The sequence below is a fragment of the Kitasatospora sp. NPDC093679 genome, assembly GCF_040683455.1.
GTDB classification, from domain to species: domain Bacteria; phylum Actinomycetota; class Actinomycetes; order Streptomycetales; family Streptomycetaceae; genus Kitasatospora; species Kitasatospora arboriphila.
In genome coordinates this window covers 1-87,402 of sequence record NZ_JBFBDW010000032.1, presented here as the reverse complement: position 1 = coordinate 87,402, position 87,402 = coordinate 1, and the positions used below count along the sequence as shown (strand labels likewise).

Sequence of the window (87,402 nt, the reverse complement as noted above, 5' to 3'; positions counted from 1 at the left end):
TGCAGATGTCGCAATCCACACCTGGCCAGAAGGCCCTCACTCATTTCAAGATCACACCGCCGTGAACCCCGTCACCAACCTCCGTGGTCAGAACACCTAGCGCCGGTGGTCCGCCAGTTCCTCGGACGACGCGTCCCACTGGTGCGGGACCTGCGGGAGGGGCGACGGTGCGCCCGCGTTGTCCTGTTGGAGCGAGACCGTGCGGGTGGGGGCGGGGATCGAGATGCCCTCCGTGCGGTACCGCTGGTGCAGGCGCTTGATGAACTCGTGCTTGATCCGGTACTGGTCGCTGAACTCGCCGACGCCCAGGATCACCGTGAAGTTGATCCTGGAGTCCGCGAAGGTGTGGAAGCGGACGGCGCCCTCGTGGTCGGGCACGCCGCCGCTGATGTCGGCCATCACGCTGTCGACGACGTCGAGGGTGACCTTCTCCACGTGCTCCAGGTCGCTGTCGTAGCCGACCCCGACCTGGACCAGGATCGACAGCTTCTGCTCGGGCTGGGAGTAGTTCGTCATGTTCGTCCGTGCCAGGCGGCCGTTGGGGATGATCACCAGGTTGTTCGACAGGTTGCGCACCACGCTGTTGCGCCAGTTGATGTCGACGACGTACCCCTCCTCCCCGCTGGTCAGCCGGATGTAGTCACCGGGCTGGACGGTCTTCGAGGCGAGGATGTGCACGCCCGCGAAGAGGTTGGCGAGGGTGTCCTGCAACGCCAGCGCGACCGCGAGGCCGCCCACTCCGAGGGCGGTGACCAGCGGGGCGATGGACACCCCGAGGGTCTCCAGGGCGACGAGGACGCCCATCGACAGCACCACGATGCGGGTGATGTTGACGAAGATGGTCGCGGACGCCGCGACGCCCGTCCGGGAGGCGGCCACCGACTGCACCAGCCCGGCCACCACCCGGGCCGCGCTGAGCGTCGCGATGACGATGAGCACGGCCGTCAGCGACTTGTCGACCAGCCCCCCGATCCGGGCGGTGAGCGGCAGCGCCGAAGCGGCCACCGCGGCCCCGGCGACCACGGCCGCCCAGGGGACGACGGTGCGCAGGGCGTCGACGATGATGTCGTCGCCGCTCCACTTGGTCCGGCCCGCGTGCTTGCCCAGCCACTTCATCAGGGCCCGCAGCACCAGACCGGCCACGCAGCCGGAGGCCAGGGCGATGCCGGCCACCACCCAGTCGTGCAGGACCAGGTCCCGGGTCACCGTCACCGTCCCGCCTCCGCAGCGTGGAGGGCGAGGGAACGGGCCGCGGCCGGCCGCCGTATGTACTGTGTCGTCACCGTGTCGCCTGTCAGGTCGTGTGGTGCGCAGCCGCATTGGAGCGGATGTACGCATTCCGAACGGACTGCCATCCTGCCCCATGGCCCGGCCGCCGCCACAGCCGGACCCCGGCCTTCCGGTCGTCCGCGTCAGGCGTTCCGTGCGGTGATGCCCTGGGCGTAGTGGAAGAGGCCCGCCGGGTCGTAGCGGCGTTTGACCCGGGTGAGGCGGGTGTGGTTGGCGCCGTAGTAGGCGTGCTGCCAGTCGGGGAGGTCGGGGTCGGGGAAGTTGACGTAGGCGCTGTCGGTGTCGAGGCGGCGGCGCAGGGTGTGGTGGGCGGCACGGGTCTGGGCCAGCAGACGGTCCACCTGGTCGGACGGGGTACCGGGCTTCCAGTGGGTGCCGATGTCGATGACGTACGTCGCGTCGCGGTGCGGGTAGGCGGTTTCGTCGGCGCGGGGCCGGTCGCTGGTGCCGCCCATGGCGAAGAGGGTGACGTAGCCGGTCGCGCCGGAAGGACCGGGCCGCCAGGAGCGGGTCCACTCGACGACGTCCGCCACGGTGGCGGGGCTCAGCCACCGGTCGGGGACGAGCGACTTGGAGGCGTAGCAGTCCGGTGCTCCGGGGGTCTCCATGAGGTGGTCCTGGGCCGTCCAGAAGTCGCGTTCCTCGATGAACGCCTTGTCGGGGCGCAGTTCGAGGAGCGGGGCGAGGAGGCGGCGCAGGGTGTCCTCGGGGCCGAGGAGCTGGCCGAGGGTCCAGAGCGAGGTCCGGCCGTCGCCGGTGTTCCTGAAGCCGATGCGGGTGTCGAGGTCGCCGGTCGGGTCGGCCTCGAGGAGGCGCTGGAGGTGGTCGACGGCGGGTTGGGCGGCGGTGAGGGGGAAGGTCAGGTCGAAGACGGTGGCACGCTGCCGGTCGACCGGGACGGCGTCGAAGACGAAGGCGGTGTTGATGCCGAAGTTGCCGCCGGCGCCGCCGCGGCAGGCCCAGAACAGGTCGGGGTTCTCGTCGGCGGTGGCGCGGACCGGGGTGCCGTCGGCGAGGACGAGGCGGGTCTCGACGAGACTGTCGCAGGTCAGGCCCCACTTGCGGTCGTTGAAGCCGAGTCCGCCGCCGAGGGTCAGGCCGGCCACGCCGACGCCGGGGCAGCGCCCGCCGGGGAAGTACAGGCCGGCGGCGCGGGCGGCGTAGACGTCGGAGTTGGTGGCGCCGCCGCCGAGGTGCAGCCGCCTCCCGACCGGCGTGACCCGGTTCATCGCACGGAGGCTGACGACCAGGCCGGTGGTGGTCGAGTACCCGGCGTAGTTGTGGCCGCCGGAGCGCGGTGCCAGGGGCACGTCGTGGGCGGCGCACCAGCGGACGGCGACGCGCACGTCGTTCTCGGTGGCGCAGGCGAGCACCCCGGCCGGTCGGATCGCGGCGTAGCGCCGGTTGTCGGCGACGGCCTCCAGCGGGTAGTCGGGGTCGCCGGGCCGGTAGAGGCGGGCGGCCGGGCTGAGGCGGCGGCGCAGCTCCCGCCAGGCGGCGGGCCCGGGGTCCTGGCCGGGGGCGTGCGGGGCGGCGGCCGCGGGGGTGGGGGAACCCGGGGAGAACGCGAGACCGGCGGCGGCGACGGCGCCGGTGCGCAGGACGGATCGTCGATCGAGCGGCATGGGGCTCCCCGTTCTGCGCGGCGTCCGGCGGGCCCTTCCCGTGGCGCACAGTCAGAGGGTGGGGTCGCGCCGTGACATGAGCGGCAGTGACACTCCGTGGGCGAACGGGGTTCACGCGAACGCCCGCCGCAGGGTGGTCCGCGGCGACCGGTGGCGGGGCGCCCCGAACGGGAGTCCGTCTCAGAGGCGTCGGGGGCCGGCGCCGTCCTCGGCGAGCGCGTCGCCGGGGTTCAGCAGGGCACAGGCCTTCATCGAGAGGCAGCCGCAGCCGATGCAGCCCGTGAGTTCGGCCTCCAGCCGTTCGATGGTCTGCCGGCGCTCCTCCAGGCGGCGCTTCCAGCCGCGGGAGGCGCGCTGCCACTCGTCGTGGCTCGGCGGTCGGTCGAGCGGGACGTCGGCGAACGCCTCCCGGAGGTCCTGCAGCGGGATGCCGATCCGCTTCGCCACCGAGATCAGGGCGACCCGGCGCAGCATGTGCCGGGGGTAGCGGCGCTGGTTGCGCTCGTCGCGTTCGGACGCGATCAGGCCGAGCTCCTCGTAGAACCGCAGGGCGGACACCGCCGCGCCGGTCCGTGCGCCGACCTCGCCGATGGCCAGCCAGTCGTCCGGGGTGGCCCTGGTCCCACCGGGCTGTCGGGTCGTCATGCACCGCCTCCTGTTGACCTCAAGTTTACTTGAGGCCCTACGGTCGGCCGTGCCAGAACGGCGAGCAGCACCGACCCGGAGAGGACGGCAGCCCGATGACGTTTGTGATCGCCCTGCCCTGTGTGGACGTCAAGGACAAGGCGTGCCTGGACGAGTGCCCCATGGACTGCATCTACGAGGGGGAGCGGATGCTGTACGTCCACCCCGACGAGTGCACCGACTGCGGCGCCTGCGAGCCGGTCTGCCCGGTCGAGGCGATCTACTTCGAGGACGACACCCCGGAGCCGTGGCGGCAGTTCAACACGGCGAACGCCGAGTTCTTCACCGACCTCGGCTCCCCGGGCGGCAGCGCCGGGCTCGGCCCGATCGGGAAGGACCATCCGATGGTGGCGGCGCTGCCGGTCCAGGACACCGCCTGACCCGCAGGGGCGCTCGGGTGGTTGATTCAGCGCCCCTGGAGTCACCACCCGAGCGCCATGTGAAGACGGCCCCCAGGCCTCGCCGATGTCGACCAGCCAGGTGATGCCGAAGCGGTCGGTGCACATGCCGAAGACGTCGCCCCACATCTGCTTCTCCAGCGGGACGGCCACCGTGCGACCCTCGGGCAGCGCCGCCCAGTAGCCGCGCGGGGTCACCAGCATGCCGTGCATGATCCGGACGGCCGTCTCGCCGGTCTGGTCGGGGTTGAACCGGCCGAAGGTGTTCAGGTCCAGGTCGCCGCCGAAGACGCCCTGGTAGAACTCCATCGCCTGGCGGGCGTCGCCGTCGAAGCTGATGTAGGGGTGAGCCGGGATGCCATGAGGGGCACCTCTCCTGACGACGCGTCGGTCTGCCGCAGCGTAGGCGACCGTCCCGCCGTCGACGGGGAGGGCGCACCGGCCGTCGCCGCATCGGCCCGGACGGGGCCCGGCGGGCCGCGCGGCTACGGGGTGACCGTCCGTCCGTCCGTCCGCTCGAACGACGTCGCGACCAGCTCGGCGAGCACCGCACGGTCCACGTCGGCGAGCCGTTCGAGGGAGAGGCAGCCCTTGCCGGTGGTGTGCGGGCCGAGCCGGGCCGGCAGGCCGGCGTACGGCTCGAAGCCCCCGGCGACGTACGGCACCAGCGCCTGCCTGCGCGGGGCGGACGCGATCGGCGGCCACTCGCCGAGCGGCCGCTCGCGCAGCGGTAGCGGCAGCTGCCGAAGCCGACCATCGACCCGCCCCACATCTCGGCGGGTGCGCCCGTCGCCCCGGCGAGCAGGTCGCACGGCTGCTGCGCGTCGGCGCGCCGCCGTTCGTCGTCCACGCCCGCGAGGAACGCGGCGGGGTCGGCACCCGTCCGCACGGTCTCCGGCTCAGCCATCGCGGTCACCCGTCCCCCGGCATGCCCGCGGAGGGCGGGGGGCCCGTCGGGCGGCGACGCGCGGCGGCGTAGGCTGGCCCGCATGGCCGTGGTCGAGGTGGTGCAGCTCCTGGTGTCGCCGGCGCACCGGTACACCGGACGCCCGTCGGAGGGGCCGTCCCCGGCGCACCCGGACGAACTCGTCGGCAGCGCCGAGGTGCGGCAGGGCCTCGGCCTCGTCGGCGACCGCTACTACGCCCGCCCGGCCCACCGGGACGCCGCCGTCACGCTGATGGCCGCCGAGAACCTCCCGCTCGACATCCGGCCCGGCACGGACCTGCGGCACACCCGCCGCAACGTGCTGCTCCGCGGGGTCGACGTCGACGCGCTCCTGGGCCGGACGGTCTCGCTGGACTGCGGCACCGGGCCCGTCCTGCTGGCCGTCCGCCGCGCCGCCCGGCCCTGTGCGTGGATGGACGCCGTGATCGGCCCCGGCGCGCAGCGGGCCCTGCGCAACAGGGGCGGCGTCCGCTGCACCCCGCTGAGCGACGGCGTCCTCACGCTCGGACCGGCGGAGTTCCTCGTCCTGCCCGACTGAGGCCCGGCCGGAGGCCGGCAGCCGCCGTCACAGGTCCACCACCGTGCCGAGGCCGCGGGTGCGCGCGGCGCGGTGGACCACCGAGGCGGCCGCGACGTCCAGGGCGGCGTGGCCGGTGGACTTGAAGACGGTCAGCTCGTCGGGGGAGCGGCGCCCGGGTGCGGTGCCGTCGAGGACGGCACCCAGCAGGGTGAGGCGTTCGGCGGGGACGTCGCGGAGCTCGTGCGCGCCGGCCGGCGGGGGAGAGGCGGCGCCCGGCCACTCGACGAAGAGCGCGCCCTCCCGCACGGTGGCGGCGTCCAGCTCCGGCCCGCGCGAGCCGCCGACCGAGCTGACGTGGGCCCCGGGCGCCAGCTCCGCCCGCCGCAGGACGGGCTCGGACGCGTCCGTGCAGCAGAAGACCACGTCGGCACCGGCCAGCGCCTCCGCGACCGTGCAGGCCACCGCCCCCGGGAGCAGCTCCGCGGCCCGGCGGGCCCGGTCCGTGTCGCGGCCGCCGACCACCACCTCCGTCCGCGGGCCGAGCCCGGTCAGCAGGGCGAGTTGGGCGCGGGCCTGGGTGCCGGTGCCGAGCACCGCCACCCGCCGGGGCGTCGGCGCGGCGAGCGCCCGCATGCTCAGCGTCGCGCAGGCGGCCGTCCGGACGGCGGTCAGCGGCTCGGCGTCCATCAGGGCGAGCGGCCGGCCGTCCTGCTCGTCGAAGAGCGCCACCACCCCGCGGTGGCTGCCGCGGCCCGGTGCCGCCGGATCCGCGAAGACCGAGACCAGTTTGGCCGCCAGCCCCAGCCCCGGGACGTGGCCGGGCATGGCGCCGAGCAGCCCGGTGGGTGTCCGGGCGGCGATCCGCGGCGGCGCCGAAACCTCGTCCCGGGCGACGGCGACCAGCGCCCGGGCGACCGCCCCGATCACCTCGGCCGGGTCGAGCGCGGCGCGGGTCTGCGCCCGGTCGAGGACGAGCACCCCGCTCACCGGGCGCCTCCTTCGGTGTCCGGCGCCGCGGTGCCGGACCGGCCCGCGAGGACGTCCTCCAGGGAGCCGGCGGCGGCGAGCAGACGTTCCGTCAGGCCGTCCAGCGCGGGCCCGTCGAAGTCGGTGTCCAGGCCGACCGCGGTCAGCGCGCAGACCGGTGAGCCGTCCCGGGAGCGGACCACCCGGCTGATCGAGGCGACCGGCTTCTCGTTGCGCCCGCGCTCCAGCGCGACGCCGGTGCGCTCGACCCGGGCGAGGTCCGCGAGCAGGCCGTCCGCGCCGTCCAGCGGGTACCCGGCCTCCTCGGCGGGCCGCAGGTACGGGGCCCGCGCGTCGGCGGGCAGGGCGGCGACCAGCGCCAGCGGGCCGGCGAACCGGTGCACCGGCAGCGCCTCGCCGCGCAGGTGGGAGATCATCGCCAGCCGCTCCGGCCGCACCACGTCCACCACCCGCGCCCGGTCGCCCTCCAGCACCTGGAGGTTCACCATCAGGCCGGTGGTCCCGGACAGCCCCTCCAGGACGGGCCGGGCCAGCGCCGTCAGCGAGTGGTGCAGCGCCGCGGCCGAGACCTGCAGCGCGGCGGCGCCCGGCAGGTAGGTGTCGCCGACCCGCAGCACCCAGCCGCGCCGGACCAGGTCGAGCAGGATCCGGTAGGCCGTCGCCCGGTGCAGGTCGACCGACCGTGCGAGGTCGGCGAGCCGGGCGGGGCGGTCGGCACGGGCGACCGCCTCGACGAGATCGAGGGCCTTGTCGACCGCGGACCGGGGAGCCTGTGACATCCGACCTCTCCACCTTCGGGGGCCACTGGGATACAGTGACGCGAATGTTTCAGCAGACAATACACATGTTGCGCTTGATGCAACAGATGAGTGAGAGGTGACGGATGCCGGACGAGTCCCACGGCGCACCCACCCCCTACGCACCGCCCGCGCCCGGTGCCGTCACCGTGTACCGCGGAGCCACCGTCTTCGACGGGACGGACCGCCCGCCCCGCCGGGCCGCGATCGTGGTCGACGGCGAACGCATCCGGCACGTCGTCGACGAGACCGAGCTGCCGGCCGTGCTCCCGGACGGCGCCGAGACCGTCGACCTCGACGGCCGCCACGTCACCCCCGGCCTGATCGACGCCCACCAGCACCTCGCCACCCCGCCCGACCGGCCCCGCGCCGAGGCCGTGCTGCGCCGCCTGGTGCACAGCGGCGTCACCGCGATCCGCGACATGGCCGACGACGTCCGCCAGATCGGCGACCTCGCCCGCGCCACCCTGGTCGGCGAGATCCCCGGCCCCGACATCCACTACGCCGCCCTGATGGCCGGGCCCTCCTTCTTCGACGACGTCCGCACCCACCAGGTCACCCGCGGTGCCGTCGCCGGCCGGGTCCCCTGGATGCAGGCCGTCACCCCCGACACCGACCTGAGGATCGCCGTCGCCCTCGCCCGTGGCACCCACGCCTGCGCGATCAAGGTCTACGCCGACCTCGACGCCGCCACGGTCGCCGCGATCACCGCCGAGGCCAACCGCCAGTCCATCCCCGTCTGGGCACACGCCGCCGTCTTCCCGGCCGGCCCGCGCGAGGTCGTCGAGGCCGGCGTCGACACCGTCTCCCACGTCACCCTGCTCGCCCACGCCTGCGCCACCCGGCCCCTGACGACCTACCGCGACAAGCCGCCGATCGACTACGCCGGCCTCACCGCCGGCGACGACCCGGTGCTCGCCGAGCTGTTCGCCCTGATGCGCCGCACCGGCACCGTCCTCGACGCCACCGCCGCGCTCTGGGCCAGCGCGGAGATGACCGGCGGCGGACCCGAGGCCGCCGAACGCGCCCGGCAGAACAGCGACCTCGCCGCCGCACTCACCGCCCAGGCACACCGCGCGGGCGTCCCGATCGCCACCGGCACCGACTACGAGACCCCGCCGGACGACCCCTTCCCCGCCCTCCACGAGGAACTCGCCTTCCTCGTCGACCGCTGCGGCCTCACCCCCGAGGACGCGCTGCGCTCCGCCACCGCCGTCGGCGCCCGCAGCGCCGGTGCGCAGCAGCTGCGCGGCACCGTCGAGGCCGGCCGGCTCGCCGACTTCGCGGTCTTCGACGAGGACCCGCTGCAGGACGTCAAGCACCTGCGCACCGTGCACCTGACCGTCAAGCGGGGCCGCCGCCACGCCCGCGCCGACTTCGAGGCGGGCCGATGACCGACTCCCCGTTCCCGCCGGTCGTCAACGCGCTCGGCCAGCTGGACAACCCCAACGCGCCCCGGTCCGCCGAGGCCGCCGCCGAACTCAACCCGTCCAGCTCCCAGCTCACCGTGGACGCCCGCGCCCTGGCCGACGCCCACGCCTCCGGCCTGACCGCCGTCAACATCACCCTCGGCTACACCATGGGCGACCTCCCGCCCTACGAGCACACCCTGGAGGAGATCGACGTCTGGGACGCGATCGTCCGCGCCAACCCCGCCGACCTGCTCAAGGTCCGCACCGCCGCCGACCTCCACCGGGCCGCCCGGGAGCGGAGGATCGGCATCGTCTACGGCTTCCAGAACGCGGTCGCCGTCGGCGACGACCCCGACCGCGTCCGGGTGTTCGCCGACCGCGGCGTCCGCGTCGTCCAGCTGACGTACAACCAGGCCAACCGGCTCGGCGACGGCTCGATGGCGCCGGAGAACCGCGGACTCAGCCCGCTCGGCCACCGGGTCGTCGAGGCGCTCAACGACAGCCGGCTGATGGTCGACCTCTCGCACAGCGGCGAACGCACCTGCCTGGACGCCGCCCGGGCCTCCCGGCAGCCCGTCTCGATCAACCACACCGGCTGCCGCGCCCTGGTCGACCTGCCGCGCAACAAGACCGACGAGGAACTGCGGCTGGTCGCCGACCGCGGCGGCTTCGTCGGCATCTACTTCATGCCCTTCCTCAGCCCGACCGGTCACGCCACCGCCGCGGACGTCGTCGAGCACATCGCCCACGCCGTCGACGTCTGCGGCGAGGACGCCGTCGGCATCGGCACCGACGGCACGATCACCCCGATCGACGACCTCGACGCCTACCGGGCCGCCCTCGCCGAGCACGTCGAACTGCGACGCGCGAGCGGCGTCGGCGCGGCCGGCGAACGCGCCGACACCCTGCCGTTCGTCGAGGACCTCCGCGGCGTCGACCAGTTCCGCGACCTCGCCCGACTGCTCGAACGGCGCGGCTACCGCTCGGAGCGGATCGAGAAGATCCTCGGCCGCAACTTCGTCGACTACGCCGAACGCGTCTGGGCTCCGGCCTAGGACCGGGCAGCACCCCACGCGCCTCTGGGGCGTTGCTCGCCACGAGGCGCATGGTGGGCCCGGGACCGGGCACACAGTGGGTCATGTCGGACATACTGCCTGCTGTGGACCCCCGACCCGACCATCCCGTGGAGGCCGGCGCACCGCAGGCCGGCGACACCACCGAGAGCACCGTCACGGTGGTCGTCGCCGGCCTGTGCAACCTCGGCATCGCCGTGGCCAAGGCGCTCGCCGGCCTGGTCAGCGGCTCCGGCGCCATGCTCGCGGAGGCCGCGCACTCGCTCGCCGACACCGTCACCGAGGTGCTGCTCTTCCTCAGTCTCAAACGCAGCACCCGCCCCGCCGACGACACCCACCCCTTCGGGTACGGCCGGGAGCGGTACGTGTGGGCGCTGCTCGCCTCGTTCGCGACCTTCATCGGCGGCGCCGTCTTCTCGATCACCGACGGGGTCCGCACCCTGCTGCACGGCGAGGAAATCGGCAGCCCGACCGCCTCCTACGTCGTGCTGGCCGTCGCCTTCGTCCTCGAGTCGGTGTCGCTCTCCCGGACGGTCCGCCAGGTCCGCGGCGAGGCCGGCAGGCTCGGGGTGACCGGCCGCCGCTACCTGCGCGGCACCCCCGACACCGCCGTCAAGGCGGTCTTCCTGGAGGACGTGGCCGCGCTGATCGGCCTCCTGCTGGCCTTCGGCGGGGTCCTCGGCACCGAACGGACCGGCGACTCGGCGTGGGACGGCGTCGCCTCGCTGCTGATCGGGGCACTGCTGGCCTGGGTGGCGGTGGTGCTGGCCCGCGCCAACGGCTCGCTGCTGATCGGCCGGGCGCTGCCGCAGAGTGCGGAGGACAGGATCGCCGAGACGTTGCGCGGACAGCCGCAGGTGCGACAGGTGGTCGACCTGGTCACCCTGGTCAGCGGACCGCAGGACGTCCTGGTCGCGGCGAAGGTCGCCTTCGAGGAGCCCGCCACCGCACGGGACGTGGAACGCGCCTGCGAGGAGGCCGAGAAGGCGATCCGCGCCGCCCATCCGGCGGTCGCCCGGGTCTACCTCGACCCGACCCCGGGCCGTACCAAGGAGCTGTAGCGAGGGGGACGCAAGGGGCGCGGGGAACTGCGCGATCCGGGAATGGGCGTCACGACGGTACGGGCCGAGCCCGACCGTACGATGCCGCGCCCCGGACTGCGCAGTTCCCCGCGCCCCTGGGGGCTTGCCGGCTCTAGGCGGCAGCCTTGGTGCGGCGGTCGTCGGGGGAGGGGTCGAGGGTGTTGAGGGCCTGGAGGATGGCCTCCACGCTCTGCTTGGCGTCGCCGAAGAGCATGCTGCTGTTCTCGCGGAAGAACAGCGGGTTCTGCACGCCCGCGTAGCCGGACGCCATCGACCGCTTGAAGACGACCACGTGGCCCGCCTCCCACACCCGCAGCACCGGCATGCCCGCGATCGGGCTGGTCGGGTCCTCCGTCGCCGCCGGGTTGACGGTGTCGTTGGCGCCGATGACCAGGACGACCGACGTGTCGGTGAAGTCCTCGTTGATCTCGTCCATCTCCAGCACGATGTCGTACGGCACGCGGGCCTCGGCCAGCAGCACGTTCATGTGCCCTGGCAGGCGGCCCGCCACCGGGTGGACGCCGAAACGGACCTCGACGCCGCGCTCGCGCAGCACCCGGGTCAGCTCGGCGACCGGGTGCTGGGCCTGGGCGACGGCCATGCCGTAGCCCGGCGTGATGATCACCGAGTCGGCCTCGGCGAGCATCTGCGCGGTGTCCTGCGCGCTGCTCTCGCGGTGCTCGCCCTGCTCCGCGTCCTGCGCGGCGGGCGCCTCGATGCCGAAGCCGCCGGCGATGACGGAGATGAAGGACCGGTTCATCGCCTTGCACATGATGTACGACAGGTAGGCACCGGAGGAGCCGACCAGCGCGCCGGTGACGATCAGCAGGTTGTTGTTCAGCAGGAAGCCCGCCGCCGCCGCCGCCCAGCCCGAGTAGCTGTTCAGCATGGAGACCACCACGGGCATGTCGCCGCCGCCGATCGAGGCGACCAGGTGCCAGCCCAGCAGCAGCGCCAGCACCGTCACCGCGATCATCAGACCGAGGCTCGGGCTGATCGTGAACCACACCGTCAGCGCCGCGAACGCCACCAGCGCCGCCACGTTGAGCGCGTTCTTGCCCGGCAGCATCAGCGGGCTCGACTTGATCCGCGCCGACAGCTTCAGGTAGGCGACGATCGAGCCGGTGAAGGTGACCGCGCCGATGAAGATGCCGATGAACACCTCGGCGTGGTGGATGCGCAGCAGGTCCGAGCCGACCAGGGTCTGCGCGGCGCCGTGCCGCTCGACCTCCAGGTAGCTGTTCCAGCCGACCAGCACCGCGGCCAGGCCGACGAAGCTGTGCAGCACGGCGATGAGCTCGGGCATCTGGGTCATCTCGACCCGGCGGGCCCGCCACAGGCCGATCGCGCCGCCCGCGGCCATGGTGACCACGATCAGCGAGACCGCGCCCGCGGAGATGTCGTGCGCCGCGACCACCACGGTGGCCATGAGCGCGAGCGCCATGCCGGCGATGCCGTAGGCGACACCGGCCCGCGAGGTCCGGTGCTGGGAGAGCCCGGCGAGGCTGAGGATGAACAGCAGTGCGGCGACCAGGTCCGCGGCGTGGGCGGCCGTCGTGTACGTCATCGGTCATCGGCCCTTCGAGAACATGCCGAGCATCCGGCGGGTGACGGCGAATCCGCCGAAGATGTTGACGCTGGTCAGCAGGATCGCCACCGCGGACAGCACGGTGACCACCGCGTTCTCGCGCCCGATCTGCAGCAGCGCGCCGATCACGACGATGCCGGAGATCGCGTTGGTCACCGACATCAGCGGCGTGTGCAGGGCGTGGTGCACCTTGCCGATCACGTAGTAGCCGATCACCACGGCGAGCGTGAACACCGTGAAGTTCTCGGCCAGTTGGGCCGGGGCGAAGGCGACCAGCAGGAACATCGCGAGCATGCCCAGCCCGACCAGGCCGAGGCGCGCCCGCACCGAGAGGCCGGACGGCTTGGCGGCGACCGGCGCCGCGGGGGCGGCCGGTGCGGCGGCGGCCGGCGCCGCGGAGACCTGAACGGGCGGCGCCGGCCAGGTCAGTTCGCCCTCGCGGACGACCGTCACCGAGCGCTGGACGACGTCCTCGAAGTCCAGCGTCAGCCGGCCGTCCTTGCCGGGCGTGAGCAGCTTCAGCAGGTTGACCAGGTTGGTGCCGAACAGCTGCGAGGCCTGGGCCGGCAGCCGCGAGGCGAGGTCGGTGTAGCCGATCAGGGTGACCCCGTTGTCGGTGACCACCACCCGGCCGGCCACCGTGCCCTCGACGTTGCCGCCCTGCGCGGCCGCCATGTCGACGACCACGCTGCCCGGGCGCATCGCCGCGACGTCCTCGGCGGTGATCAGCCGCGGCGCCGGACGGCCCGGGATGAGCGCCGTGGTGATGATGATGTCCACGTCCGCGGCCTGCTCGTGGTAGAGCGCCGCGGCCGCCCGGTCGTAGTCCTCCGAGGTGGCCTTGGCGTAGCCGTCGGTGCTGCGCTCCTGCTCCACGTCGACCGCGAGGAACTCGCCGCCGAGCGAGCGGACCTGGTCGGCGACCTCGGGCCGCGGGTCGGTGGCCCGGACGACCGCGCCGAGGCTGCTGGCCGCGCCGATGGCGGCGAGGCCGGCCACACCGGCGCCGGCGACCAGCACCTTCGCCGGCGGCACCTTGCCGGCCGCGGTGACCTGGCCGGTGAAGAACCGGCCGAAGACGTGCGCGGCCTCGATGACCGCCCGGTAGCCGGCGATGTTCGCCATCGAGCTGAGCACGTCCATCGACTGCGCGCGCGAGATGCGCGGCACCGCGTCCAGGGCCAGTGCGGTCACCGGACGCTGCGCCAGCAGGTCGACGAGTTCCTTGTTCTGGTTGGGGCCGAGCAGGCCGACCAGGGTCGCGCCGTCGCTCAGCCGGGCGACCTCCTCGGCGGAGGGCGCGTTGACCTTCAGCACGACGTCCGCGTGCCAGGCCTCGCCGACCTGCGCACCCGCGTCGCGGTAGGCGTCGTCGGTGAACCCGGAGGCCGAACCGGCCCCGGACTCGACGACGACCTCGTAGCCCAGGGCCAGCAGCTGACGCACCGTGGCCGGTGTTGCCGCGACCCGGGTTTCCCCGGAGGCCGACTCCGCCACGACGCCCAGGCGCTGCGGTGGAGGGTTGGCCGGTTCGTGAGCAGACATGACACCTGTCTCCCTTGTCGGAGGCGCGGCCGGCGGCGGGTCTTCCGCGGTCGGCCGTTGCCAGGATTCTGCGATCTGGGGGAGCCCGCACCCCTGGTCGCAGGAACGTACACCCCTGCCACAGGCCGTGACGACGGCCCCTCCGGTGACCTTCCTCACGTGGACATCAGGCTCCGGAACAGCAAACACCGGCCCCGGCGGAGCGCCGGGACCGGTGTTCTGAGGTCGGGTCGGACACCGACCGTCGGTGCCGGCTACGCGAGATCGAACCGGTCCAGGTTCATCACCTTCACCCAGGCGGCGACGAAGTCGTCGACGAACTTCTGCTTCGCGTCGTCGCTCGCGTAGACCTCGGCGAGCGCCCGCAGTTCGGAGTTGGAACCGAAGACGAGGTCGGCGCGGGTGCCCGTCCAGCGGACGGCGCCGGTCGCGGCGTCCCGGCCCTCGAAGGTGTGCGCGTCCTCGGAGGTGGCCTGCCAGGTCGTGCCGAGGTCGAGCAGGTTGACGAAGAAGTCGTTGGTGAGCGAGCCCGGCGTCTTCGTCAGGACGCCGTGCGGCGAGTCCTGGTGGTTGGCGCCCAGCACCCGCAGACCGCCGACCAGCGCCGTCGTCTCGGGGGCGGTCAGGGTGAGCAGGTTCGCCCGGTCGAGCAGCAGGAACTCGGCAGGCAGCCGGTTGCCCTTCCCGTAGTAGTTGCGGAAGCCGTCGGCGGTCGGTTCGAGCGCGGCGAACGACTCGGTGTCGGTCTGCTCCTGCGAGGCGTCGGTGCGCCCCGGAGCGAACGGCACCTCGACGGCGAAGCCGGCCTTCTTCGCGGCCTGCTCGACGCCGACGCCGCCGGCGAGGACGATCAGGTCGGCGAGGGAGATCTGCGCGCCGCCCGGGCGGGCCTCGTTGAAGGACGTCCGGATGCCCTCCAGGGTGCGCAGCACCGGCGCCAGCCGGTCGGGGTCGTTCGCCTCCCAGCTGCGCTGCGGCTCCAGGCGGATCCGGGCGCCGTTGGCGCCGCCGCGCTTGTCGCTGCCGCGGAAGGAGGAGGCGGCCGCCCAGGCGGTGGAGACCAGCTGGCCGACCGTCAGGCCGGAGCCGGCGATGTCGTCCTTGAGCGCGGCGATCTCCGCGGCGCCGACCAGCGGGTGGGACACGGCGGGCACCGGGTCCTGCCAGAGCAGCACCTCGGAGGGCACCTCGGGGCCGAGGTAGCGCACCACCGGGCCCATGTCGCGGTGGGTGAGCTTGTACCAGGCGCGGGCGAAGGCGTCGGCGAAGGCCGCCGGATCCTCCAGGAAGCGGCGCGAGATGGGCTCGTAGACCGGGTCGAGGCGCAGCGAGAGGTCGGTGGTGAGCATCGTGGGGGCGTGCGTCTTCGACGGGTCGTGTGCGTCGGGGACGGTGCCCGCGCCGCCGCCGTCCTTCGGCTTCCACTGGTGGGCGCCGGCGGGGCTCTTGGTGAGCTCCCACTCGTAGCCGAAGAGGGTCTCGAAGAAGCTGTTGTCCCAGGTGACGGGGGTGGCCGTCCAGGCGCCCTCGAGGCCGCTGGTGATCGCGTCGCCGCCCTTGCCGGTGCCGTGGGTGCTGCGCCAGCCGAGGCCCTGCTGCTCCAGCGGGGCGTCCTCGGGGTCGGCGCCGACGCTGTCCGCCGGGCCGGCGCCGTGGGTCTTGCCGAAGGTGTGGCCGCCGGCGATCAGGGCGACGGTCTCCTCGTCGTTCATCGCCATCCGGCGGAACGTCTCGCGGATGTCGCGGGCCGCGGCGATCGGGTCCGGGGTGCCGTTAGGGCCCTCCGGGTTGACGTAGATGAGGCCCATCTGGACGGCGCCGAGCGGGTTCTCCAGGTTGCGGTCGCCGGTGTAGCGCTCGTCGCCGAGCCAGGTCTGCTCGGGACCCCAGTAGACGTCCTCCTCCGGCTCCCAGACGTCCTCGCGGCCGCCGCCGAAGCCGAAGGTCGTGAAGCCCATGTCCTCCAGGGCGACGTTGCCGGCCAGGATCATCAGGTCGGCCCAGGAGATCTTCTGGCCGTACTTCTTCTTGACCGGCCACAGCAGGCGGCGGGCCTTGTCGAGGTTGGCGTTGTCCGGCCAGCTGTTGAGCGGGGCGAAGCGCTGCTGGCCGGCGCCCGCGCCGCCGCGGCCGTCGCTGATCCGGTAGGTGCCGGCGCTGTGCCAGGCCATCCGGATCATGAACGGGCCGTAGTTGCCGTAGTCGGCCGGCCACCAGTCCTGCGAGGTGGTCAGCACCTCGGAGATGTCCCGCTTCACGGCGGCGAGGTCGAGCGAGGTGAAGGCCGCGGCGTAGTCGAAGGACCCACCGAGGGGGTTGGCCTCGGCGGGGTTCTTGGCAAGGATCCGCAGGTTCAGCCGGTTCGGCCACCACTGGCGGTTGCCGCCGCCCTGGGTCGGATGAGGGGCTCGCCCGTGCACCACCGGGCAGCCGCCGGTCCCCTCCGTCTTCGCGTCGGTGACGATTGCGTCAGGGTTCTCGGACATGTGAATCCTTCCAAGCTGGACGATCAGTTCCGAAGATGGGTCGGCCGGAAGAAGCGCGCGCACCCGGACCGGCGGGCCCGGGCACCGGGATCCCCTCCCGGGCGGGCGTCGGACCGGCCGCGCCCGCGGTCACCGGAGCCCTGCGGCCGGCGCGGGACGCATCCGTCCCCGTCGTCCGGCGGGCAGCCACGAGCAGCAACGTCAGGTCGTCCTCTTCCGTTCAGCAGTGCCGATTTCGACCCTACATTAGACCTTGTCTAAGTCAACGCCGACACAAAACTTCAGCCGATTCCAGCCACCTGGTACCCTCCCCCCATGAGTGACCTGTTGGAACGGCTCCGGAACCGCGGCTGGCGGCTGACCGCGCAGCGGCGGGTCGTCGCCCAGGTCCTGGACGGCGACCACATCCACTACACGGCCGACGAGATCCATGCCCGCGCGGTGGAAATGCTGCCCGAGATCAGCCGCGCCACGGTCTACAACACGCTGGGCGAGCTGGTCTCGCTCGGCGAGGTCATCGAGGTCAGCACCGACGGGCGGGCGAAGCGGTACGACCCCAACGCCCACCACGCCCACCAGCACCTCGTCTGCCAGTCCTGCGGCACCATCCGCGACGTCCACCCGACCGGGGACCCGCTGGCCTCGCTGCCCGACGGCGAGCGCTACGGCTTCACCCTCTCGGGGGTGGAAGTCACCTTCCGCGGTCTCTGCCCCAGCTGCGCCCAGGTGCAGTAGTCCCGGCGATTCCCGGCAGTAATTCACCCGATCGGGCGAGTCGGTGTCGGTCAGTGCCGGTCGGAGCCGGTTCACCCCAGCGGTTCACCCAGTGCCCAGCCCCCGGCGAGCAGGGCGTCCACGGCCGTCAGCGCCCGCTGCAGCCGCTCGACGCGGTCGCCCCGAAGCTCGATCCACGGCACCGCTCCGGCCGCCAGCACCTCGCGGAACCGGCCGGTCATCCACGGGCGCAGGTGCTCGCCGTCGCGCAGCCCGTCGTCGTCGAAGGCCACGCCGTCGTCCGAGGTCAGCAGGTACAGCGCGCGCGGCGGCATCCCCTCGGCGAGCCGGTGGACGGCCTCGGTGGCGCGGCCGCGGTAGCGCTCCTGCCAGACCGTGGTGGCCAGGGTGTCGGTGTCGCAGACCAGCACCGGCCCGCCGCAGCGGGCCGCGCGCTGCTCGGCCTCGTTCTGGCGGCGGCCGACCAGCTCGAAGTCGGCGTCCGTCCACTCCAGGTCGAACACGGTCGGCACCGGACTGCCGGGCCGGGCGCGGCCGCGCGCCACCGCGAGCTTCGCGGCCGTGAGCTCCCGCCCGTACTCGGGCACCCAGCGGGTCGCCGCGTGCGGACCGCCGCGGCCGCGGAGGGCGGCCGCCAGATCGCGGGAGAGCGTGGTGGTGCCGGTGGACTCCGCGCCGAGCACCACCACCCGGCGGGCGAACCAGGCCCGGACGGGCGGCTCCAGGTCGTCCCAGTGGCCGACCGGATCGGCCCGGACCTTGGTGCCGGACACGGCGAAGGTGTCCCGCGGCACGTCCAGCAGCACCGGTGCGGCGTCGAACCGCCGGGCGAGTTCGGTGCCGTACGGCTCCGAGCTGAACACCGCGTCCACCGGCGGCGCGGGCGGTGCCGCGGCCACCGCCTCGCGCATCAGCGCGACGTGCCCGGCCCAGACCTCGTCGCTCCCGTAGTCGACCGGCAGGTCGTCGGCGATCCCGGCGACGGCGACGTGCGGCTCGCCCGCCCAGTGCTCGCGCATCCAGGCGACCCGGTCGGCCAGCGGCACCGACTCGCACGCCGCCGCCATCACCACCACGGTGACCCGCTCGCAGGCGTCCGCCGCCGAACGGATCAGGAAGTGGTGGCCGGCGTGCGGCGGGTAGAACTTGCCGATCACCAGGCCGTGGGCGAACCGGCCGCCGTCGGTCGTGCCGCCGTCGGCCCCGGCGCCGCTCATGCCGGCACCCCCGTCGGGGCGGCCGGCCGGGCGACGGCGGTGAGCTCGCGGTGCCAGCTGCGCAGGCCCACCCCGCACAGGGCGAGGAAGAGCACGTACACCGCGGCGGTCAGCACCAGGTCCTTGGCCGCGTACAGCGGGATGTAGACCAGGTCGGCGGCGATCCAGAGGTACCAGTTCTCCACCTGCTTGGCGTTCAGCAGCCACTGGGCGGCGAGCGACAGGGCGGTGGTGAGGGCGTCCCAGAACGGCGCGCTGTCGCCGGCCCGGGTGAGCAGGGCGGTCAGCCCCCAGGTCGCCGGGACGAGCAGGGCCGCCAGCACCAGGAGCGTGGTCGGCGAGGCGTGGCCCATCGGCCGCCCGGTGTGCCGCTCGCCGCCGCGCAGCCAGCGGTACCAGCCGTGCGCGGCCAGCAGCAGGAAGACGATCTGCAGCGCGGCGTCGGCGTAGAGCCGGGCGCTCCAGAACAGCGCGAAGAAGAACAGGTTGTTGGCGATGCCCACCGGGAAGTTCCAGGAACTGGCCCTGACGCACAGCCAGACGCAGACCGCGCCGGTGGCGAAGCCCAGCAGTTCGGCCGTGGTGACGGCGTCGCGGCCGAGCAGGAAGAGTTGGTGGTTCAGCGGTGCGAGCAGGTCGGCCAGGGTGTCGGCGACGGACACGGGTTCCCCCTTCAGGAATAGCGTCAGGGTGACGATAAGGGGTGACCGGTCGATCCCGCAACGCCCTTCCGGCAGGTCGGGGGCGGGCCGGGGCCCCGACGCCGCTGCGCGCGGACCGTTCGCCCACCGCCCGGAGGATCCACCGACCCGCCGGAGGCGAGGCCGCCGACCGGACGCCGGGCCGGCCGACGCCGCGGTGGTGTGTCGCTGCCGGGCCCGGTGCGCCGCGGCACCGATACTCCGAAGCGATGCGGAGGAGAGGGCGCCGATGGAGTTCCTGGTCGACATGGTGACCACCGTCCCCGACGGCACGTCCGAGGAGGCCGTCGCCGACATGCGGGCACGGGAGGCCGTCCGGGCACGGGAACTCGCCGCCCTCGGACACCTGGTGCGGCTGTGGCGACCGCCGCTGGCACCGGGGGAGTGGCGCAGCTGGGGCCTGTTCGACGCACCCGACGCGGAGCAGCTGGAGCAGCTGCTCGCCTCCATGCCGCTGCGGGCCTGGCGCCGGGACACCGTCACCCCGCTCACCCCGCACCCCAACGACCCCGGCCCCGGGGCCGCCCGATGAACGGCGGACCCGGCGGCGAGCAGGACCTGCGCGGCGTCCTCGACCGGTGGAAGGCCGCCGTCGACGCCCACGCACCCGAGCGGGTCGCCGCCTGCTTCACCGAGGACGCGATCTTCCAGGGCCTGCACCCCTACACCGTCGGCCGCACCGGCATCGCCGACTACTACCGCGCGCAACCGCTCGGCATGACCGCCCACTACCGGATCCTGGAGACCCGCCGCCCCGCCGACGGCCTCCTCCTCGGCTGGCTCGCCGTCGACTTCGCCTTCGCCGACCGCCCCACCCTGAGCGTGCAGCTCGGCGTACTGCTCCGCCGGACGACCGACGGCTGGTCCATCGGCCACTACCAGGTGTCGCTGCTGCCCTGACGTCCCGCAGCCGCGACGGATGGGTGGCGGGCGGGGCCGGGCCGGGACAGATCTACCCATGGCCACGGGGCCGTTCTGCCCCTTGGGGGCCCGGGCGGCCGACGGAAGAATGGTGCGGCGGGGACGAGACATCCGAACCGAGGAACCCGCCATGAAGCACCTCTGCACCTTCGTTCCACCCCACGTCATCGAGCACATCGCCCGCGTCCAGGGCCGCGAGAGCCTGGCCCCCACACCCGCCCAGCGCACCGCCGTGGTGTCCGCCCAGTTCCGCAAGGCCCGCCGGCTGGGCACCCCGGACGTTCCCGCGGCCACCGTGCCCCCGGCGGCTCCGAAGATCACCGCCGTGGCCGGCGTGACCGTTCCCGCTCCCGGAACCGCAGGCCGGGAGATCTACGACGACCAGCACGAAGCCTCCTACAGCACCACCGTCATCCGCGGCGAGGGCGACCCCGCGGTGGCCGGCCTCAACGCCGACCTGGCCTACGACAACCTCGGCTCCGTCCGCGAGTTCTACAAGAAGCTGCTCGGCCGGAACTCCATCGACAACGCCGGACTGGACCTCGCCGCGCACGTCAACTTCGACAACGACTTCGCCAACGCCTTCTGGGACGGCGAGGCCCAGGTGATGGTCTTCGGCAACGGCGACAACGTCATCTTCAAGGACCTCACCGGCGACCTCGACGTCTCCGCGCACGAGCTCACCCACGGCGTCACCCAGTTCACCGCCGGCCTCAACTACACCGACGACCAGAGCGGCGCGCTCAACGAGTCGTTCAGCGACATGATCGGTTCCGCCGTCGACGCCTGGGCCAACAACCGGGACGCCGACAGCCACAACTGGCTCATCGGCGACGAGATCATGGCGGACAGCCTCGCCGGCGAGGCCCTGCGCAGCATGGCCGAACCCGGCTCCGCCTACGACAACCCGGTCATGGGTCGCGACCCGCAGCCCCGCGACATGAGCGGCTACTTTGAACCCGCCGACCCGCACCTGATGTCGGGCATCACCAACCGGTGGTTCTACCTGATCTGCAAGGAGATCGGGCTCGACGCGGGTACGCTGATCATGTACCAGACCCTGCAGAACCTCTGGCCGACCGCCGGATTCAACGACGCCGCCGTGGTGGCCGCCGCCCAGGCACGGATCCTGGCCGAGACCAAGAAGGTGCCGCCCGAGGCCGCGCAGGTGGTCCGCGCGGCCGCCCGCCAGCAGGGCTTCTGGTAGACCGCCGACCCGGGCGAAGGAGAACGACGTGGTGCGCGTGTCACTGGAGCGCAGCGGTGGCTTCACCGGCCTGCGCACCACCTCCTCGCTGGACACCGACGAACTGGCCGGGCCCGAGGCCGACGCCGCCCTCCAGGCCCTGGAGGCGGCCGGGCAGGCCCGGAAGGCGGCCGGCCCCACTGCGCCGGCCGCCCTCCCGCGCTACCGGTTCACCGTGCACGCGCCCGGCGGCGACCGGACGGTCGAGCTGACGGAACCCCAGGTCCCGCCCGCCCTGCGCCCGCTGATCGCCGAGTTCAAGCGACGGCAGCGCCCGGCCGGCCCGCCCGGCTGAGCCCGGTGGCCACCCCGGGGATCACCAGAAGCGCGGCTGGTGCGGCACGGACTCCAGGTCGGTGAGCACCAGCTCGCGGTCGTCGTCCTCGGCGATGTCCTCGGCGGCGGCCAGCGCCTGCTCCGTCCAGACCCGGGCCTGCGCGGCGTCCCCGGCCACCGCGTGGGCGCGGGCCAGGGCCTCGTAGGCGAAGGCGAGGTCCCAGTCGCCGATGCCGTGCTCGCGGCAGATCGCCAGGCTGCGGGCGGCGTGGTGGATCGCCGGCTCGCCACGGCCCAGCACGCTGTAGACCCGCGAGCACTGCCACTCGCCGCGGCTGAGGTTCACCGGCTGCCCGACCTCGCCCCAGTGGTGGCGGGAGGCGTGCGCCATGTGCAGCATCCGGTCGTCCTCCTCCACCGTGCGGTCCTCCTTCTCCAGCAGGCGCCACACGCCGTTGAACAGGTCGACGGCGAGTCGGCGCCCGCCGTCGTCGGGAGGGGTGGCGGCGGGCTGCGCTGCACTGTCGGTCATGGCTCGGGCGACTCCGTCCTGGAGGAGATGGTCGATGCGGTGGAGGTCGCCCCGGACACGGTCCAGGCGGGCCCGCAGCCGGAGCCGGTGCCCGGCCAGCACCCGGGCCGTCACGGACCCGTCGTCCGGATCGGCCAGGCACAGCCGCACCTGCTCCAGCGGAACGTCCACGGAGCGGAGCAGCCGGACGAGACGTGCCTGCGCGACCTGCCCGGCGCCGTAGTAGCGGTACCCCGTGCCGGGATCGACCACCTCAGGCCGCAGCAGGCCCACCCGGTCGTAGTGACGCAGGGCCTTCGCGGTCAGCCCGGCCCGACGGGCCAGCTGACCGACCGTGAGCAACTCCGGGCCGTCCACCATGCCCCGACCCTAGGACCTTCCCCCGGGGGAACCTCAAGCCGGCCGGAACCAGGATCCGGCGCACGCCGAGTCGGGCAGACCGGCCGCCGTGACGGGTGTGCAGGGCGGGCGGCCGCCGATCGTGACCAGGTTCGGCGCGGTGCCCACGGTGCCGGGGCCGCGGACGCGGGACGACGCCGGGCGCAGCGTGTTCGCCGAGGCCCGGCGGTGCGGGGTCAGCAGGGTCGGCGGGTCGCCGAAGCGGTCGTACACCTCGAGGTGGTCGAGGAAGGCGACGGCGGCCGCGTCGTCGCCGGAGATGCTGCGGTCGAGGAGGGCGACGGTCGCCGGTGCGGCCTCCACCGCGCGGAGGTGCCGCAGCAGGCCCCAGAGCGCCCAGTCCAGGTCGAGCAGGTCGCCGGCCGGCGGGTCCCACCGCGGATCGCCGTCGGGGGAGCCGGCCGCGTTCCGGCGGCACCGGTCGAGGTACGCGGGGCTCACCCTCGCCAGCTGCTGCGGCAGTGCCACGGGCCGGATTCTGTCGATCCACGGCCGCGGAGGCCACCCGGTTTTCCGCCCGCGGGGCGGCCGGAACGGGCCGGATTTGCACGCACCGGACGGCGCGCGCAGAGTCGGTGGCATGAGTTCGCCGGTGTACCGGGGCCCCGCGCTGCTGCTCGCCGACGACCGGGAGATCCCGGTCGAGGCCGAGCTGACCGGGAGCGTCCCGAGCATCGGCCTGCCGAGCTGGACGGGCACCCTCCAGGCGGGCGACACGCGGCTGGCGAGCGGCGCGATCCGGCGGGGCCGGCTGCGCCTCCCCGGGGGGTGGGAGGGCGGATTCGCGGTGATGCGGAGGGTGCTCGGCGTCTCGATCGTGTGGGTGCGGGGGAACGACCAGGAGGCCTCGCCCGCCGACTGGCCCGGGTGACCAGCGCGGTGGTGCCCGAAGAGCTCCGGGCGGGGCCCGAAGAGCCCCGAAGAGCTCCGTGCGGTGTCCGGACAGCCCGAAGGGGGCCCGGCGCGGTGCGCCGGGCCCCCTTGCGGGTGCCCCGGGGGTCCCTGTCCGGCCGCCGGGGCGGTGCGGGAATGGTCGTGCGGTGCCGGACGGGGCTGGTGCGGTGCCGAGGGGTCGGCTCAGTACCAGTGGTGGGTCTGCCAGAAGGACCAGGCGGCGTTCGGGCTGCCGTAGCGCGAGTTCATGTAGTCGTAGGCCCACTTGATCTGGGTCTTCGGGTTGGTCTTCCAGTCGGCGCCGGCGGAGGCCATCTTGGAGCCCGGCAGGGCCTGGCCCAGGCCGTAGGCGCCGGAGCTCGGGTTGGTCGCGTGGACGTTCCAGCTCGACTCGTGGCTGATGATCTGGTTGAACGAGGCCAGCTGGTTCGCGGGCACGATCTGCGCGGCGATGGCCTGCGGCGACTGGGTCGCGGCGGAGGCGGTGGCCGGCATCAGACCGGCGCCCAGGGCGGTGACACCGGCGGCGCCGGCAAGAAGAACAGCAGAAGTGCGCATACGAAGCTTAAAAGCGGGCATGAAGAACAGGACCTCAATCGGGTTGGGCCGGTGTCCCGCCCGCTGACGTCCCCGGGCCGGACAGGGGCCACGGGGTCGGAGGGCGGGACTCGGCGGAGAGCCGCACCCGGCGGGACAGGTGCCGGTGCGGCCTGACGACTCGCCCCAAGCTGCCAGACCGCCGGGGCCACCGCCAAGACCCCCCTGATACGACCTGCCGTCGTAGCGACGCCCCTCGGCGCGGACCGGGAATACACCCCCGGGCGGTACCCCGTGCCGTCCGCCGGGAACGGCCCGCCGGCCGGTAAACCGCCGGGCGGCCGGGCGGGCGGGCACCCCCGACGGGCGACGGCCGGAGCCGGGGCGCCGGTCCGCGGCCGACTACGACGCACCGTCGTGGTGGCCCGGGGCGTGTGAGGACCCTCACCGGTCCGCGGGCCGCGGTTCGGCGGTCCGTCGAAGGCCCGCCACGCTCCGTTCCGTGAGCGCCGTCTCAACCCGGCCGCCACCACGGGCCCGGAGCACCGTGCACCGCTCCGGAGGGAACGCGCCATGGCCGACCGCGACGACGATCAGAGGGACGACCGGCGGGGGGACGACGGACAGGGGGACGGCGGGCAGGGGCAGAGGGAGCAGGAGCGGTACGCCGCCGCGCTCGACGCGGCCGAGGAACTGCTCGGGATGCGGCTGGAGCGGTTCCTGGTGCGCGGCGCCGGCGAGCCCGACAACGGCGCCGACTTCAAGCGGCTCGCGACGGTCCACACCTTCGGTGACTCCTGGCCGCGGACGGACGTCCTCGACATCCGTGCGCGGGCCCTCGTCTCCGTGACGATCGCCGCCGCGCTGGGCACGCTCGAACCGCTGCGCGGCCAGCTCCGCATCGCGCTCAACAACGGCGTCACCGCCGAGGAGATCGTCGAGGTCTTCATCCACCTGGAGGCCTACGCCGGCGCGGCTCGGGCGTTCGACGGCTACCGGATCGCCCTGCAGGTCTTCGCCGAGCGGCCCCGGACGGACGGCGGGTAGCGGCGACCCGGGGTCAGCCCGGCGGACGGCTTCGGACGTGGGCCTTCAGCTGTCGGCCCTCAGCCGTCGGCCTTCGGCTGCGGCGCCGCGGGCCGCGGGGTGCGCAGCTCGGCGTACACCGACCAGGCCACCGAGACCGCCGGGACGGCGACCACGGCGCCGATCACCCCGGCCGCGATGCTGCCCGCCAGCACCGAGACGGCGACCACCACCGGGTGCAGGCTGACCGCCCAGCTCATCACCAGCGGGTGCAGCAGATGGCCCTCGATCTGGCCGATCACCACGATCAGCAGCAGCACCACGATCGCGATCACCGGGCCGCGGGCCGCCAGCGCCACCAGGGAGGCGACCAGCATGGCGATCGGCGAGCCGACCAGCGGGACGAAGGAGGCGAAGAACTCCAGCACCGTCAGCGGCAGGGCCAGCGGCACCCGCAGCAGGTAGAGGGCGATGCCGACCATCGCGGCGTTGCTGGCCGCGACGATGAAGATGCCGCGGGTGTAACCCGCGAAGGTGCTCCAGGCGGCGCGTCCGCCCCGGTCGAGGTGGTCGCCGGCCGCGGCGGGCAGCAGGCCCGCCGTCCACCGCCACATCCGCTCGCCGGAGTGCAGGAAGAACACCGACATGAAGAGTGCGAGCGCCGCGCCGGTCGCCACCTCGAACACTCGACCGGCGCCGCTGACGGCGGTGCTGATCAGGGTCGAGCGGTGCTCGGAGAGGAAATCGGTGACCTTCTTCTGGAGGTCGTCGAAGGTCTGGTGGGCGATGTGGAAGGGGGAGCCCTCCAGGGCCCTCTCCAGCCGGTCCAGGCCGCCCTGGAACTCCTTGGTCAGACTGGACAGGTCGTTCGCGACGGTCTCGCCGATCAGCGCCAGCAGCCCGGCCGGGACGAGCAGTGCCACCGTCAGCCCGGCCAGCACCGCGAGCGGGCGGGGGAGGACCCGGGCGGCCAGGTCGACCACGGGCCGCACGACCGAGGTGATCACCAGCGCGAGGAACCCGGCCAGCGTGATCAGGTGGAACTTCCCCAGCACCGCCAGCACCAGGTACCCGGCCGCGGCGACGACCAGCAGCCGCCACGCGTAGTCGGAGAGGTGTCGCAGCCCGGGCGGCGCCCCGGTGCCTTCCGCCGTGCGGCGGTCGGGCCGTCCACCCCCGGGTCTCCTCACCGGCATGCCGCACCGCCGGTCGCCGCCCCCGCCGTCCCCGTGCGCCGGGTCGCCGCCTTCCGCGCCGCTGCCCGCCGGTTCGCCGCCCGTGGGGCCGGGGCCGGTCGGGCGGGGGAGCGGCGGAGGGGCCCGGGAGGGCCGGGGTGCGAAAGCGACATGAACCCTGGATAGCGGGTGGAGCGCCGTCCGGGCTGTTCCCGCGCCGACGGGCGCCCGCCCTCCGGCCGATCCTTCACCCGCGGGGCGCCGCCCACCGGTCCGGGGGTGAAGGATCGACCCGCGGACCTGCTCTCGGACCTGCTCTCGGACCGGCTCGGGGACCGGTGCGGCTCAGGCCTTGGTGCGGACGCCGTCCAGGGCGATGCCGAGCACCCGGTCGCGCTGCTCCTCGTCGGGGAACGCCACCGAGGTGATGCCGGAGACCAGGCGCAGCAGGTCGTCGATGCTCATGTCCGTGCGCACCTCGCCGGCCTCCTGGGCCCGCAGCAGCAGGGGCGTGCCGGCGTCGTACATGGACTGGCGGCAGGCCAGGAAGACGTCGGTCTCCTCGCCCTCGAGTGCTTCGCGGATCGCGCGCTTGGTCATGGCGTAGTCGACGAAGCGGCGCAGCCAGGCGGCCAGGGCCTGCCACGGCGGTTCGCCGGAGACCTCGGCGGCGACCCGTCCGAGGTCGTCGACCTCGTTGGCGTACACCGCCTCGAAGAGGTGCCGACGGGTGGGGAAGTTGCGGTAGAGGGTGCCGATGCCGACCCCGGCGCGGCGGGCGATGTCCTCCAGGGAGGCGTCGGCGCCGTGTTCGGCGAAGGCCTCGCGGGCGGCGACGAGCAGCGCGTCGAAGTTCCGCGCGGCGTCGGCCCGGCGCGGGCGCTGGGCGGCGAGGAACTCGCTCACCACGATCTGGTCCGGCACGGTGACCTCGTTTCGACGCCCGGATTGAACCGGAGGGGTACCTCCGCTAATGTGGAGGCATGCCTCGACTTTAGCACCGGGGCCTCTGCTTCGGCCTGCCGTCGACGGCCGGCCGTCCCCCGTCCCGTGTCCCGTCGGCCGCCCGCGCGCCGCCGTACGGCACGTCCGTACACGGCACGTCCGTACCCACAGCCGTTCCCGTGGTCGTCGCACCGCGGTACCCCGCGCCACGACGTCCGAGTCCCCGAGTCCCGAGAAGGTTCGATGAACCGCCAGTCCCATCGCCTCACCTTCGGCGTCCTCGCCACCGGTGCCGGTGTGTTCGCGCTGCTCCAGTCGCTGATCACGCCCGCGCTGCCGATCGTCCAGTCCGCGATGCACACCTCGCAGTCCACCGTCACCTGGGTGATGACCGCCTACCTGCTCTCCGCCTCCGTCTTCACGCCGATCCTCGGCCGGGTCGGCGACATGGTCGGCAAGAAGCGCACGCTGGTCGCGGCCCTCGTCGCCCTGCTGATCGGCTGCCTGGTCGCCGCCCTCGCCCCGAACATCACCGTGCTGATCGTCGCCCGCGTGCTGCAGGGCATCGCCGGTGCGCTCTTCCCGCTCTCCTTCGGCATCATCCGCGACGAGTTCCCGGCCGGCCGGGTGCCCGCCGGCATCAGCAACCTGTCCGCCGTGATCGCGGTCGGCAGCGGCCTCGGCATGGTCCTGGCCGGCCCGATCGTCGGCGCCCTGGACTACCGCTGGCTGTTCTGGTTCCCCGTCATCGTCGTCGCCGCCACGGCCCTGCTGGCCCACCGCTACGTCCCCGAGTCGCCGCACCGCAGCGAAGGCAGCGTCAACTGGCTGTCCTCGGTGCTGCTCTCCGGCTGGCTGGTCGCCCTGCTGCTCCCCGTCAGCCAGGCGGCGAAGTGGGGCTGGGGCTCCACCCCGGTGATCGGCCTGCTCGTCGTCGCCGCCGTCCTCTTCGCGCTCTGGGTCGTCGGCGAGACCCGCTCCCGGAACCCGCTGATCGACATGCGCGTGATGCGGCTGCCCGCCGTCCGGACCACCAACGCCGCGGCGCTGCTCTTCGGCGGCGGCATGTACGCGGTGTGGGCGTTCCTCCCCGGCTTCGTCCAGACCCCGGCCTCCGCCGGCTACGGATTCGGCTCCAGCGTCACCGGCGCGGGGCTGCTGATGCTGCCGATGCTGGTCGCGATGTTCGTCTCCGGACTCCTCAGCGGCCGGCTGGCCGGACGCTTCCCGGCCAAGGCGCAGCTCGTCACCGGGGCCCTGCTCGGCGCCGCCGCCTGCGCGCTGCTCGCCGTCCGGCACCAGGCGCCCTCGGACGTCGCCCTCGCCGCGGGAGTCTTCGGACTCGGCATCGGCCTGGCCTTCGCCTCGATGAGCAACCTGGTCGTGCAGAGCGTGCCGCCCGAGCAGACCGGCGCGGCGACCGGCATGAACGCCAACATCCGCACCATCGGCGGTTCGATGGGCGCGGCCCTGATGACCGGACTGGTGACCGGCCGCCTGCAGGCGAGCGGCCGCCCCTACGAGGCCGGCTACACCCACGGGTTCACCCTGCTGGCGGTGTTCTGCCTGGCGGCCGCGGCCGCCGCGCTCGCGGTGCCGACCCGGCGCAGCGCGCCGTACCCGGCGCCGGTCGCCGCCTCCGTGCCGGAGCGGGAGTCGGTCGGCGGCTGACCGGCCGGACGTCCACGGCGACAGGTGCGCGGCGGGTCCGGGCGCACCGCCCCGGGACCCGCCGCGCACCTGTCGGCACGGCCGCATCCCGGCTGCGCCGTGCCGCGGGGCGGCCATGACATCTGTCACGTCCCCTTGCTGACGCATCGTCGCTACCCGCGGGCGGGACGCCCTGGGAGAGTGGTGATCATCGCGGGGGCGAGCGGCCCCGGCGGGGACGACACCACGGGGGACACCATGCAGAGCACCGCCACCGACACCACCGCGACGACCGGCACCGCCACGATGACCGGCACCGCCGCCGCCGACGCGGCCGCCGAGGTGCTGCCCACGGTCGGCGAGGTGCGGTTGCCCGCCTGGTTCTTCGGGTTCGAGGGCGTCCTCGCCGGTGCCTTCGACCTGCTGCGGGCCTTCCCGTCCGCCTGGCCCGCCCTGGTCGCCCTCGCGGCGGTCAACATCACCGTCTCGCTCACCCTGCTGCGCCGGCGGCTGAAGCTCGCCAAGCTGCTCTGGCGCGGCAAGGGCACCCGCAAGGTGGCGTTCGCGCTGGTGGGCCTGCGGATCGGCACCCACGTCCTGCTGGGCGTCCTCGGCCTCGCCCTGACCTCCGCGTTCGGCCACGTCCTGATGGCCCTGGTGATGGCGGGCATCACCGTCGGTCTGCTGGCGTACGTCCAGCGGACCGCGCTGACCGCCCTGGTCGCCGCCGGCAGGGTCACCGCCTGAGCCCGGGCCGCAGCCCCGTCGACCATGCCGCCCCGCCGGCCCCGGCACCCGAATCGAGCAACCAATGGTTGCGCATTCGCCGGGGTCGTCGTAGGGTTATCTGCAACCAAAGGTTGCGAATGGAAGGAGCGGCGGCATGGAGGAGTACGGCAGCATCGAGCGGGAGATCCGGGTGGACGCCCCGCCCGAGGTGGTCTACGAGGTCATCAGCACCCCGGAGCACCTGCGGGAGTGGTGGCCCGACGAGGCCGAACTGAAGCCGGTGCCCGGCGGGACGGGCGTCATCACCTTCGGGGACGGCTCCTCGCCGGACGCCAAGGTCGAGCGGCTCACCGTGGTGGAGGCCGACCCGCCCCGCCGGTTCTCCTTCCGCTGGGTGCACGACGGCCCCGAGGCTCCCGCGCCCGGCAACTCCCTGCTGGTCACCTTCGACCTGGTGCCCGCCGGCGCGGGCACGCTGCTGCGCTTCAGCGAGTCCGGGTTCCGGGAGCGGGGCTGGGAGGCCGCCGTGCTGGAGGAGACCTACCGCGACCACGACAGCGGCTGGAACCACTTCCTGCCCCGTCTGGTCGGCTACCTCGACCGGCTGGTGGCCGCGCCGTGAACGCCGTCGTCGACGACGAGCTCTGGTCGGCGGTCGGCGACCCGATGCGCCGGCGCATGCTCGACCTGCTGCTCACCGAGGGCGGCGGAACGGCGACCACGCTGAGCGGTCGGCTGCCCGTCACCCGGCAGGCCGTCGCCAAGCACCTCGGCGTGCTCGACCGGGTCGGCCTGGTCCACGTCACCCCGTCCGGCCGGGAGCGCCGCTACGAGGTGGACGAGGCCCAACTCGCCCGCGCCGTTGCCCAGCTGTCCTCCGTCGGGGCCGCCTGGGACGCCCGGCTCGGCCGGATCAAGCGGATCGCCGAAGCCGTCCACCGCAGCCAGGAGGGCTGAGCCCCTCATCCACGAGGCGCCGCCCGTCCGCGGCGGCGCGGCCGGATCGCGCCCGGACACCGGGCGCCCACACCGAAATGAGGTGTCGACATGCTCGACATCCTGCACAGGATCGGCGTCACGTCGTCCCCCGAGGCCGTCTACGACGCCCTCACCACGATCGACGGGCTGGCGGGCTGGTGGACGGAGGACACCACCGGCGACAGCGAGGTCGGCGGCGTGGTCCGGTTCCGCTTCCCGCCCGGCGGATTCGACATGAAGGTGCTGGAGACGAAGCCCGCCGAGCGGGTGCTCTGGGAGGTCGTGGACGGCCCCGAGGAGTGGATCGGCACCCGGGTCCGCTTCGAGCTCAAGCAGGAGGACGACTACACCGTCGTCCTGTTCCGGCACCTGGGCTGGCGGGAGCCGGTCGAGTTCATGTACCACTGCAGCACCAAGTGGGCGAGCTACCTGCTGAGCCTCAAGAAGTACGTCGAGACCGGCACGGGCGACCCCGCCCCGCGCGACGTCCGGATCAGCAACTGGCACTGAGCGGCACCGCTGCCGCCGCCCGCCGGACCTGCTGACCGGGGTCGGCGGGCGGCCGTCGCGGGTGTCAGGACGTCCACGTCCTGAGCCGTGCGGCCACCTCGCGCACGGGCAGCCCCTCCCGGGCCGCCCGTGCGAGCGGGAGCACCGTGTCGAGCCCGGGCTTCACCGGCAGGTTGCACGCGGAGAGGTAGGCCGCGGTGACGGCGGCCGCGTACAGCAGGTTGCGCACCTCCAGGCAGGGGTTGCGCGCGAGCTCGCACAGCAGCGCGGCCGCCTTGTGGTGCGGCTCCGGGTAGACCTCGCGGCCGAGGACCTCGGCGCGGTGCCGCGCCTCCGCGGCGATCGGCACGCCGTAGTCCACGATCTGCGGGTCACCGGGGATCTCCTGCGCCAGCGCGAGGATCCAGGCGAGGTCGACCCTGAGGTTCACGCGGCGTACCCCGGCGCGTCGTGCGGTCCGTGGGCCTCGTGCGTGCCGTGCGCCTCGTGCGGGTCGTGTGCGGCACCGCGGGCGGGCTCGCCGGGGTAGCGGTCCTCGCCGAACTCCTCCTCGAAGGCGTCGGCGTACGCGGCCAGGAACGCCTGGGCGCCGGCCAGGAACGCCGCCCGGGACTCGTTGACGTCCTGCTCGATCAGGTCGGCGACGTAGCCCTGCAGGCTCAGGCCCCGGCGCTTGGCCCGCTCCTCGGCCGCCGCCCGGATCTCGTCGTCCAGTCGGATGTTGGTCTGCTTCACCATGCCCGACAGCATAGCTAGCGCCTGCTATCGGCGGCTAGCATCCGGGGGCGAGCGGCCGCCGGTTCACCCGGACGCGCCGCGCCGGGATGCCGCGCGGACCGCCGCCGGGCCGGTTCCCTGGAAGGCACGGCCAGGAGGAGGACACGGGTGCTGCTGGAGAACAGGAACGCCGTGATCTACGGCGGCGGCGGTGCGATCGGCGGCGCCGTGGCGCGGGCGTTCGCCGGGGAGGGCGCCCGGGTCCACCTGGCCGGCCGGACGCAGGCCCGGCTGGACCGGGTGGCCGAGGAGATCCGCGCGGCCGGCGGCGCGGCCGAGACGGCGGTCGTGGACGCGCTCGACGAGACCGCCGTCGACCGGCACGCCGACGCGGTCGCCGAACGGTTCGGCGGGATCGACATCTCCTTCGACCTGATCTCCTACGGCGACGTGCACGGCACCCCGCTGGCCGCCATGTCGCCGGAGGACTTCGAACGGCCGGTGGTGAACGCCGTCCGGTCGATGTTCCTCACCGCACGGGCCGCCGCCCGGCACATGATCCCGCAGCGGTCCGGGGTGATCCTCAACTTCGGCGGCGACGGCGGCCGCGACCCGATCCGCGACTACTTCATCGGCGGCTTCCAAGTGGCCCTGGAGGCGACCGGCACCCTGCGCCGCCAGCTCGCCGCCGAACTCGGCCCGCACGGCATCCGCGTGGTGACCCTGCACACCGGCGGCATCCCCGAGACCGTCCCGGCCTCCGAGCCGGCCCGCGACGCGATCACCGAGATGATCGTCGGCAAGACCATGCTCGGCCGCGCCGCGAACCTCGCGGACGTCGGCCGGGTCGCCGCCTTCCTCGCCTCGGACGGAGCCGCCAGCATCACCGCGGCCTCGGTCAACATCACCTGCGGCGCAGTGGCGGACTGACACCCCCGCGGACTGACACCCCCTCGGCCCCGCGAAGTTTTACCGAACGGTCGACCAACGGCCCCGCCCGTCCGGATAGGTTCCAGGCAACCCCGAAAACCGCATCGGACGCCCCGCACGGGGCGTGCCGCCGAGGAGGCCTGCCGTGACCGCGATCGACCCGACCCCCGCCCACCTGACCCCCGCCCACCCGATGCCCGTCGCCCCGGTGCCCGTCGACCTGGCCGCGGCGGCCGCCGCGCTGCCCGACGCCTGGAGCTCCCGTCTGCTCGGGCACGTGGGCAGCGCCGCCGTGAAGGTCCTCCGGATGGACGGGCAGCCGCTCGACGTCGAGCACCACCCCACCGCCGAAGCCCTGCTGGTCCTCGACGGCCGGCTCGAACTCGTCGTGGACGGCGCCGAAACCACCGTCGGCCCGGGCGGCCTGGCCTGGGTCCCCGCCGGAGCGCGGCACGCCGTCCGCCCCGGCAGCCACGGCACACTGGTCATCGTCGAGGTGCCCGAGGGGTGACCCCCGGTCACCGACCCGGTCGAACGAAGGGACGCCATGCCGACGGCGCAGCAATGGATCGACTCACTCGGTCTGGAACCGCACGTGGAGGGCGGCTACTTCCGGCGCACCTACCAGGCCGACCACCGGCCCACGGTGCGGACCCCGGCCGGCGAACGGTTCGCCGTGACCGCCATCCACTACCTGCTGACGCACTGGTCGCCGATCGGGCACTGGCACCTCAACCGTTCCGACATCCTGCACTTCCACCACCACGGCGACCCGATCACCTACCACCTGCTCCACCCCGACGGCCGGCACGAGAGCGCCGTCCTCGGCCAGGACCCGGGCCGCGGCCACCTCCTCACGCTCGCCGTCCCGGGCGGCGTCTGGAAGGCCTCCCACCTCACGGCCGGCGACCACGGCCTGATCAGCGAGGCCGTGGTGCCCGGCTTCGACTACGCCGACATGACCCTCGGCCGGGTCGAGGACCTGCTGCGCCGCTTCCCCGGCCACGAGGAACTCGTCCGCCGCTACTGCCACCCGGCCTGACCGCAGCGGACCCCGGGGCGCGGGAAACCGTACCGAACCCTCGCTCGGACGGTCACCCCACGCGCCCCCGGGAGCGGGCCCGCACGCCCCGGGTCACCGGACCCGCGGGCGCAGGGCCAGGGCGATCGGGGTGCCGAGGGCGCAGGCCAGTGCGCAGACCGTCCAGACCGCCGTGTACGCGCCCTCCCGCGGGACGCCCTGCCGCAGCAGCAGGGCGTCCAGCGCGGCAGCCGCCCCCGCGCCCGCGGCGGCGCCCGCCAGCGACTTGAGGGTGTTGTAGACACCGGTGCCGATCCCCGTCTGGTCGCGGGGCAGACGCCGCATCAGCAGACCCGGCAGCAGGCTCAGACCCAGCCCGGCGCCGAACCCGCAGACCGCACCGGGAACGGCGAACTGCCAGAAGGCGTGGTGCCCCGCCGCGATCGCCGCGTAGCCGGCGGCGCACAGCCCGAAGCCCACCGCGAGGACTCCCGCTGCGCCGTACCGGCGGGCGAGACGGTCGGCGACGACCGCACCCGCCATCGCGGCCACGGTCTGCGGCAGGTACAGCAGCCCCAACTGCAGCGGCACCGCGCCGAGTCCGTAGCCGGTCTCCGCCGGGTCCGCCGCCTCGAAGGCCAGGGTCGGGCCCTGCGCGCCGTACAGGGCGCAGCCCAGCAGGAAGCTGAGCGCGAAGACCGGCGCCGTGGCGCGCCGGGCCAGCAGCCGGACGTCCACCATCGGCCGGTCGGCGCGCAGTTCGTGCCGGACGAACAGCGCCAGCAGCACCGGCCCGAGCACCAGCAGCACGGCCGCGGCGCCCGGCAGCACGGCACTGCCGCCGAGGCCGGCCAGCATCAGGGTCAGGCCGAGGGAGAGCAGCGCCGCGCCGGGCCAGTCGATCCGGCCGTGCGCCCGGGTCCGCGAGTCCGGGACGAACCACCACACCACCGGCAGTGCGAGCAGCGGCAGCACCGCGAGCGCCCACAGCAGCGGACGGGTGGCGCCGTCGCCCGTGCCGAGGCCTCCGACGGCGAGCGCGCCGAGGGTCGAGCCGACGGTGAGCGAACCGACCAGCGGGCCGACCGCCCGGCCGCCGCGCTCCTCGCCGAGGCCGTCGCGCAGGATCGCGAACTCCAGCGGCAGCCAGCAGGCCAGGAACCCGGACAGGGCGCGGCCGAGGAGCAGCAGCGGCAGGTCCGGGGCGAGTGCCGTGCACACGGCGCCGAGCAGGGTCAGCAGCACGGTGACGCGCAGCAGCAGTCGGTGGCCGTGCAGGTCGCCCAGCCGGGAGGTGAGCGGCACCGCGACGCCGGACACCAGGAACTCGACGCCGAGCGCGAGGCTCAGGTCACCGGCGTCGAGGTGCAACCGCTCGCCGAGGCGCGGCAGCAGGATCGGGAAGCCGCCCTGCAGGACGCCGCTGGCGAACTCCACCAGGACGAGCAGCGGGACGGTCGCCCGGACGGCCGTCCGGACGGGGGCGACCGCAAGGGGGACGGTCTCGGTCATGGGCACATCCGTGGGGGCCGGAGGGGCGGTGGGGGTGGCCGTAAGGATGGCTAACCTGGGGGTCCACGAGCCCGAGCCGCACGATTTCGCACCTGCGGCCCTCCCCGCGCAAGGATCGGCCATGATCGACGAGCTGGACCTGGCCCTGGTGGACGCGCTGCGGGTGGACCCGCGGGCCCCCTGGTCCCGGCTGGCGGGACCGCTCGGCGTCGACCCGGCCACCCTGTCCCGCCGCTGGGCCAAGCTGGAGGCGGACGGCGACGCCTGGGTCACCTGCTACCCGTCGGCGGACCGGATCGGCCGCGGCCTCACCGCCCTGGTCGAGGTCGAGTGCTCCTCCGGCCGGGTCGCCGAGGTCGCCCACGCCCTGTCCGGGCACCCGCAGATCGCCTCGATCGAGGTCGTCACCGGCAGCGCCGACCTGCTGCTCACCGTCGGCGCCGCCGACCCGGGCGCCCTCGCCGGGCACCTGCTGGAACAGATCTGCGCCGTGCCCGGGATCGGGCGCACCCGGACGTCCCTCGTCGAACGGACCGTCCGCGAAGGCAGCCGGTGGAGCGGCGGCGCCCTCGACGCCGAACAGCGCCGCGCCATCGCCGAACCGCCCGGCGAGCTCCGCAGCCCCCGCGGCGGCCGGCAGATCGAGGAGGACCTCGCCCTGATGCAGGCCCTCGGCGGCGACGGGCGCATGCCGTACGCCGAACTCGCCGAACGGACCGGCCTGCCCGCCACCACCGTCCGCCGCCGGCTCGCCGAACTCCGCGACTCCGGACGGCTGGTGCTGCGCTGCGACGCCTCCCCGGGGGTCACCGGCAACCCGCTCGCCGTGCTGCTCTGGCTGGAGGTGCCGCCCGCGCGGCTGGAGGAGGCCGTCGGCTGGCTGGCCGGCCTGCCGCAGGCCAGGATGTGCGCGGTCACCGTCGGCCGGGCCAACCTCGCGCTCTACCTGATGGTCCGCCGGCTCCCGGAACTGCGGCGGCTGGAGGAGGAACTCGCCCGGCGCTTCGACCGGCTGCGGGTCCGCGACCGGCTGGTGACCCTGCGCACCGTCAAACTCGTCGGCCGGCTGCTCACCCCGGACGGCCGGGCGCACGGCTACGTCCCCATCGACCCGTGGCCCGCCGGCCCGCCCGGGATCACTCCGCGGGCGGGCCGGCGGGCCACGGCACGCGCCGAGCAGCCGCGGTCAGCCGCGTCAGCCGCGCTCCAGACGGCCGAGCGCCAGCGCCGCCAGCAGGGCCGCCGCGTCCGGCAGCACCGCGTCGTCGAACTCGGCCTGCGCCGAGTGGTTGTACGCCGCCGTGAAGGGGTCGCGCCCGGGCGGGCAGGCACCGAGCATCAGGTACGCCCCCGGCACCAGCTGCGCCAGCACACCGAAGTCCTCCGAGCCGGCCACCGGACGCGGCATCTCCACGTACCGGTCGTCACCGAGCAACCGCCGCGCGGTGTCCGCGGCGAAGGCCGCCTCCGCGGCGTCGTTCACCGTCACCGGGTAGCCCGGCTCGACGACCGCCGTCACCTCCGTGCCGTGCGCCTCGCCGACACCCCGCACCACCCGCACCGCCTCCTCGACCACCCGCTCGCGCGCCTCCGGAGAGAAGGAGCGGACCGTCGCCGCGAACACCGCCTCGTCCGGGATCACGTTCTCCACCGTCCCCGCGTGGAAGGTGCCCACCGTCACCACCACCGGGTCGAACGCGTCGAACCGCCGGGTCACCATCGTCTGCAGCGCGAGCACCGCCTCGCAGGCCGCCGGGACGGGGTCCAGCGCCAGGTGCGGACTCGATCCGTGGCCGCCGCGGCCCCGCACCGTCACCCGGAGCGTGTCCGAGGCCGCCATGATCGGCCCCGGCCGGCCCGCCACCCAGCCGCCCGGCAGCAGCGCCGCCCCCACGTGCAGCGCGTACGCCGCCACCACCCGCTCGCCGGCCGCGTCCAGCACCCCCTCGTCGACCATCAGCGCGGCCCCGCCCCCGCCCTCCTCACCCGGCTGGAACATGAACACCACGCTGCCCGCCAACTCCTCCCGCCGCTCGGCCAGCAGCCGGGCCGCGCCCACCAGCGCGGCGGTGTGCAGGTCGTGACCGCAGGCGTGCATCACCCCCGGCACCTGCGAAGCGTACGGCAGTTCGGCCGCCTCCTGCACCGGCAGGGCGTCCAGATCGGCACGCAGCAGCACCGCCGGGCCCGGACGGCCGCCGCGCAGCACCGCCGTCACCGAGCTCAGCTTCTCGCCGAGGGACACCTCCAGCGGCAGCCCCTCCAGGGCGGCCAGCACTCGCGCCCGGGTCAGCGGCAGATCGAGCCCGATCTCGGGCTCGCGGTGCAGCGCCCGCCGCAGCTCCACCAGACCGGGCCGCAGCCCTTCGGCCGACTCGCGCAGCGCGGACGGATGAACGGGAGCCGACATGGCCACTCCTCCGGGGTAGACGGTCCCCGAATGGTCCCCCCGCAGGACGCCCCGCCCGCCGCAACCGCACGGAACCTGCGCCCGCCGCCACCCGCACGCACGATTCCGCCGACCGCCCTGCGGCGCGGACCGCCCGCGGCGCACGACAGCATGCCGGGATGACCACGGGCGAACCGCGGACCACGGCCGAGGCGGTGGCCTCGCTCGTGCTGCGGCACGGCCGTGCCGACCACACCCTCTGCCCCGGCCGGCCCTGAGCCGCGGGCCGGGGGCGGCATGGTCAGCCGCGGGTGAGGAGCCGGCGCAGACCGTACGCGGCGGCGCCGGCGGCGAGCACCGCGGCGCCCTGCAGGACCGAGGCGGCCGGCAGGGCGAAGGCCAGGACCAGGCAGCCGGCGGCGCCGAGCAGCGGGACGGCGCGCGGCGGGCGGCCCTCGGCCGGGGCGAGGGTGAGTGCGGAGGCGTTGGCGACGGCGTAGTAGACGAGCACGCCGAAGGAGGAGAAGCCGATCGCGCCGCGGACGTCCGCCGTGGCGGCGAGGACGGCGACCACCGTGCCCACGGCGAGTTCGGCGCGGTGCGGGACGTGGAAGCGCGGGTGGACGGCGGCCAGTGCGTGCGGCAGGTGCCGGTCGCGGGCCATCGCGAGGGTGGTGCGGGAGACGCCGAGGATCAGGGCCAGCAGGGAGCCGAGCGCGGCGACGGCCGCGCCCGCCCGGACCACCGGGACGAGTCCGGGGGCGCCCGCCGCCCGGACGGCGTCCGCGAGCGGTGCGGTGGCGGCGGCGAGGGCGTCCGGGCCGAGCACCGCCAGGGCGGCGAGGGCGACCAGGGTGTAGACGACGAGCGTGACCGCCAGGGCGAGGGTGACGGCCCGGGGGATGGTCCGGGCGGGGTCGCGCACCTCCTCGCCGAGGGTGGCGATCCGCGCGTAGCCGGCGAAGGCGAAGAACAGCAGGCCCGCCGCCTGCAGCACGCCCTGCGGCCCGGCGTCCGCGCCGACCGCCCAGTGGGCGGGATCGGCGGTGCCGCCGGACAGGCAGGCCGTCACCACCGCGGCCAGCACCGTCAGCACGACGGCGACGATCGCCCGGGTCAGCCGGGCGGCCTTCTGCACCCCGACGTAGTTCACCGCGGTCAGCGCCACCACGGCCGCCACCGCCACGGCGTGCGCCTGCGCGGGCCACAGGTAGGCGCCCACCGTCAGCGCCATCGCCGCACAGGACGCGGTCTTGCCGACCACGAACGCCCAGCCGGCCAGGTACCCCCAGAACGGCCCGAGCCGCTCGCGGCCGTACACGTAGGTGCCGCCCGAGGCGGGGTAACGGGCGGCCAGGCGGGCGGAGGAGGTGGCGTTGCAGTACGCCACCGCCCCGGCGAGGGCGAGGCCGGGCAGCAGCCCGGAGCCGGCGGCCGCGGCCGCCGGGGCGAGTGCGGCGAAGACGCCGGCGCCGATCATCGACCCGAGGCCGATCACCACGGCGTCGAACAGGCCCAGGTGCCGTTGGAGCCCGGCCGGTGCGGTCGACATGCTCATCGTTCTCTCCCCCTGGGAATGGTCGGACCGCGCCGCACAATAGACGACCTCGGTGTACGGCTGCCGAACGGGTCCGCCCCGGGGCCGTGCGCGCCCTTCTCAGACGCCGGCGGCGACGAGCACCGCGTCGGTGCCGAAGCCGAGCAGCAGCCCGAGCAGGATCATCCAGGCGGTCAGCTCCTTGGCGCCGGCCCGCCGGGCGACGGCCAGCAGCTCGATCACCACGTAGAGGATCGAGCCGGCGGCCAGGCCGAGGAAGGCGACGCCGACCGTCTCGTCGACCACCCGCTGGCCGATCAGGGTGCCGACGAAGGTCGGGCCGCCGGCGATCACCCCGAGCACCGCCAGGCCGCCCCAGGACGGCCGTTCGCCCGCGGCCGCCAGCGGCGCGACGATCCCGAACCCCTCCGTCGCGTTGTGCAGGCCGAAGCCGATCACCAGCAGGACGGCGAGCGAGATGTCGCCCTGCGTGGCCGAGTTGCCGATCGCGAGGCCCTCGGCGAAGTTGTGCAGGCCGATCCCGGTGGCGATCGTCAGGGCGAGGCCGGCGGCGTGCGAGCGGGCGCCGACGGCCCGTTCGGTGGCCGCCGCGGCACCGGGGCCGGGGGAGCGGGGCGGGGCCGCCGCGTTCCGGCGGGCCGCCCACCGTTCGTAGCGGACGAGCCCCAGCAGGCCGACCGCCAGCCCCGCGGCCAGCACCAGGCCGTTCTGCGCCGCCGTCCCCCAGTGGTGCGCGGACAGCGCCTCGTCGGTGGGCTCCCAGGCCGCGCCGAGGATGTCCCAGAGCAGGAACAGCAGGACACCGATCGCGCCGGCGTTCAGCGCGGCGCGCAGACGTGGCACGGGCCGGCGCAGACGGGCCACCGGCAGTCCCAGGAAGACGGTGACACCCGCGACGGCGCCGAGCAGGGCGATCTGCGGACCGGACATCGGACACCCTCCGGGAGGACGCGGGCGGCGGACGGCCCCGGGTCGACTGTGGTTAGCCTCACCTAAGGGTCGCCGTCTCCAGCCTGCCGTCCGCCGCGCCGGCCCGCACCTCCGACGCGCGGGCGGCCCGCGCGTCGGGCGGGGCGGTCAGCCGCAGGCGCAGCCCGCGGCGGCGGTGTCGGCGGCGGCGCCGGAGGTCGTGCCGCAGCAGGCGACCGGGCCGTCGGCATCCTTGGTGAGCGTGTCGGCGTCGGCCTTCACGACGTACACCTCCCAGGGCTCCTGGCCGGGGCCGTGCACCCACACCTTGTCCTGGAGGGCGTAGCAGCAGGAGGTGTCGCTCTCCTCGAAGGTGGCGAGGCCGGCCTCCTTGAGCCGGTCGGTGGCGGCGGCGACCTGCTCGGTGGTCCCGACCTCGACGCCGAGGTGGTCGAGGCGGGTGGCCTCGCCGGCCTCGCCCTCGATGAGGACGAGCTTGAGCGGAGGCTCGGTGACGGCGAAGTTGGCGTAGCCGGGGCGGCGCTTGGCGGGCTCGGTGCCGAAGAGCTTGGAGTAGAAGGCGACGGAGCCTTCGAGGTCGGCGACGCGCAGGGCGAGCTGAACACGGGACATGGCGGTCTCCCCGATCCGAGGTGTTGTATCGACAGCTGCCGATACAGGAGAGCTTGCTCTTCTGATTCGACGAATGTCAACATCGACGCATGTCGAAATAAGAGCCGGTCGTCCTCGACCAGGACGACGCGGCGGCCTGCCGTTCGCCGACGGTCCGCCGGCTCCGCGCCCGCCGACACCGTGAACGCGGCCGTGGTCGAGGCGATGAAGGAGGTCGGGATCGACATCTCGAACGAGGTCCCGAAGGTGCTCAGCGCCGGGGCCGTCCGGCGTCCGACGTCGTGATCACCATGGGCTGCGGCGACGCCTGCCCGCACGTCCCCGGCGAGCGCTACCTCGACCGGAAGCTCGACGACCCGGCCGGGCAGGGCGTCGACGCCGTCCGCCCGACCCCGCGAGCGCCTCGGCCGTCGGGACGGCCGCCGGCGCGACGTCGTCCTGCCGGAGCGCCGCAGCCCGGTCGTCGACTGACAGGGCCCGGCGCCGGGACCTCGTGCGGGCCCGGTACACTGGAGGCGCGAAGGGGAGTAGTCCCGAAACACCGGCAGGTCGACACACTGGACGCCCGCACACCAGCGGACGGCCCGGCCGCCGGGCCGCAGCACCTCCGGGTGGTGCGGTGGACGAGACCTTCGGCAAGGCATGACCGGCGCCCGCACCCGCGGGTGTCCATTCGTCGTGCCGGGCCGAGGCGTCCTCCCGGACCACCCACGACGGGTGTTCGCACCGACACTCCGGCCCGGCCCCAGTAGAGAGCCTCCGGATGTCCCTCGACCCCCTGGCGATCCTCACCGCCTTCGGTCTGATCTTCCTCGCCGAACTCCCCGACAAGACGATGTTCGCGTCCCTCGCCATGGGCACGCGGATGCGCCCGCTCTACGTCTGGATCGGCACCTCCAGCGCCTTCGTCGTCCACGTCGCCATCGCCGTCGGCGCCGGAAGCCTGATCGGCCTGCTGCCGAACGTCGCCGTGAAGCTGGTCTCGGCCGCCCTGTTCGCCTTCGGCGCCTTCGTGCTGCTGCGCAGCGGCGGTGACGAGGACGGTGCGGACGAGGCCGGCCGGACGGTCACCGGGTTCTGGCCGGTGTGGACGGCGGCGTTCATGGCCGTGTTCATCGGCGAGTGGGGCGACCTGACCCAGATCACCACCGCCAACCTCGCGGCGACCAACGGCGTGCTCTCCACCGCGATCGGCTCGGCCGCGGCACTGATGAGCGTCTCCGCCCTCGCCCTGGTGGTCGGCCGCTTCATCGCCAAGCGGGTGCCGCTGCGGATGGTCCAGCGCGTCGGCGGCGTCTGCATGGGCCTGCTCGCCGTCTGGTCCGTGGTCGAGGCCTTCACCGGCTGACGCACCGCGCCCCTCCTTCTGCCGCCGTCGGCCCCGTGCCGGCGGCGGCAGTCGCATGCGGGCCCACGGCCGGGGCACGCCGGGCCGGGCGAGGGGCGCACGGCAGTTGCGGTGCGCGCCGGGGGCGGGAGGACTGCGGCCGCCGCGGGCCCGGATCATGAGCGGATCTCCTTGGCCGACCGTCCGTCAGGACGTGAGGGCCTAGAGTGGCCGGATGGTCACGGTGCTGGTCAACGGGCTTCCCGGATCCGGAAAGACGACGCTCGCGCGGGCCCTTGCGGCCGACCTGGGCCTGCCGCTGTTCAGCAAGGACGCGATCAAGGAGATACTGGCGGACATGCTGGCGGGCCTGCGCCCGCCGGAGTGTTCCGACCCCGAGTGGAGCCGGGTCCTGGGAGTTGCCGCCGCCGAGACCCTGTGGACGCTGCTCCGTGACGCGCGGGGCGGGGCCGTTCTGGAGAATTCGTGGTTGGCCCACACACGGCCGATCGTGACGGCCGGACTTCGACGCGCGGGCGTGGCCGACGTGCGGGAGGTCTGGTGCGAGGTGCCGCTGGTGGTGGCTCGACGCCGGTTCGCCGAACGGTCGGCCGGGCGACATCCGGTGCATCCCGAGCGCCCCGGTGGTCCCGACGGGGACTGGGACCTGTGGTCACGCGGTGCCGAACCGCTCGGGCTGGGGATCGTCCACTGCGTGGACACCACCGGGCCGGTCGACATCCCCGCGCTGACCGCCTCGCTCACCGCCCCTCGCTGACGGCCCCAACCTCACGGGTCAGAACATCTAGTGCGCCGCAGCCGGGCCGCCGCGGGCGGTCAGGACGACGGCGGGGAGCACGGCGAGCGCGAGGAGGCCGCCGCCGAGCGCCAGCACCGGGTAGCCGGCCAGGTCGACGACGGCGCCCGAGGCCAGGCCGCCCGCGGCGCCGGAGACGGCGATGGCGACGTCGACCATGCCCTGGGTCCGTGCCCGGGTCGCCAGTGGCACCGCGTCGGTGATGATCGCGGTACCGGCGACCAGCCCGAAGTTCCAGCCCAGACCGAGCAGGGCCAGCGCCAGCGCCAGCAGCGGGACGGACCCGCCGGGTGCGAGCGCGGCCAGCACGCCCGCCGCGAGCAGGGTCAGACCGGAGGCCGTCGCCAGCGCCGTCCGCCCGTAGCGGTCGACCAGCCGGCCGGTCAGCGGCGACGGCAGGTACATCGCGCCGATGTGGATCGCGATCACCAGCCCCGAGGCCGCGGTCCCGTGCCCCATGTCGTGCATGTGGACGGGCGTCATGGTCATCACGGCCACCATGACGACCTGGGTGAGGACCATCACCGAGGTGCCGAGCAGCACACCGCGCCGGATCCCCGCGGCCGGCTCCTGCGCGGCGTCCGCCCGGCCGGCGGCATCCGCACCGGCGGCCCCGGCGCGTTCCCGGGCGAGCAGCAACGGGTCGGGGCGCAACCCGATCGCGAGGACGGCGGCGGCCGCCGCGTAGGCGACCCCGGCCAGCAGGAACGGCCCGGCCAGCCGGGGTATGCCGAGGACCGCCGCGAGGTCCCCGGTGGGTGCGGCCAGGTTCGGGCCCGCGATGCCGCCGAGGGTGGTGGCGACCAGCACGGTCGACACGGCCCGGGCCCGGTGGGTGGGCGCGGCGAGGTCGGCCCCGGCGTAGCGGGCCTGCAGGTTGGTTGCCGTGCCGGCGCCGTACACGAGCAGGGCGGCGAACAGCAGGACGGGACTGTCGGCGACGGCGGCTGCGATCACCCCGGCGCTGCCGACCGCGCCCGTGGCGTAGCCGAGCGCCAGCCCCGGCCGGCGGCCGCGGGCCGCCGAGACGCGGCTGACCGCGATCGCGGCGATCGCACTGCCCGCGGTGAACAGCGCACTGGGCAGGCCGGCCAGCCCGGCCGAGCCGAGCATCTGTTGCGCCAGCAGGGCGCCGACGGTGATCCCCGCGGCGAGGCCCGCCCCACTGAGCACCTGGGAGGCGACCAGGACGGTCAGGACGCGGCGCTGCGCGGCGTCGACGGGCGTGGCGTCGGCGGACGTGGCGGGGTCGGGGGCGGTCGAGGGCGTCGAGGCGGTACTCGTCACGGAGCGGGCCCTTTCGGCGGCAGGTCGGCGTACGGGTCGGGGACCGGCCCGGACTTCCGGGCCGGCGGGACAGAGGCATCATGCCGTCGGCCCCGTCGCGGGGGAACGCCCGGGCCGCCCCCACGGCCGACGGCATCCCGGAGCGGCGCCGGCCGCCGCCGGACACGGCGTCAGCCTTCGGCTCGGGCCGGGCCGGGGCGGCGCGGCGGGGACCGGTCAGTGCTGCGGCAGGACCTGCTCGCCCTCGCCGACCGGCTCCTCGAACGCGGACAGGTAGCGTTCCAGCAGCCGCGCGTCCACGGTGACGGCATCGGCGCCGACCTCGCGGTTGCGTACGGCGAGCCGGCGTTGCAGCGTCGCCCGGTCCGCCTTGAGGTGGACCAACTCCCAGCGGCAGCCGTGCTGTTCGACCAGCGCCTTGTAGTCCTCGCGCGCGGCCCGGCTCCAGAAGCTGTAGTCCACCACCACGTTCCGGCGCGCCCGCATCAGCCGGATCAGCTCCTGGCGCTGCTCGCGGCGGACCTCCTCCTTGAGCGCGTCGAACGCCGCCTCCGCCAGTACCAGGCCGGCGTCGCGCTGCCCGAGCCGCTGCCAGACCGCCTCGTCGATCGACAGCCGGACGTACCCGCGGCGGACCAGCGCCCGCGCGTACGTGGTCTTGCCCGCCCCGGGGAGGCCGCACATCAGGACCACCGTGCCCGTGGGCTCCACCATGCGGCCACCCCAGTGCTCGACCGGACGACCCGTCAGCCGGGTTGCCGCAGGCATGAGGGCAAGAGGGCCCGCGGGCATGCGGACGGCCCGGCGGTGCCGTCTCCGGCCGCCGGGCCGCCAACGTCGCGTCAGGTGCTACCTGGTGCGGGGCTGGGTGAAGCGCAGCATGTTGCCGGACGGGTCGCGGAAGGCGCAGTCGCGCACTCCGTACGGCTGGTCCATCGGCTCCTGCAGCACCTCGGCGCCGGCCGCGCTGACCCGCTCGAAGGTGGCGTCGCAGTCGTCGGTCTGGAAGATGACCCCGCGCAGCATGCCCTTGGCCATCAGCTCGGCCACCGTCTGCCGGTCGGCCTCCGATGCGTTCGGGTCGGCGAGCGGCGGCTCCAGCACGATCTCCACGTCCGGCTGGGTCGGCGAGCCGACCGTCACCCAGCGCATCCCCTCGAAACCGACGTCGTTGCGGACCTCCAGGCCGAGCGCGTCGCGGTAGAAGGCGAGCGCCTTGTCGTGGTCGTCGACGGCGATGAAGCACTGCGAAAGCTTGATGTCCATGGCCCACACGCTACGGACCGGCGGCCTGTTTTGCTTCTCAGTTCCTGATCGGCCGGGTGTGCATCTTGGCGACGCACGCCGGGATCGGCGCCCCCGGGTCGTGGTCGCGGGCCCGGTACGCGCTCGGGCTCTCGCCGACCAGCTCGGTGAACCGCGAACTGAACGAGCCCAGCGACGTACAGCCCACCGCCATGCAGACCTCCGTCACCGACAGGTCGCCGCGCCGCAGCAGCGCCTTCGCCCGCTCGATCCGGCGGGTCATGAGGTAGCTGTACGGCGTCTCGCCGTAAGCCGCCCGGAAACTGCGCGAGAAGTGGCCCGGCGACATCAGCGCGTCGCGCGCCAGGGCCGGGACGTCCAGCGGCTCCGCGTAGTCGCGGTCCATGCGGTCACGTGCCCGGCGCAGCCTGGCGAGATCGGCGATGTCCACACCGAGCACCGTACAACGTGCCGCCGACACCGAGCGGGCCGTTGAGAGCGACGCGGGCCGTCGCCCCGGCGCGGATTGCCCCGCACCGCCCGGACACGGTGGAATCGCCGCAGGGACGCGCGGTGACCGCCACCGGCCGCGCCCCGCCCGAGGGACACCACACAGGGGGAGAGCATGGCCGACAGCAGCCGCGGATTCGTCAGGGACGCGCGCGGATGCCGCCACTGGGGACCGCACGGCGCCGCGGGGCTGCTGCTGCTCCGCGGCGAGGACCTGCTGCTCCAGCGCCGCTCCTGGCGGGTCCACCACGGCCGTACCTGGAGCATCCCCGGTGGCGCCCTGGAGGCGGGCGAGAGCCCCTGGGACGGTGCCCGGCGCGAGTTCGCGGAGGAACTCGGCAGCCTCCCCGCCCTGCGCCGGCTGCACACCTTCGTCGACGACCACGGCGGCTGGGCCTACCACACCGTGGTCGCCGAGGCCCTGGAGCCGTTCCGCCCGCGCCGTGGCGACGGCGAGGCGGCCGCCCACCGCTGGTGCGGCCGCACCGAGGTCGCCGGGCTGCGCCTCCATCCCGGATTCGCCGCCTCCTGGCCGCAGTTGGCCGCCGGGCTGGACGGCCTCGACCGGCAGCACGGCTGACCGGCGGCCCCCGGAGGTCCGTTCACGCCCCGGGTGTTCACGCCCCGCCCGGGGCGCCGTCCGCCTGCAGCACCAGACTGCTCCAGCGCACGCCGTCCCGGCCGTGCAGGTCGGGACGCTCCGAGCAGTGCAGCGGCCGCAGGCCGTGCGTCCGCCTCTCCGCGGCGCCCGTCGGCCCCGACGGCGTGGTGCGCCACCTCGCCTCGGACGTCGGCGACTGGACCCACCGCCTCACCGACGACATCGCCGTCATCGCCCTCACCCGCCCCGCGCCCGAGCCGGCCGAGCCCGCCGTGACGGCCACCTGACGCGCCTGACCGCCGTCCGGGCCCGACCGCGACTGCCGTGGGCCGGTGGGGCGGTCAGTGCGTGACCGCGCCGACGCTGCGGACCCAGACGGGGAAGGGCTCGGGCTCCGGCACGGTCTGCGAGAGGTCGTGCACCTCGTCGAGGTCCGACCAGGGGACCAGACCCGGTGACCGGTCGCCCAGGAACGCCTCGACGACCGGGCCGAGATCGTCGGAGGGCACGTACGCCCCGCCGAAGGGCAACGCGTCCGCGGCCACCGAACCGGTCGAGCACCGGAGCCGTCCGGCCTGCTCGTCGTGCCACACGTAGAAGGTCGCCACCCCCGGGAATCCCGTCCCGCGGACACGGCGCCGGATGCCCTCGGCGGTCCGCTCGAAGGCGGTGACCACCTCCGGCACGGTCAGCGCCCGCCTGTCCTCCTCCTCCGCACCCAGCCACCAGGTGTTGGTCCGCCACTCCACCCGCCGGTCGGCGGGCTCCAGCACCAGTGGCTCGTCGGCCACTTCGGCAATCCGTCTCAGCAACATCGCATCAGTGTCCCGCCCCGGCGATCGCACCGGACCCCCGGGAGCCGGACGCGGCAGGGAGGTACGGCCGGGTCAGGGCGGGGCCGCTCGGTCGCTGCCGCGGACGGTGTCCGCCGCCCGGACCAGGGCGGCCAGGACGGTGCGCACGGCCAGCCGGGCGGTGCGCTCGGGCCGGTGCAGGACGTCGACGTGGCGGCTGGCGTGCACCCCGGTCAGCGGGCGGAGCACGACGCCGGGGTGCCGCCGGGCCGTCCAGCGCGGCATCAGCGCCAGCCCGCCGCCCGCCGCGACGACCTCCGCCGCGACCGTGAACTCGTTGATCCGGTGGACGATCTCGGGCTGCCGGCCGGCCACCGCCGCGATCGCCTCCACGGTGGCCAGCAGGGGGAAGCCGTCGTGGACGGTGATCCACGGCAGGCCCGCCACGTCGTGCGGCGTCAGCCGGTCGCGGGCCGCCAGTGGATGCCCGGCCGGCAGCGCCACGTCGAGCGGCTCGTTCAGCAGCGGGGTCACCGCCACCGTGCCCGGCCAGTGCGCGGTGTGGTCCAGCCGGTGCGCCAGGACGAGGTCGTGGTCCCGGGTCAGCCGCGGGAACCGCTCCTGCGCGACGTCCTCGTCGGCGAGGGCGAGCCGCGGGAAGTCCGCCCCGGCGGCCGACTGCCGCAGCAGCAACGGGAAGAACGCCGCACCCGCACTGTGGAACGCCGCGACCGACACCAGACCCTGCGGCTGCTCCACGAACCGGTCGACGGCGTGCCGGGCCCGGGCCAGCGCCGCGGACACGCCGATCGCCGCGTCCGCCAGCGCCCGCCCGGCATCGGTGAGCACCAGCCGCCGCCCGGCGCGCTCGGTCAGCGGCACCGGCACCGATCGCTGCAACAGCCGCAGCTGCTGCGACACGGCCGAGGGCGTCACCGTCATCGCCTCCGCGACCGCGGTGACGCTGCCGAGCTCGCCGAGCTCCCGCAGGACCCGCAGTTGACGTTCGTCCATCCGCACAGTCTAGGCCCGACCGTGTAGGCACTGCTAAAAGATCGTTTCAGTAAGTGGCCCTTGGCTTCACGGTCGCACTCCGGCAGCGTGGTGGCCGTGCCCACCGTGCCTGACACCCGCCGTACCGACCTGGTCCTGCTGCTCGTCGCGATCGTCTGGGGTTCCAGCTACCTCGCCGCCAAGGCCGCGACCGGGGCCGTCCCCGTCCTGACCGTCCTCTTCGTGCGCTACGCGCTCGCCGCGCTCGCGGCCACCGCCGTGATCGCCGCGGGCGCCGCCCGCAGCTCCCGCCGCCGCACCGGCCGTGGCGTCCTGCCGCGCACCCACCGCCGCGGCCCGGCCCGGCCCCGACCCGCCGAACTGCGGTACGGCACGGTGCTCGGCCTCACCCAGGCCGCCGTCCTGGCGATCGAGACCTACGGCGTCGCCCACACCAGCGCCGCCAACGCCGGACTCATCATCAGCCTCACCATCGTGCTCACCCCCCTCCTCGACCGCGGCGCCGGCCGCGGCCCGCTGCCGGGCCGGTTCTTCGCCGCCGCCGGGCTGTGCGTCCTCGCCGTCGGCCTGCTGATGTCCGGCACCGGACTGCACACCCCCGGCCTCGGCGACCTGCTGATGCTCGCCGCCGCGGTCGTCCGCGCCGGACACGTCGCCCTCGTCGGCCGCCTCACCGCCGGACGCGAGCTGCGCCCGATGCACCTGACCGCCGTCCAGACCGTCGTCGGCACCGCCCTGTTCGCCGCCCCCGCCGTCGCGGGCCTGCCCGGCCTCGCCCACGCGAGTGCGGCCACCTGGGGATCGCTGCTGCACCTCGCCCTGTTCTGCAGCGTGTTCGCCTTCCTGGCGCAGACCTGGGCGGTGCAGCGCAGCTCAGCCAGCCGGGCCAGCCTGCTCCTGGGCACCGAACCCGTCTGGGCGGTCGCCGTCGGCATCGGCCTCGGCGGCGAACGGCTCACCGCACCCGCCGCCCTCGGCGCCGTCCTCATGGTGGCCGGCACCTACTGGGGCCAGGCCGTCGAACGCGCCCACCGCACCGCACCGCCGGCCGCCGCCGACCGCCCCGCCGAACCGGTGCCCACCGCCTGACCCGTCCGGGGTCCGACGCCCCGGCCGGCGGCTACGCCAGGGCGTCCCGGGACACGGCAGCCGACGCCTCGGCCAAGGCGTCGACCAGGGCGTCGACCAGCGGATCGGTGCAGTCCCCGGGCCGGGCGGCGACGATCCGGCTCGGCGGGTGGCCGTCCACCTGCACGAACGCCACCCCGGACCGTGCGTGTCGCACCGAGGCTCCCGCCGGCAGCAGGCCCACCGCGCCCTCCCACACCACGCTGTGCAGGCACTCCTCGACCGAGGCCACCACCGGGCCCGGCGAATCGTCCTCGGCCGCCAGCCAGTAGGCGCGCCACCGGGCGTCCGTCCCGGGCGGCAACCGGAACCGCGGCCGGCCGGCCAACTCGCCGACGTGCAGCCGCCCACGGGCCGCGAGCGGATCGTCCGCAGGCACGGCCGCCACCACCTGCTCCACCCCGAGCGGACGGATGGTCAGGCCGGCGGTGTCGAAGGGCAACCGGGTCAGCGCCACGTCCACCCGCCGTTCCCGCAGCCCGGCACTCGGGTCGGTCACCGGCGCCTCCCGCAGCCGTACCCGCAGCCCCGGACGGCTGCGCCGCAGCGCCGCCAGGGACGCCGGGCCGACGTCCAGGCCCGCACCGGCGGCGACACCCACCACCAGCACCCGGCCGGCCCCGGCGCCGCGTACCCGTTCCCGGGCCCGCTCGGCCCGCTCCAGCAGGTCGCGCGCCTCCACCAGCAGCACCTCGCCCGCCGGGGTGAGCCGCGCCCCGGTCGGGATCCGGTCGAACAGCCGGCAGCCGAGATCCGCCTCCAGGTCCCGGATCCGGCGGCTGAGCGGCGGCTGGGCCAGGTGCAGCCGGGCCGCCGCCCGGCCGAAGTGCCCCTCCTCGGCCACCGCGAGGAAACAGCGCAACGCCCGCAGGTCCATGACCGGCCACGATACCGAGAACGGAACCGGAGGCCCGGAACCGGTCTTGGACGGGCACCGGCCGCCTTGGATGAGGTGGTGGGTGGCGGCGGACGACAGCGCCGCCGCCACCCGTCGAACGAGGAGTCCAGACGTGTACGAGCACCCCGACGACCTGCACCGCGCCCGCTCCGTCGGCCGGGCCGCCCCGGCGGAGTTCGCCGCCTGGCTGGCCTTCCAGGAGGCCGTCGACCGGGAGGACGGCGCCGTGCCGCGCCGCTACCGCGAACTGATCTCGGTGGCCGTCGCCCTCGTGACCCAGTGCTCCTACTGCCTGGACGTGCACACCGCCGCCGCCCGCCGGCACGGCGTCAGTGCCGAAGAACTCGCCGAGACGGCCTTCGTGACCGCCGCCGTCCGCGCCGGCGGCACACTCGCCCACGCCCTCCTGGCCGACCGCCTCTACGAGCAGCACGGTCGGCACGCCCACCCGGGTGCGGCGGTCCACGGCTGACGGGCACTCGGAGCCCCCGCGGGGCCGTGCCCGCCCGGGATCAGCGCTCCCGGGCGGCCAGGGCGCGGAGGGCCGCGGCGGCCGCGTTCCGGACGGTCGGGAAGGCGTCGTGCGCGGCCGACCGCCGCAACCGCTCCACCGCGTCGTACGCGCGGACCCGACCGAGCGCCGTGGCGGCGCGGGCACGGACCCGCTCGTCGGGGTGGGCGAGGGCGCGCTGCAACAGCGGGCCCGCCGAGGGGTCGCCGCGCAGACCGAGCGAGGCCGCGGCCTCCGCGCGGGTGCGGGAGCACGGATCGGAGAGGAACTCCGCCAGCACCCGCACCGCGCGGTCCGTCCCGCAGTCCGCCCGTCCGAAGAACCAGGCGAGCGACTGCCGCAGCCGGCGGTCGGCCTCCCGCGTCCACGGCACCGACGGGACCAGCGCCGCCACCGCGGTCGGCCCCGCCGCGACCAGCGCCCGGCTCGCCGCCTCGTGCACCCGCCGATCGTCCACCGACCCGGTGAAGACGGCCACCAGGGTGCGCACCGCGCCGGGGCCGGGACGCAGGACGACCAGGGCGTCGAGCGCCACCAGGGCGACCGGGCGCGGCGCCGCACAGAGGCGGACGAGCAGCGGGACGAAACGGTCGTCGGCGACCCGGACGACCGCCCGCGCCAGCTCCTCGTCCCAGGGCACGTCGGCCGTCGCGGCGGGCCGGTCGAGCCGGTCGAGCAGGGCGTCGACGCGCGCCGGATCGGTGCGTCGGCACAGCCCGAGGACGTGGGCGCGGGCCGCGGACGGGGAGTCCGGTGCCGGCGATCGGTGGGGGACCGTGCACCTGCCCCCGGACGGCTGTTCTTCTGGCACGGGTGCGATCCAACCCGCCCGGAACACGGTCGCGCAAAGGGGATTCCGGCCTGCCCGGCCGTCCACGGGGGTGTCAGGGGAGGGTGAGGATGCGCGGCCCGTCCTCGGTGACGGCGACGGTGTGCTCGATGTGGGCCGCGCGGCTGCCGTCCATGGTGAACAGCGTCCAGCCGTCGTCGCCGGTGCGGTAGTCATCGCGGCCGCCGGCCATGAGCATCGGCTCGATCGCCAGAACCAGGCCGTGGCGCAGCGGGAACCCCCGCCCGGGGCGGCCCCGGTTGGGCAGGTGCGGGTCCTCGTGCATCCGGCGGCCGATGCCGTGGCCGCCGAAACCCTCCGGCATGCCGCAGCGGGCCCGGCGGGCGGCGGTGCCGATCGCGTGGGAGATGTCGCCGAGGCGGCCGCCCGCCACCGCGGCGGCGATGCCCGCGTCGAGGGCCCGGCGGGTCGCCTCGATCAGGGCGAGGTCGGCGGGCCGGGCGGTGCCCACCGTGAAGCTGACCGCGGCGTCGCCCGTCCAGCCGTCCAGCTCGGCCCCGCAGTCGACGCTCACCAGGTCGCCGTCGCGCAGCCGGTACCCGGTCGGGATGCCGTGCACCACGGCGTCGTTGACGGAGGTGCAGATCACCGCCGGGAAGGGCGTCGGCGCGAACGAGGGCCGGTACCCGAGGAACGGGGAACGGGCCCCGGCCTCGGCGAGGACGCCGCGAGCCACCTCGTCGAGCTCCTGCAGCGACACGCCCGGACGCGCGGCCGCCCGGACGGCCTCCAGCGCCCGGCCGACCACCCGGCCGGCCTCGCGCATCGCGTCCAGCGCCGCGTCCGACTTGATCTCCACCATGCGCGTGACTCCCGCCCTCGTTGGACCCAATACTTATACCGGTATTAGTATCACGGTCATGGTGAGGACTCCGTTGACCCCGTGGGAGCGCGAGCGCGGCGAGCGGTTCGGCGCACTGCTGCGCCGGGCCCGCGGCGACCGCAGCATGGTGGAGGTGGCCGCCGCGGCGGGCGTCTCCGCCGAAACCCTCCGCAAGATCGAGACCGGCCGGGCACCCACCCCCGCCTTCTTTACCGTCGCCGCCCTCGCTGCGGCCCTGGACATCTCCCTCGACCGCCTGGCCGCCGCCTGCGCCGAGGACGAGGACGGCCGCGACGAGGCGCTGTCGGCCTGAACGGACGCCGGACCCGACATGGGCCCGCGAAGCTCTGAAGGCGCTCAAGTCCGGTGTCGAGCATGGGAGTCGAGGGCATCCGTCGGTTCGTGGCCGTGGTCTCCCCACCGTCGGATGCACCCCGCAGACCGGCACCACGGTCCGGCTCCGGAGGCCGGCGATGGGAACGATCTGGACGGTCTGCCCGGCGGCCGGCGTGCTCCTGGCCGCACTGCTGCGGTGGCTGCCCGTCCGCGGGCGGGCGGAGGGCCTGGGGGTGGTGCGGCTGGCGGCCCTGCGCGGCGGAGGGAAGGCCGCGTTGGCGGTGGTCGTCGTCGAATACCGCCTCGCCGGGGCACTGGACGCCGACCGCGGGGGACGGCTGCGGCTGCGCGGCCGGGTCGACCCGCCCGTCGAACCGACCCCCGTGCACCGCGCCGTGCGCAGCGGCCTGGCCAGACCGCTGGCTCTTCCCGACCTCGCCGGGCGGCCCGCCGTGCAGCGGGCCCGACGCGAACTGCGCCGGGACCTGGCCGACCGTCACCTGCTCTGCGGCGCCGCCAGGCTCGCCGCAGCACGCCTGATCTCGGTCGCCGCCGCCGGTGCCGCCGTCGCCGCGATCCTCCACGGCGCCGCCGTAGCCGGCGCGCCGCTCGCCGCCGCGGCCCTCGCCCTCCTCCTCTCCGGACCCCGAACCGTGGCCGGACGACGCGAACTCGCCCGGCTCCGCCGGCTCCACCCCCTGCCACCGGCCCCCGCCGCCACCGCCCGACCGGTGGACCGACCCGGAGCCGCCGAGGAGGCGGCCCTGCTCGTCGCACTCCACGGCCGACGCGCGCTGCGCACCCTGCTGCCGGTCTTCTCCGCCGGGACGGGACTCCTCGGCGGCCGGACGGCCCGGGCCGTCGGGCAGGTGTTCGAGAGCCGGTTGGACAGCGAAATCGAGCGTCGCCGGTTCGGGCCACGAGATTCGGAGCCACCTCTGGTGGCGGGTGCGACAGGCCGTGATCAGAGCAATGTCATCGACTGCTCCGATCGGCCGCGTCACCACGCGCACGTTGATCACGGTCTTCACCGAGTGCAGGACCCCCGCTGCGACCTCGAACGCGCCGTCCGAGTGGAACACCGCCTTCTGATCCGCAGTTACCGTGGGCGTCTCGGCCAACTCGCCGTTCGCTTCACCGTGACCGCGACCGGTGAAGGGTTCTTCCCCCATTCAGACCGCCGAACCGAACGGCACCGCTCGTGGCTGCCCCCGGTCACCGGCGGCTCCAGAAGTCGTGCGGATCCCGGCCCGGGCGAAAGCCCGCGGCCTCCGCCATGTGCGCGGCATCGCTGAAGCCCCGGGCCAGGGCCGTGGGGTCGTGGGCATCGCTCGCGAAGGTGATGGCCTGGCCGCGCTCCTCTCGCCACCAGGCCAGCACCTGGGGGTGCAGCGGAACCCTGGTGTTGACCTCGAGGACCTTGCCGGCGGCCGCAAGGCAGCGCAGGACGTGGCGGTACTCCTCCTCGAAGTCGTAGGGGTCGTACGGTTTCCCGCCCGCAGGCCAGCGGCGGACCGGGTAGTCAATGTGTGCCAGTACTTCAAACGGAGCGAACTGTTCGATCAGGCGGGCCGTCTCAGCGAGGTAGGCGCGGACGACCTGAGCGGGTGACTGATCGGCGTAGCGCGCGGAGACTTCGGTGAAGCCGAAACCACTGGCGGCCGGCGCGGAGTGCACCGAGGCCAGTACCCGCTCGAAGCTTCCCGCACCGAGCAGCGCCTCGGCTCGCGACGGGTGCCAGTGGGGCTCGCTCAACTCGATGCCGGACAGGATCCGCAGCTCCGGATGACGCTGCCGGCATCGTTCGAGGCACTCCCGGTATCCGTCGAGATCGACGGGGGGCGGGGTCAGCACTTCGTCCACGACGAGTGGACCCCACTCCTCCGGCGCCTTCGTGCCCGGGCCGAGCGTCCAGGGCGTGAGGTCCGCGTGCTCGGTGAACGCCACCGACGGCAGCCCGAGGTCGAGCGCGCGCACGCAGGTCTCCTCCATCGAGCCTGCTGGCGCATCCCAGGACCACTGGCTGTGGACGTGACTGTCCGGCGGGAGCATTCCGTGATCCTTTCGACGGTGACGGGACTGTGAGGGCGTGGTCAGACGGGATTGTCCTTCAGCCAGTCCAGTACCTGACGGGCGTGCTCGTTCGGCGGGAAGATCGGATAGAAGACGTGCTCGATCACGCCGCCACGGATGATCAGCGTGATGCGCTTGTAGAGCGTCATTCCGCCGAACTCGAAGGTCGGCAGGCCGAGCAGCGCGGCCAGGCGCAGCGCGGTGTCCGAGAGCATCGCGAAGGGAAGCCGCAGACGGTCGACGACCTCCTGCTGGTATCCGGTGTCCTGGCTGGACAGGCCGAACACGCGGGCCGCACCGAGAGCGGCCAGCTCCTCGTGGTGGTCGCGGAAGTCGCACGCTTCGGCGGTGCATCCGCGCGCGCCGGGGATGGCCTCCCAACCGTCCGGTACGTCCGTGTCGGGCCGGCCCGTGAGCGGGTAGCAGTAGAGGACGGAACGGCCTTCACCCGGCGCATGCACGGGGACGGTGCCACCCGCGGTACTGGTGAGATCGATGTTCGGCATTGTCCGGCCCACGAGATGGTCGGCCGCGCCGTCGTCCTCGGGGACGGGCAGGCCCGACGGAAGTCGGCTCAGGTCGCTCACGGTGCTCTCTTCCTCGCCGGGGCGGGTGCGGCTGTTGCGGTAGGCGGCATCCCGCAGGTGCTCGACCAGCACCGCCCGCCGGGCGGTCAAGGCTTCGATCCGTTCCGTCAGGTCGTCGATGGCGGCCCGGTATCCGGCCAGCGAGGAGGGGCAGTCATCCACGTGGTCCCGGCCTTCGGAAAGACATTCAAGGAACGGGCGGGTCTGCTCGACCGGGATCCCCAGTTGATTCAGCGCGCGGGCTTCGCGCACCATCCGGGCGTCATGCAGGGAGTAGTCCCGGTAACCGTTGGCGAGCCGGGCAGGGGTGACCAGCCCTACGGCCTCGTAGTAGCGAACCGTCTTCGTCGTCACACCCGCGCGCCGCGCGACTTCACTGATCTTCATGTCATCACCCGCGAGACACCCTAGACCTTGCCCTCAGGGGCAAGGTCCAGTGCCATCGGGTGGAACGAGGACACGGACTGTGTCGAACTGCGTCGCGCACAACGGAGCAACGTGGCTCCCGATCCCGATGCTCAAGCGGCTCCTGATGCGCCTGCGCCACGGCGGAACCGCGGGGGACTTCGCCCTCTGCCACGCCGGCGCCGATGGCTGCGAGGACTCCCCGCCGCCCACCGAGTTTCGCCGGCACTCCAGAACGCCGTCGACCGCGCCTGCCGGCTCCACCTCTCCGCCCCCGAAATCTGACCAGGTGACACGCACAACGCCGGATCCGAAGGCAACCCGCAGGACTTCCGGAACGGACCGCTGAGGGTTGTCCGGTCGATCGCGTAAGTCGCCGAGTTCTGGCCTACCGTCCCCTTGCGTCGTGGGACGACCTCAAGTCCGAAGCCGGATGATCAAGGCAACGGCGGTCACGGCGCTCAGGAACGCCGCGGGGCGGCGGCCCGGATCCGAAGGCGCCCCCGGCCTGCACAACACCGTGCTTGGCGGGGGCCAAAGGCGTCTCCCCGCAAGGCCCTTGGGAGCTCTGCCTCAGCCGACCTGCCCCGTCGGCCGGACCGTGATGTGGTTGATGTCCACGCCCGCGGGCTGGTTGATGGCGAACACGACGGTGTCCGCGATCTGCTCGGCGGTCATCGTGGCGGCTGCCTCCGGGGTGCCGCCGCGGCCGTGCCAGAAGGGGGTGTCCACGATGCCGGGGGCGACAACGGTGACGCCGACTCCGTCCTGGCCGACCAGGAGGCGGGTGTTCTCGGCGAGGGCGTGGGCGGCCCACTTGGTGACCGAGTAGAGGTTGCCGGGGGTGTGGCGGACGCCGGCGACCGAGCCGATGATCACGATCCGGCCCTTGGAGGTCCTCAGGTGGGGCAGGGTCTCCTGGACCAGCAGGGCGGGGCCCAGGACGTTGGTGAGGATCATGGCGCGCATGTCCTCGGGGGCGTGGGTCTCCAGGTTGCCGGGCAGGGAGAAACCGGCGTTGGCGATGACGTTGTCCAGCCGGCCCCAGGTGTCCAGCACCTGGCGGACGGCGGCGGCGACGTCATCCGCTTCGCCGGCGTCGCCGGTGATCGTCAGCAGCCGCTCGCCCGCCCCCGCGGTGGTGGCGAAGGCGGCCAGCTTGCCCGCGTCGCGTCCGGTGACGGCCACGCGGTGGCCCTGCTTGAGCAGTGCGCGGGCGGTGGCGGCGCCGATTCCGGTCGAGCCACCGGTGATCAGCGTGACGGGTTCCATGGGACGGCCTCCTCGGCGACGGGGTCATCGGGGCGAAGCGCCTGCACTATACCCAGCGATCTTCGACGCTCGCTCCCGACTTTCTCCGACGGCTCCGCTCCTGACTATGAATCAGGAGGCAGGCGTGCAGCGGCGCGATCCGCCGGAACGCCACGGACCGTGGAAGACGGTGCACGAGCGGCATCGTCGCTGGCCAGCGGACGGCGCCTGGGAGTTGCTCCGCCACGTCCACCCGGTCACCCCAGGCCCTCTTTTCGGATCTTGCCGGGCGCGCGGCGTCGGCCGGGCGCCCTGCACGACGACGGCCTCCGGGAAACCCCGGCCCCCGGTTCGCCGTGCAGGGCCGGGCCTCAGCCCGCGGCCTTGGCGATGAGCTCGGCGATCCGGGCCTCGGCCTCGGGGGTCAGTTCGGTCAGGGCGTAGGCGGTGGGCCACATGGCGCCCTCGTCGAGGGTGGCGAGGTCGCTGAAGCCGAGCGTGGCGTAGCGGGTCTTGAACTTCTGGGCGCTCTGGAAGAAGCAGACGACCTTGCCGTTCCTGGCGTACGCCGGCATGCCGTACCAGAGCTTCGGGGCGAGGTCCGGGGCGGCGGTGTGGACGATCCGGTGGATCTGCTCGGCGAGGACGCGGTCCGCCTCCGGCATTTCGGCGATCTTCGCGAGGACGTCCTGCTCCGCGTCGGCCTTGGCGGTGCGGGGACTGCGTCGCGCGGACGCCTTGAGCTCCTTGGCGTGCTCCTTCATCGCCTGGCGCTCTTCGGGCGTGAACCCGTCGAACGCGTTCTCGGCGGCGCTGCTGCCGGGGGCGGACTTCTTGGTGTTCGGCATGGGAGGCGTCCTCTCGTGAAGATGTCTGACGGATGATCAATGTTCCTGCCGTGCGCGACGGTCAGGCGAGCCAACGGCCGTCGCGCATCAGGGTACGGCCGGACAGTTCGTCCGCCTCCCGCCAGGCCTGGATGCGGTGCGGGCTGATGCGGAACCAGCGGTACGGCGTGGTGAGGGTGCGCGGGTCGAAGCCGGTGCGTGTGGCGAACCGGTCGCCCTGTTCCGGCGGCAGTGCGTCGATCTCGAGGACGTCGACGTCGACGTCGACGTCGCCGTCGATCACGGTCACGTCGCGGGTGGGGCCGAGGCCGAGCTGGGCCGTGCGGGTGGGGCCGAGGCCGAGCTGGGCCGTGCGGGTGGGGCCGAGGCCGAGCTGGGCCGTGCGGGTGGCGGCCGGGTTCCTGCCGGTCGGGCTGTCGGCCGGGGTGGCCACGAGCAGCGCCTCGCCGTCCCAGTCGAAGGAGAGCGGCACCAGGTACGGGCCGCCGTCGGCGGAGGCGCTGGCGACCCAGACGTCGACGTCGTGGGTGAGCCGGTGCTCGGTGTCCCGTCGGCGCCGGTCGCGCGGCCCGGGCGCGGCCGCGGCGGGTTCCCCGCCCGTGGCGGCGGACTGCTGACGGAGCTCCTCCGTACCGGTCATGCTCGACTCCTCGGGTCGCGGCCCGCGATCGCCCGGCTCCTCCGCCGGACCCGCTCGCCGTGGTCACAGCCTCTCCCGAGCGGGGCACCCACCGCCTCCGTGCCGACCACGGAGAGCACCACCGAAAGCGCCACGGAGAGCAGCACGGAGACCGGTACGGAGAGCACGCACCACGGATGAACGACGGAGGCCCGGCTTCCCGTGGCCGGCCGAACCGGAGCCGGACGCCGAGTACGACCGGCTGATGGCGGTCGGCGACCTGGACGGGCTGACCGCCTACGGCCTGCGCGAGTGGGCGGTGGCCGGTGCGGACGAGGCGGCGGTCGCCCGGGTGCGTTACGGGAGGGCGCCGATGGCGTCGAGTTCCTGCCGCAGGAAGCCGGGGCCGCTGGCGCCGGAGGGTGCGAAGGTCTTCAGCTCGACCTCGATCAGGTGGCCGTTGCCCCGCGGCTGGACGTTCTCGACGCCGGCCCGGAAGTAGACGGTGTGCGGGCCGGCCGGCTGCGGATGCACGGCGACTGAACGCGCACGACGGGGTGCCTCCCGGTCGACGGCCGGGGGAGCAGGGCGGGCGGACGCGGCGGGCGGTCGGCGACACCTCGCGGTGCCGTCGGCCGCCCGCCGCGGGGGTCGGGGTGTCGTCAGCTGGTGCCGCCGTTGACGACGGGGCTCTGGATGGCGCCGACGGTGAGCTTGCGGCGGTTCAGGATCTCGTCGTAGGTGCCGTCGGCGACGAGCCGCCGCATGGCCTTGGCGAGGACGTCGCGCAGCTGCTGGTCGCTCTTGCGCAGGGCGATGCCGTACGGCTTGGGCTGGAGCTGGGGGCCGGCGATGTCGAAGGCCTTGCCGCCGGCCGCGGTCTGCGAGTTGTAGAGCGCCTTGGGGTAGTCGGTCACGTAGGCGTCGACGCGGCCGCTGCGGAGCTCCTCCATGGCCCCGGCGTCGTCCGTGGTCTCCTCGACCTTCAGCGGCTTGCCCTGGCCGTCGCAGACCGCCTTCTGGCGGACGGCGAGGTCGTTGTGGGTGGTGCCCTTCTTGACGGCGACGCCGTGCCCGCACAGGTCGTCGATCTTGGCGATCTTCGCCGGGTTGCCCTTGCCGACCATGATGCCGATGCCGGCCATGTAGTAGTCGACGAAGTCGACGCCGTCGTTGACCTGCTTGCCGGTCTTGTCCAGCCCCTGGCGGCGGTTGAGGTTGTCGGTGATGCCGGACATCGCGACGTCGTACTTCTTGTCCAGCAGCCCCGGCAGCACGTTGCTGAACGGGCCGGCGTCCTGGAACTCGACCTTGACGCCGAGGACCTTGGCCATCGCGGCGCCGAGGTCGGGGTCGAGGCCGTCCGGCTGGCCCTCCGTGCCGCGGAAGATCACCGGTGCGGCGGTGAGCGAGGCGCCCACCCGGATCACCCCGGCCTTCTTGACGGCCTCGGGGAGCTGGTCGTGGAGGTCGGCCTCGCTCTTGCCGGAGCCGGTTGCGCTGCAGGCGCTCAGCAGCAGGGCGGAGGAGAGGACGGCGGTGACGGCGGTGCGGCCGCGCCCGGGCAGAGAAGTCATCGTATTCCCAAGTCGTTTCAGAGCGCGGCAAGTTCGGGACACGACGACACAAGGCAGTCCGAGGGCTCTCACAGGCCCCGCTCCGGTGAGATGAGTCGCCTCCGGCCGCCGAGGCCGCCCGGGCATGCCGGGGCGACCTCCGGAGGGACGCTGTACCCGGCCGATGATAGTTCGCAGGGCCGTGGACGCGGCACGGGGGGTCCCGCTCAGCGGACACCGGTGCTGCGGTTTGCGGTTCCGTCCGGCCGCCCGCTTTAATGAATGAACAGGCATTTATTAATGGGAGGAGCGGACATGGCCGGGCGTCCCCGCGGAATCGACGACGTGGTGATCCTGCGTGCGACCGCGGAGGTGATCGGCCGGGTCGGCCCGGCCGGGCTCACACTGGCCGCGGTCGCACGGGAGGTCGGACTCGTGCCCGGCACCCTCGTCCAGCGCTTCGGCTCCAAGCGCGGCCTGCTGGTCGCGCTCGCCGAGCAGTCCGTCAAGGACGCCGACGCGACGGCCGGCCGGGCGTGCGCGGAGCACGGCACGGCCCTCGACGCCCTCGCCGCGCTGGTCGCCGAGTGGCTGGCGCCCATGGACACCCCCGAGCGCTTCGCCAACCACCTGGCCTTCCTCTGCCTGGACCTCACCGACCCGCAGCTCCACCGGCACGCCCTGGCCGCCCACCTCGCCCAGCGCCGGGCGGTCGAGCGGCTGCTCGCGTCCGCCGCAGCCGCCGGCGAGCTCCGCGAGGGGACGGACACCGCCGCTCTCGCGGGCTCCGTGCAGGCGGTCACCACCGGCGCCGGCCTGACCTGGGCGCTGGAGCGCAGCGGCACCCTCGGCGAGCGGGTCGAGTACGAGCTCCGGGCCCTGCTCGCCCCGCACGCGACGGCTCCGCACCCCGACATGCCCCGGCACCCCGAGGCTCCCCACCACCCCAACCGCGCCCGCACCCCGGAGGAAGCATGACGATTGAGATCCGGCCGCTGGCCGGCACGGTGGCCCTGGTCGCCGGCGGCACCCGCGGCGGCGGCCGCGGCATCGCCGTCGAACTCGGCGCCGCCGGCGCCACGGTGTACGTCACCGGCCGCAGCAGCACGGCCGGCCGCTCCGACCTGGACCGCCCCGAGACCATCGAGGAGACCGCGGCGCGCGTCACCGCCGCCGGCGGCCTCGGCATCCCCGTGCGCACCGACCACAGCAGCCCGCAGGAGGTCCGCGCCCTGGTCGACCGGATCGCGGCCGAGCAGGACGGCCGGCTCGACCTCCTGGTCAACTCCGTGTGGGGCGGCGACGCCCTCACCGACTGGGAGCACCCGCTCTGGGAGCAGGACCTGGACGCCGGACTGCGTCTGCTGCGCCGGGCGGTGGAGACCCACGTGATCACCAGCCGCCACGCACTGCCGCTGATGGTCGCCCGCGGCAGCGGCCTGGTCGTCGAGGTGACCGACGGCAACACCGCCCGCTACCGCGGCAGCTTCTTCTACGACCTCGCCAAGTCCGCGGTGATCCGGCTCGCCGTCGCGCAGGCCGCCGAGCTGAAGCCGCACGGCGTCGCGGCGGTCGCGATCACTCCGGGCTTCCTGCGCTCGGAGGCCATGCTCGACCACTTCGGCGTCACCGAGGCGAACTGGCGCGACGGCGTGGCGAAGGACCCGGACTTCGCCCACTCCGAGACCCCCGCCTACCTCGGCCGCGCGGTGGCCGCCCTCGCCGCCGACCCCGCCGTCATGGCCAAGAGCGGCCGCGCGCTGGCCACCTGGGGCCTGTACCGGGAGTACGGGTTCACCGACGCCGACGGCACGCAGCCGGACTTCGCCGCCCACTGGGCACGGAGCCTGGAGGACCGGTACGGGCCGCTCGGCGACCCGCTGTAGCCGCCCGGCCCTCAGGCGTCCAGCAGCACCCCGGGGTTGAGGACGCCGTGCGGGTCGAGCGCGTCCTTGGCGGCGCGCAGCGCGAGGGCGAAGGGCTCCGGGCGCTGCAGGTCGTAGGACCGGCGGTGGTCGCGGCCGACGGCGTGGTGGTGGGTGATCGTGGCGCGGTGGCGGCGCAGCACGTCCTCGGCCACGGCCTTGAGCTCGTCCCAGACGGCGTCCTCGTCCCCGTCCCGGCCGCCCGCGATCACGGTGAAGTAGGGGGCGGCGCCGTCGGGGTAGACGTGGGTGAGGCGGCAGTTGACGAGGGCGGGGTGGCCGGTGGCCTTTTGCGCCGCCGCGCCGACCTCGCTGCGGACGTCGTCGATCAGGGCCGGGATCCGGTCCCAGGTGGCGGCCGTCTCGAAGGTCTCGACGACCGCCCCCATGCGGGCGAGCCCGTCCCGCAGGTACGGCATCCGCAGGAAGGCGCTGCGCCAGGCGCCGATCGCGGCGTCCGGTGGCGCGCCGTCGCCGCCGGTCGGGTCCGCGGTGCCGCCGTGGGCGAGGACCAGGTCGACGGCGAGGGCGAGCCGGTCCCCGACGGGGGCGGTGGCCGACTCGAAGCCGAGCACCAGGACGGCCGAGCCGTCGCGGGAGGCGCCGGAGAGCGCGGCCTCGCCGGCGTCCAGCAACCGGCAGTTGGCGGGCAGCAGGTCGGACTGGGCGACGGCGCGCACCGCGTCCAGGGCGTCCTGGAAGCGGGCGAAGGCGACCGCCGCCGAAGCCTTGTGGTGCGGGCGCTCCTGCAGTCGCATCCAGGCCTGCGTGATGATGCCGAGGGCGCCCTCCGAACCGAGGAAGAGCCGGTCGGGGGAAGGGCCTGCGCCGGAGGAGGGCAGCCGCCAGGAGGTGCCGGTGCCGGCGGGGGTGACCACCCGCAGGGACTGGGCGAAGTCGTCGATCCGGGTGCGGCCGGTGGCGTAGTGGCCGCCGGCCCGGGTGGCGAGCCAGCCGCCGAGGGTCGAGAACTCGAAGCTCTGCGGGAAGTGGCGCAGCGTCAGCCCGTACGGCCGCAGCCGGTCCTCCAGGGCCGGACCGAGGATGCCGGCCTGGACGAGCGCGGAGCGGCCGGCGGTGTCGACCTCCAGTACGGCGTCCATGGCGGTGAGGTCGAGGGAGAGCACGGCGCGGTGGGCGTCCCCGCGGTACTCCACGCCGCCGACGACCGAGGAGCCGCCGCCGTAGGGGACGACGGCCGCGCCCTGCTCACCGGCCCACTCCAGCAGGTCGGCGACGTCCCGGTCGGAGCGCGGGTGGGCGACCAGGTCGGGGATCCGGCCCGGGCGGCCGCGCAGCGCGCGGGCCACGTCGCGGAAGGCCTTGCCCATGGCGTGCGAGGCCCGCGCGGCCGGGTCGGCGGTGACCAACGGGGCGAGGGCGGCCGGCGGGGCGGCGGCCGGCGGGCCGATCCGCAGGTCGGCGATCCGCGGGAGGGGGAGCGGGCGGGCCAGCGTGCCGGGGACGAGGGCGCCCATCGCGAGGCACTCGGCGTCGTCCGGGTGGGCGTCGGCCCAACCCCAGCCCCACCAGGAGCGGGTGCGGTGCGTGCGGGGTGCGGCGGCCTCGGCCATGGGGCTCCCTCGGGCGGCGGTGACAGGAACTTACCAAGCGGTAAATTACCATAGGGTAATATCCAGGGCATGGCAATCCCCCCTTCCCGGGCCGGCACCAAGGGCGTCCCGCGGGCCGACCGCGAACGGCAGATCCTCGCGGCCGCCACCGAGGAGTTCGGCCGCCGCGGCTACGAGGCCACCTCGCTCGCGGCCGTCGCCGCACGCGTCGGCGTCACCAAGACCCTGTTGCACCAGTACTTCGGCCCCAAGCAGGACCTCTACCTCGCCTGCCTCACCCCGGTCGGCGACCGGCTGCTGGAGGCCATCCGCACCGCCATGGACGCGGACGGCGACGACCGGCCGCCGACGCCCGTGCGGGTGCTGCACAACCTCTTCACCGCACTGGAGGGGCAGCGCGAGGCCTGGTTCGTCCTCTACGACGGCTCACTGCCGCCCGACGGCGAACCCGCCCGGCTCGCCGCCCGCTACCGGGCCGCCGTCGACGACCTCGCCGCGGCCGGCACCCTCGACCTCCTCCACCGGACCGGCCCCGCCGACGACCCCGGGGCGGACCGGACCGGACCGGACCCGCTCGACGCGGACGCCCTCGCCCACGCCTGGCGCGGCCTGGCCACCGCCCTGGTCCGCTGGTGGATCAAGCACCCCGAGGAGTCCGCGGACGCGATGGCGCAGCGCTGCGCACGCCTCTTCGCCGCCGCCCGCACCGCCCTCGGACCGGCCGCGCCCTGACCCGCTGCCGCGAGCCGTCCGGACGGGTGCGGCCCGCGGGCGTGTCCTCGGAGCCCACGGGTGCACCACGGGGAGGTGCCCCCAGCGCCCCTGGAGTGACGGCCGAGCGCCTTCGAAGACATGCGCCCGGCCCGGCAGCGTGGTTCCGCTGTCGGGGCCGGGCGCCGGGTGCCGCCGTTACGCGGGGGTCTCGGCGGTGTGCAGGGCGCTCACCTCCGCCGCCGTCAGGGCCCGGTCGTAGGCGTGCACCTGGTCGACCGAACCGTTCCAGAAGTCGGTGTTCTGGCCGTCGTACTTGGCGCGGCCGATCGCGAGCGGGCCGGTGCTGACGTCGGCCGGGCCGGAGGGCACGGACGCGGCGAGCACGCCGTCGACGTACAGCTGGATGGTGTCGCCCGCCCCGTCGTGCACGCCGACCAGGTGGTACCAGCGGCCGAGCTGCGGGGTGATCGGCAGCCGGGCGCGGTTGCCGCCGGGCAGGCTGAAGGCGAACGCCCCCTGGCCGTACTGCAGGTAGAAGGGGTTCTCGACGCGCCGGCCGTCCTGGCTGAGGGCGGAGGCGTAGTTGCCGGGCAGGGCGTCCAGGGTCACCCAGGCCGAGACCGAGTAACTCTTGGTGGTGTCGAGCACCGGGCCGGCGGTCTGCGCGTACTGGCCCTGGCCGTTGACCTTCAGGGCGCTGCCGCTGACGCCCGGCGCCCAGGAGGCGCCGTTCAGCGTGAGGTCGGCGTGGTTGGGGCCCTGGTCGGCGGCGGTGGTGCCGGTGCCCTCGTCGAGCGCCCAGGAGCCGCCGCCGTGCAGTTCGGAGCGGGCGCCGGCGGCGGCGCCGGCCGCGATGACCTCGAGGTTGACCGCGCGGACCTGGGCGGCGTCGACCTTGATCTGCCGACGGTCGTACGTCCAGAGGCCGTTGAGCTCGTTCTCCACGTCGGTGACCTGGGTGTAGACCGAGCCGGAGAGCTCGGCGCCGGCCGCCGCCAGGTAGAAGGTCTCGGTGTTCTGGACGTACTTCCGGGTGAGCGCCGCCTTGTCCGCCACGCCGCTGTAGATCACGGTCGGGGCGCCGGGCCACATGTGGCCGGGGGAGCGGAGGGTGAAGCCGCCGTGCTCGCCGTCCATGGCGGCCCGGGTGGCGTCCGGGAAGGCCGGGTCGGTGTTGCCGTAGTCGTGGTGGTCGATGACGTCGCCCTTGCCGGAATCACCCTTGGAGGCGCAGCAGTTGACCCCGCTGTGGGCGTTGACCAGGCGGGACGGGTCGGCCGCCTTGACGGCCTCGGTGAGCTTGCCGGTCTCCGTCCGGTCCCACTCGCCCCAGCCCTCGTTGAAGACGATCCAGCCGATCACCGACGGGGAGTTGTGCAGCAGCTTCATCTCCGCCGCGCCCTCGTCCTTGAACTCCTGCCGGCCGGCGGCGGTGCTGTAGTCGCCGGAGACGAAGTCCTGCCAGACCAGCAGGCCCAGCTTGTCGGCCTGGTAGTACCAGCGCGGCGACTCGACCTTGATGTGCTTGCGGACGGCGTTGAAGCCGAGGTCCTTCTGCCTCTTCAGGTCGAAGGCGATCGCGGCGTCGCTCGGCGCCGTGTAGAGGCCGTCCGGCCAGAAGCCCTGGTCGAGCTGGGCGAGCGAGAAGATCGGCTTCCCGTTGAGGACGATCTTCCGGTACCCGCCGACGTCGGCCAGCGCGATCTTCCGCATGCCGAAGTAGCTCTTGACGGTGTCGGTCGAGCCGCCGCCGGTCAGGGTGACCTTCAGGTCGTAGAGGTACGGGTCGTCGGGCGTCCACAGGTGCTGGTTGCTCACCGGCAGGTGCAGCAGGGTGTTGGCGGGGCCGCTGATCGAGCCGACGGTGTTGCCCCCGGCGTCCTTGGCGACCGCCTTGACCAGCGTTCCGGCGGGCGCGCCGGGGGAGTCGACGGTCAGCGCGAGGGTGCCGGAGTCGATGTCCGGGGTGGCGGTCAGGCTCTCCACCGAGGCGGCGGCGACCGGCTCCATCCAGACGGTCTGCCAGATGCCCGAGGACTGGGTGTAGACGATGCCGCCGGGGGTGTTGGACTGCTTGCCGATCGGCTGGTTCGCCCCGGCGGTGTCGGTGACGGCGACGACGATCTCCTGCGGACCGGTGCCCTTGACCGCATCGGTGATGTCGGCGCCGAACCCGGTGTACCCGCCGGTGTGCTCGGCCACCTTCGTGCCGTTGACCCAGACCGTCGCCCGGTGGTCGACCGCGCCGAAGTTCAGCTTCAGCCGGTTGTCCTTGCCGATCTTCCAGCCCTCGGGCACGGTGACGGTGCGCCGGTAGAACATGTGGTCCTCGTGCCGCTCCACGCCGGACAGCAGGGACTCGACCGGGTACGGCACGACGATCCTCTCGCCGAGGTCCTTGCCGAAGACCGGCTGCTCGCCGGCGCCCGCGGCGGCGAACTGCCAGGGGCCGTTGAGGTTCAGCCAGTCGTCGCGGACCAGCTGCGGGCGCGGGTACTCGGGCAGCGGGTGTTTCGGGTCGACCTTGTCGCCGAACGGGGTGGTGAGACGGTGGGTGGAGGCGTTGGCCGAGGTCCGGGCGATCTGCGGCACGGCCTCGCCGCCGGAGGTGAGGGTGCCGGCGCCGTCGTAGCGGAAGCGGACCTGCTGGCCCTTCTGCACCGGCTCGGCGAGCCTGACGATCAGCGACCGCTTGTCGTCGGCGGCCACCGCGACGGACTTCACCGGCATCGGCGTGGTGTCCGCCTCGATCCGCAGGTGCTCGGCGAGGCCCGCCGTGCCGCCGACCTTGCCCTTGAAGGTGGCCTGCAGGCGCAGGCCGTCCCCGGCGACGTTCAGCGCGACCGGGTAGACGCTGAAGCCGTCCGGCGGGGTGAAGGCCGACTCGGGCACCAGCTGCTTCGGCAGACCCGGGCCCGACCATCGCAGGAACATGTTGGCGCCGCCGACGTCCTGGAACATCTCCAGCCGGAAGTCGTGCCGCTCACCGGCATCGAGGTGCAGGACGGCGCTGGTCTGCTCGCGGTCCCAGTCCGGCACCCAGTGGTCGATGACCGGCGCACCGTCGACGAACAGCCGGAAGCCGTTGTCGCCGATCGCGTAGAAGGTGTAGTCGCCGGTCGTCGGGGCCTCGATCCGGCCGGTCCACCGGGCCGTGGTGTTCTCCTGGCGTCCCGTCATCTCCTGGAAGGCGCCGGCCAGCCCGGGAAGGTCGATGCTCGGGTCGAGCGAGACGCCGCCGAGCTCCGCGAAGTCGCGGGCGCCCGGGGCCGACATCCGGTAGTACTCGCCCTTCAGCCCGTGCACCCGGGCGTCGGGGTCGCCGGCGGCGAAGGCGGTCGCCCGGTCGGCCGACCCGGCCGCGGACGCGGCGGGGACGAGGCCGGCCACGGGCAGCGAGAGCGTCGCTGCCAACAGCAGCGACCACATCCCGCGCCACGGTCGGCGGGCTGGGTGTCGTCGTCTCATGCGGATGCTCCTCACAGGGGGTGGGCCGCCACCCCGCCGGGCTGCCGTCCCGGCGGGGGGCGGGTGGGAGTGACGGCGTGCGGCCGGCACCGCCCCGGGCCGGGATCGGCCGGGTCGGCGCGGGCGGAGATCGGACGGAACGGGCTCGGGGACGGGAGGGGACGGAGACCGGTGTCGGCGTTGCCGCCGGCGCGGCCGGGGCCGCCTGCCGTGATGCGGCGGCAGGCCGCAGCACCCGCGACCGCGAGGGGCAGCACGGTGTGCAGAGGGGGTGGGTGGAGTTCCGTTCCAACGTTGGAAATCGGGGCAGCCAGAATGACAGCACGGCCCCGGGGCCGTGTCCACCCCTGCGGAGCGATGCGTTGCGGAAACTCCTCCGCGTGCTCACTTCGTCCGATGTCGGGCGGCATCGTGCGGAGGTGACGAAGCGTCGAGGTGCGGGAGCGTCGGTCGCGGGTGACCGGCGACGGCCTCGCGCGGCGGTCGGTCAGGGGAGTCGGCCGGGGCCGTCGGATGGCGCGTCGGACGGGTGTCGGGCGGCGCGCAGGGGCGGGCGACCGGGTCGGCGAGGGGCAATGGCGGGGTGGCCGGAATGTTCGACGGGAATGCCCTTGCCCGGCGGATCGCACCACCTGTATAACGTTGTAAACGCTGCCGTCGACATTCCCCCCGCCCCTTCTTCCAGCCGTCGTGCGGCGAATCCCGCGGCCGGCCGCGGGCCTGCGCTCAGTGCGGCCGGAGCCCGTCGAAGACCACCTCGTAGATCCGCTCCCGGGCGGCCCGGTCGTCCCGCAACTGCTCCATGGTCGTGCCGGTGCCCACCAGCAGGGCCAGCAGCTCCGGCAGGCCCAGGTCGGCGCGGACGGCCCCGGCCCGCTGCGCCCCGGCCAGCAGTCCGGCCAGTCGGTCCCGGATCGCCGTGGTCGACTCCTGCAGCGAGGCGTGCACGTCCACTCCGGCCGCGGCGAGCGCCTGCGTGAACTCGTTCTTGCCCGCGGACCGGTCGACCACCAGCCGGAAGCAGTCGAAGAAGGCCCCGGCCGGATCGGCGCCCGCCGCCAGCTCGGCGGTGTCTGCCGCGATCGCCTCCAGTCGGCGCACCATCACCGCCGCGAGCAGGGCCTCCTTGGTCGGGAAGTGCCGGAACAGGGTGCCCACCCCCACCCCTGCGGCGCGGGCGATCTCCTCGGTCGGCACGTCGACGCCCCGGGTGGTGAACACCTCGGTGGCCGCGTCCAGCAGCCTCGCCCGGTTGCGGGCCGCATCGGCCCGCAGCGGCCGTTCCTGACTGCCACTCATCCCGCTCGTCTCCCTTCCGCGCACGGCGGATCCACCCCCTGGACAACCGGAGTGTCCAGTCCGTATCGTTCGAAGCGGAGTCGCCAGTCCGATTGTACCGACGCTTCCCATGGGGGTTGATCATGTCCGAAACCAGGACGCCGCGCGAGGTCTTCCACGCGCTGCTCGACGGCATCACCGCCGGACGGTTCTCCGAACTCGCCGAGCTCTACGCCGAGGACGCGGTGGTGGAGACCGTCTTCGAGCCGGTCGGACCGCGCCGGTTCGAGGGGCGGGCCGTCCTCGGGGCACGGTTCGCCGAGGTCGCCGCGCACTCGCCGCTGGAGCTGACGGCGGAGAACGTGGTCGTCCGCGGGACCGACGACCCGGAGGTGGTGGTCGCCGAGTTCGACTACCGGGTCCACCACCGCACCGCGGGGAAGGACTTCGAGGTGTCCAACATCCAGGTGCTGCGGGTCCGTGACGGCCTGATCGTCCACAGCCGGGACTTCCACGACCACCTCGCCCTCGCCGCGGCCGGCGGGCACCTGCCGCAGCTGGTGGCGGCGATGGAAGGCCGGTGGGCCCCGGAGGGCCCGGTGGCCGCCGAGTCGCGCGGCCCGCGGGCGCGCGGCGCGGAACCGGGCCCGGTCAGTCCGCGGTGACGCGGACGTTGGCGAGGACGGTGGCGTCGTCGGCGAGGGCGACGACGCGGCCGCTGCGGTGCCAGTAGGTGGCGGAGGCGCCGTGGCGGCGGACGCCGACCGGGGTGGGGCGGCCGTCGGGGCCGGGGGGTGCGGCGGGGACGTGGAGGGTCAGGAGCGGGCTGTCGGTGGGGCGGCGGGCGGCGTGGACGGTGAGGCCGGCGCTGCCCGGGCCGGGTGCGGGAACGGTGAGCGCCCAGTCGTCGCCGTCGGTGTGCGGGGGCGCGACTGCGAGGCCGTCGACGGTCAGCGGGCCCGGGGTGGGGACACCGAACCAGCGCAGGGTGGTCCGGCCCGCCCCGGGGTCGGCGGTGGTGAGCAGCCGGCCACCGCCGGCGAGCGCGGCGAGGCCCACGAAGGCGTCGGCCGACCGGAGTTCGTCGTCGGTGAGGGCGACCCGGGCGGTCAGCCGCCAGCCGGGCAGCTCCCAGGTCCAGCACTCGGTGAGGCCGGCGCCGAAGCGGGGCCGGGTCAGCACGACGGCCGAGCAGCGGTCCGCGGTGCGGGACGGCGGGCCGGCCGGGCGCTGGTCGCCCTGGGCGTTGCCGCCGCCGAGTTCGCGCCAGACGACGGTGGGCCGGTCCGCCACGGTGTCGAGCACGACGAGGCCCCGGCCGTCGACGCCGATCAGCTGCCGGCCGTCGTAGCTGCCGAGCGTGGCGGTGGAGCGCAGGGTGGTCCAGGGCCGTAGCCGCCGGGTGGCGAGGTCGAGCCGGGAGACCTCGGTGACCGGGCCGTGGTCGGCGACCACCAGGGCGTTGCCGCCGTGGTCGGCGAGGACCAGGCGGTCGGCGGGGGTGTCCCAGCGCGCCTTGGTCCGCCCGTCGGGCGTGAGCAGCCGCACGCCCGCCTGGCCGCAGGCGACCAGCAGGGCACCGGAGTCCAGGTAGGCCGCGTCGAGCACCGGGAGGGTGCCGGGGCGATCGGCGGCGGTGAGCTCCAGCGGCCGTCCACCGGTCCGGCCGGGCCGGACGGGACGGGGCAGGTCCGCGGCGGCGAGCGGGTCTGCGCGGGCGAGCAGGCGGTCGAAGCGCGCGCGGTCGGTGCCCTGTTCGGAGGGTGCGCCGAAGCCGCCGTCGCGCACGGCGGCGCGGGCGGCGGCGGTGCTCAGTTCGCGGTCCACCACCGGGTCGGCGGCCGGGAGTTCGGACAGGGCGGTGAGCAGGGCGGCCCGCCTGCCGGTACCGGCCCGCTCCTCGCCGTCGATCACGGCGCGGGCGAGCCGCACGGTCGCGGCGGGCGCGCCGAGGGCGAGCAGGTGGGCGAGTGCCCTGCCCTGGGCGGGGCCGCCGAGGGCCACCGCGTCGCGCAGGTCGGCGACCACGGAGGTGCGCAGCTCCGCCTCGGGCCAGACCGCCTCGACGGCCCCGATCCGGTCCCCGGCGCTGCGGCGGTGCTCCGCCCAGGCGAGCCGCAGGCCGCGGGCCGCCGCCGGGTCGGTGGCGGTGAGCCGTTCGACGGCGAGTGCGAAGGCGCCGTGCCGGTGGGCGGCCCGGACGGCGCGGTCGCGCTCGCCGGCCCGCCACCACAGACGGACCACCAGGTCGGGGTCGAGTTCGCGGCCCTCGGCCAGTTCGGCGGCCTGGGCCGTGCGGCCGTGCCGGTCGAGCAGGGCGACCGCCTCGCCGGGACGGTGCAGCAGGTCGGCGAGGACGAACGCGGCCTCGTCGACGCGGCCTTCGCGTTCCAGGGCCTCGGCGGCCGCGCGGTAGAGGTCGGTGAGGTACTGCTGCACGTCGAGGCCGGAGAGCGCCGACGTACCTCCCGCGACGGCGACGCCCGGGGTGGCGCGCAGTGCGCCGGTGTAGCGCGCCGGCAGGCCGAGGGTCAGCCAGCCCTGCCGGTCGCCGCCGCCGGGGGCGCCGAGCTGGATGGCGTCGCGCAGCGCGTCCTCCCAGCGGTTCTCCCGGAACGCCCGGTCGAGGCGCTGCAGGTAGCGGGCGTGGCGTCCGCGGACCAGGTCGGCGGCAGGGCTGCGCAGGGTGAGCCGGGCGAGCAGGCCGCGCAGCAGGGGGCGGCGTGGCCCGCCGCCCGCGGCGCCGCCGGCGGCCGCCCCGCGGGTGCGGGTGCCTGCGGAGCCGCCGGCCGCGCCCCCGGCCTGCTGCCGCCGGAGACGGATCGCCAGAGCGAGGAGGACCAGGAGGACGGGACCGAGCAGCGTGTACGGCGAGCTGGTGTCGCCCGAGGCGAGCCCGTTCACCGCCCGGACCAGGATCAGCACGAGGCCGGTCAGCACCACGGCGGCACCGGCGAGGTTCATGAGGAACCGCAGGACGGTCCGGGCGCCGTGCAGCACGGACCGCAGGAGGCGGCCGAGACCGCGCGGCGACAGCAGCCCGGCCGGAGCGGCACCGCGGCGCCGAGCCTTCGGCGACGGCCCGAGGCGGGCGAAGCGCGGCCCGCCGGGCGTCCGCCGCAGACGCAGCCGGGGCAGGGCGATCACCGGCAGGCGGTCCAGCAACCGGGGCCGCCCGGACTCGCCGAGCAGTCGGCCGGCGGTCGCCGAGCGGGCGCCGAGCCCGGCGGCGGCGCGCAGGTCGGGGGCGGTCGGGGCCGGCACGGCGTCGACGACGGGTGCGGGGTCGGGTGGGGTGCCGACGGGGCCGAGGCGGTGGACGGTGAGGCCGCCGGGGTCGAGCCAGCCCGCCGGGTCGACGGCGGGCAGGTCGGCGGTCGGGTACGCGGTGACGCGGCCGCCGGTGGTGAGCAGCAGGTGCCCGGCGGGGGCGCCGGTCCCGTCGGTGCCGACGGCGACCAGCGCCCCGACGGTGCGGCGCACGGGCAGGCCGGGGGCCAGGTCCGCGCGGACGGTGACCGGTGCGGCCAGGGTGAACAGCCAGCGTCCGTCGGGCAGCCGGTGGAGTTCGGCGCCGTCCTGCCAGTGGGCGAGGACCCGGGCGGCGGCCTCGGCCGGTCCGGTGACGGGGGTGTCGAGGACGAAGCCGTCGGCCTCGACGGCGCCGCGGAAGTCCCCGGGCGCGGGCGGGCGGGTGGCGGAGGTGCGCCGGCCCGGCCGGTCGGGGGTCGGACGGGCCGTGCGGGGCGCCTCTGCGGTGCTCAATGGTCGCTCCCGATGACGTGGTGGATCCGCCCGGTGTCCGCGTCGCCGACCAGGATCCGGTCGGGTCCCTTGGGCACGGCGATCAGGGGCAGGGAGGGGTGGAGGGCGGGGCGGCCACTGCCGCCGGACAGCCGGGCGAGGGTGCGCCGACCGCTCGCACGGGCGTGGCGCAGTACGGCGTCCTTGCGGCCGACGGTGACCAGGGCGGCGCCCTCGGCGCCGTGGACCAGCCCGATCACGTCCGCCTGCTCCCGGAGGACGACGCGCTGACGCACGCCGTCGCGGTCGACGAGGTCCCAGGCGCGGCGGTCCTTGCTCCAGGCGACGGCGCCGGCGCCGTGCAGCAGATGGCGGGCCCGTGCGGCCTCGGGCGGCAGGTCGCCCTCGAACAGGCGGGTGTCACGGGCCCGGTCGTACGGCACGCCCGCGGCCTGCCCGCCGACCGGCCCGTCGTCCTCGGCCTCGCCGTCCGCGCCGATCCGCCACCAGCGGCCCGCGACCGGCAGCCGCAGGAACCGGCCGTCGATCAGCAGCGGCAGCACCGGCTCGGCCAGCAGCGCGTCCAGGCCGGCGCGGTCGAGCCCGAGGGCGGCGCTGTCGCGGACCACGTACTCGCCGCGCTCGCAGAACCGGCGCCCGCTCACGTACGGGACGAGCCGGCGGCCCCAGGCGCACAGCACGATCAGCCGCCGCCCGTTGCGGCCGGCGGCCACGGCGGGACCGGGCAGGTCGTGACGGCGGGCGCGGACCGCGGCGGCGTGATGGTCGGAGCCGGGCAGATGTACGGCGAGCAGGACGTCCGCGTCGCGGCCGCGGGCCAGCAGGGTGCGGGAGTCGGTGGTGAAGACCGGCAGGGCGCCACCCCGGACGCCGGTCGGCAGCACCGCCTGCGCCGGGGCGGCGCGACGGAACCCGGCGCCGCGCAGCGCCCGGACGGCGATGTCGGGGGCGGGCAGCGGCAGCAGCGCGGTGGTGGGGGCGGCCGCGCCGGTGGAGATGCGGACCTCGACGCCGGTGGCGCCGTTCGCGTCCCACCGCACCGGCCGGGCGGTCAGCGCCCGGGTGCCGGCCGGGAGGAGGGCGGCGAGGCGTTCCGAGGTGAGCACCCAGGCGCGGTCGCCGTCCTCCAGGAGCTCGCGGGCGTGCCGGACGTCCTCGGGGGTCGGGTCGCTCCGGCGGCGCGCCTCCAGCCAGGCCGGGAGCAGGTCCTCCAGGTCGCCGCCGAGCCAGGTGCCGGAGAGGTCGCCGAGGACGCCGACCCGCAGACCGGTGCCGCGGGCGGCGGCCCTGCGGTGCAGGACGAGCAGGGCGGCGAGCTGGACGAGGCGGGCGGCGCCGGCCTGCTCCGGGCCGGTGTCAGCCAGCACGACCGTCCGGCCGGTCGGCGTGGGGGAGGTGAACTCGGGCGCGAGGTGCAGGAGTTCACCGTCGACGAGGCGGCGGAGGAACTCATCGGGGAAATCGTCGGCGAGCAGCCACTCGGAGGGCAGCAGCCGGTCCGGGTGGCCCGTGCGGGCGAGGCCGCCGTGGCCGTCCGGGGTGCCCTCGGCCCGGGCGGCCGGCTCGTGCTCGGCGACCAGGGCGTCCAGCCGGCGCAGCAACGGGCCCAGGGCGGTGGCGAGTTCGGGGGTGAGGGCGGTGAGCGAGGCCGACCAGGGGGCGAGGGCGGAGGGCAGGGCGCTGGTCATGCGGGACGGCTCCCGGTGGGCTGCTCGGCTGATCCGGGGGCGGGGGCGGAACCGGGTCCAGGGGCGGGGGCGGCGTCGGGGGCGGTGTGGGGCCCCGGCTCTGCGGCGGATCCCGGCTCTGCGGCGGATCCCGGCTCGGTGTCGGGCTCGGTCGGGAGGAAGCGGTCCAGCGCCGCGGGGTCGGTGGTGGGCGGCGGCGGGTCGGCGACCAGCGCGTGCCCGGGCAGCAGGACGCACACCTGGCCGCGCCGGGCGCCGAGGGCGGCCGGCCACAGGGCGGGCGCGGGCAGCGGGCGCGCCGTGGTGGGGACGAGCAGTTCGCCGTCGCGCCCGAGGTAGCGGGCACCGTCGGCCCAGGGCAGGTCGTCGGCCGCACCCAGAACGAGCAGGGCGCCCGCGTCCACGAGCGTGCCGAGCCGCACGCCGGCGAGCAGCCGGGCCCGGGTCGCCGCGGCCAGGGCCGGTACGGCGTCACCGAGGGCGAGCACCGCGGCGGGCGGCAGGGGCGGTTCGCGCCGCTCCCAGCGCAGCGCGAAGACGGGCTCGGCGGCCGAGCCGGGCCTCGGAGGCGCCCCGGGCGTGACCGCACCGCCGGGGCCGGGCAGTCGGGCGGGCACGGACGGCCGGGCGGTGGTCACGTCGGGGAGACCGCCGCGACCAGGTCCGCCCGCACGCCCGCGAGCACGGCGGGCAGGTCGTCCGGATCGAAACCCGCGTCGATCTCGCGCAGCGCGCCCTCCAGCCGCAGCCGCGAGTCCGCGCCGCCCGGGAGCGCGCCGTGCTCGGCGAGCAGCGCCGCGGCGGAGCGCGCGAGCCGCTCGGCCCGGGCGTCGGCACTGCGCGACATCTCCTCGGCGGCGTGCACCAGGCTGTGGTTGGCGGACTTCTCGATCAGGTCGGCGAGGGTGTCACGGGCGAGCGCCTGGGCGTCCGCGGTGGGGGCGATGAGCGGCAGCACCCACAGGTCGCGGGTGGTGGCGCGGTCCCGGCCGTCGAGTACGGCGGCGGCAGCCACCAGCCGCTGGGAGCGTACGGCCCGGCGGTCGCTGACGGGGACTCCGGCGGCGCGCAGCCGCCGCAGGGCGGTGGCGACCGCCGGGGTGACCTCGGTGAGGTCGCATGTCCCGGCCGCGGCGGCGAGCCGGTCGAGGGCACCGAGCAGGTCGGTGGGCCGGCCGGGTGCGCCGTGCGCCGCCGCACCGTCGGCCGGCGGCAGCAGGGCCGGGGCCGGGCGGCGTCCGGCCTCCAGGAGCTCCTCCAGCCGGGCGTCGGCGACCGGCTCGACGAACAGCCGGGCGAGGAACCGGTCGGCGAAGGCGGCGAGCCCGGGGTCCTCGGGCAGGTGGTTGGCAGCGCCGACGCAGACCCTCAGCGGGCTGGCCAGCACCGTGCCGCCGCGGCGGAAGACCCGCTCGTTGAGCAGCCCGAGGAGGGTGTTGAGGACGGCGGTGGAGCCGAGGAACACCTCGTCCAGGAAGGCGATGTCGGCCTCGGGCAGCATGCCCCGGGTCTCGAACTCGACGCGGCCCTCGCGCAGCCGTCGCAGGTCGACCGGCCCGAACAGCTCGTTGGGCTCGGTGAACCGGCCGAGCAGGTACTCGAAGTAGCGCCCGCCGAGCTGCCCGGCGACCCGTCGCACGGCCTCGGACTTCGCCGTGCCCGGCGCACCGACGACCAGCAGGTGCTCACCGGCGACCGCGCACAGCGCCACGACCTCGGCGACGACCTCGCGGTCGACCATGCCCCGGCCCGCGGCGGCGACGGCGGCCGCCACGAGGTCGGCGTCGGCCGTGCCCGCGCCACCGGGCGCAGACGCACCGCCCCTGCCGGGCACCGGTGACGCCGCGGTCGCCGCGGTCGCCGCGGCTGACGGGATCGCCGGGGACGCAGGGGACGCGGAGGGACGCGGGGCCGCGGGGTTCGGCGAGGCCGCGGCGGGTATGTCGGTCATGATCACGGGAGTCTACGGTCCGCCGTCACAGCCCCACCAACGGGTTTCCGCCCGACCCCGACGGGCTCCGGAGAGCCGACGTCGTGTCACACCCGCCGCCCGGGCCTGTCCCGGCCTCCCGGCCTACGGCCCGGACGGGCGCTGTCGGCACCACGCGCACCGTCCGTCCGTGACCAGCCGTCCCCGCACGTCGGGCGACCGGCCGCCGAAGGAGGCGCTCGCCCAGGGCAGTTCCGGCCGACCGCGGTGCCGGTCCGAGAGGGAACGGGGCAACCGTCCGGCCGCGTCCTCCCGGCCCGACGAAGGCGTGGACCGGGACCCGTCGCAGGGGCAGGCCCGGCCTGTGCAGCCCCAGCGGTCCGTGGAGCCGGCCGCGGCGCCTCGTCGTCCGCACACCCCTGACCGGACGGTCGGGCAGGGCCGGGCCGCCGTACAGCCGATCGGGATACAGATGGGTCGGCAGACGGTGCAGGTCGTCCTGCAACGGGCCGAGCGCGCCGACGGGTCGGGGTTCCAACGGCTCCTCCTCCGGGGAACGGCCGAGCTTCGGGTGTCGAGTCAGTCGGCCACCGCGCCGGGCAGCCCGACGCGGACCAACTGCCCCACGTGGTCCGAGAGGTGGGCCGCCGGCCCGGACGGCAGCGGCACCGGCTCCGTCAGGAAGACGTCCGCGCCGGTGACGGGGTGGCACCGCGGATCGCCGTGGACCAGGACGTAGTCGACCCGGTGCGCCCGTGCCCCGTCCGGCAGCAGCGCGGCCTGGAAGGTCGGCAGGTCGGCCGCCGCGAACGGATCCCGCCAGGTGCCGCCGTCCACTGCCGCCCGGTAGAGGCCGCTGCTGCTCGGGACGTTGAAGTCGCCCACCAGGAACGACAGCCGGGTGTCGGGGCGGCGGGCCCTTTGCACGGCTTCGTGCACCGCCTCCAGCTGCGCCAGCTGCAGGGCCTCGTACCGGTTGCCCGGCGACCAGTCCCCGTCGTGGTTCGCCGTCAGATGGGCGTTGCCCACGACCGTCCGGCGTCCGGTGAGTTCGTAGGTCAGCACGCCCTGCAGGCCCGCGCTCGCCGCCGCGCCGGCACGGAAGAGCACGCCCCCGCGCCGCGCCCGGGTACGGCGGAACGACCGGTAGACGGCCGACCGCAGCGGCATCCGGGAGAAGGCGACCAGGCCACCCGCCGGCTGGCCCAGCAGACCCGTCCCGCGGGCGAGGTGGGGGAAGGAGGGCAGCTGGGCACGGAGGAGGGCGAGCAGGCCGGGCGTCCAGACCTCCTGAAGGTTCACCACGTCCACGTCCGTGCGCTCGATGAGCGCGCAGATCCCGGCCGCCCGCTCCTTCAACGGAGGAAGCGTGTTCCTGACCCCGCAACAGACGTTCAGCGACGCCACCGTCAGCGTCTTTGCGCCGTCCCCACGACCCCACCCGATTCCCTCTCCCGTTCAACCGTATATCGCAGGGGGGATCTTGCCGCAAGGCCCCCTCCGTCGGCGAACATGGCCGGCCGTGCGACGGGACACGGCAGAGGAATCGGGAGCGAACATGCGGGTGCTGCTGTCAACGATCGGCTCGCGGGGAGAGGTCCAGCCGGTGATCGCCCTGGCCCTGCGGCTGCGGGAACTGGGACAGGAGACCGTGGTCGTCGCACCGCCCGATTTCCGTCCGTGGGCGGAGTCACTGGGGATCGCCTACCTGCCGGTCGGCCCGGAACTGCACGGCACGGCGAAGCAGCCGGCAGGGACGGTGCCCACACCCGAACAGCGACGGCGCATGATCGAGGGCACGGTCGCGGAGCAGTTCGCGGCGGTGGGTTCGGCAGCCGAGGGATGCGACGTGATCGTGGCAGGCGGTGCGTTGGCCGTCGCGGCCCGCTCGGTGGCCGAACAGCGCGGTGCCGGCTACGTGTACGCCGCGTTCGCGCCCATGACACTGCCGTCCCCGCACCACGCGCCGCCCGTCTTCGGACTGCTGGGGGACGAGTCCGCGGACGGCACGATCGACAACCCGGCCCTGTGGGCCCGGGACGCACAGCGCTGGAACGCCCTGTGGGGCGCCGCGCTCGACGCGCAGCGCGCCGCCGTCGGCCTCGCCCCGGCCGGCGACGTCAGGCGCCACATCTTCACCGACATGCCCTGGCTCGCCGCCGATCCCCTCCTGGCGCCGTGGCCCGGGCCGTCGGAACTCGACGTCCTGCAGACCGGGGCGTGGACGCTGACGGACCACCGCCCGCTCCCGCCCGAGCTGGAGGACTTCCTCGACGCCGACGAGCCGCCGATCGTCTTCGGATTCGGCAGCATGCGAGCTCCCGAAGGCCTCGCCCGGACGATGGTCGCAGCCGCCCGCGCACTCGGCCGCCGCGCCGTCCTCGCCCGAGGCTGGGCCGACCTCTCCGTCGACGAGGCCGCGCCAGACTTCCTGGTGATCGGAGAGGTGAACCAGCAGGCACTGTTCCCGCGCGCCGCCGCGGTCGTGCACCACGGCGGGGCCGGCACCACCACCGCGGCCGCCTGCGCCGGGACGCCCCAGGTGGTCGTTCCGCAGATGTTCGACCAGTTCTACTTCGCCGACCGCGTCGACCGGCTCGGGATCGGCAGCGCCCACCCGGGCAGCAACCCGACGGTCGACTCCCTCACCACGGCGCTGCGCCATGCCCTCGCCCCCCGGACGGTCCGGACCGCCCGCACCCGGGCGGGCCGGATCCGCACCGACGGCGCACTGACCGCAGCGCGCCTACTGGTCACCGAGCACGGCCAAGGGTTGTCCCGTACTGCTGGTCCCAGGTGAGATGGTTTTGCTGTGGTTGGTGTGCTCACGGCGTCGCAGCCGTCCTGCCACCCCCGTTCACCGGGTTGCGTCCGAGGCAGTTCGGCAAGCTGTCCACCCACGCCGCGGTGGGAAGGTGCAGGTTCGATCCGCAAGGGTCGGCCCTGGGGCCTGCCGCTGGAGCACCGGGGCCTGCTGGTCGCCGGATACCGGCGGGCCAACCTCCGCTGCGGCAGTTGGCGCCGCTGTACGGAGTGTCGAAGTCGGCTGCCGGGCGCATCGTCGACCGCAACGCCCCGGCGACGGCGCCGCAGCAGCGAACCGGTGGTGGCGACCAGCGCGGTGGCGGCCAGGTTCGTGGGCAGCTCGGTGATCAGTGCCACAAGGGTCCCGTGTTGCCGTCGCAGTGAGGAGAGCAATCGCCGGTGCCGGATGCCGCGGTCAAGATCAGCCCGAAGAGGAAGAGAGCCAGGACGATCCAAGCCACATGGGCGAAGTCATTGCCAGATGGGATTTTTCTTGGAGCGCTGCTCTGCGGGACCTCATCGTGGCTCTCGGGCTCGCCACCGGGTCCGTCGTGTCCCTCTGCCGCCATCGTGTCATCCCCCCGTCGCGGTGTGTCCTCTCATGGCACGACGTCAGATCTCGTCCGTCAAGGCCTGCGGCGGGTCGCTATCGAGAAGAGCCGCACCGGCTCGACGGACCGTCGCGGACGAGGCGGGAGCGGACGCTGCGCTCTGGCCGGCTCAAGGGCGAGGGCGTCCACCACACGCCATGCTCGGCATCGCCCGCCTCCACAGCCTTCTCCAGGCCGCATAGCCCGACCCGCCGGCGATCAGCCCACCTTGTCCCGGCCATCCCAACGGTCACTTACGGGACAGCCTTGAGGGCCTCCCGTAATTGATAGGGACTGCCGGTCGTCTTCGACGGCGTCGGCGCGCACACCTTCGATGCGAGCCTCGCCAGCCTGCGAACCCGCGGCCATCTCGTGCTCTTCGGCGCGGCAAGTGGTGCCGTGCCGCCGTTTGATCCGATTCGGCTCGCCCGGGGCCGTTCGCTGACCCTGATCCGGCCCGGCCTCGGGGACTTCATCACCGATCGGTCCGAACTGCTCCGACGGGCCGCCGATCTGTTCGAGCGGGTGCGCTCCAAGGCGCTTGAGGTCACCGTAACGGGCCGCTACGCATTGTCCGAGGCCGCCCGGGCCCACAGCGATCTGGAGGCTCGGCGTACCACCGGCAAGCTGCTCGTCGTGCCGGATGCAGCCGTTGTCGGATACCGCGAGGGGACGCGCAGCTGATCCGGGGTTCCGCCGGGTGGCGCGGCGGGGATACCCGGGTCCCGTACCGGGGTGCCGTCACGATGGCCCGCTCAACGCGCGGGCGCCTGCCGGAGAAGGAGCTTTCGCTTCCAGGGGCCGTCCCGTAGATGATCTTGGAGCTGGTGAGGATGTGGTCGGCTGAGGTTCGGTCTGCTCGCCTATCCGCGAGGTCGAGGTTGTGCGGGCGGGCGATGCCGAGCACGGCGTGGTGGACGCCGTCGCCGCGCAGGCGGCAGTCACGCAGGATCTCGTAGGTCTTCATGCGGGCGAAGGTGTGCTCGACGCGGGCGCGCACCTGCTTGTGGGACTTGTCGTGGGCCTGTTCCAGTCGGGCGGTTCCCCGCCCTTGCGGCGGTGGTGCGGCACGCCCAGCCGGGCGCCCACCGCCGCACGCCGATCCGACAAGATCCGAAAGAGAGGGCCTGGCCCCCGGGTGACGAGGGGGACCCCGCACTTTGGATACCGTCCCCCGTGTGACGGTTTCATGGGACGACGACCCGGGGCCGGCGGCGAGCCGGCTGGACACCCTGCTCCGAACGGCGACGCCCGTCGAGTTGATGCGGATCGAAGCGGACTACCGCCGCCGGCGCGGGACTCTCGGTTCCACCGGCATCCTGATGGGATCCGAGGCGCCGGGCGGCGGGCGGACCGATCCGCACGCCCTTGCCGTGGCGGCCCTGATGTCGTTCGACCGCTCCGGGTACCTCAGGCAGACCGGGGTCGAGCTGCTCGGAGCGTCCGCCGACCCCTTCGCGCTGCCCTTCCTCCTGCTGCGGCTCAACGATCCCGTCGAACCGGTCAGGGACCTCGCGCAGCGCGCGGTCACCGCACGGCTGACCGGCGCCGAGCACGTCGGGATCCTCGTCCGGCTGCTGCCCCTGCTGGACGGAATACGCAGGCGCAGCAGGGCACGCCCCATGCTGGCCGGGGTGGAGGACCTGCTCCGCCGTTCGGGGGCGGAGGAGCTGCGGCAGGGCGCCCGATCCGGCGATCCCGTGGCGCGGGCGTGCTGTCTGCGGTGGCTCGCACGGATCGATCCGACCGCTGCCGTCGAGGCCGCCTTCGCCACGAAGGACCCCGGCCTCTGGCAGTGGGCCGCCCGGCTCGTCACCTCGTCGAAGCTGGCACCGGCCGAGCAGGACGCCGTTCTCCCGCTCCTGGACACCTGCGCGAGCCCCCGGATCCGACTGCGTGCCCTGCGGGTCCGGGCCCGCGGGCCGTACGGTGAGGGACGCCTGCGTGAGGCCATGCTCGATCCGGACGCCCGGGTCCGCTACCACGCCCGTGCCACCCTGTACGCGCGCGGGTACACGGACCTGGCCCCGCAGGTGTACCGCGACGCCCTCGCGCCCGGGGACGTGCCGGACGCCACCGCCGTCGGAGCGCTGGGAGGGCTGGCCGACCTCGGAGGCACCCGCGACGTGCCACGCGTGCTGGACTTCACCACCCACCCGAGGACACGGGTACGTGCCGAAGCATGGCGCACCCTGAGCATCCTGGCCCCCCGGGAGGTGGAACGCAGGGCTGCCCAGCTGGCCGGCGACCCGAGCGCCAGAGTCCGGCGCTACCTGCCCGGACGTCCCGCCGCGTAGCCGTCGGCGGAGCGCCCCCCGGGCGGAACCGCCGGACGGGCTCAGCCGAGGACGAGTTCGTGCTCGACGGACGACTCGTCGCCCGGGACGGGGACGGAGCGGCCGCTGCGCGTGAAGCCGATCTTCCGGTAGAAGGCCTCGGCCCGCTGGTTGTCCTGGTGGACGTAGAGCCGGACGCGGGAGACCTTCACCGCGTCGAGCCGGTGGGCGAAGTCGATCGCCGCATCGAACAGCGCCCGGGCCAGTCCGGTGCCGCGCTGCTCCGGGCGGACGAACACACCCACCAGATGGGCCTGGTCCACGTCGACCTGCGCGCCGAGGACGTCCTCGCCGCCGGCCGGCTCGATCAGGACCGTCACCGATCCGTCGAAGCCGCCGTCCGTCCGCGCGGCGACGAACTGCTGGACGATCATGTCGCCGCGGGAGCCGGCCGCGCGCTCCTGCCAGAACTCGTCCGGCTTGGTGACGGCGTTGTCGTACGTCTCCAGGAAGGCGATCCCCGCGACGGGATCCCGCAGCGCATCCAGGCGCAGTTCCTTGACGCGCTGCCAGTCCTCAGCGGTAACCGCTCGTATGACGTGGTCCATGCGCCGATCCTGATCGGGTACGGACAGCGGGGCAAGCGGATTTCGGGCTGCCGCACACCGCCGGCTCCGCGCGTCATCGGCCGGACCGCTCCTGCCGGGTGTCGGCCGGAGTCCCGATCCGATCCGCCCGGTCCTGCAGGGCGGGAGCGAACGCGTCCCGGTCCGGGGCCGAAGCAGAGGAGGTCGGCCCCCGCCTCGCGGAGGAGGACCGGATCTCCCGGCCGCTGCAGGCACGCGAGCCGGTCGGCGAGGTTGCGCGCCCACACCGGCAGGCCCGTCCAGTCGTCGGCCAGTGCCCCCCTCAGGGCGGCGAGGACGGCCTCCGGCTCGGCGAACGTCAGGAGCTCGATGAAGTCCTGCGCGCCGTCGGCGATGCTCCGGACGTACGCCGAGGACGCTGTCCCGACGGCGAGGAGGAGCCGTCGGCGGTTCGGCCGCACTCCGGCCACCGGGCGGGTGAAGCCGACGGTGCGTCGCACCAGGACTGCACGATCCGCGTGGCGCGCCACCCTAGCGTCGAGGCCGTCCAGCGTGGCCGGGCCGACGGACCGCCCGGGCACGCGTTCCCGCATCCCCGACCGGAAGGCCGACCCGCATGCGCATCCGCCTGTCGTGCTCCAGAACCGGACTGGCCGTCATGGCCGTGCTGCCGCTCCTGGCCGCCACCGCGGCGGGCACGCCCGCGCGGGCGGACACCCCGGCACCGCACGGACGCGCGGCCGTCCCCGGCACGGCACCGAACTGGACCCGCTCCGCCGCCGACCAGGGCAGGGAACGCGCCGACGCGCCCGTCACCGTACGGGTCTACCTTGCAGGCCGCGACCAGAAGGGCCTCGACGCCTTCGCCCGCCAGGTCTCCGACCCCGCCTCCGACGAGTACGGGCACTTCCTGACGCCGCAGCAGCTGGCCGAGCGGTTCGGCAGCAGCGACGCGCAGAGCGACAAGGTCGGCCGCTGGCTGCACTCCTCCGGTCTGCGCGTCACCTCGACCAACCGGCACTACCTCACCGCCGAGGGCGACGCCGCCGACGCCGAGCGGGCCTTCGGCACCGAACTGCACACCTACCGCAAGGGCACCCGCAGCTACCGGGCACCGGCCGGCGACGTCACCGTGCCCGCCGACCTCGCCGACGACGTGCTCAGCGTCACCGGACTCAACACCGCCCCCAGCAAGGTCCGGCCCGGCCGGCCCGAGCCCCGGGACACCCTGCCCGGCCCCGGCAGCGCCTTCGTCAACTCCGGCCCGTTCTCCGCCTACTTCGGCGCGAACCCGGCCACCGGCACGCCCGCGGCCTACGGCGCCGTCCGGCCCTACGTGATCCAGGGCCTCAACGGCACCCAGTTGCGCAGCGCGTACGGCGCGGCCGCCACCGGCCTCACCGGCCGCGGCGTCACCGTCGCCGTCGTCGACGCCTACGACTCCCCGACCATCGGCGACGACGTCACCCGCTACGCCGCCGAGCACGGCGACGCCCCCTACACCAAGGACCAACTGCTGCGCTACGACCCGGCGGTGTGGACGCACACCGCCCCGCCGGAGGTCGACCCGGACGGCTGCGACGCGGCCGGCTGGTACGGCGAGCAGACCCTCGACATCGAGGCCGTGCACGCCGTCGCCCCCGACGCGGACATCTCCTACGTCGGCGCCTCCTCCTGCTACGACCAGGACCTCGTCGACGCCCTGGACCGCGTCGTCGACCAGCACCTCGGCGACATCGTCTCCAACTCCTGGGGCGAGCCCGAGAACGCCAGCGACCCCGCCTTCGACCGGGTGTACCAGCACCTGTTCAAGCGCGGCGCCGCCACCGGCATCGGCTTCTACTTCTCCAGCGGCGACTCCGGCGACGAACTCGAGAACACCGGCACCAAGCAGACCGACATGCCGGCCTCGCTGCCCTGGGTCACCGCCGTCGGCGGCACCTCGCTCGCCCTGGACGCCTCCGACGCGTACCGCTTCGAGACCGGCTGGGGCACGCTGAAGTCCGTCCTCTCCGCGGACGGCACCAGCTGGACCGGCTTCCCCGGCACCTTCAACGGCGGCGCGGGCGGCGGCACCAGCGCCCGCTTCGCGCAGCCCCGCTACCAGCGCGGCGTCGTCCCGCAGTCGCTGTCCGGCGCCAACGGCGGTCGCAACCGGGTCGTCCCCGACATCGCCGCCGTCGCCGACCCCAACACCGGCTTCCTGGTCGGCCAGACCCAGACCTTCCCCGACGGCAGCGCCCGCTACAGCGAGTACCGGATCGGCGGCACCAGCCTCGCCTGCCCGGTCGTCGCCGCCCTCCAGGCCCTCGCCCAGCAGGTCCAGGGCTCACCGATCGGCTTCGCCAACCCCTCGATCTACGCCCGCTACGGCAGCGCCGCCTACCACGACGTGGTCGACCACCCCTTCGGCCCCGGCACCGAACTCGCCCAGGTCCGCGTCGACTTCAACAACAGCGTCGACGCGAGCGAGGGCACCACCACCTCGCTGCGCACCATGGGCCACGACACCTCGCTGGTCGCCGACCGCGGCTACGACGCCGTCACCGGCGTCGGCAGCCCGACCGCCGACTACCTGACCTCCTACGACAGCCCGCCCGACCGGCGCCCCGGCCGGCACAACACCGACTGACCGGCCGTGCACCGTACCCCCACGGGTCGCCGACCCGTGGGGGTACGGCCGTCGGCGCGGCCGGGACCTCACGGCCCCAGCAGCCCGCCCACCCACCAGCCGTGCGGCCGGCCGTCGTCGGCGATGCCGCAACCGCCCGGCGTCCCCTCGACGGTGAAGCCGAGCCGCTCGGCAACGGCCCCTCGAACCGGTGCCGGGGCAGATCGTGCACCGCGTCCTGCAGCAGAGCGGGCGGAAGGCCGGTCGACTCCGGCCCGTCCAGGGTCACCTGCGGTCCCTGGGCCGCGTCGGCCGCCGCGCAGAAGAGCCGGCCGGTCCCGTCGAAGTAGGCGTACACCGCCGGCAGCGCGGGCCGGATGCCGAACCGGATGCCGAGGATCTCCGGCCAGTGGGTTCGGCCTCGAAGCGGCCCGGCTCGTGGGTGTCCGCCAGCGCCGAGGCGACGTCCTCGGCCCGCATGCCGAACCGCAGCGGCCCGACGCCCTCCAACGGGTCCAGGGCCCACACGGGCCGCGCCGCTTCCACGACCGGCCCTTGCCCGCCCGGCTCCTGTGCGTCCGGCCCCTGCACGTCCGGGCCGCGCAGCGGCCCCTGCCGGTGCAGGCCGGGCACGGCGGGCACGGCGGGCATGGCGGGCCGGAATGCGGGCAGGTGTGCGGCGTCCGACCGGCGAGAGCGACTCCGGAGGTGGCCGTGAACACCGTGATGGTCCTGCTGCTGGCCCCGCTCGTCCTGGCGGCCGTGCTGACGGCCACCGCTCCCGGACAGCAGGCCCGCCACCGCGGCGAGCGGCCCGCCGTGCGGCACCGCCACGACGGGGCCGCCCGGCACGCCAGGCCGCGCTGAGCCGCCCTGCCGGAGGCCGGTGGTTCAGCCCTCGGGGGTCCGGAACGCGACCAGGCGGGCGAGGCCCGCGTCGAGGTCCTTCCAGGAGCCGGTGAACGCGAGGACGGCGACGGCGCTGTTGGGGAACCCGGACGCGTCCATCCGGTCCAGGAGGTCGCCGTCGGACTCGCCGGCGAGCGCGTCCGCCAGCTCGTGGACACCGGGGTTGTGACCGAGCACGAGCAGCCCGGACACCTCGTCGGGGGTCTCGCCGGCCAGGGCGAGGAGATCGGCGACCTCCGCCTCGTAGACGCGGTCCTCGAACACGGTCGGCGGCGGGGCGGGGAGCTCGGGGACGATCAACTCCCAGGTCTCCCTGGCCCGCCGGGCGGTCGACACGAGTGCGCGCCCGGGTGCGATCCCGGCCGTGGCGAGCCACCTGCCCGTCCCGGGTGCCTCCAGGCGACCGGCAGCGGACAGCGGCCGCTCGTGGTCGTCCGGGCCGTTCGGCTCGGCCTTGGCGTGCCGGGTCAGCACGATCCTGCGCGGTGCGTCGGTGCCCACGGTGGTGTCCTCCTCCACGACGAAGCGGTCGCCCCGACACTAATGACGCTCCGTCATGGACCCGTCATGACACCGGCTCCCTCACCCGAAAGGGGCCGGCCCACGACGCCGACCGCCGTACGGCCGGCCCGACCGCGTCAGCGAGGCGACCAGCGCGGCGACGACCGAGGTCGCCACGAGGCTCCCCACCATGACCGTCCCCACCCCGACCAGGAAGAGACCGCTCGCATCGTCGGACCAGTCCACGAAGGCCGCGGCGGTCAGCCCGGCCGTGGTGCCGACCACGGCACCCGCCACCCGGTGGCGCGCCGCTGCCCAGCCCACCGGCACCAGCAGGGTCACGGCCAGCCCGATCACCTGCCAGGCCTCGTACGGGCCGGAGACCGAACCGTCGGGGTGCACGTCGTGGTGCTGGTCCCAGCCCAGCCAGACGGCCCAGGCCGCAACCGCGGAGATCAGGAGGAGGAGAGGGGGAACGAGTCCCGGCAACGGTCGGCGCATGGGCCGAGCCTGCCGTGCCGCGCCGGCCCGCGGCTGAGCACGCGTACTCATCTTCGCCGGGCGGGCGCGCAGCAGCCGGCCCCTCGACGGCCGGTCGGTTGACCTGGAGCGCACTCCAGCACCTAGGCGCTCTCTTTCGGATCTTGCCGGGCGCGCGACGCCGGGCATCTCCCCCAGCCCCGAGGGGGCCGGGAGGTACCCCCAACCTGGACGCACCGGCGAATCGT

87 protein-coding genes and 6 pseudogenes are annotated in these 87,402 nt (G+C 74.6%); 41 read left to right on the top strand and 52 right to left on the bottom strand.

Annotated elements, in window-relative coordinates; all coding sequences use genetic code 11:
• Positions 1-96: 96 nt before the first annotated feature.
• The 3 genes from AB0O09_RS24850 to soxR form a co-directional block, all read right to left on the bottom strand.
• A complete protein-coding gene (locus AB0O09_RS24850) occupies positions 97-1,206 on the bottom strand; it encodes a mechanosensitive ion channel family protein (RefSeq protein WP_363544540.1) in 1,110 nt (369 codons plus the stop codon).
• Between the two features lie 206 nt (positions 1,207-1,412).
• On the bottom strand, positions 1,413-2,915 hold the full coding sequence (locus AB0O09_RS24845) for an FAD-binding oxidoreductase (RefSeq protein WP_363544534.1): 1,503 nt from the start codon (positions 2,913-2,915) through the stop codon (positions 1,413-1,415).
• A gap of 180 nt (positions 2,916-3,095) precedes the next feature.
• A complete protein-coding gene (soxR, locus tag AB0O09_RS24840) occupies positions 3,096-3,560 on the bottom strand; it encodes a redox-sensitive transcriptional activator SoxR (protein ID WP_363544532.1) in 465 nt (154 codons plus the stop codon).
• Positions 3,561-3,655: 95 nt separating this feature from the next.
• Here soxR and fdxA point away from each other — a divergent pair, with 95 nt between their 5' ends.
• Positions 3,656-3,979, top strand: a complete 324-nt coding sequence (gene fdxA, locus AB0O09_RS24835; protein WP_363544530.1) for a ferredoxin — start codon at positions 3,656-3,658, stop codon at positions 3,977-3,979.
• Positions 3,980-4,048: 69 nt separating this feature from the next.
• On the opposite strand, the pseudogene AB0O09_RS24830 reads toward fdxA, so the two are convergent.
• Positions 4,049-4,306, bottom strand: a pseudogene (locus tag AB0O09_RS24830) (VOC family protein); the annotation flags it as partial.
• Between the two features lie 176 nt (positions 4,307-4,482).
• Positions 4,483-4,767, bottom strand: a complete 285-nt coding sequence (locus AB0O09_RS24825) for a hypothetical protein (RefSeq protein ID WP_363544528.1) — start codon at positions 4,765-4,767, stop codon at positions 4,483-4,485.
• 219 nt (positions 4,768-4,986) lie between these two features.
• Here AB0O09_RS24825 and AB0O09_RS24820 point away from each other — a divergent pair, with 219 nt between their 5' ends.
• Positions 4,987-5,481, top strand: a complete 495-nt coding sequence (locus tag AB0O09_RS24820; protein WP_363544527.1) for a molybdenum cofactor biosysynthesis protein — start codon at positions 4,987-4,989, stop codon at positions 5,479-5,481.
• Between the two features lie 27 nt (positions 5,482-5,508).
• On the opposite strand, the gene AB0O09_RS24815 is transcribed toward AB0O09_RS24820, so the two are convergent.
• Positions 5,509-6,450: an NAD(P)-binding domain-containing protein gene (locus AB0O09_RS24815; protein WP_363544525.1), complete on the bottom strand. Its 942-nt coding sequence runs from the start codon at positions 6,448-6,450 to the stop codon at positions 5,509-5,511.
• On the bottom strand, positions 6,447-7,229 hold the full coding sequence (locus tag AB0O09_RS24810; protein ID WP_363544523.1) for a helix-turn-helix domain-containing protein: 783 nt from the start codon (positions 7,227-7,229) through the stop codon (positions 6,447-6,449). Before AB0O09_RS24810 ends, AB0O09_RS24815 begins: the two co-directional genes overlap by 4 nt.
• Positions 7,230-7,333: 104 nt before the next feature.
• Here AB0O09_RS24810 and AB0O09_RS24805 point away from each other — a divergent pair, with 104 nt between their 5' ends.
• The 3 genes from AB0O09_RS24805 (at position 7,334) to AB0O09_RS24795 (ending at position 10,793) form a co-directional block, all read left to right on the top strand.
• The gene (locus AB0O09_RS24805) at positions 7,334-8,641 is read left to right on the top strand and encodes an amidohydrolase family protein (RefSeq protein WP_363544521.1); all 1,308 of its coding nucleotides are present in this window, start codon (positions 7,334-7,336) and stop codon (positions 8,639-8,641) included.
• Complete coding sequence (locus tag AB0O09_RS24800; RefSeq protein WP_363544519.1) at positions 8,638-9,714, top strand: membrane dipeptidase; 1,077 nt, start codon at positions 8,638-8,640, stop codon at positions 9,712-9,714. The genes AB0O09_RS24805 and AB0O09_RS24800 overlap by 4 nt, the downstream gene beginning before the upstream one ends.
• A gap of 104 nt (positions 9,715-9,818) precedes the next feature.
• Positions 9,819-10,793 (top strand): cation diffusion facilitator family transporter, encoded by a 975-nt coding sequence (locus AB0O09_RS24795; protein ID WP_363544517.1) that lies wholly within the window; start codon positions 9,819-9,821, stop codon positions 10,791-10,793.
• Positions 10,794-10,926: 133 nt separating this feature from the next.
• Here the strand turns inward: AB0O09_RS24795 and pntB are convergent, their stop codons facing one another.
• From pntB to katG, 3 genes are all read right to left on the bottom strand, one after another.
• The gene (pntB, locus tag AB0O09_RS24790; RefSeq protein ID WP_363544515.1) at positions 10,927-12,381 is read right to left on the bottom strand and encodes a Re/Si-specific NAD(P)(+) transhydrogenase subunit beta; all 1,455 of its coding nucleotides are present in this window, start codon (positions 12,379-12,381) and stop codon (positions 10,927-10,929) included.
• 3 nt (positions 12,382-12,384) lie between these two features.
• Complete coding sequence (locus AB0O09_RS24785) at positions 12,385-13,947, bottom strand: Re/Si-specific NAD(P)(+) transhydrogenase subunit alpha (protein WP_363544513.1); 1,563 nt, start codon at positions 13,945-13,947, stop codon at positions 12,385-12,387.
• Positions 13,948-14,201: 254 nt separating this feature from the next.
• Complete coding sequence (katG, locus tag AB0O09_RS24780; protein WP_363544511.1) at positions 14,202-16,433, bottom strand: catalase/peroxidase HPI; 2,232 nt, start codon at positions 16,431-16,433, stop codon at positions 14,202-14,204.
• A gap of 315 nt (positions 16,434-16,748) precedes the next feature.
• On the opposite strand from katG, the gene AB0O09_RS24775 reads away from it, so the two are divergent.
• Positions 16,749-17,168, top strand: coding sequence for a Fur family transcriptional regulator (locus AB0O09_RS24775; protein WP_344621744.1), 420 nt, complete (start codon positions 16,749-16,751; stop codon positions 17,166-17,168).
• A 71-nt stretch (positions 17,169-17,239) separates the two neighbouring features.
• Here the strand turns inward: AB0O09_RS24775 and AB0O09_RS24770 are convergent, their stop codons facing one another.
• Together AB0O09_RS24770 and pnuC are read right to left on the bottom strand one after the other, a co-directional pair.
• Positions 17,240-18,385: an AAA family ATPase gene (locus tag AB0O09_RS24770; RefSeq protein WP_363544509.1), complete on the bottom strand. Its 1,146-nt coding sequence runs from the start codon at positions 18,383-18,385 to the stop codon at positions 17,240-17,242.
• Complete coding sequence (pnuC, locus tag AB0O09_RS24765) at positions 18,382-19,047, bottom strand: nicotinamide riboside transporter PnuC (RefSeq protein WP_363544507.1); 666 nt, start codon at positions 19,045-19,047, stop codon at positions 18,382-18,384. Before pnuC ends, AB0O09_RS24770 begins: the two co-directional genes overlap by 4 nt.
• Before the next feature lie 268 nt (positions 19,048-19,315).
• Here pnuC and AB0O09_RS24760 point away from each other — a divergent pair, with 268 nt between their 5' ends.
• The 4 genes from AB0O09_RS24760 to AB0O09_RS24745 all read left to right on the top strand — a co-directional run bounded on the left by AB0O09_RS24760 (position 19,316) and on the right by AB0O09_RS24745 (position 21,548).
• Positions 19,316-19,618, top strand: coding sequence for a muconolactone Delta-isomerase family protein (locus AB0O09_RS24760; RefSeq protein WP_344621747.1), 303 nt, complete (start codon positions 19,316-19,318; stop codon positions 19,616-19,618).
• The gene (locus AB0O09_RS24755) at positions 19,615-19,986 is read left to right on the top strand and encodes a nuclear transport factor 2 family protein (RefSeq protein ID WP_363544505.1); all 372 of its coding nucleotides are present in this window, start codon (positions 19,615-19,617) and stop codon (positions 19,984-19,986) included. The genes AB0O09_RS24760 and AB0O09_RS24755 overlap by 4 nt, the downstream gene beginning before the upstream one ends.
• 151 nt (positions 19,987-20,137) lie before the next feature.
• Complete coding sequence (locus tag AB0O09_RS24750; RefSeq protein WP_363544503.1) at positions 20,138-21,214, top strand: M4 family metallopeptidase; 1,077 nt, start codon at positions 20,138-20,140, stop codon at positions 21,212-21,214.
• Between the two features lie 28 nt (positions 21,215-21,242).
• Entirely contained in the window at positions 21,243-21,548 is a 306-nt protein-coding gene (locus AB0O09_RS24745) for a protealysin inhibitor emfourin (RefSeq protein ID WP_363544501.1), read from the top strand.
• Between the two features lie 21 nt (positions 21,549-21,569).
• Here AB0O09_RS24745 and AB0O09_RS24740 read toward each other — a convergent pair whose 3' ends face one another.
• Together AB0O09_RS24740 and AB0O09_RS24735 are read right to left on the bottom strand one after the other, a co-directional pair.
• The gene (locus tag AB0O09_RS24740) at positions 21,570-22,421 is read right to left on the bottom strand and encodes a MerR family transcriptional regulator (RefSeq protein ID WP_363544499.1); all 852 of its coding nucleotides are present in this window, start codon (positions 22,419-22,421) and stop codon (positions 21,570-21,572) included.
• Between the two features lie 33 nt (positions 22,422-22,454).
• Positions 22,455-22,928, bottom strand: a complete 474-nt coding sequence (locus tag AB0O09_RS24735) for a hypothetical protein (RefSeq protein WP_363544497.1) — start codon at positions 22,926-22,928, stop codon at positions 22,455-22,457.
• Positions 22,929-23,040: 112 nt separating this feature from the next.
• On the opposite strand from AB0O09_RS24735, the gene AB0O09_RS24730 reads away from it, so the two are divergent.
• Positions 23,041-23,331: a hypothetical protein gene (locus AB0O09_RS24730; RefSeq protein WP_363544495.1), complete on the top strand. Its 291-nt coding sequence runs from the start codon at positions 23,041-23,043 to the stop codon at positions 23,329-23,331.
• 206 nt (positions 23,332-23,537) lie between these two features.
• On the opposite strand, the gene AB0O09_RS24725 is transcribed toward AB0O09_RS24730, so the two are convergent.
• On the bottom strand, positions 23,538-23,912 hold the full coding sequence (locus AB0O09_RS24725; protein WP_363544493.1) for a transglycosylase SLT domain-containing protein: 375 nt from the start codon (positions 23,910-23,912) through the stop codon (positions 23,538-23,540).
• Positions 23,913-24,464: 552 nt separating this feature from the next.
• On the opposite strand from AB0O09_RS24725, the gene AB0O09_RS24720 reads away from it, so the two are divergent.
• Positions 24,465-24,938 (top strand): carboxymuconolactone decarboxylase family protein, encoded by a 474-nt coding sequence (locus AB0O09_RS24720; RefSeq protein ID WP_363544491.1) that lies wholly within the window; start codon positions 24,465-24,467, stop codon positions 24,936-24,938.
• 59 nt (positions 24,939-24,997) lie between these two features.
• Here AB0O09_RS24720 and AB0O09_RS24715 read toward each other — a convergent pair whose 3' ends face one another.
• Entirely contained in the window at positions 24,998-26,107 is a 1,110-nt protein-coding gene (locus AB0O09_RS24715; RefSeq protein ID WP_363544489.1) for an AI-2E family transporter, read from the bottom strand.
• A 330-nt stretch (positions 26,108-26,437) separates the two neighbouring features.
• Positions 26,438-27,016, bottom strand: coding sequence for a helix-turn-helix domain-containing protein (locus AB0O09_RS24710; protein ID WP_344624677.1), 579 nt, complete (start codon positions 27,014-27,016; stop codon positions 26,438-26,440).
• A 264-nt stretch (positions 27,017-27,280) separates the two neighbouring features.
• Here AB0O09_RS24710 and AB0O09_RS24705 point away from each other — a divergent pair, with 264 nt between their 5' ends.
• The 5 genes from AB0O09_RS24705 (at position 27,281) to AB0O09_RS24685 (ending at position 30,904) form a co-directional block, all read left to right on the top strand.
• Positions 27,281-28,708, top strand: coding sequence for an MFS transporter (locus AB0O09_RS24705; RefSeq protein ID WP_363544487.1), 1,428 nt, complete (start codon positions 27,281-27,283; stop codon positions 28,706-28,708).
• A gap of 180 nt (positions 28,709-28,888) precedes the next feature.
• On the top strand, positions 28,889-29,434 hold the full coding sequence (locus AB0O09_RS24700) for a hypothetical protein (RefSeq protein WP_363544485.1): 546 nt from the start codon (positions 28,889-28,891) through the stop codon (positions 29,432-29,434).
• A 136-nt stretch (positions 29,435-29,570) separates the two neighbouring features.
• Complete coding sequence (locus AB0O09_RS24695; RefSeq protein WP_363544483.1) at positions 29,571-30,038, top strand: SRPBCC family protein; 468 nt, start codon at positions 29,571-29,573, stop codon at positions 30,036-30,038.
• Complete coding sequence (locus AB0O09_RS24690; RefSeq protein ID WP_363544481.1) at positions 30,035-30,373, top strand: helix-turn-helix domain-containing protein; 339 nt, start codon at positions 30,035-30,037, stop codon at positions 30,371-30,373. Before AB0O09_RS24695 ends, AB0O09_RS24690 begins: the two co-directional genes overlap by 4 nt.
• 90 nt (positions 30,374-30,463) lie before the next feature.
• Positions 30,464-30,904: an SRPBCC domain-containing protein gene (locus AB0O09_RS24685; RefSeq protein WP_363544479.1), complete on the top strand. Its 441-nt coding sequence runs from the start codon at positions 30,464-30,466 to the stop codon at positions 30,902-30,904.
• 64 nt (positions 30,905-30,968) lie between these two features.
• Here the strand turns inward: AB0O09_RS24685 and AB0O09_RS24680 are convergent, their stop codons facing one another.
• Together AB0O09_RS24680 and AB0O09_RS24675 are read right to left on the bottom strand one after the other, a co-directional pair.
• Positions 30,969-31,334: a hypothetical protein gene (locus AB0O09_RS24680; protein ID WP_363544477.1), complete on the bottom strand. Its 366-nt coding sequence runs from the start codon at positions 31,332-31,334 to the stop codon at positions 30,969-30,971.
• Entirely contained in the window at positions 31,331-31,642 is a 312-nt protein-coding gene (locus tag AB0O09_RS24675) for a hypothetical protein (protein ID WP_363544475.1), read from the bottom strand. The genes AB0O09_RS24680 and AB0O09_RS24675 overlap by 4 nt, the downstream gene beginning before the upstream one ends.
• 147 nt (positions 31,643-31,789) lie before the next feature.
• Between AB0O09_RS24675 and AB0O09_RS24670 the strand changes: the two genes are divergently transcribed.
• The 3 genes from AB0O09_RS24670 (at position 31,790) to AB0O09_RS24660 (ending at position 33,593) form a co-directional block, all read left to right on the top strand.
• Positions 31,790-32,551, top strand: coding sequence for an SDR family oxidoreductase (locus AB0O09_RS24670; protein ID WP_363544473.1), 762 nt, complete (start codon positions 31,790-31,792; stop codon positions 32,549-32,551).
• 193 nt (positions 32,552-32,744) lie between these two features.
• On the top strand, positions 32,745-33,062 hold the full coding sequence (locus AB0O09_RS24665; RefSeq protein WP_363544539.1) for a cupin domain-containing protein: 318 nt from the start codon (positions 32,745-32,747) through the stop codon (positions 33,060-33,062).
• 36 nt (positions 33,063-33,098) lie between these two features.
• A complete protein-coding gene (locus AB0O09_RS24660; protein WP_363544472.1) occupies positions 33,099-33,593 on the top strand; it encodes a cupin domain-containing protein in 495 nt (164 codons plus the stop codon).
• Between the two features lie 93 nt (positions 33,594-33,686).
• On the opposite strand, the gene AB0O09_RS24655 is transcribed toward AB0O09_RS24660, so the two are convergent.
• Positions 33,687-35,084 carry an MFS transporter gene (locus tag AB0O09_RS24655; RefSeq protein WP_363544470.1) on the bottom strand — a complete coding sequence of 466 codons (1,398 nt, stop codon included), beginning with the start codon at positions 35,082-35,084 and terminating at the stop codon, positions 33,687-33,689.
• Between AB0O09_RS24655 and AB0O09_RS24650 the strand changes: the two are divergent.
• Positions 35,083-35,844 (top strand): annotated as a pseudogene (locus tag AB0O09_RS24650) (AsnC family transcriptional regulator); the annotation flags it as partial. The gene AB0O09_RS24655 and the pseudogene AB0O09_RS24650 overlap by 2 nt on opposite strands.
• Positions 35,845-36,279: 435 nt before the next feature.
• On the opposite strand, the gene AB0O09_RS24645 reads toward AB0O09_RS24650, so the two are convergent.
• The 4 genes from AB0O09_RS24645 to AB0O09_RS24630 all read right to left on the bottom strand — a co-directional run bounded on the left by AB0O09_RS24645 (position 36,280) and on the right by AB0O09_RS24630 (position 40,573).
• Positions 36,280-37,494 carry a M20 family metallopeptidase gene (locus AB0O09_RS24645; protein WP_363544468.1) on the bottom strand — a complete coding sequence of 405 codons (1,215 nt, stop codon included), beginning with the start codon at positions 37,492-37,494 and terminating at the stop codon, positions 36,280-36,282.
• 280 nt (positions 37,495-37,774) lie between these two features.
• Positions 37,775-39,031: an APC family permease gene (locus tag AB0O09_RS24640; protein WP_363544466.1), complete on the bottom strand. Its 1,257-nt coding sequence runs from the start codon at positions 39,029-39,031 to the stop codon at positions 37,775-37,777.
• 99 nt (positions 39,032-39,130) lie between these two features.
• Positions 39,131-39,961: a ZIP family metal transporter gene (locus AB0O09_RS24635; RefSeq protein WP_363544464.1), complete on the bottom strand. Its 831-nt coding sequence runs from the start codon at positions 39,959-39,961 to the stop codon at positions 39,131-39,133.
• Between the two features lie 147 nt (positions 39,962-40,108).
• Positions 40,109-40,573 carry an ArsI/CadI family heavy metal resistance metalloenzyme gene (locus AB0O09_RS24630; RefSeq protein ID WP_363544463.1) on the bottom strand — a complete coding sequence of 155 codons (465 nt, stop codon included), beginning with the start codon at positions 40,571-40,573 and terminating at the stop codon, positions 40,109-40,111.
• A gap of 81 nt (positions 40,574-40,654) precedes the next feature.
• Here AB0O09_RS24630 and AB0O09_RS24625 point away from each other — a divergent pair.
• From AB0O09_RS24625 to AB0O09_RS24615, 3 genes and pseudogenes are all read left to right on the top strand, one after another.
• Positions 40,655-40,962: pseudogene (locus AB0O09_RS24625) on the top strand (hypothetical protein); the annotation flags it as partial.
• Positions 40,963-41,336: 374 nt separating this feature from the next.
• Positions 41,337-41,921, top strand: a complete 585-nt coding sequence (locus AB0O09_RS24620) for a TMEM165/GDT1 family protein (protein ID WP_363544462.1) — start codon at positions 41,337-41,339, stop codon at positions 41,919-41,921.
• 214 nt (positions 41,922-42,135) lie between these two features.
• A complete protein-coding gene (locus AB0O09_RS24615) occupies positions 42,136-42,678 on the top strand; it encodes an AAA family ATPase (RefSeq protein WP_363544460.1) in 543 nt (180 codons plus the stop codon).
• 27 nt (positions 42,679-42,705) lie between these two features.
• Here the strand turns inward: AB0O09_RS24615 and AB0O09_RS24610 are convergent, their stop codons facing one another.
• The 4 genes from AB0O09_RS24610 to AB0O09_RS24595 form a co-directional block, all read right to left on the bottom strand.
• On the bottom strand, positions 42,706-44,004 hold the full coding sequence (locus AB0O09_RS24610; protein ID WP_363544458.1) for an MFS transporter: 1,299 nt from the start codon (positions 44,002-44,004) through the stop codon (positions 42,706-42,708).
• Positions 44,005-44,220: 216 nt separating this feature from the next.
• Positions 44,221-44,718 (bottom strand): ATP-binding protein, encoded by a 498-nt coding sequence (locus AB0O09_RS24605; protein ID WP_363544456.1) that lies wholly within the window; start codon positions 44,716-44,718, stop codon positions 44,221-44,223.
• Between the two features lie 135 nt (positions 44,719-44,853).
• Positions 44,854-45,270, bottom strand: a complete 417-nt coding sequence (locus AB0O09_RS24600) for a VOC family protein (protein ID WP_344624658.1) — start codon at positions 45,268-45,270, stop codon at positions 44,854-44,856.
• A 37-nt stretch (positions 45,271-45,307) separates the two neighbouring features.
• A complete protein-coding gene (locus AB0O09_RS24595; protein ID WP_344624657.1) occupies positions 45,308-45,700 on the bottom strand; it encodes a helix-turn-helix transcriptional regulator in 393 nt (130 codons plus the stop codon).
• A 174-nt stretch (positions 45,701-45,874) separates the two neighbouring features.
• On the opposite strand from AB0O09_RS24595, the gene AB0O09_RS24590 reads away from it, so the two are divergent.
• Both AB0O09_RS24590 and AB0O09_RS24585 read left to right on the top strand, forming a co-directional pair.
• The gene (locus AB0O09_RS24590) at positions 45,875-46,339 is read left to right on the top strand and encodes an NUDIX hydrolase (RefSeq protein ID WP_363544453.1); all 465 of its coding nucleotides are present in this window, start codon (positions 45,875-45,877) and stop codon (positions 46,337-46,339) included.
• Positions 46,340-46,524: 185 nt separating this feature from the next.
• Positions 46,525-46,647 (top strand): hypothetical protein, encoded by a 123-nt coding sequence (locus tag AB0O09_RS24585; RefSeq protein WP_363544451.1) that lies wholly within the window; start codon positions 46,525-46,527, stop codon positions 46,645-46,647.
• Positions 46,648-46,701: 54 nt separating this feature from the next.
• Here AB0O09_RS24585 and AB0O09_RS24580 read toward each other — a convergent pair whose 3' ends face one another.
• Positions 46,702-47,151: a hypothetical protein gene (locus AB0O09_RS24580; protein WP_363544449.1), complete on the bottom strand. Its 450-nt coding sequence runs from the start codon at positions 47,149-47,151 to the stop codon at positions 46,702-46,704.
• 96 nt (positions 47,152-47,247) lie between these two features.
• Positions 47,248-48,168 carry a LysR family transcriptional regulator gene (locus tag AB0O09_RS24575; protein ID WP_363544448.1) on the bottom strand — a complete coding sequence of 307 codons (921 nt, stop codon included), beginning with the start codon at positions 48,166-48,168 and terminating at the stop codon, positions 47,248-47,250.
• 105 nt (positions 48,169-48,273) lie between these two features.
• Between AB0O09_RS24575 and AB0O09_RS24570 the strand changes: the two genes are divergently transcribed.
• A complete protein-coding gene (locus AB0O09_RS24570) occupies positions 48,274-49,257 on the top strand; it encodes a DMT family transporter (protein WP_363544537.1) in 984 nt (327 codons plus the stop codon).
• Positions 49,258-49,288: 31 nt separating this feature from the next.
• Here AB0O09_RS24570 and AB0O09_RS24565 read toward each other — a convergent pair whose 3' ends face one another.
• Positions 49,289-50,173, bottom strand: coding sequence for a LysR family transcriptional regulator (locus tag AB0O09_RS24565; protein ID WP_363544446.1), 885 nt, complete (start codon positions 50,171-50,173; stop codon positions 49,289-49,291).
• Between the two features lie 133 nt (positions 50,174-50,306).
• Here AB0O09_RS24565 and AB0O09_RS24560 point away from each other — a divergent pair, with 133 nt between their 5' ends.
• Entirely contained in the window at positions 50,307-50,666 is a 360-nt protein-coding gene (locus tag AB0O09_RS24560) for a carboxymuconolactone decarboxylase family protein (RefSeq protein ID WP_344624649.1), read from the top strand.
• A 40-nt stretch (positions 50,667-50,706) separates the two neighbouring features.
• Here AB0O09_RS24560 and AB0O09_RS24555 read toward each other — a convergent pair whose 3' ends face one another.
• Entirely contained in the window at positions 50,707-51,516 is an 810-nt protein-coding gene (locus AB0O09_RS24555; protein ID WP_363544444.1) for a HEAT repeat domain-containing protein, read from the bottom strand.
• Between the two features lie 73 nt (positions 51,517-51,589).
• On the bottom strand, positions 51,590-52,357 hold the full coding sequence (map, locus tag AB0O09_RS24550; RefSeq protein WP_363544442.1) for a type I methionyl aminopeptidase: 768 nt from the start codon (positions 52,355-52,357) through the stop codon (positions 51,590-51,592).
• Between the two features lie 58 nt (positions 52,358-52,415).
• On the opposite strand from map, the gene AB0O09_RS24545 reads away from it, so the two are divergent.
• Together AB0O09_RS24545 and AB0O09_RS24540 are read left to right on the top strand one after the other, a co-directional pair.
• On the top strand, positions 52,416-52,691 hold the full coding sequence (locus AB0O09_RS24545; RefSeq protein ID WP_363544440.1) for a helix-turn-helix transcriptional regulator: 276 nt from the start codon (positions 52,416-52,418) through the stop codon (positions 52,689-52,691).
• Positions 52,692-52,851: 160 nt separating this feature from the next.
• Entirely contained in the window at positions 52,852-54,009 is a 1,158-nt protein-coding gene (locus AB0O09_RS24540) for a hypothetical protein (protein WP_363544438.1), read from the top strand.
• On the opposite strand, the gene AB0O09_RS24535 is transcribed toward AB0O09_RS24540, so the two are convergent.
• The 3 genes from AB0O09_RS24535 to AB0O09_RS24525 form a co-directional block, all read right to left on the bottom strand.
• Positions 53,930-54,766: a PHP domain-containing protein gene (locus AB0O09_RS24535; RefSeq protein WP_363544436.1), complete on the bottom strand. Its 837-nt coding sequence runs from the start codon at positions 54,764-54,766 to the stop codon at positions 53,930-53,932. The two genes, AB0O09_RS24540 and AB0O09_RS24535, sit on opposite strands and share 80 nt — an antisense overlap.
• A gap of 41 nt (positions 54,767-54,807) precedes the next feature.
• Positions 54,808-55,761, bottom strand: a complete 954-nt coding sequence (locus tag AB0O09_RS24530) for a MerR family transcriptional regulator (protein ID WP_363544434.1) — start codon at positions 55,759-55,761, stop codon at positions 54,808-54,810.
• A 591-nt stretch (positions 55,762-56,352) separates the two neighbouring features.
• Positions 56,353-57,051, bottom strand: a complete 699-nt coding sequence (locus AB0O09_RS24525; RefSeq protein WP_363544432.1) for an SDR family oxidoreductase — start codon at positions 57,049-57,051, stop codon at positions 56,353-56,355.
• Positions 57,052-57,172: 121 nt separating this feature from the next.
• Here AB0O09_RS24525 and AB0O09_RS24520 point away from each other — a divergent pair.
• Positions 57,173-57,280, top strand: a pseudogene (locus AB0O09_RS24520) (IS5/IS1182 family transposase); the annotation flags it as partial.
• Between the two features lie 121 nt (positions 57,281-57,401).
• Here AB0O09_RS24520 and AB0O09_RS24515 read toward each other — a convergent pair.
• The 4 genes from AB0O09_RS24515 to AB0O09_RS24500 form a co-directional block, all read right to left on the bottom strand.
• On the bottom strand, positions 57,402-57,878 hold the full coding sequence (locus AB0O09_RS24515) for a DUF1801 domain-containing protein (protein ID WP_363544430.1): 477 nt from the start codon (positions 57,876-57,878) through the stop codon (positions 57,402-57,404).
• A gap of 61 nt (positions 57,879-57,939) precedes the next feature.
• Complete coding sequence (locus tag AB0O09_RS24510) at positions 57,940-58,518, bottom strand: pyridoxamine 5'-phosphate oxidase family protein (protein WP_363544429.1); 579 nt, start codon at positions 58,516-58,518, stop codon at positions 57,940-57,942.
• 336 nt (positions 58,519-58,854) lie between these two features.
• Positions 58,855-59,031 carry a hypothetical protein gene (locus tag AB0O09_RS24505; protein WP_363544427.1) on the bottom strand — a complete coding sequence of 59 codons (177 nt, stop codon included), beginning with the start codon at positions 59,029-59,031 and terminating at the stop codon, positions 58,855-58,857.
• 128 nt (positions 59,032-59,159) lie between these two features.
• Positions 59,160-60,074 (bottom strand): ABC transporter substrate-binding protein, encoded by a 915-nt coding sequence (locus AB0O09_RS24500; RefSeq protein ID WP_363544425.1) that lies wholly within the window; start codon positions 60,072-60,074, stop codon positions 59,160-59,162.
• A gap of 294 nt (positions 60,075-60,368) precedes the next feature.
• Between AB0O09_RS24500 and AB0O09_RS24495 the strand changes: the two genes are divergently transcribed.
• Together AB0O09_RS24495 and AB0O09_RS24490 are read left to right on the top strand one after the other, a co-directional pair.
• Positions 60,369-61,031 (top strand): helix-turn-helix domain-containing protein, encoded by a 663-nt coding sequence (locus tag AB0O09_RS24495; protein WP_363544424.1) that lies wholly within the window; start codon positions 60,369-60,371, stop codon positions 61,029-61,031.
• On the top strand, positions 61,028-61,939 hold the full coding sequence (locus tag AB0O09_RS24490; RefSeq protein WP_363544422.1) for an SDR family oxidoreductase: 912 nt from the start codon (positions 61,028-61,030) through the stop codon (positions 61,937-61,939). The genes AB0O09_RS24495 and AB0O09_RS24490 overlap by 4 nt, the downstream gene beginning before the upstream one ends.
• Positions 61,940-61,950: 11 nt before the next feature.
• On the opposite strand, the gene AB0O09_RS24485 is transcribed toward AB0O09_RS24490, so the two are convergent.
• Complete coding sequence (locus AB0O09_RS24485; protein WP_363544420.1) at positions 61,951-63,552, bottom strand: FAD-binding oxidoreductase; 1,602 nt, start codon at positions 63,550-63,552, stop codon at positions 61,951-61,953.
• A 69-nt stretch (positions 63,553-63,621) separates the two neighbouring features.
• Here AB0O09_RS24485 and AB0O09_RS24480 point away from each other — a divergent pair, with 69 nt between their 5' ends.
• A complete protein-coding gene (locus AB0O09_RS24480; RefSeq protein ID WP_363544419.1) occupies positions 63,622-64,284 on the top strand; it encodes a TetR/AcrR family transcriptional regulator in 663 nt (220 codons plus the stop codon).
• Positions 64,285-64,461: 177 nt separating this feature from the next.
• Here the strand turns inward: AB0O09_RS24480 and AB0O09_RS24475 are convergent, their stop codons facing one another.
• Positions 64,462-67,734, bottom strand: coding sequence for a LamG-like jellyroll fold domain-containing protein (locus tag AB0O09_RS24475; protein WP_363544417.1), 3,273 nt, complete (start codon positions 67,732-67,734; stop codon positions 64,462-64,464).
• 726 nt (positions 67,735-68,460) lie between these two features.
• On the bottom strand, positions 68,461-69,033 hold the full coding sequence (locus tag AB0O09_RS24470; RefSeq protein ID WP_363544416.1) for a helix-turn-helix domain-containing protein: 573 nt from the start codon (positions 69,031-69,033) through the stop codon (positions 68,461-68,463).
• A gap of 122 nt (positions 69,034-69,155) precedes the next feature.
• On the opposite strand from AB0O09_RS24470, the gene AB0O09_RS24465 reads away from it, so the two are divergent.
• Positions 69,156-69,677: a nuclear transport factor 2 family protein gene (locus tag AB0O09_RS24465; protein WP_363544414.1), complete on the top strand. Its 522-nt coding sequence runs from the start codon at positions 69,156-69,158 to the stop codon at positions 69,675-69,677.
• On the opposite strand, the gene AB0O09_RS24460 is transcribed toward AB0O09_RS24465, so the two are convergent.
• The 5 genes from AB0O09_RS24460 to AB0O09_RS24440 all read right to left on the bottom strand — a co-directional run bounded on the left by AB0O09_RS24460 (position 69,664) and on the right by AB0O09_RS24440 (position 77,802).
• Positions 69,664-72,777 (bottom strand): bpX6 domain-containing protein, encoded by a 3,114-nt coding sequence (locus AB0O09_RS24460; protein WP_363544412.1) that lies wholly within the window; start codon positions 72,775-72,777, stop codon positions 69,664-69,666. The two genes, AB0O09_RS24465 and AB0O09_RS24460, sit on opposite strands and share 14 nt — an antisense overlap.
• Complete coding sequence (locus AB0O09_RS24455) at positions 72,774-74,465, bottom strand: hypothetical protein (protein ID WP_363544410.1); 1,692 nt, start codon at positions 74,463-74,465, stop codon at positions 72,774-72,776. Before AB0O09_RS24455 ends, AB0O09_RS24460 begins: the two co-directional genes overlap by 4 nt.
• Positions 74,462-75,103, bottom strand: coding sequence for a hypothetical protein (locus tag AB0O09_RS24450; protein WP_363544408.1), 642 nt, complete (start codon positions 75,101-75,103; stop codon positions 74,462-74,464). The genes AB0O09_RS24455 and AB0O09_RS24450 overlap by 4 nt, the downstream gene beginning before the upstream one ends.
• Positions 75,100-76,416, bottom strand: coding sequence for an AAA family ATPase (locus tag AB0O09_RS24445; protein WP_363544406.1), 1,317 nt, complete (start codon positions 76,414-76,416; stop codon positions 75,100-75,102). Before AB0O09_RS24445 ends, AB0O09_RS24450 begins: the two co-directional genes overlap by 4 nt.
• A 558-nt stretch (positions 76,417-76,974) precedes the next feature.
• A complete protein-coding gene (locus tag AB0O09_RS24440; RefSeq protein ID WP_363544404.1) occupies positions 76,975-77,802 on the bottom strand; it encodes an endonuclease/exonuclease/phosphatase family protein in 828 nt (275 codons plus the stop codon).
• A gap of 151 nt (positions 77,803-77,953) precedes the next feature.
• Here AB0O09_RS24440 and AB0O09_RS24435 point away from each other — a divergent pair, with 151 nt between their 5' ends.
• From AB0O09_RS24435 to AB0O09_RS24425, 3 genes and pseudogenes are all read left to right on the top strand, one after another.
• Positions 77,954-79,195 (top strand): glycosyltransferase, encoded by a 1,242-nt coding sequence (locus AB0O09_RS24435; RefSeq protein ID WP_363544402.1) that lies wholly within the window; start codon positions 77,954-77,956, stop codon positions 79,193-79,195.
• A 12-nt stretch (positions 79,196-79,207) separates the two neighbouring features.
• Positions 79,208-79,461 (top strand): annotated as a pseudogene (locus tag AB0O09_RS24430) (IS5/IS1182 family transposase); the annotation flags it as partial.
• 623 nt (positions 79,462-80,084) lie between these two features.
• Entirely contained in the window at positions 80,085-80,474 is a 390-nt protein-coding gene (locus tag AB0O09_RS24425) for a zinc-binding dehydrogenase (protein WP_363544536.1), read from the top strand.
• 184 nt (positions 80,475-80,658) lie between these two features.
• On the opposite strand, the pseudogene AB0O09_RS24420 reads toward AB0O09_RS24425, so the two are convergent.
• Positions 80,659-80,820, bottom strand: a pseudogene (locus AB0O09_RS24420) (IS5/IS1182 family transposase); the annotation flags it as partial.
• 148 nt (positions 80,821-80,968) lie between these two features.
• Between AB0O09_RS24420 and AB0O09_RS24415 the strand changes: the two are divergent.
• Positions 80,969-82,087, top strand: coding sequence for a hypothetical protein (locus AB0O09_RS24415; RefSeq protein WP_363544400.1), 1,119 nt, complete (start codon positions 80,969-80,971; stop codon positions 82,085-82,087).
• Between the two features lie 41 nt (positions 82,088-82,128).
• Here AB0O09_RS24415 and AB0O09_RS24410 read toward each other — a convergent pair whose 3' ends face one another.
• Positions 82,129-82,674, bottom strand: a complete 546-nt coding sequence (locus tag AB0O09_RS24410; RefSeq protein WP_363544398.1) for a GNAT family N-acetyltransferase — start codon at positions 82,672-82,674, stop codon at positions 82,129-82,131.
• 595 nt (positions 82,675-83,269) lie between these two features.
• Here AB0O09_RS24410 and AB0O09_RS24405 point away from each other — a divergent pair.
• A complete protein-coding gene (locus AB0O09_RS24405; protein WP_363544396.1) occupies positions 83,270-85,285 on the top strand; it encodes a S53 family peptidase in 2,016 nt (671 codons plus the stop codon).
• A gap of 693 nt (positions 85,286-85,978) precedes the next feature.
• Positions 85,979-86,131 carry a hypothetical protein gene (locus tag AB0O09_RS24400; protein WP_363544394.1) on the top strand — a complete coding sequence of 51 codons (153 nt, stop codon included), beginning with the start codon at positions 85,979-85,981 and terminating at the stop codon, positions 86,129-86,131.
• Between the two features lie 24 nt (positions 86,132-86,155).
• Here the strand turns inward: AB0O09_RS24400 and AB0O09_RS24395 are convergent, their stop codons facing one another.
• A complete protein-coding gene (locus AB0O09_RS24395; RefSeq protein ID WP_363544392.1) occupies positions 86,156-86,674 on the bottom strand; it encodes a histidine phosphatase family protein in 519 nt (172 codons plus the stop codon).
• An 81-nt stretch (positions 86,675-86,755) separates the two neighbouring features.
• Positions 86,756-87,175, bottom strand: coding sequence for a hypothetical protein (locus AB0O09_RS24390; RefSeq protein WP_363544390.1), 420 nt, complete (start codon positions 87,173-87,175; stop codon positions 86,756-86,758).
• Positions 87,176-87,402 lie beyond the last annotated feature (227 nt).

Coding starts and splice junctions, on each gene's coding strand:
- AB0O09_RS24605 (WP_363544456.1), bottom strand. CDS start 44,718: ATGGTGGAGCCCACGGGCACGGTGGTCCTGATGTGCGGCCTCCCCGGG.
- AB0O09_RS24640 (WP_363544466.1), bottom strand. CDS start 39,031: ATGAGCATGTCGACCGCACCGGCCGGGCTCCAACGGCACCTGGGCCTG.
- AB0O09_RS24545 (WP_363544440.1), top strand. CDS start 52,416: ATGGTGAGGACTCCGTTGACCCCGTGGGAGCGCGAGCGCGGCGAGCGG.
- AB0O09_RS24500 (WP_363544425.1), bottom strand. CDS start 60,074: ATGACTTCTCTGCCCGGGCGCGGCCGCACCGCCGTCACCGCCGTCCTC.
- AB0O09_RS24820 (WP_363544527.1), top strand. CDS start 4,987: ATGGCCGTGGTCGAGGTGGTGCAGCTCCTGGTGTCGCCGGCGCACCGG.
- AB0O09_RS24740 (WP_363544499.1), bottom strand. CDS start 22,421: ATGGTGGACGGCCCGGAGTTGCTCACGGTCGGTCAGCTGGCCCGTCGG.
- AB0O09_RS24475 (WP_363544417.1), bottom strand. CDS start 67,734: ATGAGACGACGACACCCAGCCCGCCGACCGTGGCGCGGGATGTGGTCG.
- AB0O09_RS24590 (WP_363544453.1), top strand. CDS start 45,875: ATGGCCGACAGCAGCCGCGGATTCGTCAGGGACGCGCGCGGATGCCGC.
- AB0O09_RS24665 (WP_363544539.1), top strand. CDS start 32,745: ATGCCCGTCGCCCCGGTGCCCGTCGACCTGGCCGCGGCGGCCGCCGCG.
- AB0O09_RS24760 (WP_344621747.1), top strand. CDS start 19,316: ATGGAGTTCCTGGTCGACATGGTGACCACCGTCCCCGACGGCACGTCC.
- AB0O09_RS24705 (WP_363544487.1), top strand. CDS start 27,281: ATGAACCGCCAGTCCCATCGCCTCACCTTCGGCGTCCTCGCCACCGGT.
- AB0O09_RS24455 (WP_363544410.1), bottom strand. CDS start 74,465: ATGACCAGCGCCCTGCCCTCCGCCCTCGCCCCCTGGTCGGCCTCGCTC.
- AB0O09_RS24485 (WP_363544420.1), bottom strand. CDS start 63,552: ATGGCCGAGGCCGCCGCACCCCGCACGCACCGCACCCGCTCCTGGTGG.
- AB0O09_RS24720 (WP_363544491.1), top strand. CDS start 24,465: ATGGCCGACCGCGACGACGATCAGAGGGACGACCGGCGGGGGGACGAC.
- AB0O09_RS24530 (WP_363544434.1), bottom strand. CDS start 55,761: ATGAAGATCAGTGAAGTCGCGCGGCGCGCGGGTGTGACGACGAAGACG.
- AB0O09_RS24755 (WP_363544505.1), top strand. CDS start 19,615: ATGAACGGCGGACCCGGCGGCGAGCAGGACCTGCGCGGCGTCCTCGAC.
- AB0O09_RS24630 (WP_363544463.1), bottom strand. CDS start 40,573: ATGTCCCGTGTTCAGCTCGCCCTGCGCGTCGCCGACCTCGAAGGCTCC.
- AB0O09_RS24565 (WP_363544446.1), bottom strand. CDS start 50,173: ATGGACCTGCGGGCGTTGCGCTGTTTCCTCGCGGTGGCCGAGGAGGGG.
- AB0O09_RS24510 (WP_363544429.1), bottom strand. CDS start 58,518: ATGACCGGTACGGAGGAGCTCCGTCAGCAGTCCGCCGCCACGGGCGGG.
- map (WP_363544442.1), bottom strand. CDS start 52,357: ATGGTGGAGATCAAGTCGGACGCGGCGCTGGACGCGATGCGCGAGGCC.
- AB0O09_RS24620 (WP_363544462.1), top strand. CDS start 41,337: ATGTCCCTCGACCCCCTGGCGATCCTCACCGCCTTCGGTCTGATCTTC.
- AB0O09_RS24635 (WP_363544464.1), bottom strand. CDS start 39,961: ATGTCCGGTCCGCAGATCGCCCTGCTCGGCGCCGTCGCGGGTGTCACC.
- AB0O09_RS24695 (WP_363544483.1), top strand. CDS start 29,571: ATGGAGGAGTACGGCAGCATCGAGCGGGAGATCCGGGTGGACGCCCCG.
- AB0O09_RS24730 (WP_363544495.1), top strand. CDS start 23,041: ATGAGTTCGCCGGTGTACCGGGGCCCCGCGCTGCTGCTCGCCGACGAC.
- AB0O09_RS24465 (WP_363544414.1), top strand. CDS start 69,156: ATGTCCGAAACCAGGACGCCGCGCGAGGTCTTCCACGCGCTGCTCGAC.
- AB0O09_RS24600 (WP_344624658.1), bottom strand. CDS start 45,270: ATGGACATCAAGCTTTCGCAGTGCTTCATCGCCGTCGACGACCACGAC.
- AB0O09_RS24575 (WP_363544448.1), bottom strand. CDS start 48,168: ATGGACGAACGTCAACTGCGGGTCCTGCGGGAGCTCGGCGAGCTCGGC.
- AB0O09_RS24535 (WP_363544436.1), bottom strand. CDS start 54,766: ATGCTCCCGCCGGACAGTCACGTCCACAGCCAGTGGTCCTGGGATGCG.
- AB0O09_RS24615 (WP_363544460.1), top strand. CDS start 42,136: ATGGTCACGGTGCTGGTCAACGGGCTTCCCGGATCCGGAAAGACGACG.
- AB0O09_RS24660 (WP_363544472.1), top strand. CDS start 33,099: ATGCCGACGGCGCAGCAATGGATCGACTCACTCGGTCTGGAACCGCAC.
- AB0O09_RS24675 (WP_363544475.1), bottom strand. CDS start 31,642: ATGGTGAAGCAGACCAACATCCGACTGGACGACGAGATCCGGGCGGCG.
- AB0O09_RS24770 (WP_363544509.1), bottom strand. CDS start 18,385: ATGAGCGGCGCCGGGGCCGACGGCGGCACGACCGACGGCGGCCGGTTC.
- AB0O09_RS24810 (WP_363544523.1), bottom strand. CDS start 7,229: ATGTCACAGGCTCCCCGGTCCGCGGTCGACAAGGCCCTCGATCTCGTC.
- AB0O09_RS24725 (WP_363544493.1), bottom strand. CDS start 23,912: ATGCGCACTTCTGCTGTTCTTCTTGCCGGCGCCGCCGGTGTCACCGCC.
- AB0O09_RS24525 (WP_363544432.1), bottom strand. CDS start 57,051: ATGGAACCCGTCACGCTGATCACCGGTGGCTCGACCGGAATCGGCGCC.
- AB0O09_RS24405 (WP_363544396.1), top strand. CDS start 83,270: ATGCGCATCCGCCTGTCGTGCTCCAGAACCGGACTGGCCGTCATGGCC.
- AB0O09_RS24435 (WP_363544402.1), top strand. CDS start 77,954: ATGCGGGTGCTGCTGTCAACGATCGGCTCGCGGGGAGAGGTCCAGCCG.
- AB0O09_RS24470 (WP_363544416.1), bottom strand. CDS start 69,033: ATGAGTGGCAGTCAGGAACGGCCGCTGCGGGCCGATGCGGCCCGCAAC.
- AB0O09_RS24445 (WP_363544406.1), bottom strand. CDS start 76,416: ATGACCGACATACCCGCCGCGGCCTCGCCGAACCCCGCGGCCCCGCGT.
- AB0O09_RS24480 (WP_363544419.1), top strand. CDS start 63,622: ATGGCAATCCCCCCTTCCCGGGCCGGCACCAAGGGCGTCCCGCGGGCC.
- AB0O09_RS24775 (WP_344621744.1), top strand. CDS start 16,749: ATGAGTGACCTGTTGGAACGGCTCCGGAACCGCGGCTGGCGGCTGACC.
- AB0O09_RS24645 (WP_363544468.1), bottom strand. CDS start 37,494: ATGTCGGCTCCCGTTCATCCGTCCGCGCTGCGCGAGTCGGCCGAAGGG.
- AB0O09_RS24845 (WP_363544534.1), bottom strand. CDS start 2,915: ATGCCGCTCGATCGACGATCCGTCCTGCGCACCGGCGCCGTCGCCGCC.
- AB0O09_RS24540 (WP_363544438.1), top strand. CDS start 52,852: ATGGGAACGATCTGGACGGTCTGCCCGGCGGCCGGCGTGCTCCTGGCC.
- fdxA (WP_363544530.1), top strand. CDS start 3,656: ATGACGTTTGTGATCGCCCTGCCCTGTGTGGACGTCAAGGACAAGGCG.
- AB0O09_RS24785 (WP_363544513.1), bottom strand. CDS start 13,947: ATGTCTGCTCACGAACCGGCCAACCCTCCACCGCAGCGCCTGGGCGTC.
- soxR (WP_363544532.1), bottom strand. CDS start 3,560: ATGACGACCCGACAGCCCGGTGGGACCAGGGCCACCCCGGACGACTGG.
- AB0O09_RS24410 (WP_363544398.1), bottom strand. CDS start 82,674: ATGGACCACGTCATACGAGCGGTTACCGCTGAGGACTGGCAGCGCGTC.
- AB0O09_RS24490 (WP_363544422.1), top strand. CDS start 61,028: ATGACGATTGAGATCCGGCCGCTGGCCGGCACGGTGGCCCTGGTCGCC.
- AB0O09_RS24390 (WP_363544390.1), bottom strand. CDS start 87,175: ATGCGCCGACCGTTGCCGGGACTCGTTCCCCCTCTCCTCCTCCTGATC.
- AB0O09_RS24750 (WP_363544503.1), top strand. CDS start 20,138: ATGAAGCACCTCTGCACCTTCGTTCCACCCCACGTCATCGAGCACATC.
- AB0O09_RS24495 (WP_363544424.1), top strand. CDS start 60,369: ATGGCCGGGCGTCCCCGCGGAATCGACGACGTGGTGATCCTGCGTGCG.
- AB0O09_RS24685 (WP_363544479.1), top strand. CDS start 30,464: ATGCTCGACATCCTGCACAGGATCGGCGTCACGTCGTCCCCCGAGGCC.
- AB0O09_RS24655 (WP_363544470.1), bottom strand. CDS start 35,084: ATGACCGAGACCGTCCCCCTTGCGGTCGCCCCCGTCCGGACGGCCGTC.
- AB0O09_RS24515 (WP_363544430.1), bottom strand. CDS start 57,878: ATGCCGAACACCAAGAAGTCCGCCCCCGGCAGCAGCGCCGCCGAGAAC.
- AB0O09_RS24805 (WP_363544521.1), top strand. CDS start 7,334: ATGCCGGACGAGTCCCACGGCGCACCCACCCCCTACGCACCGCCCGCG.
- AB0O09_RS24800 (WP_363544519.1), top strand. CDS start 8,638: ATGACCGACTCCCCGTTCCCGCCGGTCGTCAACGCGCTCGGCCAGCTG.
- pntB (WP_363544515.1), bottom strand. CDS start 12,381: ATGACGTACACGACGGCCGCCCACGCCGCGGACCTGGTCGCCGCACTG.
- katG (WP_363544511.1), bottom strand. CDS start 16,433: ATGTCCGAGAACCCTGACGCAATCGTCACCGACGCGAAGACGGAGGGG.